This window comes from Myroides sp. N17-2 (assembly GCF_002286775.1).
Taxonomy (GTDB): Bacteria; Bacteroidota; Bacteroidia; order Flavobacteriales; family Flavobacteriaceae; genus Flavobacterium.
This window is the reverse complement of the sequence record NZ_NSGJ01000017.1, coordinates 1-94,033: the sequence shown is the minus strand read 5'-3', so window position 1 is coordinate 94,033 and position 94,033 is coordinate 1. Positions and strand designations below refer to the sequence as shown.

Below are 94,033 nucleotides of genomic sequence, written 5' to 3'. Positions count from 1 at the left end.
ATACCAATAAAAACAAACAAGAAGTACTTGTATAGTTATCTTAGGATTATAAAAACAAGTGTACAGTTAAAAGTAGGATTATAAACAATAACTGTACAGCTATATTAGGACGAGACACAGTGGTCGCATAATGGTCGCATAGTGATCGCATAGTGGTCACATAGTTTTGCCCCTTTTTGATGCGACCATTATGCCATCAAACTACTATCATTATACTATCACTAGATTCTTTATAGACGCTCTATGCTTTTAACTCAGTTATTGCTTTCTAAAGGATTAAATTAATTCTCTCATAAAAACAGAGATAATATGAGGTAGTGTCTATAAAATTCTTTAATTTTCAGCTTATGTAAGACACTAGTATTTGCCTTGAGGATAAATATTATGTATCTTATAAACATTCAAATAAAAAAGGCAAGCATATACTATGATTAATAACTTACTAGTTACTAATATCGATCACATTCTAGATCCACAAAACTTCAATGGATTATATCAATGGTTTTTTAATCTCTTAGATTTTCTAAGTTTATCAGACTATGCTACCCACGTAGTGACAGCTATATTACTAGTATCTTCATTCACGATTTGTATGTTTATACTAGACTATATTTTGAAGAATTTCTTCTTAGTATTAGTGAAAGTATTTTCTACTAAAACTAAAACTACTTTTGATGACCTATTAGTGAATAACAAGTTCTTTCACAATATAACTCACCTAATACCTATTACTTTAGCGAAAATATTGTTCCCTATTTTCTTTTTGGGTTTTCCTAATATGACGAAGTTTATGATGTCTGTTACAGACATTCTATTTATTCTAGCGATAACACTTGTACTCAGATCACTTATCCGCAGTGTACGTGATTATATGAAGACCAAACCTCGTATGATCGATAAGCCACTAGATAGTTATGCTCAGGTATTCAGTATTATCTTATACTTCTTCGCTGGAGTCATTATATTTTCTATTGTTACAGGTACAGACCCTATTAAATTCTTAATCTCTTTAGGAGCGGCCTCTGCTATCTTAATCTTAGTATTTAAAGATACGATTATGGGATTTGTAGCTAGTATACAAGTCTCTTCTAATGATATGGTACGTGTGGGAGATTGGATAGAAATGTCTAAATATGGTGCAGATGGTACAGTACTAGAGATGAATCTAAGTACAGTGAAGGTTCAGAACTTCGATAAGACAATCTCGACTATCCCTACTCACCTCTTAATAAGTGACTCTTTTAAGAACTACAGAGGAATGCAAACTTCTGGAGGAAGAAGGATAAAGCGAAGTATTAACATCAAGATTTCTTCTATACGTTATCTGGATGCTGATGAGATTAATATGCTTAAGAAAATACAATTGCTTGCTCCTTATATAGAGGAACGTCAGCAGGAGATAGCTGACTATAATGAGCTAACTCAAGCTGATCAGTCTATGCCAATAAATGGTAGAAGAATCACGAATATAGGTATGTTTAGGGCTTATGTGACTAGATATATTAAACAAAATCCGAATATACATAAGGAGTATCCTCTAATGGTAAGACACCTCCAACCAACGGAGCATGGTCTACCAATAGAACTGTATATGTTCACAAATACTATTATCTGGGCGGAGTACGAGAACATCATGGCCGATATCTTTGACCACGTGTTAGCAGCTGTAGATTACTTCCACTTAGAAGTATTTGAGTTGCCATCATCAGATGATGTGAGACATTTCTTACAGAATAATATTATGAAGTAGGAATAAAACAATGGTTTTGGATTAGATCCAAAACCATTGTTTTATTTATAACCCTAATTTCTCTATAATTCCTTCTACTTGTTGTTCCGTAGAGGTAAGTTTCTCTTTACAGAAAACGATAAGTTTAGATGCGCGTTCTACCTTATTCGCTAGATCGTCCACTGTTACTTCGTCGTTCTTAAGGTCGTTTAAAATCTCTTCTAATTCTAAAGCTGCTTGTTCGTAAGTAAGTTGTTCCATTGGTTGATTTCTTTTATTTCTGCTAATTCGATTCTATATTTCTTGTTGTAGACAGCTATTTCTAACTCATCACCTACTTGTAAAGTACTCTTGTCATCTAGTCGTTCGCCGTTGTGATATACTATTGCAAAGCCTTTCTTAAGAATATTACCTAATTCATAAGCAGTGGCAACTTCATCAAAAGTAGCTAATCTGACCTTCTCTTTCTTAATTGTGTTGTACACTTGATATTTTAGACGCTCAGTAATATTGCTTAATTTATACTTCGTCATTTCTAAATTTTGCTGACTGAAGAAGGTGATTAATCTTGCTTTTTCGGCAAGAGATTGTGACTCTCTATGTGTGATACGCTGCGCACGATGAGCAATAGTCTGTGTAACCCCTACTACGAAAGCCTCTTCTTTATTAAGATGCTTCCTGATTTCGGTAACCATGCGATTAGAAAGTAGATGTAACTCATCTTTCTTTTGTTTAAAATGTCCTAATCCATATAAACGGATTTCTCGCTCATTCACATTTAACAGATGTGTCTCACTCATCATCTTCTGTTTATAAATCTGTCTAATCTCTTCAAAAGAACGAAAGACACTTACATAATACATAGTGGCTTTCTCTACGATAGCGGCTGCCACAGCACTAGGCGTTTTAAAATATCTCGAAGACACATAATCTGCTATCGTATTATCTGTCTCATGTCCTATCCCAGTGAGTACTGGTGTATGAGCCGTAGCTATCTTTACTGCCAGATCATAGTTATTAAAGACATCTAGATCTAATGGCGATCCTCCTCCCCTAATCACTACGATAGCATCATAGGTATCGGCAGGTATCTGATCTATAGCAGCTATAATACTGTTGACAGCCTGCTCTCCCTGCACTTGACAGTCGAAGTGTATAATGTGAAAAACAAAGTTGTTCTCATTCACTTCTAGCTGCTTAATAAAATCCGCATGTCCCGCAGTACCAGCAGAGCTAACTAAAGCGATATGCTGTATTACTATTGGTATAGGAAGTGTTCTATTAAGATCTAGATACCCTCTCTCCTTAAGTTTGACTAAGTTTTCTTGCTTGTTACGCTCTACTTCCCCTAGTGAATAAGACAAGTCAATACGATGGATATTAATAGATAGGCCATATACGTTACTAAATGTGACCTCACAGTAGCACATGATTTCTGCACCTTCTTTTAATATCTCCTTTGCGTTATCTCCTAGCGTATTTTTAATAACACTAGCGTTACTTTGCCAAATATTTGCTCGACACTTTGCTAAGGTTATACCCTCGTAATTCTCTACTAATTCTAGATAGATATGACCTTTTCGATCTTCCTTAAGCTGACCTATTTCCGTCTTTAACCAGAAGAAATTGTTCGCGATAGCACTATCCACGATTTCCTTTACCCTCGAGAGGATAGTACTCAGTCGGTGATATCTGTTACCTTCATACATATACTACTTGCTTAAAAAACGTTTTGTCCAAAAATACAATGTTTATAAGAGATAAATATCTTTTTCATTACTTAGTCTTGTCATTTACATCACTTAAAAAGTAAAAAGTCATACTTTATCTTTATAATTATACTATCACTTCTAATGTAAAAATACTTCCTTTAACAATTAAAAAACTCATAATCAACAAATTTGCTATAACTTATATCAATACCAAGCAATTAAATGACATACTTTGACGTTATCTATATATATAACAGTCAATGAAAAAAACACTGTATATAATGTAGTAAATAGCATTAAACACGAATATTAGGTATATCTTTTTTATCTTTGTTATCCAAAACAAAAAAAGATATGACGTCTATAAAAATCATCAATAAATCAAAGCATGCTTTGCCTAACTATGAGACTAATCAGTCTGCTGGTATGGATCTAAGAGCTAACATAGAAGAGCCTATTACCTTAAACTCTTTAGAAAGAGCTATCGTTCCTACTGGTTTATTCATCGAATTACCTGAAGGATACGAAGCGCAGATAAGACCTAGAAGCGGACTAGCTGCTAAAAAAGGAATTACTCTACTGAATAGCCCTGGTACTATAGATGCTGATTATAGAGGTGAAATCGGAGTAATCTTAGTAAATCTATCTAAAGAACCATTCGTTATCGAAAATGGAGAACGCATCGCTCAGATGGTTATTGCTAAGTTTGAACAAATCCAATGGGCTCCTGCAGAAGTACTTTCTGAGACAGAAAGAGGTGCTGGTGGTTTTGGAAGTACTGGAGTAAAATAGTGAATGAAAATATATAAGAAAGTAAGGAAATGAAAATAATTGTACCAATGGCAGGTCGTGGGTCTAGACTACGTCCCCATACATTAACTGTACCTAAACCATTAATACCTATCGCTGGTAAACCTATTGTACATAGATTAGTAGAGGATATCGCTAAAGTACTTAATGATAAAATAGACGAAATAGCGTTTATCATTCATGAGAGCTTTGGCAAGCAGGTAGAGACTGACTTAATCGCTATCGCTACTAAGCTTGGAGCTAAAGGTACTATCTGTTACCAAAACGAAGCTTTAGGTACCGCTCATGCGATCTTATGTGCTAAGGAAGCGATGCAAGGTCCTATCGTAGTAGCTTATGCAGACACACTATTTCGTGCTGATTTTAACTTAGAGAAAGATGCTGATAGTGTAATCTGGGTAAAGCAAGTAGAAGATCCTAGCGCTTTCGGTGTAGTGAAGTTAAATGAGAACAATGATATCGTAGACTTCGTAGAGAAGCCTAAAGAATTCGTATCTGACTTAGCGATTATCGGTATCTATTACTTTAAAAGTGGTGAGACATTGCGTAAAGAATTAGAATATCTATTAGACAATAATATTATCAAAGGTGGTGAATACCAACTGACTGATGCTTTAGAAAACATGAAACTAAAAGGTATGCGTTTCGTACCTGGTCAAGTAGATGAGTGGATGGATTGTGGTAATAAGAATGTGACTGTAGATACTAACAATAGAATGTTAGGTTTCTTAGAAAACGACAATGAGAACTATATCGCTGCTAATGTCACATTAGAGAATAGTACAATTATTCGTCCATGTTATATCGGTGAGAATGTAGTATTAGTAAATGCTACTATAGGTCCTAATGTATCATTAGGTGACAACTGTAAAGTAGAAAATGCTACAATAAAAAACAGTCTTATCCAGACTAACTCAACAATTAAGAATGCTAATCTAGATAATGCTATGGTGGGTAACCATGCTACATATGATGGTAAGTATACTAGTATTAGTATCGGTGACTACTCTGTATTAGACTAAGAATCTAAATATCGCTAAAAAAACTAAATCCGTTTTAAACTTTATTTAAAACGGATTTTTTTTATATACCTTGCTACATAAAATGTGTTTATACTAAATACTTATGAGAAAAATAACCTTGCTTATTCTGTGTACTTTATTTTTAGCTGTTGGCTGTAAAAAGAAAAACGTGAATAATATACTAGATGAAGGAGAAGCGAATAACGCTAAGACAGTACTTAACATCTTAAATAATCACAATAAACAGATCTTAGACTTCCAAACAGCAGCTATTAGAACAACATCTACCTATGAAGACAATGGTGATTCTAAGAAAGTTTCTATGGATATCTTTATAGAAAAAGATAAACAAATACTACTAAATATTCGTTTTATAGGTATTCCTATTGCTAAAGCGTATGTGACTCCTAAAGGGGTACAGTACTATGAGAAATGGAATAAAGTGTATTTTGAAGGAGACTTTAGCATGCTGAGCAAATGGATTGGAACAGATTTGAATTACAACAAATTTCAAAACTTATTACTAGGACAGGCATTAGATACTCAATCTGAAACAACAAAATATGTTGCTACTGTAGAAGATGGATTACACAAGATAAAATCTAAAGTACAAGAGGATATCGAGTCTGCTTACTTCTTCGAAGATCAGAACGGATTATTAAAAAAAGAACAGATAACTCAAGCTTCTAGTAACAGATTAGTGACAATCTCTTATCCTGAATATAAAAAAGTAGGAAAATATACCACTCCTACTGAAATAAATATAGACGCAAGACAAGAAAAAACCATACATTTGAACATTCGTTATGACAACGTGACTTTTAATGAGAATCTCAACTTTAATTACAAAGTACCAGCGGGTTATAAACAAATCGGAATAAAACAATAAGAGTAAAAACAGAATATCCATAAGCCACATTTATGGTGTATTCTACTTAACAAAGAAGTAATCTACAAATGACACGAGCGTATTTATCCTTATTTATACTACTATGTACAGTTTTTGCATACGGGCAAAAGAAAGAAACGCAAGAACAACTTGAACGTAGAAAACAACAAATTCTTGTTGAGATTAATATTGTCAAAGATTTACTTAAAAAAGAAAAATCTAAAGAGCGCAATATATTATTAGAGATAGATGATAACAACAGAAAGATTAACTTAAACAAACAGTTGATTGGTAATGTACAGAAACAAATTGCTGTAACAAATACCAATATCTCTAGTACCCAAAAAGAAGTAGATACTCAAGAGGCAGAATTAGCAAAACAGAGAAAAGAGTACGCTGATCTAGTGCTAAAGTCATATAAAACGAAGTCTAGTCAAAGTAGACTTATGTTTATCTTATCATCTGATAACTTCCTTCAAGCTTATAAACGTGTTCAATATATGAAGCAATATGCTGATTATAGAAAGTCTCAAGCTGAAGAAGTAAGAGTTAAGGCTGAAGCACTGAAAGTATCTGTAACTAGGTTAAATACACAGAAAAACACGCAACAGAAGTTGCTAGTAGAACAGCAACAAAACGAAAAGACATTAAAAGAAGACTTAGGTGAACAACAAAACTTAATGTCTATCGTACAAAAAGACCAAAAGAAGTATAACGAACATATCAAGAAAAAACAAGACGAATCAAAAGCTATTGATAGAAAGATCAAACAATTGATCAAAGAAGCTATTGAAGAGGCTAACCGTATAGCTCGTGAGAAAGCTGCTAAAGAAGGTAAAAAGACGACTAAGTCTACTTCTTCTAGTAACTCTTCTACAACATTCGAACTTACTCCTGAAGGTAAGTTAGTTGCTGATAACTTTAAAGCAAATCAAGGTAAACTTCCTTGGCCTGTATCGAAGGGATATATATCTCTACCTTATGGAGATCAACCACACCCAGTACAAACTCAACTGACTATACACAATAGTGGTGTAGAAATCACTACTGAGTCAGGTACTAGAGCAAGAGCTGTATTCGGAGGAGAAGTATTACAAGTACAAGTATTACCAGGAGGAAATAAAGCTGTACTAATACAACACGGGGATTACATCACGGTTTATCAAAACTTAGGTAGTGTCTCTGTGAAAAAAGGAGATAAAGTAAGTACAAAACAAGATATTGGTTCTATCAGTACAAATAGTACAGGTCAGACGGTACTTAAATTCCTATTATCTCGAAATACTGATATCTACAACCCACAAAGTTGGTTAAGTAGAAGTAACTAATTCGTATTTAAAACTATGGATCTAAAATCATCTTTCAACATATTTACTTGGGTAAAAGAAAATAAGGATTTATTAAAACCTCCTGTTGGTAATAAAAATATCTATCCAGAGGCGTCTGACTATATCATTATGGTGGTAGGTGGACCTAATGCTAGAAAGGATTTTCACTATAACGAAGCAGAAGAATTCTTCTTTCAATTAGAAGGAACAATTCACATTGATATACAAGAGGATAACGAGCGAAAACGCATCACCCTTAATGAGGGAGATATATACCTTTTGCCTGCAAAGGTACCTCACTCACCTATACGTACTGAAAACTCAGTAGGATTAGTAGTAGAAAGAAAGAGAAAAGATGACAATTCAGTAGATGGTCTTTTGTGGTTCTGTGAGAACTGTAATCATAAACTATATGAAGTATACTTTAAACTTACTGATATAGAAAAAGACTTTCTTCCACACTTTAAACACTTCTATTCTTCAGAAGAGTTGAGAACGTGTGATTGTTGCCAAACAATTATGCCTACAGATTCCAAGTTTGTAGAATAATCGTACCTTAAATCTACAACTACCATTTACTGCGAATTAATTCTACTTTACATAGCTTCAATTAGCTCTAAAACCACACTATAGTGTGCTTTAATCGCTAATCTTGCTCTGTTTTGTACAATTCATTCTCGTTTAAATGTTATCTGCATATTTCAGGTAGTATACTGAACATTACACACATAGTCAATTATTTTTTTTATATATTAGCAAGTAACAATCAATTACAAACTATAAACAAAAAGAAATGACTACACCTAATAACCAATTTGGTATATCAGAAGTATTAGAAAAATTAGGACTTGTAGCAGAGAACAAAGGTTCGTCTACAGGTCTTAATTCGTTTTCTAATGGAAAAATCATAGAATCATACTCACCTGTTGATGGTCAACTTATCGCTAAAGTACAAGCGTCTACAAAAGAAGATTATCAGCAAGTAATGGCTAAAGCAGAAGAAGCATTTAAAAGCTGGCGCCTAGTACCTGCTCCTAAAAGAGGAGAAATCGTAAGACAAATCGGAGAAGAACTAAGAAACAAGAAAGAATACTTAGGTAAACTTGTCTCTTATGAAATGGGAAAAAGCTTACAAGAGGGATTAGGAGAAGTACAAGAGATGATAGATATCTGTGACTTCGCTGTAGGACTATCTCGTCAATTATACGGATTAACAATGCACTCTGAACGCCCAATGCATAGAATGTATGAACAATGGCATCCAATGGGTGTAGTAGGTATCATCTCTGCATTTAACTTCCCTGTAGCAGTATGGAGTTGGAATACTATGTTAGCTTGGGTATGTGGTGACGTTTGTATTTGGAAACCAAGTTCTAAAACACCTCTATGTGGTGTAGCCTGTCAAAATATAGTAGCTGGAGTTTTTAAAAAGAATGATATTCCTGAAGGGGTATGTAATCTAGTTATCGGTAACGAATGTGGTGATCTTATCAACACAGACCCTAGAATCCCTCTAGTGTCATTTACTGGATCTACACGTATCGGAAGACATGTATCTAAAACTGTAGCCGAGCGTTTCGGTAACACTATTCTAGAGTTAGGAGGTAATAATGCTATTATCGTATCAGAACATGCTGATATCAATATAGTATTAGTAGGTGCTGTATTCGGTGCAGTAGGTACTGCAGGACAACGCTGTACAAGTACTAGAAGGCTTATCATCCACGAAAGTGTATATGATAAAACGATCGATGTATTACAAAAAGCGTATGCTCAACTAAAAATAGGCAATCCTTTAGATGCTAATAATCACGTAGGCCCACTTATTGACAAGGGAGCTGTAAAAGATTATTTGGATGCTATCGAAAAAGCAAAAGCAGAAGGTGGTAAAATAATAGTAGAAGGTGGAGTATTAAACGGTGCTGGATATGAAAGTGGATGTTATGTAAAACCGTGTATCATAGAGGGTAAAAATAGCTTCGAGATTATACAGGCTGAGACCTTCGCTCCTATCTTGTATGTAATGAAATATAAAGATATCGAAGAAGCTATCGCTATGCAAAATGGGGTGCCTCAAGGGCTGTCATCTTCGATCTTTACAAACAGCATGAGAGAGATGGAACTATTCTTATCACAAGCTGGTTCTGACTGTGGTATCGCTAATGTGAATATCGGTACGTCAGGTGCAGAGATAGGTGGAGCCTTCGGAGGAGAGAAAGAAACCGGAGGAGGTAGAGAGTCTGGATCTGATGCATGGAAGGCATATATGAGAAGACAGACTAATACGATTAACTATGGTACTCAACTACCATTAGCACAAGGTATCAAGTTTGACTTCTAACATTAGAATATAAATAGCAAAAAGCACTTACGAGAGTAGGTGCTTTTTTTATTTCTAATACTTCATTACATGAGAGGTCTTCTTGACTTTTAAAAACAGAACCTCTTTTATCTATCTCTTTCAGACATACTCAATTTAAGTTTGTATTTTTGCAATTCTGTATTTATTTCTATTCCTTTAGAAATCAGAGGGATTAATCCACTTAAGGATTATATATCCTACCTTATCTCAAGGTAAAACTTTATTGTCACCAATTCCTATTTATGAAGTTGCTATATGACTTTGCCTGAAAGCATAGTGGCAACATTGAGTGTCCATAGTGACTCCATTAAAAAGCTTGTTCTAATGGAGTCACTATGGACTCATTATGGACTCACTATGGACTCACCTGAACCAAAACTGCATAAAAATGCCAATTTTCCTCTATTAATGTATGTGATGATAAATTTTTTGAATATTAGCCTAGAAGATTGGCCCATAAAGCTATTGATCACTAATAATCAATGCATTGTAAATATACATATTAAATACTTATGCTTTTACTACACACTTATATTTTATTCTCTTATAAGTTTTTCTATTCAAATTATAGAATAGTGTAATATAGATAGTCAAAATATCTCAGAACTAAAAAAAGGTGCTTACTAACTGTAAGCACCTTTATATCTCATTGTTTCTAATGAATTAGAATCTATATCCTAAATTAATTCCTGCATTAAACTCTATAGCAGAAAATCTGTCATTCACTTCACTACTAAAGTTTCTAGCAATAGAAGCAAAAGGGTTAATCGTAAATGAATCTCCTAATGTCCATTTATATCCACCTCCTACACCAAAGATAAAACTATTCATATCAGTTTCTGTTCTTACTGTAGTATCTAATTCACCATTATAAATATTCTCTTTAAAATTACCAAAACGGTACTTTAAGAAAGGAGATACTACATAGCCACTACCATGCTCACCATTCTTACCACCTAAATAATAATTGTAATTCACAACTAAACTATTAGTATTAAACTTTTGGTCTTTTCCACCTTTTTCTTTGTGATAAGCAAAACGATCATTGATATTAAAGTTAGCACCTATTGACTGATTGTGCCCGATAAAGTGCTCATACCCTAGTTCTACAGAAGCTAAAGCTAATGTATTAAATACATTTATCTTTACCTCATTAACAGCTTGGGCTCTAGCCCCAATCGTACCTACAAGAAGTAATAGTACAAGACATAATTTTTTCATATAACCTTATTATTTTTGACAAATATAATGATTTGTCTCGTTTCTCTTATTATTTATGGTTTCTACCCTCCTCATTTGGGTACAAACTAGCGACCGAGTCACTCTGCCAAAACTGCTTGGTATGAATATCAAGAATTGAAATACATCCCATAAAAGCAGCCCCCGTATCTATATTCCACACATTAGCATAATTAGTAGGAAATTTAAAACCAAAGTTAGTAACAGGTGTATGTCCTATGAATATTTCATTGTGATGAAGTAATCTCTTTGGGTAGCGAGGATCTTCTTTAGATATAGAAGAATCCATAGCCATCACCATCTCCCATAGCGTGCGATCCCAATAAAGGTATTCTTTAAAGAATTCTGTCTTCACCCCTCTAGGGTTAGTAAAACCTGCATGAACAAATAATCTATTGTCTTGATCAATGTGATAATCTAGTAATTCGTCAAAAAAAGCTAGGTGTTCATCGCATTTTTCTTGAGTGATATTCTCTAAAGAATAAGACTTCATAGAAGCATTACCTCCGTTACTCTCCCATATTTTATTCTCTATGCCTGTCAGAAGCCATTTTACTAATAAAGTCTCATGATTTCCTCTTAAGAATATACACTTATGTGTTAATCTTAACTGTAATAAATAATCTACTACTTTCTCTGATTCACTCCATCCATCTACATAGTCTCCTAAAAAAATCAAATTATCCTCAGTGGTTACTTTAGCACGATCCATAACTTGTAATAATGCTTTATAACCACCGTGTACATCTCCTATAACTAATGTTCTATTCATCTACTTCTGTTTCATATTTCAGTTTACGCAAGATACGCATTACTTCTTTAAAGGCTATAAATAGCTGAGGGTCATCTGAGTATTTTAAATAATCTTTAACGGAGATTAGTTCCTCTTTAGCATTCTCAAAACCATTAAGATAGCATAACATCAAATTAAAACATAGCTTTCCTAATACGCGCTCTTCTTTGGTCGTAAGTTTTAAATTATTCTGGATTTTAAAAATAACGTTTAAACTACTGCCATAGATATGCCCTAATATATTTTTATTATATGAGGGGGCCTTAAATAGAACTGTATTAGTCATAGAGTAAGTACCATTCTCAGAGAATGTAATCATTACTTCTTCGAATGGATAATAACTTGTCTTATCATTCAGTCCTAGATTAAGATATTCAGTAATAACAAACTTGTGCCCATTATAAGCAATCGTGACAGAATCTAAATCAGAATAGAATAACTTAATATGTTCATTTACAAATTCTATGTCAACTCGAGAATATAGAGGCATTCCTCTTACCATCTTCTTATTACCTGCCCAACAGATAATAAACTGCTCTCTAAAGACATTATATCGAGGTTTCATATCTTTATGTGTACCTGTCATAAAGGAAATAACACTATCTAGTATACTCGCTAAATCGTTCTGAGAGTTTTTCTCTATACTCTTTACTATCTCTTTGTTTGTACTACGAGGTACTGCTACGTCAGGCATAGATGTGCTACCTACACGCACAAAGTAACTGCCTTCTACTACCTCTCCAATAGTTCTTTTAAAAGTCGTCAATCCATTTATAGAACGAATCGATACTAAACCTACTACCCTATCTTTAGGCAGGTCATTAAACGCTACATTGTCATACGTAATAAAAGGAGGATTCTCTAAGTAAGCATTAATAAGATTTTGTATCTTACTGTCATCATAGAAGTCTACTCCCACTATTTCGTTATCTTCGTCTTCAATTCCTACTAATAGATATGAACTATTGTCTGGATTTGAATTTGCTAAGGCACAGATATGTTTTAAAAACTTAGCTTTGCCTGATTTACTGTGCAGATTGAGCTGACGCTTCTTGTCATAGAAGCTATTTTCATCATAATGTGCAAGTAAATTTTTAATAAGTAATCGCTTATTAATCACAACATTTTTGTTTTTGTTCTTAAAATTATAAAAAGAAAGTCACAATTCAGACCTAAATGCGAAAACTCAATGTTATATTTAACCATACATTAACAACTAGGTAAGGATTATTTTTTGAATTTGCGGTAAGAATCAAAAAAGTATATTACTTTAGAAAAAAACTATATATATGGACACAACAGGATCTAATTATGATATCCGTGAACTAAACGAATTAATAGAGAAGGAGAGTGCTTTTATCGACATTCTAACAATGGAAATGAACAAAGTCATTGTTGGTCAAAGACATATGATCGACAGACTATTGATTGGACTGTTAGGTCAAGGCCATATATTACTAGAAGGTGTACCTGGTCTAGCAAAGACTTTAGCCATTAATACTTTATCTAAAGCAGTACATGGATCGTTTAATCGTATTCAGTTTACTCCTGACTTATTACCTGCAGATGTAATCGGTACGATGATTTACAATGTAAAAGAGAATGACTTTTCGATTAGAAAGGGACCTATCTTCGCTAACTTCATCTTAGCCGATGAGATTAACCGTGCTCCGGCGAAAGTACAATCTGCCTTATTAGAGGCGATGCAGGAGAAGCAAGTAACGATTAGTGATGAAACATATAAATTAGACAAACCATTCTTAGTAATGGCTACTCAAAACCCTGTAGAACAAGAAGGTACATATCCTCTGCCTGAGGCACAGATGGACCGTTTTATGCTTAAGACAGTTATTGATTATCCAAAGTTAGAGGATGAAAGACTTGTTATCCGTCAAAACTTAGCGGGTGAAAAACCACAAATAAATGCTGTAGTAACACTAGAACAAATACAAAGAGCTCAAGAAGCAGTGAAGAAAGTGTATATGGATGAAAAAATCGAGAAGTATATCTTAGATATCATCTTTGCTACACGTTATCCTGAGCAATTTAAACTTGAGAAACTGAAGCCTATGATTAGCTTTGGTGCATCTCCACGTGGAAGTATCAACTTAGCTTTAGCTGCTAAGTGTTATGCATTCATCAAAAAAAGAGGTTATGTAATCCCTGAAGACGTTAGAGCTGTAGTAATAGATGTACTGCGTCATAGAATAGGTATCACGTACGAAGCTGAAGCTGAAAACATCACTTCTGTAGATATTATTAACCAAATCGTAAATGAAATAGAAGTGCCTTAATCGAAAGAAACTTCATATAGCTCAAGGCCTATTTATAGTTAACTGTAAATAGGTTTTGAAGGTTTTGTTAATTAGAAAGTTATTGTCATGGAAACGAAAGACATCTTAAAGAAGGTCAAAAAGATAGAGATAAAAACAAAGCGCTTAAGCGACCACATTTTTTCAGGAGAGTATCATACTTCTTTTAAAGGAAAAGGTATGACTTTCTCAGAAGTTCGTCAATACCAATTCGGTGATGATATAAGAGCAATTGATTGGAATGTTACGGCGAGATATAACGAACCTTATATCAAGGTATTTGAAGAAGAGCGCGAGTTGACGATGATGCTTTTGGTAGATGTGAGTGGATCAGAATGCTTTGGTTCTTCAGATCAATTTAAAGAAGATATCGTATTAGAAGTCGCTGCTACGCTTGCCTTTTCTGCTACACAAAACAATGATAAAATAGGTTTAATACTATTCTCTGACCAAATCGAACTATTCATCCCTCCTAAAAAAGGGAAGACACATGTATTGAGAATAATCAGAGAGATGATTAATTTTAAACCAAAAAGTTTAAAGACAGATGTAGGTTTTGCACTTGAATACTTATCTAAGGTAGTTAAGAAGAAAGCTATTGTATTTGTTATTTCTGACTTCCTAACTCCATCTTTTGAACAGACTTTAAGAATATCAGCTAAAAAGCATGATATCACAGGAATACGAATCTATGACAAAAGAGAAAAAGAACTACCTAATGTAGGTCTTATCAATGTATTTGACGCTGAGTCTCATACAGAACAATTAATAAACACCTCTGATTCTATGGTTAGAAAAGCTTATAGCTCACACTTCCAAAAACATGAAGAGGACTTTACAAAAGTATTTCAAAAATGTGGAGCAGGAACTATCAATGTAGAAGTCAATGATAGTTATGTAAAGAAATTATTAGGATACTTTAAATCAAGATAGATAACATGAAATCTAATTTTCTACATATCGTTATTGTTTGTATAATGGCTACTTTTTCGTCTTTAGCACAAAATAAAATAGAGACATCAGTAGACACTACTTCTATTAAACTAGGAGACACTTTTCTATACACTATTAAAGCCAATACTAAAGCAGGTACATTAGTTACATTCCCTGCTACAGAACAATTGGGTCAGTTTGATGTAGTTGAGTCTTTTCCAATAGATACAATTAATAACGACAATACTCAAGAGTTAATAAAAAAGTATCATCTTACACAGTTTGATGCGGGAGACTTTAGTGTTCCTGCTATACCTGTCATTGTAGATGCTAAACTATTTCATACAGATTCTATCAAAATACATGTACAAGATGTAGAAGTAGATACACTTAAGCAACCTCTATATGAGATTAAAAACATCTCAAAAGAGGGAGCCTCTTTCTCTACAAGTTGGTACTACATTATGTTTATTGTTTTGGCAATATTATTAGGTTTGGCTATCTATTGGTATATTAAAAGACAGCAAGATAAAAACCTTACAGAAGATGATAAATACAAAACACCTTTTGAGAAAGCTGTCAAAAAACTTAAAAAATTAGAAGAGAAGAAGAACTGGAATCGTGGAGATGCTAAACCATACTACTCAGATATGAGTATTATTACTAGAAGTTTCTTAGAAGAGACATTCGGTATCTCAGCGAAAGAGCTAACTACATTTGAGATTATCACTATTCTTAAAGCTACCCTTGATGATAAAGAGATTAAAATAGATCCTGCTATCATTAAAGATTTAAAGATCGTATTAGAATCAGCCGATTTAGTAAAATTTGCTAAGTCTCAACCAACTGAAGGAGAGATAACAGCCGATACTTCTAAAATACAAGAAGTTGTAAGTAGTATTAATACTGCATACCCTATCTCTGCTGCGACTCAAACTGAACTTATTAGATTAAGAGAAGAGCGCAAGAAAAAGAAAAAAAGAATACGCATCTGGATTCCTACGGTAATAACAGTGGGGCTAGTGATCATTACCGGTGTTGTTTACTTAATAAATACTTCTTCAGAAGAAGATTATCACTGGCTTACATTCAATAATACAAAGAAACTACTAAACAAGGAATGGATAACAAGTACTTATGGTACAGAGCCTGGTTTAACTGTATCTACACCCGAAGTACTAGTTCGTTATAATGAACCTGTTTTAAAACAAACTAAGCCTGATGGTATCTCTGCATTAAACCAATTCAAGTTTGGTGTAATGGAAGATCCTATTCACATTGTATTAAACAACGTAGTAACAACTAAGGAATATAAATACAGTAAAAAAGAGTTAATTACATATTCAATCTCTTTACTAACACAGAATAATAAAATAGATAACTTAGAGTATAAAGACGAAGAGTTTGAAAATGCAAATGGAGTATTAGGAACTAAAGTAAGAGGAAGTTTTAAATTTAAAAATACCGAGAATCACAAAGATGAACAAGTTATATTCCAAGGGATACTAACGGACAATGGCTCTAATAAAGACCAAGTGTGGGTATTCTACTTAGCAGAAGATAACAATGCTCCTGCATTAGTAGAGCGTGTATTTGATTCAGTACTTTATAAACAACAGAAGAGAGAATAATGATCAAGAATATAACTTTTGCAAACCCTGAGTTCTTCTGGTTATTCATCTTATTGCCTATCGCAATATTTATATGGATTAAAAACAGAAAGAAACAACGTGCTTCAGTAAAACTTAGCGCGATCCAAGGGGTACAAGAACATACTTCACTATTAGTAAAGTTATTACCTATTTCTATTGTACTGCGAGTAGTTGCTTTAAGTGCTATAATAGTAGGTATGGCTAGACCACAACTAGTTAATGTAGACACACAGATACACTCTACACATGGTATTGATATCGTGATGGCAATGGACGTATCAGGAAGTATGCTAGCGAGAGACTTAAAACCTAATCGTCTAGAAGCACTTAAGACTGTAGCAGCAGACTTCGTATCACAACGTGTAACAGATCGTATAGGTACAGTTATATATGCAGCAGAAGCCTATACTAAAACACCTGTAACAAGCGATAAATTATTAATACTAAACGATCTTAAGAGTATTAAGTATGACAACGTTTTAAGAGATGGTACAGCTATCGGAGTGGGCTTAGCTACTTCAGTAAACAGACTTAAAGACAGTCCATCAAAAAGTAAAGTAATCATCTTACTTACAGATGGGGTAAATAATACAGGAACTGTAGATCCGAAACTTGCGGCAGAAATAGCAAAAGAGTATAATATCAAAGTTTATACTATCGGTATTGGGACTAATGGATTAGCCGAATCGCCTGTTGGGATTAAAGAAAATGGAGAGATAGTATATGAAAGAATTCCTGTAGAACTAGATGAGGCTTTAATGAAGTCTATCGCTCAAACAACAGGAGGAAAATACTTTAGAGCAACTGATACTAAAAAACTTAAAGACATCTATGAAGGGATCAATCAATTAGAGAAAACAAAAATAGATGAACAAAAGTTCGTTAAAGCAGATGATCAGTTCCAACTATTGGTACTATTTGCTTTTATTCTTTTGTGTATTGATTTCATATTACAAAAAACAATTTTTAGAGGATTCATATAATAGATTATGTGGGAGTTAGACAATAAACAATATCTTTTTCTTTTTATAATAATAGCAGTACTGATTCTAATCTTTATTGCGGATATTCTATGGAAGAAAAAGAAGCAACATTCTTTTGCTACTGCTAAGGCTATTAAAATTTTAGCCCCTAATAGATCTAAGAATAAACCTATCATAAAAGCATCTATCTATCTGATAGCTCTAGCGTCTATCGTAGTGGCACTTATTAATCCTAAGATAGGAACTAAGGTAGTAACCGTAAAACGTCAAGGAGTAGATATCGTATTCACGCTAGATGTTTCTAAAAGTATGTTAGCTCAAGATATGGCACCAGACAGGTTGACTAAGATGAAACAACTTGTTTCACAGATTATCAATGGTCTTGGTCCTGATAGAATCGGTATCGTAGGATATGCTGGTACAGCATTCCCAATGTTGCCTATCACAACAGACCACTATGTTGCTAAGATGTATTTACAAACGATGAATACTGATATGGTGTCTTCTCAAGGTACAGCCTTTGAAGATGCTATCTACGTAGCAACTAATTTTTATGACAATCCAAATACGAGCAAAGTAATGATCCTTATCTCTGATGGTGAAGACCACGGAGAAGAAATGGAGAATGCTATAAAGATAGCTAAAGAGAAGAAAGTAAAGATTATCACTATAGGTGTTGGTACTGAGACTGGAGGGCCTATTCCTATTAAGACAGCTAAAGGAACAGAGTATAAAAGAGACTGGGATAACCAAATAGTAACTACGAAGTTAAACCCTTCTACACTTAAGTATATAGCTGATGCGACTGGAGGAAAGTATTACTATGGATCAAATACACAAGAGATAGTTGACTTAATCAAGAATGACCTAAGTAAAATAGAGAAGACTGACTTCGAAGATCAACAGATCGCAGAATACCAAGCACAATACCAATGGTTTTTAGGTTTTGCTTTCTTACTTATCTTTATTGACTTGTTCATACTAGAGAGAAAGACAATATGGATGAAGAAACTTAATCTGTTTAATGAAAAAGAATAGTATGCAACTAATTATGAAAAACTCATTATACTTAACGATATGTTTATTGTTCTCTATTTGTACTTTTGCGCAATCTGCTGGTAGAGCACTGAGTAAAGGGAACGAAGGATATGAGAGCAAACATTATACTCAAGCAGAGGCATCTTATAGAATAGCTAATTCTAAAGACGCTAAATCTACTGCGGATTATAATATGGGGAACTCTATGTATAAGCAAAAGCTAAATAAAGAGGCTGAAACAGCATACTTAAGAGCTGCTGAGAAAGCTACTACTAAAGAGGCGAAGCACCTAGCATATCACAATCTAGGGAATGCTTATATGAAGTCTAAAAACTATCAAGCTGCAGAGCAAGCCTATAAACAAGCATTACTTAATAACCCTAAGGATGATGAAACGCGTTATAACTATGCTTTAGCAAAGAAAATGAATAAGGAAAATCCTCAAGACAATAAGGATAACCAAGATCAAAATAAGGATCAGAACAAAGACCAAAACAAGGATAATCAAGATCAGAATAAAGACAAGAAAGATCAAGATAACAAAGACGACAAGAAAGATCAAAAAGACAAGGACAAGAAAGACGATAAAGGCAAAGACGATCCAAAAGATAATAACGACAAAGGAGACAAGGATAAAGATCAAAAAGATAAAGGTAATCAAGATAAGGACGACAAGGATAAGGAAGGTCAAGACAAACCTCAACAGAACAATCCAAATGCTCCTAACAGAGATCAGATAGACCGTATCTTAGATGCAATGAACAAGGATGAAAAGGGTGTTCAACAGCGATTGATCAACAAGAATCCAAAAGGAGGAGAGAAAGGAAAAGAAGCAGGACAAGCTGAAAGAAAGAAAAAAGACTGGTAGATTACAATGAAAACAATGCGTTACTATATATTATTATTTGCACTGATTTGCACGCAAGTTATCTTAGCTCAAGTGAGTTTTGAGGCTGCAGCAAGTAGAGATAATATCCCGTTAAATGACAATGTCCGTATTGATTTCGTAATGAATCAAGATGGAGATAACTTTGCGCCTCCTAGATTTGATAACTTCACTATTGTAGGTGGACCTAATCAATCTGTAAGTACTTCGTGGGTCAACGGTAAGAGATCATTTAGCAAAACTTATTCTTATTTCTTACAACCTAAAAAGAAAGGAACATTTACTATCGGAGCCGCTTCTATTGAGATAGATGGCCAAATATATAAAACGAAACCGATTAGTGTCACTGTTTCTGATGCAGTCGCTAAACAAGATCCAAGACAACAGTATAACCAAGTTCAGCAACAATCACTTGCTGAAATACACTTAGTAGCTGAGGTTAATAATCGTACACCGTATGTAAATGAACCAATCACAATAACCTATAAGTTATACTTTAATACTAATATCGCAGGATATAGAGGTCAGAAAATACCTACCTATAATAAGTTTTGGGTACACAATGTAGAGTTACCACAGAGACCTGATGTTAAAATCGGTAAGTTTAGAGGGAAAGATGCCAACTATGTTACCCTGAAGCAAGATGTACTAATGCCACAAGAAGCAGGTACGCTTACGATAGACCCAATGGTTCTGCTTATACAAGCAGAAATCCCTACAGGACGTAGAGACTTCTTCGGTTATCCTGAAACAGGTTTTGTAGAAAAAGATTATAGTACAGGTAAAATAACGATAAACGCAAAAGAACTACCTGAAGCAGGTAAACCCTCTAACTTCTCTGGAGGAGTTGGGTCTTTTGACTTTAAAGTAACTCCTAGCAAGACGAGTCTAAAATCAGGTGAACAACTTGACTTAAAAGTAGAGGTAACAGGTAAAGGTAACTTGAATTTACTAACTATGCCTACTCCTACTGCTCACTCTGCATTAGAGATGTATGACCCAACTACAACAGATAAGATTACTTCTGGAGTAAATGGTATGCAAGGTAGTCGTGTGAATAACTATATCATCATTCCACAGTATAAAGGAGACTATGCCATAGATCCTATGGAATTCTCATACTTTGACTTAAATACTAAAAAGTATAAAACAATCAACATAGACAGTTTAGCAATACACGTGTTAGAAGGACCTACATTACCTACTAACAACGAAGCGAAGAATACTACTGTTGTGGATAAGAATGAATTGTTTCAAGCTAATATAGCTAAACCAACTATCGTTAAGCCTTATACTAGTTCATACTGGGGTACTACCCTATTCTATGTATTTACAGGATTGCCATTCTTAGCCATACCTTTCTTTATCATTGTAGTTAGACAGCGTCGTAGATCTGCATCAGACTTTGATGGTATTAGACTGAGAAATAACAATAGATTAGCGAAGAAATATTTAGGCGAAGCGAAGAAGCATATGAACAACAAAGAATTGTTCTACGAGGCTTTAGAGCGATGTCTACATAACTTCCTAAAAGCGAAGCTTGATATGGTAACAAGCGAGATGAGTAACGAAAACATAATAGAGATCCTAACAGATAAAAACATAACAGAAGAGGCTGTAAAAGGCTTTATGGACTTAAAGAATGCTTGTGAGTGGGCGCGATATGCTCCGACAGACCAAGTTAATGTAAATAAAGACTATGACAATGCAATTACTGTTATCTCTGAATTAGAAAAACAATTCAAATAGACCAAAATGAAACACATCATCACTCTTTTTATATTTGTTATGAGCTTTCATATGTGGGCTCAAACAGATACTTGGGAAAAACAATTTGACAAAGCCAATGCGCTTTTTCAAAAAGAGAAATATACAGATGCTCTCTCTGCTTATCAGGAGATAGAGAAACAAGGAATTACTTCTCCTGAAGTATATTTTAATCTAGGTAATACATACTATAAAACACAGGATTATGTCAATGCAGCATATTACTATGAAAAAGCATTAAAACTAACTCCTGAGAACAAAGCAATAGAGACAAATCTTAATTATGCTCGTAAGGAATTAGCAGACGATATTACTATTATTAAAGAATATGATAGTCAGGATATCCTACACCAAAGTTTAAAGAAACTATCTGTTGATGGATGGGCTACACTAGCTACCGTATTAGCGTTCTTGGTTTTTGTATGCTTTGTCATTTATTATTTAAATAGTAGCAGTACTGTTAAGCGTATATGTTTTGTCTTTATTGGATTATCTATTATTCTAATCGGAGGAGCAATGTATGCCGCTTCGTTTGAGCAAAAGTATGCTTCGAAAGAGGTGACAGGAATTCTGTTTACGAAGGAAGTTCGCCTAAAAGAAGAAGCTAAAAATACTTCTAAAACGGTAAAAGAACTACACGAAGGAACAAAAGTATACATCTTAGAAAAGAAAGCACTGTGGATTAAGATAAGATTAGACAACCAAGAAGAGGGTTGGATAGAAGAGAATACAGTAAAGTATATCTAATCCTACTACCTATAAACAAGAACGCCGTATTATATCGATATAATACGGCGTTCTTGTTTATAGTGACAAAAGTACTAAACTGCTTCTGGCTGATTTGCTTCTTTTAATAAATCAATACTCTTAGCGAATAATGACTTTACTAAGTCAAATAAACTTGGAAGTATAGTCTCTGATAAAGACATATATATTTTATAACTCACTGAGTTCATCAGTGTATCGTGCTCTACGAAAGTGAATAGATTATTAATCTCATCGAAGATAGACAAGAATACACTCCCAACTAAAACAACAATCAATACTTGAAATACAGCACCGAAGAATCTATTAAATAATCCCAAGAACACTGTCTCGAAGAATTTCGTTACTACTTTGGCTACAAATCTTGCTGCTAAGACAGCTAAGAAAAATGCTATTACAAAAGCAAACAAAGGAATGTACGGTGACTCCCATTCTAGCGAATTCATTAGGAAGTCTTTGATTATATTCGAGAATTTAAGTGCTCCTATCATCCCTATAAATAGAGATAAGAAAGCAACAACTGAAATAAAGAAACCATCTTTTGCCCCTTTAAATACAGCAAAACCTACAGCGATAAGGCATATAAAATCTAAAAACATAAGTACTCAAATAATTAAGGTGCGAAGATATTACAAATCTATTAATTACAATAGGCCATAAACACTATCTTTGTGGCTATTACAAATAACAATATGGCAAGAGATGAACAATTAAAATCTAGATGGGACGCTGTAGTCCTAAAGGTTTCTGATCGCTTCGGTGACGGTGAAACACTAGATCTAGAAGCTATCATATATTTAATCGGAGTACAAGAATTAGGTAAAATCAAAAAGAAATATAAGAAAGACGACAAGCTTAACCTGATGCACATCGCTATCTGTCGCTTACTTGAACCTTATGGATATTACGAGTTTGATCACTTCGATCAAGATGGATGGCCACACTACAACGTTAAGGAGAGCCTCCCTAGTCTGAAAGCTGGTGAACAATCAGTTTTGATGAAAGAGGCAATAGTAAATTACTTTTTAGAAAGTAAATTTATTGACTAAAGATCGTAACAATTAATAAAATTATAGGGCTTTATAATTTTATGTCTAATTGAAAAGCAGTAAATTTGCTTTTTACTTTACTTAAGATGATAGATAAAATAAAAGAATACATCGGTGAGGCGGAACACTTTATCACTGACAACAAAGAGACGCTTGAGACATTTAGAATAAAATTCTTATCTAAAAAGGGAATTTTGAACGACTTATTTACACACTTTAAAACTGTGTCTAATGAGCAAAAGAAAGAGTTTGGTCAAGCTATCAATCTATTAAAAAACACTGTCGAGAATAAAGTAAAATCTATTCAAGATGATTTAGAATCTAAAGATGTACAAGGTCTTTATGGAGACTTGACGCGTCCTGGGTATCCTTTAGACTTAGGATCTAGACACCCTATTTCGATTGTTAAGAACCAAGTTGTAGATATTTTTAACAACATTGGTTTTAATATTTCTGAAGGTCCAGAGATTGAAGATGATTGGCATAACTTCTCTGCATTAAACTTCCCGGAATATCACCCGGCTCGTGATATGCAAGATACTTTCTTCGTTCAGACTAATCCTGAGCAGTTACTACGTACACATACCTCATCTGTACAAACTCGCTATATGGAGAAGAACCAACCGCCATTGAGAACTATATCTCCAGGGCGTGTATTTAGAAACGAAGCTATATCTTCTCGTTCACACTGTATATTCCATCAGGTAGAAGGTCTTTACATTGATAAAGACGTGTCTTTCGCTGATTTAAAGCAGACATTATTATACTTTACTAAAGAGATGTTCGGTAAGTCTAAGATCAGACTACGTCCTTCTTACTTCCCTTTTACTGAGCCTAGTGCTGAGGTAGATATCTATTGGGGATTAAAGACTGAGACTGACTACCGTATTACAAAAGGTACAGGATGGTTAGAGATTATGGGATGCGGTATGGTAGATCCTAATGTTCTTAAGAACTGTAATATTGATCCTAGTGAATATAGTGGTTTTGCATTCGGAATGGGTATTGAGCGTATCGCTATGTTATTATACCAAATCGGAGATATCCGTATGTTCTTTGAGAACGACGTACGTTTCTTAGAGCAGTTTAAATCAAACTACTAATAAGATTACAATATACAAGAACGCCTCATCTATTACAGATGAGGCGTTTTTTTATCACTATACTTATCTTTAACCCATACTATGCATTAGCCAAATACTGCAAAGCAATTCTACTTCATAGTTCTTTCATTAACTCTAAACCATACTATAATATGCTTGTGTCGTTAATTCAGACCTACCTTGTATAATTTCTTTTCGTTTATATGTATATCGCATAATCTAGGTTTAAAAACTCTTCTTCACACCAATCATTATCCCATCTTTAGCAAATGCCCCTCCATTATATGAGCGGACATAATCTATACGGAAGAAGTTGATTTTACCAAAACCAAAGTTAGATAGCCCTGCTGTAAACTCCTGATAAGGTCTAGACTCACTCATCATCGCACTGTGATAGAATAATATGCCACTACTTCTCTAAGTCCATTCTTAACCCACTAAAATACAGAGTGATGAAATCCATAATATAAATTTAAATAGGTATATATATTATTAAATTTTTATATAAATTAGCTTAATAAACAACCCTTTTATGAAAAAATTTATCTCACTACTTGTATTATTACCCATTATGGGTTTCTCACAAGAGAGACTCGGTATTAATACACAATTACCTCTAGCGACATTAGATGTTAATGGTAATCTAATTGTAAGAAAAGCTGACGAACTTACAGCACAAGACAACAGACAGCTATACATAGATAATGAAGGTAAAGTTGGGCCTTTACCAAAAGACTCAAAAGTGATTGTTGCACCTGTATTTTTCCTTGAAGCAGAGAACACAAATATTACAGAAACAAGTACAGCCGCCTTTAATGCTGGGACAGTATTACAAATAGACGCTAATCCTGATCATATTGTTTACAATAATTTAGAAATATCTATTAAAGATGGTGCTTATCAGATAGGGCAATCAGGTTATTATTTAGTCAATTCGTCTATAACTGCCCAAATAGCAACCGCAGCTATAAATCAATTCGTTTACGTACAGGTTGGAATAAGAACAAGGAAAAACTCAAGTACTCCCTGGGAAACCATAGTTGCTACCAGACCGGTTCTTAATATCAATTGGAATCAGACTCCTGGGCAGGGAAACTCTATTGTATTACCAAGTAGAATCATATATTTTGAAAAAGGAGAACAATTACAAGTTTTCCTAAATAGAACTTCTACGGGTCTCGGTCTTCAAGGTAGTTCAGCTACACAGATTAAAGTTAATACAATATATTCTAAAGCAGTAACATTAACAATCCAAAAGATGTAATTACAATCGTCTTAATAAGAGTTGTTCGTAAAACAAAAACGATATTCTCTTTTTTGACTAACAATACAACAAAGCCTCTACAAATTACCTTTGAATTGTAGAGGCTTTATTTATAGTTATAATCCGAGTTTACTTAAAAACTCTTCTTCACACCAATCATTATCCCATCTTTAGCAAATGCCCCTCCATTATATGAGCGTACATAATCTATACGGAAGAAGTTGATTTTACCAAAACCAAAGTTAGATAGCCCTGCTGTAAACTCTTGATAAGGTCTAGACTCACTCACCATAGCATTGTGATAGCCTAATACAACATTCCATCCAGTCTCTCTAAGCAATGGAACCTTATTAATAAGAAAACCTCTAAAATCATATTCAAAGTGACTCTCTACATAACTCTTATTCGTACTTAAGCTATAATATGGCAACAGATTAAATGAAGTCAATCTATTATTACTGATATTAAGGTTGGTCTCATTACCTGTGAAGTGCTTCCTATCCACATAAGAGATATTCTCTCCTCCAAAGTATTTTCCCATAAGTATGTTATACTCAAATACACCTTTATTACTCACTGTCAACTCTTGACTAAATCGTGCTTCTAACTTATCGTATGATAATCCTTTCTCGCTTCCACTAAAGCCTTTTTCATAATCTACCTCTATAAGCGGATACTTCCTATTAGACATATAAATGCGCTTATCAGGATAAGTAATATAGTTCATCCCTAAGCGAATCTTAGTCCCCAACTTAAACTTGTATAGATAGTGATTTGATATCGGGCTACTTTCCATATCTAATGGAGCTAGGGGATCATTAGAGGTGTACACTCTACTCCCTTTATAGAATGCCCCATTCGCATTATTAAACAGAGGACTTCTATCCTCATACCCTATCGCAGTATTTATCTTTAAAGCCTCTTCTAAAAATTGACCTTGATACCCTATATAAAATTCATTGTGATTATAGTACTTGGCATAGTTCTTACGTGATAATAGAGAGAATGCAGTATTTAATAGTTCAGGTATATTCTCATTATTATATTGGTCTATCTTACTTCCCCCTTCTACATAAACTGTAGAGTTCGTTTTTCCATCGAAATAGTGTTTTAATTTACCATACACACGCAATCTATCTGACGCAAATCCATAGTCAAAACTAACCTTTCCTGATGTAAAACTCTTTTTATCCTTATCGTAAAACGTACCATAGAAGTCCGTCTTCATATTAAACCCTTGTACGGTATTAAATCCAGGTCTATCCTTCCCCAAAATCCCTCCATAACCTAAGCTATACATATTATCCTTGCCCTTGTAGTTATAACCGCCTAAGACATCACCTAAGCGAAACTTATTATACTTCATACGAATGCTATCCTTATAGGCAGGAGACTCTTTAATTTGTCTAATACTGTCCTTAACGTGATAATCTCTTACTTCCTCTTCTGTCAATGCAAATAATCTATTCTGCTCCCAAAAAGTATCATCTTGTTTGTTGACATCTTTAGCGAAAGACAATACTTCTTTATCAAAACTAGCTCTTGTGAAGTTAGGTGTAAAATTATAGTTGTTAAACACACTTAAGAACACGCCTTGTATCTGTATTCCTAACGCTCCAAAGACTAAATCAAGGTTCTGCGAACGCTTCACCCAACTCTTATTGTTCTCATCGTAACTAAAGTTCTGATTGATATTAATCGCTTCTATAATGGGTTGTTGTAAACTCACACCTGTCACTTTTAAATCCATCCCATAGATAGCTCCTATACCGTCTACTAGATAAATATCTCCATAGAATACAGGCTGAGCAGCAGACTTAGGCATTACCTTAATCTTATTAATCAATACACCGTGATCACTGAACGTTGCCTCTAATGAATACTTATAATAAGAGAATGCCCCATCAGCGATAGGCGATATAAGCTTTGTCCCAAGATCTCCTATAACTACGTGGTTATCATAAAAATCATAGAACGACTCATCAGCTGTATTAAAACTATACCCACTATTATTACCGCTGACCTTTGACGCGATGATGTGTTCTTTTAATTTGTTGGGTTTTTGATATTTTAGGTTAGATACCGTCTCAGAGAGATACACCACCCCCTTACCTAAAGAATCCACTCCTGTTAGACTACCTCCATCTTTTTTTACTTTCTTCTGAATGAACTTTGACATTTTTAAAGTCTTCAGCATACCCTTAGAATAAAAGTCAGCAGTGAAGGCAGACATCCCCTCCGTATTTTTTCTCTTGTTCTTTATTGCATTTCTGATTAAGTCATCAGCAGGATTCACTCCTGCCTTGATTACGATATCATCTAAGACGAACTCTTCTGTCTCTAAGACTATATCCACTATTTGGGGAGTACCTGTATAAGAAATTACTTTGCGTACAGTCTTATATCCTAAGAACTGATAGACAATAGTATGTTCTCCCTTTTGGTTAAGGGGTAATTCATAATTCCCCTGTTCATTACTGATGGTTCCTTGTTGACTTTTCTCGACATAGACAGTTGTGTAGCTTATTGGTTTGCCTTGTGTATCCTTGATATTCCCTTTAAGCTGTCCTAACATAGACATACTTAACAGCAATATTGGTAGTAATATAAACTTGTTCATAAGGTGGTTTTGGTCTAATTATAACCATTAGTATATCAACTTATTGTCCTGTTACAACTCCTCTTGTATAATTTAACATAATGCACTTAAACATTTCGTAATAGTTAATTCAAATACCTTAACTATCAGTACACTTACTTTAGAACTCAAGCTTTATCTACTATGTATGCATAGTATTTATTCTGCTAAATAGTTAATTATCTGTAAAAGAATTGATCTATACTACAATTAATGTGTCTTTAACTCATTCACTTTTGTATTTTTGTCAGTTCAAACTAAACTAACTATGTCAAGATTCAACCTATTAACTGTAAAAGAAGTTCGGAGAGAGACTCCTAATGCAGTATCTATAGTATTTGATATACCTGCTGATCTTCAAGAAGGTTATGCATTTAAAGCAGGACAATATTTAAATATTAAACACCTACACGACGGAAAAGAAATTCGTAGAGCTTACTCTATCTGTTCTACTCCGACGAGTGGAGAAGTGCGTATAGCTGTAAAGAAGGTAGAGCACGGTGTGTTCTCTACTTATGCAAATGAAGTACTTAAAGCAGGTGACCAACTAGAAGTAGAAGCTCCCGAAGGAAGATTCATACTAGAACCTAATCCTACTGTAGCGCATAACTATGCAGCATTCGTAGCAGGTAGTGGTATCACTCCTGTGATGGCTATCCTAAAGACAGTATTAGAACAAGAGCCTAACAGCAAGTTCGTATTAGTATATGGAAACAAGAATGCTGAAGAGACGATATTCTACAAAGAATTACACGACTTACAAGCCCAATATCCTGAGCGTCTAAATGTGTATTTCGTATATTCACGTATCAGAGAGAATGACTCTATCTTCGGACGAATTGACAAAGCGAATATTAACTTCGTAGTAAACAATAAACATAAAGATACTGCATTTGACCACTACTACTTATGTGGACCAGAAGATATGATCAATACAGTGAGCGCTACCCTTCAAGAGAAAGGCGTCTCTAAAGATAAAATCGCTTTTGAGATCTTTACTCCTAATACAGATGGTGTAGATCCTGTACAAGCAGATGGAGGTACTACTAGAGTAACTACTCTAGTAGATGATGAAGAAACTACTTTTGAGATGCCGAAGAGTGAAGTATTGCTAAACGGGGTACTTAAAGCAGGTGTTGATGCACCCTATTCTTGTCAAGGTGGTATCTGTAGCTCTTGTATGTGTAAGATAGTAAAAGGAACTGCTGTGATGAAAAAGAACAGTATCCTATCTGACGACGAAATAGCAGACGGTATAATCTTATCGTGTCAAGCTATCGTTACTTCAGACGAAATATATGTAGACTACGACGACGTTTAATAGACGTCTTACTTTATACTAGCTCTCCCTAAGTGGAGAGTTTTTTTGTCTTTACACTTAGCAAAAACATCTTCCAATATTACTCAATTACAAGACAAACAGTTATCTTTACTATTAGACGAGTCCCCCTTGTAACACTATCTAATGAACAAGAGTTATATTACTACCTTAGGCTTGTCACTATTCTTAACAATAGCAACATCTGCCTGCAAAAAAACAATTGAAGAAAGCAATCCTGATGTGGATCAATACGAGGAGGCTCCACTATACACAGACTCTGAGGAATCAGAGGAAGAGCCTGCTGAGGAATATACTACCATAGATTATACTTTCCCGAAGACAGGAAAGTCTATCACTGATTTTATTCCTAAAGGTACTCCCTTTGAAATTCAGTATGAGACTAAAGGCGATCTCAACGGTGATGGACTTAATGATTACGTTATCGTATTAACTGACAAAACGCGCTTATATGACGAATACCCAATGTTAATACTATTACAACAAACAGATGGTACTTATAAATTAGATAAAGTCTCTAAAGTAGCTATCCCTATTGAATTCTTAGAGAATAGATATCCATACTATGATTCAGAAAGTATAACTATAGAACAAGGTCTACTTAAAATTTTCTTATTTACCATGAATGGTAACAATAATATCTCATATACCTATACTTATATAGATAATGAGTTATATCTTATAAATGGTGGTCTATTTATGAGGGGAGCTGGTGCTTCGGCTTCAGTTGATATTGATTTTATACAAGGAAAGATTAACTGCGTAGTTTCTAATCTTATGGTAGAAGATGCTGAAGACAAGCGAATAAATATCAGCATAACTCCGTCTAAACACACTTTTGAAAATACACATGTAGAAATTCTGATACACGAAACTTATAAGGAAGAATTAAAAGGTTATGAAGTACTTTAATATCAACCACACATTAATTTATCTTATACTATACACTACATGAACAAGAGTTATATTACTTCCATAGGTTTGTCACTATTCTTAGCAATAGCAACATCTGCCTGCAAAAAAACAATTGAAGAAAGCAATCCTAATGTAGATCAATACGAGGAGGCTCCACTATACACAGACTCTGAGGAGCCTGAAGAAGAGCCTACTGAGGAATATACGACCATAGATTACACCTTCCCAGAAACAGGAAAGTCGATAACTGACTTTATTCCCAAAGGCACACCATTTGAAATTCAGCATGAGGCTAAAGGCGACCTTAACAATGATGGACTTAAAGATTACGCTATTGTATTAACTGACAAGACGCACTTATATGACGAGCGCCCTATGTTAATAGTATTACAACAAACAGATGGTACTTATAGGTTAGATAAGATGTCTAAAGTAGTGATGCCATCAAAGTATTTTAAAGCATCTAATTATGACAACGAAGAAATAACAATCGAGAAACATCAATTGGTTATTCATCTTTACAATGAGTATGCAAGTGGCAATACTAAATATAAATTTTCTTATCAGGATAAAGAATTGTATCTAAGTCAACTTGATGATTATTCTAGAGGTAGTGGAATACATATCTTTTTATCTGTCGACTTTTTTTCAGAAAAGATTAAGCTGGAGACTGGAGATGCTAATACTGACCCTGAAACAGAAAAAACAGAGTACTTTGATATGCCTGTATATCAGTTCACATTAGAGAAAGACTGCCCTCAATATATATTAAATGATATTTATAAAATAATTTTTAACCCTAATAACAACCAATTATGATTCAATTAAACAAGAAAATAGTATTCATACTATTAGTAATCACACTCTTCTTTATCGGGATTCATATCAGTGATATGATAAAGGTGTACAATGCTGTACAGACATTGACCTTTAAAGATTTCTCTCCTCTGATTCCTTTAGTGTTGGTAGGTGGTATATTCTTCTATCAATTATACATCAAGAAAGACAAGCCTAAACAATAGACAAGAACTATCATAAACTATACATTACCAAAGGATTAAAACAACAAACCACTATTAAACTAAGGTCAAATGGTGGTTTATTATTCTATTTCTTATCCAACTTCTTCCAATAGTCTAATACATAATCCTGAACAGCCTTAGGTAATGTACTAAAATTAGAACTATACTTATCTTCTGTAAAGTCTGAACTAGATGTACTAGATACCCAATACAACTGATGTTTGTGAAACAATAACTCTATAATCTCAATAGGATTATCCATATCACCCTTATTATTTCGCGTATATATAAATAACGCATCGACTAAACCATCTTTCTCTACATCATTAAATGCCTTGCGGTTATTATACACAGAAGTGACGATACCCTCATCGGCTATTATTTTATTAACCTTAAGTTCCCACTTATCATTCTCTTTAGTGAATTGCTGTATATAGAGTATATCCTGCTCTTCTTCTCGTTTATTCTTAGCGAAGACAAATATGTTCTCTTCTTTAGAACCATTTATTCGATCTACTAGAAGTACCCTGTCTCCTTTATAAGGAAAATCTGACTTCTCAAAAGAAGCTTTATTTACAGCAATATCTGTAATCTGAGCGGATACCAAAGATGTCGCACAGATAAATAATAAACATAATAATCTCTTCATTATCTTCTTTTTAAGAACATTAAAGATAATTAAATAAAACAAAAAAGAGCTGCACAAAGTATATCACTTCATACAACTCTTAATCAATTATAGTTAACATTGATAAATTAATAAATAGCAAGAGGCTCTCCCACCGCGTGGAAAAGCCTCTTTCAATCTATCACAACACTAAACTTACTAGTTTCTCATTTACTTGGTCAAAGTTGAATGACGCATATACACGGTCAAACTCTCCTTTGATTGCATCATTCATAAGGTTACCTACACTACCTTCGTGCGTATGATTCACCTCTTTTGACGGTTTATAAGTACCTGCCTCTATCGACAGTCCTATCTCTTTATATGCTTCTCTAAAAGGCATCCCTTTTAGCACATATTCATTCACGACCTCAACACTAAACAAATAGTCGTATTTCGGATCGCTTAATATCTCTTTATTCACCTCTATATTATCTAACATCAGTCTCAAGATATCTAAACACTCTTTTAACGATGTAAAAGCAGGAAATAAATTCTCTTTTAACAACTGAAGATCTCTGTGGTATCCAGAAGGCAAATTAGTAGTCATTAAAGCTATTTCATTAGGCAAAGCTTGTATCTTATTACATCTTGACCTAATTAGCTCTAATACGTCAGGATTCTTCTTATGAGGCATAATACTCGAGCCTGTAGTCAAATGATCCGGGAATTTGATAAAGCCCATATTCTGACTCATATATAGACAGCCGTCCATCGTGAACTTCGCTAAAGTAGCTGCTATAGAACTTAGTCCCTGTGCTAAGATACGTTCTGTCTTCCCTCTACCCATCTGAGCATAGACCACATTATAGTTCATAGATTGGAACCCTAATAGATCTGTAGTCATCTGTCTGTTTAAAGGGAATGACGAACCATAACCTGCAGCAGATCCTAAAGGATTCTTATTCGTTACTTTCCACGCCGCTAACATCATCTCTAGATCATCTACTAGACTCTCTGCATATGCTCCAAACCACAATCCAAATGAAGAAGGCATCGCTATCTGCAGGTGAGTATACCCAGGTAATAAGACATCCTTATACTGATTACTCAACTGCTGTAGCGTATCGAACACCTCTTTAGTCTTGATCACTATCTCTTCTATCTCATGGCGGAAATAAAGCTTTAGATCGACTAACACTTGGTCGTTTCTTGAACGTCCTGAATGTATCTTTTTACCAGCGTCACCTATCCTTCTAGTCAACAACAACTCTACCTGTGAATGAATATCTTCTACATCATCCTCTATCGTGAATTGACCTGCTAAGATCTCTTGGTATATTTGTTTTAATTCTTTTTGGATCACTACTAAATCTTCTGATTCAAGTAGTCCTATGCTTTCTAACATCTGTGTATGTGCCAGTGACCCCATAACGTCAAATGCCGCAAGGTTCATATCTAACACTCTATCTTGTCCTACTGTGAAAGTGTCTACAGAACTATCTACAGTAGTATTCTTTTGCCATAATTTCATTTGCTACACGATTTGTTTTAACATCTCTATATACAAGGCTATTCCCTCTTCGATCTCATTTACATAGACGAACTCGTCTGCTGTATGTGAGCGAGCAGAGTCGCCAGGTCCACACTTAAGTGATGGAATACTTAATAAAGCTTGGTCACTCGTAGTCGGCGAACCATAAGTAGTTCTTCCTAATGCGATACCTGCCTGTACGATCGGATGATCCTTTGCTATCGAAGATGGTTTTAATCGAGTAGAACGCGCATTGACATCACAGTCTACATGCTGTCTTATCATATCTAACACCTCTTCATTCGTATAAGCATCTGTCACACGTACATCCACCACGAAGTCACATGTAGATGGAACTACGTTATGCTGTGTACCTGCATTAATCATCGTCACACTCATCTTGATTGGTCCAAACTCCTCAGACACCTTAGGAAACTGATAGCTATTAAACCATGCTATATCTTTTATCGCTTTGAATATTGCGTTATCTCCTTCATTACGCGCTGCATGTCCAGAACGCCCTTTAGCCACGCAGTCAAGTACCATTAATCCTCTCTCTGCTACCGCTAAGTCCATTAGGGTAGGTTCTCCTACTATAGCGAACTCTAATTCTCCTAACTTAGGGATTACATATTCTAAACCATTATTACCTGATATCTCCTCTTCTGCAGTTGCAGCGATACAGAAGTTATATTTTAATCCTTCTTGCTCGTAGAAGTAAAGAAATGTAGCGATAAGTGATACTAAGCATCCACCTGCATCATTACTTCCTAATCCATATAATTTTCCATCTATCACCTCAGGTTTAAAAGGGTCACGAGTATAATCTTTATTCGGTCTCACTGTATCGTGGTGAGAGTTTAATAGAATAGTCGGCTTACTCGGATCATAGTGTTTATTAAAAGCCCAAACATTAAAAAGTTCTCGGTGTATAGATACTCCATGCTTCTCTAAGAAATTAGAAATAAGATCAGATGTAAGGTGTTCTTCCTTACTAAATGATGGAGTAGCTATTAACTGCTCTAATAAAGCTATAGCCTGTTGTGATAAGTTATCTTTCATTATGGTTGTCTAATAGTTAGTGGTCTTTGTGTTTCAGTATATTTTTAGAGTTTAATCGTAGTACCAGCCATTTCATCTAATAGATCCTCAGCCTTCTTGATACATACTCTGTTTACTCCTTGGTTGACAGCCGCCAAAGCGTTTGTTATCTTTGGCAACATACCATCTGCTATCACCCCTTGTTGTTTTAGTTGTGTGAAGTTCTCTTGATTAATGGTCGTTATCACAGAGTCCTCGTTGTTCATGTCTTGCAACACACCTTTGCGTTCAAAACAGTACACTAAAGCTACTTTATACTCAGTAGCTAAAGCAACAGCTAAATTAGAAGCTATGGTGTCCGCATTCGTGTTTAGTAGTTGGCCTTCCTTATCAGTCGTAATTGCAGAGAATACAGGATTAATTCCGATCTCTATCAATTGTTTTAGACGAACCACATTCACATCGCTTGCTTCAAAGTCTCCCACATAACCATAGTTAATTGGTTCTATAGGGCGTTTATGACTCTGTATAAGCTTAGCATCTGCTCCTGAGATTCCCATCGCATCACAACCTCTCGCCTGAAGCTGAGCTGTGATTTGTTTATTTATCAATCCTGCATATACCATTACAGCTATAGGTAACATCGCATCATCTGTAATACGACGTCCGTTGACCATTTGAGTTTCTATCCCCAACTGCGTAGCCATACGTGTAGCTAACTTTCCACCACCATGCACTAAGACTTTCGGTCCTTCTATTTTTGCATAAGTGTCTAAAAAATCGCTTAACGCAGACTCATTATCAACGATATTCCCTCCTATTTTAATAACTGTAAGGCTTTGCATAATTATTGTTTTTTAAGCATTTCTTTTAATACTGACTGTGCAGCCCATACTCTGTTACCCGATTCTTGGATCACGATAGCGTGCTCACTATCTAATACTTCAGAAGAGATTACTAAATCACGTCTAACTGGTAGACAGTGCATTACTTTCGCTTGGTTAGTTGCCTTTAATTTATCTAAAGTTAACATCCAAGAAGAGTCTGTACATGTTATCTGTCCGTAGTTTTCATAACTTGACCAGTTTTTTACATAGATGAAATCTGCATCAGCTAATGCCTCATCTTGATTCGTCGTCATTGTCGCCCCTTGAGTAAACTCTTCTTTAAGAGCATATCCCTCAGGATGAGTAACTACAAAATCTACAAGGCCTTCTGTCTGCGCTCTACACATCCACTCTGCGAAAGAGTTAGGTACTGCCTGTGGCAATGCCTTAACGTGAGGAGCCCAAGTCAGTACTACTTTAGGTTTCTTCCCTTGAGGAACTAACTTCTCTTGTGCCTCGTCATATTGATAATCAAAGTGCTCTACGATAGTGATCAAGTCCGTAAAACTCTGTAAAGGGTGTCTTGTCGCACTCTCTAAACTCACTACAGGTTTTCCACAGTATTTAGCGAACTTGCTAAATAGCTCTTCACTATAATCTTCTTCTGCATCTTTAAGTCCTGGGAAAGAACGAAGTCCTAAGATATCACAGTACTCACCCATCACGGCAGCAGCTTCTCTAATATGCTCTGCTGTATTTCCGTCCATCACGACACCATCTTTCGTCTCTAATGCCCATCCATCAGATGTCATATTCATCACCATCACATTCATCCCTAAGTTAGCCGCAGCCTTCTGAGTACTCATCCTCGTACGCAAACTTGGGTTTAAGAATACTAAACCGATCGTTTTATGCTTACCAAGAGTCTCTTCTGCAAAAGGATTTGCCTTACATGCTAATGCGTCTTTTACAGCATTAGATAGAGATGATATATCGTTAACGGAGAAAAATTTTTTCATTGTAATTGTCTTTTTAGAATTGTTGTAATCTGCTGTTGAATTTGTCCAAGAATAAATCAGCCTCTACTTGAGTTAGATTTAATGCTGGCAACAACCGAATTACATTAGGACTTGCTGTCCCTGTAAAGATGTGATCTTTCACTAAAAGTTCTTTACGAACATCTTTTAATTCAGGAGCAAGGTCTATTCCGATCATTAATCCTTTCCCTCTTACTTCCTGTATCTTATCCATTTTCTTTAATTCGCTAATCAGGTAATTTCCTACCTTAGCTGTATTCGCCATTAGGTTATCTTGCTTCATTACTTCTAATACAGATAATGCTGCTGCACACGCTAAATGATTACCTCCAAAAGTCGTACCTAACTGTCCATGCCAAGGTTTAAACTGCTCACCGATAGCAATCGCACCAATAGGAAATCCATTCCCCATCCCTTTAGCCATCGTGTAAATATCAGCTTCTACTCCACCGTCATTCACTCCATAGAACTGACCAGTACGCCCATACCCACACTGCACTTCATCAGCGATAAACACTGCTCCGTACTGTGTAGTTAAGCTTTTGATCTTCGCTAAAAAGCTATCTGTAGCTACCTTAATACCTCCTACACCTTGAATTGCCTCAATAATAACAGCTGTAACTTCATCGCCATAAGCCGCAAATGCTGCTTCAAGCGCTTCCTCATCATTAAATGGCAAGAACACGATATTATCCGTTTGATTCACTGGAGCAACTATCTTTGGGTTGTCAGTAGCTGATACCGCAAGAGATGTTCTACCGTGAAACGCCTTGTCAAAAGCGATTACTTTCTTCTTTCCATTGTAAAAAGAAGCCAACTTTAAAGCATTCTCATTTGCTTCAGCACCAGAATTACACAAGAACAATTGGTATTTATCTAATCCAGCTACTTCTCCTAATAAAGTAGCCAACTCCTGCTGAAGAGGAATTTCTATTGAATTAGAATAAAATCCTATTTTATTTAATTGGTCTGTTACCCTTTTTACATAGTGTGGATGCGTGTGTCCTATAGAGATCACAGCGTGTCCACCATATAAATCTAAGTACTCTTGACCTTTGTTGTCATATACATAACTCCCTTGACCTTTTACGATTTCGATAGGGTTTAGGGGATATACATCATATAATTTCATCATAATTACTTCTCTTTAGAAAGCCGAAGCTTTAAGTTGTAAACCTGTATTCTCTTCTAATCCGAATAACAAGTTCATATTTTGAACAGCTTGTCCACTTGCCCCTTTTAATAGGTTATCTATAGCACTAGTAACCAATACATCATTACCTTGCTTCACGATAGACACAAGGCATTTATTGGTATTAACTACTCGCTTTAAATCAATTCCTTTCTTGCTAACATGCGTAAAAGGATGAGGTGCATAGTAGTTAGTATACATTGCGTAAAGCTCTTCTACTGATAAAGTCGATTCAAACATCACACTTGCAAATATCCCTCTCGCAAAATCTCCTCGCTCAGGTATAAACTTGATGTTCTTTATATAATCAGGTTGTAACTGTACAAGACTCTCTCCTATCTCATTTAAATGTTGGTGAGTGAATGCCTTATATACTGATATATTATTCGCTCTCCAGCTAAAGTGAGATGTCGTAGATAAACTCTGTCCTGCTCCTGTAGAGCCAGTCAGTGCATTGATATAAACAGACTCAGGCATCTTACCTGCATCAGCTAATGGCAATAACGCCAACTGTAATGCTGTAGCAAAACAACCTGGATTAGCGATATAATGTGCCTTCTTTATCTTCTCTTTATTCAACTCAGGCAATCCATAAACGAACTCACCTGATGTCTCTTTTAATCTAAAATCCTGACTAAGGTCAATGATCTTGATCTCTTTATCTATCTTATTCTCTGCTAAGAATACTTTAGAATCACCATGTCCCATACACAAGAACAATACATCTATATCGTCCATCAACACATTAGTAAAATGCAAATCCGTATCGCCAAATAGATCACTGTGTATCTCATATACTGGTTTACCAGCACTACTGTTAGAATGTACAAAGGCAATCTCTACTGCGGGATGAGGTAGCAATAAACGCAATAACTCTCCCCCTGTATAACCTGCACCTCCTACTATTCCTACTTTTATCTCTTGCATATTATTCTTGGTCTTGGTTATTAACTTTATGCCAAATCATTACTTGGTTACCGAATATCTTAGAGAACCCTTTTACATCTTCCCCTGACCAAGCATTATTCATCTCTCCGTAGCTACCAAATTTATTAGACATTAGATCATGTGCTGACTCTATACCTATCACTACGAAACGGTGTGGGTGAAGCTCTACGATCACTTTACCACTTACAGTCTGCTGTGTACTCGTCAAGAATGCTTCCATATCTCTCATCACTGGATCGTGGAATTGTCCTTCGTGTAGGTAATTACCATAGAAAGAAGCCAACTGCTCTTTCCAGCTAAGTTGCCATTTCGTTAATGTGTGTTTCTCTAAAGTGTGGTGTGCTTTTACAAGGATGATAGGTCCTGCTGCCTCAAAACCAACTCTTCCTTTAATACCGATAATAGTATCCCCTACGTGAATATCTCTACCAATACCAAATGGTTGAGCCATATCTTGCAACTGTTGGATTACCTCAGTAGGTTTAAGTTTCTTACCGTTTAACGCTACAGGCTCACCCTTTTCAAATTCGATTTCCACTGTTTCAGGAGTTGACTTTGTTATTGGTGTAGGCCATGCCGCCTCAGGTAAATATAGATTAGAAGTTAGGGTTTCTTTTCCACCTACTGAAGTCCCCCATAATCCTTTATTAATTGAATATTTTGCTTTCTCTGCATTGATTTCGACACCGTGTTTTTGTAAAAACTCAATCTCTTCCTCTCTGCTTAATTTTAGATCTCTAATCGGCGTAATGATTTGCACATTAGGCACTAATATATTAAAGATCATATCAAAACGCACTTGGTCATTTCCAGCTCCTGTACTACCATGAGCCACTGCCTCAGCACCAATCTTCTTAGCGTAGTTAGCGATAGCTGTAGCCTGACATACACGCTCTGCACTCACTGATAATGGATAAGTCGCATTCTTTAATACGTTACCGAATATCAAGTATTTCACACTGTCATTATAGTAATCTTCCGTTTCGTCTATAGTCTTGTGAGATGCTACACCTAAAGCGAAAGCTCTCTCCTCAATAGCTTTAACCTCTTCTGCGTCAAATCCACCTGTGTTAACTGCTACAGAGTGCACTTCATATCCTAATTCTTCTTTCAAATAAATTACACAGAAGCTTGTGTCTAATCCTCCGCTAAATGCTAATACTACTTTCTTATTGTTCATGATCGATGTGTTTAAAAATTAAAATAGATTTGTTTTTTTGACTGTTTTCTTTAATTGCAATTGCAATCTTTTAAGCAAAGAGACTTTCTTTTGCATATTCTTAAGTCGCTCTTTTGCTTTGGTCTTTTGGTCTATTTTATTCCGAAGCTCCTTTTCTTTGTCTTCAGGGTTCCAAAGCATTGCTGTACACAGACAGTTCTTCTTTTCCTTACTTTGTAATATTTGGAAGTTCACACAGCTCTCACATCCTTTCCAGAACGTCTCATCTTGAGTTAATTCTGAATAAGGAACAGGTTCGTAGCCTAAATCTGAGTTGATCTTCATTACAGCAAAACCAGTAGTTAAGCCGAATATTTTAGCCTTTGGATATTTTGTTCTCGATAGGTCGAATACACATTTCTTAATCGCTTTAGCCAATCCCTCTTTTCTAAATACAGGATTAACAATCAGTCCTGAGTTGGCTACATAATCACCGTGACTCCAAGTCTCGATGTAGCAAAAACCAGCCCAAGTACCATCTACATGTAAAGCGATAACAGCCTTACCTTCAACCATTTTATTGGCAACGTATTCTGGTTTTCTTCTAGCGATACCAGTCCCTCTAGCTAGAGCCGACTGAGCCATCTCTTCACAAATTTGTTCCGCATATCCTACGTGCGTTTCGTTCGCAGGAATAACGATAAACTGATTTGAATTCATTTCAAAACAAGTGATTAGGATTCAATACAAGTTAAGAAAATAATACCAAATAGGTACAATATTCTACTACTGTCTGAAAAAGCATTAAAAATATATGATATATGTACAGATATAATGCCAAAAAGGGCATTATACTAAAAAAGGCTAAAAAAGATTAAGCCCGGACGCGAGTTGACCGCGAAATAGAAACAGAAGTAACCGCAACAGATGCTAGAGCAATGTTGTTAGAGATAAAAGTTATATTTAAATCGGTTCTGTTCATAATTTTATTCTGTGCTTAAATAAGCATCAACAAAGTTTTCTAATTATTATTGGATTTTGCAAGTGTTTTCTTAAAAAATTAAAACACCTTTCAATCCCTTATAAATTAAGAGATTATCTAGCATCAATGAAAATTACTTTTGCCAAGCGACATTGCATATCTATCATTTCACGTCGAATAGCATCTAAACTTCTCTTTTTATTAGTTAACTTTGCCTAAAATAAAATCACTCATTTCACGGTGATAATTATACAATAAAACAGTTTCCTATTTTCCCAAACAAGAGGACTACATACACAAAATAGAGACAATAAATAAGAAATTCTTACTTGTTTTACCCCACCCTAATTCAATACTATTTTATTATTACTTTAATGCATTCTCATTCCATATGAATGAATAATGACTGCATAGTAGTTCCATAGTGACTGCATTAAAAACGCTGTTTTAATGGAGTCACTATGGACTCATTATGGACTCACTATGGACTCATCCGAACCAAAGTCAAAAAAAAACCTATCCAATACCTTATAATAAGAAGTATTGGATAGGTTTTTAATTATAGATTTCTAGATGCTTAGTAGCTGATTAAGCTCTTTACATCATAGTTACCTAACTTATCTCTTCCGTGTAAGAATGATAGCTCCATTAAGAAGTTAACTTGTACTATCTCCCCTCCAAGGCGTTCTACTAATTTACATACAGCCTCTGCGGTACCACCTGTCGCTAATACATCATCATGGATAAGTACCTTCTCTCCTGGCTTAATCGAATCAGTGTGTATCTCTAAAATATCTGTTCCGTACTCTAAACCATAGGCTTCAGATATAGTGTCAAAAGGTAGTTTACCTGGCTTACGCACAGGGACAAAACCTGCACCTAATTTTTCTGCTAATAGCGTAGCGAAAAAGTATCCTCTACTCTCCATCCCTACTACTCTATCTATCTTCTTATCACCTACTAATGCTAATAATTGCTTAGATGCTTCCATCATGGCAGCGTGGTCATTTAAAAGTGGGGTGATATCTTTAAAACCAATACCTTCTTTTGGAAAGTCTTGAATATCTCTAATATAATCTGCTATTCTCATAGTCAATGTTTTATATTGCAAAAATACAATTATTTATCTGATTTTATTACTTCAATTATCTTATCACACACTATTTGTGGATCTATGGTATACATTGCTTCTTCATACCCCTCTACCTTCTTATTTCCATACACTGAAGTAGGTAATAATGGGTACTTCTCTCTATCTGCAGTTATACAGTAATCTGCAGGTTGATTAAACGGTGCGAAACCAGCATAAGGATGTGTTGCCCCCCAAAGGGTAACAACTTTCTTGCCAAGCATTGCTGCTATATGTGCATTTCCTGAATCCATAGATAACATAGCATCTAAATGCTGAATAAGGTTGATCTCTACATCGAATTTCACCTTACCTGCCATCACGATTACATTATAATTATCTCGCTTCAATTGGTTTAATAATGCAATCTCTTTCTCTCCACCTCCGAATAAAAAAATAATAGACTTCTCACGCTCTGCAAGAGTATCTACTACCTGTTGCATGAGGTTTAAAGGATATACTTTAGTCTCATATTGTGCGAAAGGAGCGATACCAATCCATACCGTATCTTTCTCTTTTATATACTGTAATAGCTCAGGAGCTAATGGTGGTACTTCAGGAAACTGCGGATTAGTTAAATCAACTTTAAATCCAAGTTTTGCAAGGGTAGACTGATGATTAGAGAACATCGTAGGCAACTGTTTAAATACCTTATTCTCTGCACGAGTCAATTCTTTTTTTCCCTCTCTTCCCTTGTCTAAAGCAGCTACTTTGACTCCTGTCAAACTGAAAAGTGTGCGGATAATCTGTGAGCGAAGAACATTGTGAAAATCGGCAAAATAGTCAACTTTCAATTCCTTCAAATCACTAAATAAGCGGATTAATCCCAAGAAACCTTTGTGTCTTTTCTTTACATCTATTGCAAAAAATTCGACTCTATCTATATCCTTAAAGAATGGTTTAAAAAAAGGACGAGATACAATAGTAACGCGAACATCAGGATGCTGTGCTATTAAAGCACGTACTACAGGTACAGTCATAGCGACATCACCCATAGCAGACAATCTAAATACCAATATATGTTTCAACTGTGCCACAACAGATTAAATTAGGTTAAGAACAAGAAAAGCGTGATGACTCACGCTTTCTATATATTTTTATCAAAGATATAATTATTTCTTGTTTTGGTACAATACAGGGTTTAATTCCTCGTCATTGTACATTTTCATTTGTTTATACACTTTCATGTACTTGTCTCCACTAGCGATATCATTTAATAAGTCATCAATAGCAGTAGTTAAATCTTTCTTTTGTTCTAAAAGAACGTCTAACTTAACTTGACATTTATCTCTGTGATCTTGAGAAGCTTCTACTCTAGTAGCCTCTTCGTTCATATGATATATTTTAAGAGATAAGATAGAAAGTCTATCTATAGCCCAAGCAGGACTTTCAGAATTAATCTTAGCACCCGCTTTTACTTGTACATCTTTATGTAGTTGTAAAAAATAGCTATCAATATATTCTACCATATCCGTACGCTCTTGATTAGAAGCATCTATTCTTCTTTTTAGAGTTAGCGCCGCTACAGGATCAATTTGTGGATCGCGAATAATATCTTCGAAATGCCATTGTACAGTGTCAATCCAGTTCTTTAAATACAATAAATGTTTGATATCATCTTTTGGATATGGATTGTTGATTGGTTGATCAACATTATCAAATTTATGATAGTCACGAATACTCTCTTCGAATATTGGAAATGCTAATTCTGAAAACATACTAAATATTTTATTTACAAATATAGTTTTTATACCTTTATCGTACTAATTATACCGAGATGAAAATTCATTATATTTCCGCAGAAAACAGTATTCTAAACCACTTTTTAGCACAATTAAGAGACGTAGTTATCCAAAAAGATAGTATGCGCTTCAGAAAAAACATCGAGCGTATCGGTGAGATTATGGCTTATGAGTTAAGCAAGAAGTTGCCGTTTAAGGATATTGCTGTACAGACACCTCTAGGGGTAAAACACACAACGTGTATCGAAGACAATGTAGTATTATGCTCTATCCTACGTGCAGGATTAGCGCTACACACAGGGTTTATGAACTTCTATGACAACGCTGAGAATGGATTCGTATCCGCTTATCGTCGTCATGGAAAACATGGAGAGGCAAGTGAGATCTTAGTAGAATATCAAGCTGCACCTTCATTCCAAGATAAGATATTAATTCTTATCGATCCAATGTTAGCTACAGGTCAATCTTTAGTAGCTGTAATCAATAAGTTAATGGCTGAAGAAAAGCCAAAAGAACTACACATTGCAGTAGTTATCGCTGCTCCAGAAGGAATCAAGTTCTTAGAAGAGAACCTTCCTGACAATGTGAATTTATGGGTAGCTACATTAGATGAGAAACTAGATGACCATAACTATATCGTACCAGGTCTAGGAGACGCAGGAGATTTAGCTTATGGGCACAAGTTATAATATTAACTGCATGATATAGAAGAATACTCCAAGTCCGAATACACTGTATACGACAGCTTCTCTTCTCCATCTCTGTGGGATACTTTCAATATAGTTAGCTCCCAACACTGATAAAGGAAAGAATGTAAAAAGAAGTGTTCCATTATTCTTATCAGCCGAAACAACATATATCGCAATACCTATAAGGAATGACAAAATGATTTTCTTATAGGTTCCTTGCATATTATATGGTTTTGAAGAAATCGTTAGTGCCTGACTAACAAAAAACAACAAGGCAATAGGTACAAATACTGCTAATGAAATGTTTTGATACTGATTCTCAAAGTACATAAAGTCAAAACTTACTCTACACTTATCCCAAAACCAATCATAGTAACTGATATTCTCAATTACTAAGTATATCTCTAAAAATACTGACACGCAAAAGAAAGCGATAACAGGTATAAACCAGTTGCGATAGTCTTTGGTTCCAAAAAAAGCAATCGCTACAAAAAGAAGTAAAAAGAATAATACACTCCAGAAATGGAATAAACTTGCTACAAATATCCATAACGAAGTATCGAATATCTTCTCTTTAGATTGGTTAAGTGAGTGCAAAGAAAATATTCTACGCAAAGCAAGCATAACAAAGTAATTAGCTATAATAACCTTACTATGTACTAAAACGGTAGGGAAGAGCATCAGAAAAGAGACAAATAGTAAAGGAACATAAGCATTATCCTTCACTAACCTATTCCTAGTAACGACGAACTGAGATAAGAACATCATTACCATCAACAAGCCTAGTAAAACAGTTCTTTTACCAAATTCATAACTAGTCCAAATCAACTGATCTTGGTCTATAAATAGATACAAAACACTGATCAATAAGATTAAGATGGTCAGTATAATGTAATTAATTGGTTTTGTTTTACTAAAAATACTTGCTAACATTTATATATTTTATATTTTTGTACATACTTAAGCTATTCTCACTTTTTAAAAGTAGGATATCTTTAGTAACGGATTGATAAAATAGTTTTATTTAATTTAAAATAAAGTACGATGACTTCATTTTTTCTTGGTTTAGGATTCCTATTTGAAAAAGTTCTATTTATTCCAATGGATCTTTTTGCAAAATTAGAATTAACAAATTGGTGGACTGCTAATATCATTACTTGGGTATTTATCCTTATTACTTGCTACTGTTTCATTTTTTGGTTGAAACAACTAAAAATGTTCAAGGCAAATAATGAAGATAACCAAGATACTACAGCCCACTCATTTTTAAAATAGTTCCGATTTTTACAAATCGAAACCTATATCTGAACGGAAATAAATCTTATCGAAATTTAGCTTGTCTATATTTTGATAAGATTTTTTTAATGCCTCATCGTAAGTATTTCCAAAAGAAGTCACTGCTAATACACGTCCTCCATTAGTCACAACTTCTCCATCTTTAAGAGCAGTTCCTGCATGGAATACGATAGAATCTTGTACTTCTTCTATACCTGTAATCTCTTTTCCTTTTTCATAATCTTCAGGATATCCACCTGATACTAACATAACAGTAGTCGCTGTACGTTCGTCAAGTTCAATCTCCATATCACCTAAAGTCTCATTCGCTATCGCTTCAAAAAGAGCTACTAAGTCAGTCTTAACTCTTGGCATTACCACCTCAGTCTCAGGATCTCCCATACGTACGTTATACTCGATAACATAAGGATCATCACCAACTTTAATAATACCAATAAAGACAAAACCTTTAAAGTCTAATTTATCTTCTTGTAGTCCTCTAACAGTAGGAATAACAACTCTATCTTCTACTTTCTTTAAGAACTCAGGTGTTGCAAAAGGAACAGGCGAAACTGCCCCCATACCTCCTGTATTCAAACCTTTATCTCCCTCACCAATGCGTTTATAGTCTTTAGCAGTAGGTAATAATTTATAAGACTTCCCGTCTGTTAATACGAAACAACTAAGTTCTATACCTGCTAAAAACTCTTCTATTACCACTTTAGAACTTGCATCACCAAACTTAGCATCTACTAACATGTTCTCAAGTTCAGCTTTAGCTTCATTGATGTCTTCTAAGATCACAACTCCTTTACCTGCAGCTAATCCATCTGCTTTCAATACATAAGGTGCTTTAAGCGTCTCTAAGAACTTCTTACCATCCTCTACTGTATCTTTAGTGAAAGTAGCGTATGCAGCAGTAGGTATATTGTGTTTAAACAAAAACTCTTTAGCGAAATCTTTACTTCCTTCTAATTGCGCCCCTTTCATAGATGGCCCGATAACAGGAATATGGTTTATTTGTGCATCCTTCTTAAAGAAGTCAACAATCCCTTTTACAAGTGGATCTTCAGGTCCTACCACTACCATATCAATCTTTAGTTCTAGAACAGTAGCTTTCACTGCCTCGAAGTCATTTGGATTGACATTTACATTCTTCGCTATCTTCGCAGTACCAGCATTACCAGGACCTACGAATAACTCTTCACATTTAGAACTTTGAAGCATTTTCCAAGCAAGTGCGTGCTCACGTCCTCCTGAACCTAATAGTAAAATTTTCATTAATTGTGTTGTTTGTTATTAAGCATCAAAAATAAATATAAATAAGTCAATAAAGAAAGTAACAGCAAATAAAAAAGCACCTAATTTATAATTAGGTGCTTTATATTAGTACGCTTTCTTTTCTCCTTTAAAAACATTGTATACAGTTAGATATACAATCTTTAGATCTAATAAGACAGACCAGTTCTCTAAATAGAACAAATCATACTTAAAACGGTTTATAATATCTCTATCAGTTTCTATCTCTCCTCTGTAACCGTGAGTCTGTGCCATCCCAGTAATTCCAGGCTTAATTAAATGTCTAAGCATAAATCTATTTACCCGCTTAGAATATAATTTGGTATGAACTACCATATGAGGTCTAGGCCCTACAATAGACATGTCACCTATAAACACATTAATAAACTGAGGAAACTCATCAAGGCTCATCTTTCGAATAAACGCTCCTATTTTTGTAATACGCATATCATTCCTAGTTGCCTGTTGTTTATCACAATCATCATTCATCTTCATAGAACGAAATTTGTAACAAACGAACTCTTCATCATTAATCCCAGTTCTGACTTGCTTAAAAAACACAGGTCCTTTAGACTCTAGCTTAATCAAAATAGCTAATAAAGGAAACAACCAAGACAATATGAATACAATCACTAAAAATGAGAATACAATATCAAATAATCGCTTTAAAAGTTTATTATACGGTTTATCTAAAGGGATTACTCGTCTAGGTAGAATCGGTATTATATCATAATATTCTACCTTTAAATTATTAATGATAATTTGCTTCTGAGTAGGTACATACTTTAAGGTAATCAAATTATTATCAGCTAGCTCAAGTAGCTCATGATAATCATCTCCCTGTACGATAGAAAACTGTATATATATCTCGTCGACCTTGTTATTAAGAATAAAATCCTTTATTTCCTGAAACTTCTCATTACATAAAACACTACCATAAGTTTCTAAGATCCTATATCCTAAATCTTTCCTTTTAATAAATAGCTTTTGTAATGTGGTGATTTCTTTCCCGGTACCTATGATTATAATATTCCTAGAGTTTCCTCCTAACACACGTCTGAAATATTTTAAGGAAAAGAAGATTAAAAATTTAGCAAAGGTTATGATCCCAAATGAATATACACAATACAATAACAATTCAAGAGGTTCTGCAAATCCTTCTACGATACCATTAAAAGCCATTAAAAGCACGATTACAATGGCAAACTGCTTTACTATCTTCTCACCTATTTTTACAACGCGTGTATATCGAAATACCTCATAGAAGCTACTCATCCAGGCAGCTACTATCCAGCCTAACGAAATATAAATATGAAATAGATACATCATATCCTTTAAACTACTAAAGGATATTAAGGCCATAGCATTAATGACAACTAAGTCTATAGCTATAGTTAATGGTCTGATTAAATATGAATATCTTCCTGAATTCTTACTCACTAGTATATGTACTTTGAAAAATCTTTATGTTCTTCTTTTAATAAATCTTCATTTGAGTAGTTTTTAAAATACTCATATGTTCTTTGCATTCCCACACTTCTGTTTACTTTAGGTTCCCAACCTAAAATATTTCTTGCCTTATCAATGTTAGGACAACGTTGTAATGGGTCATTTATTGGTAAATCCTTGTAAATAATTTTTTGACTAGAGTTTGTAAGGGCTATTATCTCTTTCGCAAAATCAAGAATTGTTATTTCATCAGGATTTCCAATATTAACAGGCAAATGATAGTCTGATAATAGTAGTCTGTAGATACCTTCTACTTGATCATCTACATAGCAGAAAGACCTCGTCTGTCCTCCATCTCCAAAAACTGTAAGATCTTCTCCTCTTAATGCTTGGCCAATAAATGCGGGTATAACTCGTCCATCATTTAGTCGCATACGAGGTCCATAAGTATTAAAGATACGAACGATTCTAGTCTCAACATTATGAAAGGTATGGTAGGCCATCGTTATAGATTCCTGAAAGCGCTTCGCTTCATCATATACTCCTCTAGGTCCTATCGTATTTACATTACCATAATACTCTTCAGTCTGTGGGTGTACTAATGGATCACCATATATCTCAGAAGTAGATGCTATAAGGATACGAGCTCCCTTCACTCGAGCTAATCCAAGGAGATTATGTGTTCCTAATGAGCCTACTTTTAAAGTCTGTATTGGTATTTTTAAATAGTCAATAGGGCTTGCAGGTGAAGCAAAATGAAGAATATAATCTAACTTACCAGGTATGTGTACAAACTTAGTCACATCATGATGGTAGAATTCAAAATTACTTAATTGAAACAAATGTTCAATATTCTTAATATCTCCTGTGATAAGATTATCCATTCCAATCACATAATATCCCTCAGCGATAAAACGATCACATAAATGTGATCCTAAGAATCCAGCTGCTCCAGTTATTAATATACGTTTCATTGTTTTTTAAACTTTTCTTTTATGACTAAAAATATAAACTTCCCATTTGTAACAAAACTTCTCTTCCACATTCTTTTAGGTTCCTGAAGAAACCTATAAAACCATTCCATTCCACAATTTTGAACCCATAAGGGTGCTCTTTTTACCTTCCCTGAAACAACATCAAAACTTCCTCCTACTCCCATAGTAAATCCTACAGATGAAAGCTGTTCTTTATACTTTGACAAAAAAATCTCCTTTTTTGGAGAACTAATTGCTACAAACAGATAATTAGCTTTACTGCTAACAATATCATTTACAATTGAAAGTTCATTTTCTTCAGTAAAATAACCATTTCTATAACCTCCTATAATACTTTCTCCATATAGACTTATAAACTTGTCTGCTACCTTACTAACGACCTCTTCACTAGCGCCTAACAAATAAACTGACTCATTTCTCTTCGAAGCGCGCTCTACTAGCTTCACAAATAAATCAACTCCAGAGACACGTTCCTTTAGCGGCTTACCTAGAAGTTTAGATGCCCATACTACTGCCATACCATCAGCATTAACTAAATCTGCATTTTGTATACTTTCCAATAATTCCTTATCATCTTGCATATTAACCAACTTTCCTGCATTAACTACGATTTGCATAATAGGTTGTTGATTATCAACAGATTTAGTAATAACATCAATGGTTTCATCCATTGTTAAGTTATCAATATCAATCCTAAACATTTCCTTTCTATCTAACATACTAAATATCTCTTTTTTTTATCAATTCAATTGTAAACATATTTCCAAAAAAAGCAAAGAAAATTACTCCTGCATTCAAATACAATAAAGAATCAAAAATACAAGCAAAGGAAGTGATCAAAAAGAAAAACAGTCCAATAAAATCATACTGTTTCCTTGCCATATATATATTGTAACCAAAATAATATAGACAGATAAATAAACCGAATAAACCAAAATCAATGAAAATTGATAGAAATTGATTATGAGGTCCATAACGATTTTGCAAGGCATATTCTAATCTCTCTTCTTCATATGCAATAATCGCTATTTTATCATCTGAACCTGAACCATATCCAAAAATAGGTTTTTCAAATCCTTTTTTTGTAATTGCTACCCATCTACTAAGTCGACTATCATTAGCATTAACACCATCATAAGAAGTTCCTTTGTTAATACTTAATTCCCAAATAATATGATTTGAAAAACGTTGATAAAAATAAGTGTTCTTTAATATCACTAATAACAACATTACTACAGTTATACTTCCCCCAAATATCAATAGGAAACGCTTTATTTTTACCTTATAAGATATATCCCCTAACAATAAACGACAGAAATACATCACTAAATAAACAAGAAATGCAACAAATGGTACTCTTGAATTTAAAAAAACTAACGTTATAATTAAAAGAGTTCCAATAATAACTCTAAGATAGTTCTTAAACAAATTTCTAAATTCACATAATCCAACAAACGATAATACTAAGTATAATCCTAGGAATGTAGGATGCATATTTATTGGGGTTGTAAATTCATGATATGTAAAATTGTATCCAAATAGATCTGACTCAACTACTACCCTCCCTTTAAAATTAAAGTACTTATAAAAATTAAAACATAGCAAATAGATTCCACTTATTGTTGCTCCAATGATTACCCCCCTGAAACCACTACGCTTTATCTTAGGAAACATTTCAACGTCTACTAAGCTTAAAAATACCGGCACTAAAAGATAACTCGAGTACCTTCCATAAAATTTTAGTGCTCCAACCCTGTCCTCTGTAAATAATAATCCTATGGTTAATAAAAGAATTAAAAAACCTGTTGTTTGAAACAATAATTGCTTTAAAGTAATGCCTAGTCTTAATTTATTTTCTCTTGCTTTAAATTTATAATAAACTATAGAAATAATAAAAGCAAATAGAGCCATATTTGCAAACTTAGTACTCAATGGCAAAGCAAAGCAAAATAAACTACTAGTAAAGAATACAATCTTCTTATCCATGTGATTTTTTGTAATACATTACTGCAAAGGTAAAACCTATATAGATACCTGCAATCCCCGAATTCAGAATATGCCCCGATAAAAATGATAATATTAAGAGAAAAAACAATAAAACAATAGACAAAGTAACAAACTCACTTCTGTTATCTCTCTTTATAGTTATTGCCTCTTTTAAAATTCTCCAATAGAAGTAGACTAAAGATAATACTCCTATTACTCCATAAGAAAAAAAGATATCAATAAAATCAATTTCAACAAATTTCGTAGCCAATTCATAATATTTCGTAGGACCAACTCCTATAAGATAATCAACACTGCTATAATTCTCATTTATGATTATCAATATCTCTTCTAAATATAGATTTCGACTAGACAACATGAAGGTCATAAAATCTAATTTACCCCAAAACGCTATATACCTATCTAAAATAGAACTATTTAAGACAAATAACACTATTAAACAAAAAACACTAACAGTACCACCTATAGCCTTAATTAATAATCCTTTTGAGATTGCTTTTGAGTAATCATAGTTACTTAATAACATTGCACCATAAACTAATACAATTCCTAACATTCCTGTTTTCGAGCTTATTAATAATCCTAAAATAAAACTTAATACTCCATAAAACACAAATATTCTGCTATTCTTTAATACAACTAAATAGTAATAACCAATAAAAGCAGAAAGAACGATTAGCAAAGCTGATATTTCATTTCCAGCTATAAAATATCCCCTTGTTCCAATGTTCCCAGTTTCATACATAGGATACCCTAGCCCTATTATTTTAATCAAAAGATTTAATGCAACAACCCAAAATGAAAACTTCATCCACTTTAATATAATTCCGAATTTGTTTTTAATATCAGACAAGAAGTCTTTAAAATAAAAAAAAGATATTATAATGATTAAATACTTTGAAGTTCTTATGGCATCATTAAAAAGAAGACTTAGGCTTGCTTCATAAAAAAATATTTGAACTAATGTAGGAATGAACAATAGACAACAATAAAACAATATTATTTTGAAAACTTTTGAATTGACGGTCAATCTTAAACAAAACAGAAATACAATTACAAGTTTATACAACTGACTGACAGACATAAAAAATTGTATTTCATTTTCATATAAAAGCCCATTAAGCATATCAAATATCAATAATGGGAATAACAAATATGGAATAATCAAGTCCAACTTCTTTATCTTATTTTTCATAACCTCTATCATATAATATCTTTTAACAACAGAAGTTCTTTTTCTCCTTGTTTCATCCAATTAATATCTTCCATCAGCCCTCTACCGCATGCTACTACTTCACTCATCGCTGTTTCATCCTTTGTTAAACTAATGATTCGTTGAGCTAAAAGTATATAATCGCTTTCGACTAATCCTCCAATATCATCTTTAATAAACTCACTAATTGCAGAATTATCGTTACTAATTGTTAAAAGACGACTAGCCATAGCTTCACACATAATAACACCTTGTGAATCAAACAGAGTAAATGCACTAAAGATTCCATAATTAGAAAAAAGACTAGGCAAATCATTGCGCTCAATAAAATCGTCAATAATTCTAACTCTGTTTTCTAATTTATATTTTTTAATCAAATCATTATACTGCGCTTTTAATTCTCCTTTACCATAAATATCTAAAGTGAATTGCTTTGGTAAAAACCGCATTAACTCAATAGACATATCTACACCATATTTCGGATCTGAAAGAGGTCTAACAGTTACAATCTTATACCTATTATCAAAGTTAAATGGAACATCAAAAAGCTCTGTATCGATACCATTTGGAACAAAATAGAATTTATCGAATGTCCTCTTAAATATCTTTTCTGTATGATTTTTCATCCACTTAGAAGGAGTCATTATCAAATACTTATGTGATGAACTTATTTGCTTCAAAAAGCGATTCATCATAAAGTGATTCCAAGTATTTATATATAAATACTTGACTATCCCCTTTACTGTCCATTTAAAGTCATCTAAATACTCTGGATACACTAACACATCTGTTCCATGTATATAGATAGCAACAGGATATTTATTCTTTAAAATAGCGTTATATATACTAAAACCACCGTTCTTTAATGGATATTGATTTAGTAAATGCAGGTATAACAAATCGTACTTCCCTAATACAGAAATTATATTACTTGACACATCCTCTACTACATCAATCCCTTGATAGTTATATACACTCTTCTCCTTTGCAGGTACAAAAATCGTGACGTCAATTCCTTGCGAACGGAAATACAATGCTCTTACATGAACAAACATATGATTATATGGTTGATTCTCTTTTGGATACCTTGACGTTATAATTGCTAATTTCATTATTCCGTAAATAAATAATACATTGATAGTAAAGTAAATATCTGCTTCTCTCTATTAAATCCCTTCTTATGTTGTTCAAATATATCTAACACTGCATTCTTACTAAAAACTTCAAAATAAGTACTATTGCTTTCTTTAATCATCTGAATGTAATATTCTCCTAATTCTTCCCTAAACCATTTTTCAGTAGGAGACATAAATCCTTTTTTAGGTCGATTTATTATCTCTTCAGGCAATACTTCTCTTGCAAAAGCTTTATGTATTTTCTTTGTTTCTCCATCGGCAATCTTGTAATCATAAGGTAACGACTCTAAAAAACGTATTAATTCTGTATCTAACATAGGTACCCTTGTTTCTATTGTAAAATTCATAGAAACCTTATCTGTATACATTAATAAATCATCCGCGAGATTCATTCTAAGATCCACTGCCATCATTCCCTCAACTCCTCTTTTCTCTTTACAATTTAATAGATTATAGTAATACGCTATTTTATCATAACTTTTACTATCCTTTATTCCTATCAAACTTGCTATCTCTTTATCTGTAAACAAAGAGTAAATATTCTCCCATCGTTTAATATCATCTTTAATAGATAATGACTGGGCTGCTCTTATCCATTTCTCCTTCTTGGTATAATTAGCAATTGGTCCTGCTAATTGAAACATAAAAGAAGGATACTTATGTGCTAAGATCTCACCTTTATAGCGAGTATATCCACCTAAAGGCTCATCTGCCCCTTGCCCTGTCAACACAACTTTCAAATCTTTGCTTATAGCTTCGTTTAGATAATACATTGGCAATATTGAAGTAGTTCCTAAAGGTTCTTCTACAATACGACAAGTTTCCTCGAAGACTTTCTTAAAGTTATTAGACGAAATTATTATATTATGGTGATCTGTATTTAGAAAATCGGCGGACTTCTGTGCATCCTCTATTTCATTAGCAAACTCATTCTCTTCAAAACCTACTGTATAAGTCTTTATCTTGTTTTTTGAATGTTTTTGAGCAAAGTATGTTACTAAAGCAGAATCTATACCTCCACTTAATAACGTTCCTATTTCTACATCAGACATTAATTGACGTTGCACTGCTGCTTCAAACAACTGTCCATATTTATCAACTGCTTGACTGAAACTATAATCTTTGGTAATCTGTATAGGATCAATATAGTTACAGATAGAAGAAGTATTATCTTTTAGATTATACTCTAAAATATGTCCTGGGCGGACTTTTAATATTCCTTCATATACAGTATCAGGTGCAGGATTATATCTCAGTTTTAGTAGTTCTGCTATATTCTCTTTATCAATAGTCAGCTTTCTTTTATAATGACGTAAAGGTCTAATCTCAGATGAAAACATCAACTCTTTAGCTTCGTTCAAAAAATAATATAATGGCTTAACTCCAAAATGATCTCTGACCAAATATATCTTCTGATTAATTCGATCCAATAGACAAAAACTAAAGATTCCATTAAAGTCTTTTACACCTTTAATACCAAATTTAGCTAAGTAATATAATATAGTTTCCGTATCAGAATTTCCCTTGAACTCAATTTCTTTAAGCTTATCTCTTAATTCTAAATGATTATAGATCTCACCATTAAATACAATAACAAAATCTTGTTGTTTTGTACTCATTGGTTGATATCCTGCTTCTGTTAGCTCAACTATAGCTAATCGTCGATGTCCTAAATAAATAGTATTATCTCCTATAGTAAAGCTTTTTATAGCACCACTATCTGGACCTCTATGATATATTGTTTCTAATGTATCCTCTCCAAATGCTAGATTGATACTTCCTAAAATCCCACACATAACTTAAACTTTTTTTAACTCTTTTTCTCCTATTGAAAAAATTAAAATAAATACAATAAACGCTGATATAACATTAGTCCCTATAGCTCCTATAATACCATATTTAGGTAATAATGTAAAAATAGTAATCAAATTCACTAAGGCTCCAACTACCATAATTATAAAACGCATCTTCTGTTTATTTAAAGCCACCAGTAGCATTTCATAACCTGAATAAACAAAACTAAATAAGATAACAAATAGAACTCCTATATAAGCTTGATTTATTGTTTCTGTCAATTCTAACTTTGCTATTTTATCTAAAATAAATTCTCGAAATACATACATCACACCTAAGATCACTAACAAAATTGGAATCGCTATTTTTTGCAAAGAGTGAAATATTCTACCTTTTTCATAAGAAGTAGCATTCTTAATTTGATTTAACAAGACTTGTGCAAAAGCAAGGTTCAATAATGCAAACGGTGCTACAATTAACAATAATCCTCTATACATACCATAAATCTCATCCATTACAAACAAGGGTAGTATTAACATACCTCCTTGAACAAAAGAAGCTGTAAAAATATCTTGTATTCCAAAATATCTTTGTATAAAAACTCTTTTCTTTATTTCAATATAACTGAAGCTAAAAACCCTTCTCAAATCCCTATAAGACAGTATTTTGGATATAAATACACTACAAAAAAACGATAATATATTAATTAAAAGCAAGCTACTTAACAACAAAACATTAGATATTTTATTCTTAGTAATTAAAACAAAAATTATTAAAATAAATATTAACAATGCTTTTATAATATTAACTTTTAGCTCGTTTTTAAAGTCCCCAACACTTTTATGAAAAATAAATATTAAAGTATTTAAACTCAATAAATACCCATTAAATAAAGATAAAACTAAATAGGAAAATGTTCCCATATCTCTAAAAAAAAGAAAAAGAAAGCAACTTAAAATACTTATAATTAAAAAGAAAACAATCTGCACTTGACTAGAAACAACAAAATTACTGATAGCATCATCTTTATTTACGAAACTTTCCTTCATTAGGTATATATAACTACCGAATGCCAAAATAGGCATTAAGAAACTTGAAATAGAATAGTAAAATGCATATTCTCCAAAAAAATCTACTCCTAATGTCTTTAAAACAACAATATTCAACAACCATTGAAATCCAAACTGAAGCCCTTGGGATAGATTATTTAAAACTAAATCCTTTATTACTTTTAAATTCACTTTCTATATAAAATCATTTACATTCACATTTTCCTTAATAATTCTAGCAGGAATACCTACTGCAATACAATTATCTGGCAAATCACTTAAAACAACTGCATTTGGACCAATAATAACATTATTACCTATTTTGATAGGTCCTAAAACTCTTGAACCCGCGCCCATATATACATTATTACCAATGATAGGTACTTCAATATGTTTACTTCTTCCTCCAATAGTCATACCTTGTCCTATCATACAATCATCTCCTATAATTGCTTCTTTATGAATTACCACACCAATTCCTCTATATGCAAACTTTGTACGTTTACCAATTTTTGTTGATGGTGGTACTGCTGAATTTGATACAAGATATTGTAATACATATATTAAACGTGGTATAACAGGTATCCTCCTTTTATAAATAGCATGAGCTACTCTATGCATTGTCATTAACATACTAACTTGGTTTTATTTTATCACCCCCAACACACTATACTTCGGTCTTCTAGCCCTACTAGGGTATTCCTCAGTACCTATTGGATTAACTTTTATATTTATATTATTTTCTTTGAATATAGACAGAGCGAACTCATACCATGAGCAAACTACATTACCTCTATAATGGTAAACCCCATATTCTTGTTTTTCTTGCATCAGGAACAATAAATATTTTACTAACTCCACTGCATCTGTAGGACATCCTACCTGATCACACACTACACTTACCTCATCTCTCGTCTCTGCTAATCGAAGCATAGTCTTCTTAAAGTTATGTCCATAATCAGAATAAACCCAAGAAGTACGTACGATATAATACTTCTCTAAAGACGCTTTAATATACTCCTCTCCTTTTAGCTTAGAAGCTCCATATACATTAATAGGATTAGGAACATCTGACACCATATAAGGAGTATTTTTCTCTCCATCAAAGACAAAATCAGTAGATATATGAACTAAAGTAACATTGTACTTTTGACAAGATTTTACTAAGTATAATACCGCCTCAGCATTCACTTTATAAGCTAGATCTACTTCATCCTCCGCCTTGTCAACGGCTGTATAAGCGGCTAAATTAAGGCAATAATCAGGATGCTCTTTACTGAAAACCTCATTTACTCGTACTTCATCCGTAATATCTAATTCTGTAGAATTCATAAAAACAAATTCCACCTCCTTATATTCCTGACTAATAGACTGTAAACACTGCCCACTCTGTCCTCCTGCACCTGTTACTAAAATTCTTACCATAAGGACAATGCTTTTTCAAATAAAGGCAATACTTTATCTTTCTCAGAAACTATAACCTCTTCAAGATTAAACTCCCAATCAATTCCTAAACTAGGATCGTCATATTTAATACCGCCCTCTGATTCTTTATTGTAGATATTATCACACTTATAAGAGAAGATAGCATACTCACTTCTCACTATAAATCCGTGTGCACATCCTCTAGGTATATACACTTGTTTAAAATTACTATCTGATAACACCTCTGTAAAGTGTTGACCATATGTACTAGAATCTTTGCGCAAATCAACCACTACATCTAATACCTCCCCTTGCAATACACGCACTAACTTTGCCTGTTGATATTCTGCTCTTTGGTAATGAAGTCCTCTAAGAACACCTCTAGATGATTTAGACTGATTATCTTGAATAAAACGCACAGATAACCCTGTCTCCTTCTGAAAAACAGTTTCGTTAAAACTCTCAAAGAAGTATCCTCTCTCATCGAAAAACACCTTTGGTTCTATCACTAGACAGTCTTCTATGTTTGTACTGATTATATTCATTCTCTTAAATAAATTCTAAGTCTATAAAATTACTATTAAATTCACAATTAAAAATATAAAAAAGCAAAAAGCCACAGTAATCTCTCTTACTGTGGCTTTTTTTATCTTAAACTACATCTTTTAATTACTTAATATTAAAGATTTGCTCTAATATCTTTATTGTGATTAAATATGTTGGCTTTACTCCTGTTGTTCCTAATCCTCCTGAAGCTAGTGTACTACCTGTTTCTAATGGGTTATCAGAAGCATAGTATGCATATCTAACTTTTACATTTGGATTGATACTTTTTCTAATCTTAGAAGCAGACTGTATTGCTTTTTGGTAATGTGCTCCTTCCATTTCTAGACCGATTACACCCCAAGTAGAATCGTGGAAGAACTTCAGTAAGTCTTTATTCTGAAGTGATGTCCCTAATACTGTTACCATCGTTCCTCCGAATACAGGAATATCATCATTCTTAAACATATCTACAGTCAACTCGTTGTCAAAAGGATAGTTGTCTCCAGTTCCTTCATTAATATGAGCAAAAGGAATCATTATATCTCCTTTATCTCCTACTAGGATACCTGCTTTACCCATAATAGACACAGACTCTACATCTATCATCGTAGTCTTTTTGTACGGTTTTAGAAGCTCATCAATAGTCTCATAAGCTTGTTCACCGAATGCGTAGTCCATCACTATAATCACAGGATACTCTCCATCTACAGTTGCTGTATTAAAATTCGTCTCTTTAAGATTAATCATCGCTGTATCGAAGATCTGTACATCGATATTAGTACCTGATTCATCTTTTAAGAATACCATACCTTCTCTTTCAGCACGCTCTTTAACTAAATCTCTAAGATGCTTATTTTCAGGCTTACTTAATTCTTCATATACTTCTAGTTCAGAACTCACTTCTAATTCACTCTTTACTACAGCTGGTGCGAAGATTGAGTTCATCACACTGTGCATATTCGCACTGATTAAGTGGATAGGGCGTTCTAATAAACCTTTTTCAGTTAATACTTCCTTGATTCTATCTGACCACATCTCACCATAAATATGGTGTCCTAAACGCTCTCTTAATAATGGACTAAACGTAATCGTACGTTTATCATTATAGACATCTTCTTCTATTGCTAATTTACCTAACCAATAGATTACATCTAAGAAACGATCAGGATTCTCAGGTGTAGCGAACTTCTCATATACATCTAGTACCTCAGCAAAAGAACGACCTAATACATTAGACAAGTGAGACATTACTACCTCTTTCTCTTCTAATTCTAATGGTTCTTTCTTATTTGCTCCTGTCTCTATTTTTTTCCAATCTCTTGTTACTTTTCCGTCTTCTCCTATCAGCACACGATCTTTAATCTTATGTGATTCAATGAATATAAAAGTCAAGTGTGTCAACACATCATAAATATCTGATCTACCTCTAGTAATCTCAATATTCATTTGCTCCTCATCTATTCGGTAACAGTTTCTTCTTCTCTTAGGTGGTACTATTGCTGTAAAATGTGAGAAAGAGTAACCTTCATCAGATGTCAAGTTGATATAACGACATTCTTCTATCCCTATCGGAAGGCGTTCTATAACATATAATAATCCGTTTAACTCTACTTTTTCCTCTGCTATTGTACCATATATTTCTGGACGCAACTCTAATAAGGCTTCTCTTAATGTATCTCCAGACACACCCATAGGCTTATAGAATCCTCTATTAAACAAATGGCGCATTGTGATATACATACGTTCTACTGCAGCAGATGATACCTGTGCTCTCGTTCTCGATATATTTTTTATCTCTCTCATATACTTCTCCTTTTACGTCTTTTTATTTCTATTACTAATATAATTTTAATCGATCAGCGATGTTTCTATCATTGCTTAATCGCGGCAACTTATTTTGCCCTCCCAGCTTTCCTATACTTTTCATATATTCTTGAAAGCCGTCTTGTTTTACTTTAGAAATGACTAATGTTCTCAACACCTTTCCTACTATTAAGTCATCATAATACATATTCTGTTTTCTCAGTGCATTATCTACCTTTAACGCAAAGGCATCTAAATCTTCTGGTTCATTACCAAACTCTATCAGCCACTCGTGATAAGGTAATCCCTCCTCAGGGTTAATCTGCGGCGCTACAGTGAACTCATTTACAGTTACACCAGTCCCATCCATCGCTTCTTGTATAGCTGACTCAACTTCCTTGCCAATTACGTGTTCTCCGAACGCTGATATAAAATGTTTAATACGTCCTGATACCACCACCCTATAAGGCTTTAGATTTACGAACTGTACTGTATCTCCTATGTTATATCCCCATAGCCCGGCATTCGTAGAGATAATCAATACATAGTTTACCCCTAACTCCACTTCACCTATTGTATATCGCTTTGCATTCTCATTAAAGAAATCTTCTACTTTTATAAACTCATAGAATATTCCAGCATTAAGAAGCAACAGCATTCCTTTTTCTGTCTGCGTATCTTGATATGCAAAGAAACCTTCTGAAGCAGGGAACAACTCTATTGAAGGAACCTTACGCCCTATCATTTGTTCAAACTTACTTCTATAAGGCTCATAATTCACACCGCCATAGATGAACAAATTAAAGTTAGGGAAGATATCACCCACAGGCATTCCTTTTCTCTCTCTAAGTTTTTCAAAGTACATTTGTACCCAACTTGGGATACCAGAGATCACACTCATATCCTGATCAACAGTTTCTTCAACTACTGCATCCACTTTAGTTTCCCAATCTTCAATACAGTTCGTCTCAAGACTAGGTAATCTATTTTTCTGTAAATATGCAGGAACATAATGTGCAACTATACCAGATAATCTACCAAGCTTAATACCATTCTTTTCATCAAGTATCGGACTCCCTTGTAAGAATATCATCTTGCCATCCACGAAGTCCGCTTTACCTGTCTCATGTACATAAGCTAAGATAGCATTACGAGCTGCCTCTATGTGATAAGGCATAGACTCTTTAGTCAACGGGATATATTTAGCACCTGAAGTAGTACCTGAAGTTTTAGCGAAGTATAAGGGTTGCCCTTTCCACAACACATCTTTCTCTCCTGCTACTACTCTATCTACATAAGGTTTTAGTCCTTCGTAGTCTCGCACTGGCACTTGCTTTACGAAATCTTCATAACTATTAATATAGGCAAAATTATGGTCTTTTCCAAATGCCGTATGTTTAGCATCAGCTATCAACTGTTCAAATACCCTCTTTTGTGTATTCACTGGGTCTGTAACCCACTTTTGTGTTTTCTTATGTATAATTGAAGCAAATATCTTAGCTCCAAATGATTTTATTGACATATACTTTTATTCAAGGTCTATAAATAATGAACTATCTAGTGGATATGAATCCTTCCATAACTCGAAGTGAAAATATTTAGTTGAAGCATTTAAAGCAGACGCTTCACTACTACCATCAAATAGTCCGATGACTTCTCCTGATCGTACACTCTCATACTCTCCTTTAGTTAAAGTAGTCAAATGTTTATATACCGAAATAAGTCCTTCATCGTGTAATAAAATGATCGTGTATCCATCTTTTATTGTCCAATCTACAAATAGTACTGTACCTCTACCTATTGCTTTGACTGGAGTATTAGCAGGTGCTCTAAAGTCAATACCAAAATGCATAGATCTACTATCATACTTCTTCACTATTTCAGCATTAATAGGGCTAAACAACACTTGACTAACCTTGGCTTTACTTTCTTCAAAGATGTTATACTTATCCTCTAGTCTGACCATTTCACGTAGCTTCAAGTCTGTTTCACTAGGTTCTTTGTGCTCGATCTGATTTAATGGTTTTTGTGTCAGCTTTAGAGAGTCTATACTCGCTTCTGTTACTTGTATCTCTCCTAACAAAGCACTCTTAACTGCACTTAGGTATTTTTGATTTCGCATAGACTCATTCTCTAGTGAATCTACTTTTAAAGCTAACTCGACTGCTCTCTGCTTTAATTCTGCAGAAGAATATCCAGGTATATATTCTTTAAGAGGAGTCAATACTAATAATAATACTGTAGAAAGGATAAACAGAAATACTAAAGTAGTACTCGCCCCTACAACATTAAGCAAGTTAAGCTTAAAAGACTTTACGTCTTCAAAGGTCTTGTCATTAACTATAACAATGCGATATTTACTTAGAAGTGTACTTTTCCACTTTTTACTTTTGTTGCCCTTTCCTAACATCTGTACATAGATTACTACACAAATATAATAATTATAAAATTTGACTTAGAGTCTTTATCTAAATATTCACAATATAATGGGAAAAATCAGAACCACAAAAACGTTAAAAGTTAAATAAAACCTATTGCGAATAAGCGTTTTACTTTTTTCTTCCTATATTTGTTCCAAATTAATGTTTCAAACAGATTATTATGAACTCATTACACATATTTTTAGGAGTAGTTGGACCTTGGCAAATCGTTTTAGTAATTGCTATTGTAGTATTATTATTCGGAGGTAAGAAAATACCTGAATTGATGAAAGGTATTGGATCTGGTATCAAAGAATTTAAAGATGCTACAAAAGAAGATACAGCTCAACAAACTACTAAAAAAGAAAGTACTCAAGACAATTCTAAGACTGAGTAACCTCAGCTCTTATATCTTATATATACGCGTTATATAGCCTTGGCTGTATAACGCTTTTTTTTGTCTTATAAACACCGAATCAACGTTAGTCAAATATGGGAATAAAAAAAAAGCGCCTATCTTGACAATAAAAGATAGGCACTTCACTTATAAAACATAATAAAAACACTACTTACCTGCTTGTTTTCTTTTTCAATAACACTTTATTGTTTCAAACTCAAGTACAATATTAAAAACAACTACCGTGCCAAAAACAGACTTTTGAAAAGTATTTTTAAAATAAATGTTATTTTATTATTCTAAGATCATAGATAGCTGTACTCTCTTTTTCGCTACATCTACATCAGTAACTTTCACTTGTACGTGTTGATGCAGCTTAACCACCTCATTTACATCAGAGACAAAGCCTGCTTTTAACTGAGAGATATGTACTAATCCGCTCTCTTTAATACCAACGTCAACAAAACAACCGAAGTTGGTGATATTATTGATAATACCAGGTAATACTTGCCCTATCTTTAAATCCGTAATCTGCTTCACACTTGGATCAAACTCAAATATCTTAGCACTACGTCTAGGATCAAGTCCCGGCTTCTCTAACTCTTTCAAGATATCTTGTAATGCTAATACTCCTACTTCTCCAGTAACATATTTCTTAGTATCCACTTGAGCGATTAATGCTTTATTTGAAATCATATCACCAATAGAGGCTTTCATATACTTAGCAATCTTCTCTACTACACTATATGCCTCTGGGTGAACTGCAGAATCATCTAATGGATTCTTTGCATCCTTAATACGCACGAATGCTGCCGCCTGTTGAAAGGCTTTCTCTCCTAATCGAGGTACTTTTTTTAATGCTGCTCTACTTTCGAATGGCCCGTTATCAGCTCTATATTGCACGATATTCTCAGCCATCTTCTCACCAATACCAGACACATAGCTTAACAATGATTTACTCGCTGTATTAAGGTTTACTCCTACTGAGTTCACACATTTCATCACCACATTATCTAACTCCTTCTTAAGCATCGTCTGATCCACATCGTGTTGATATTGACCTACACCGATAGATTTAGGATCTATCTTCACTAACTCTGCTAAAGGATCTGATAGACGACGTCCGATAGACACAGCTCCTCTAACCGTAACGTCATATGTAGGAAACTCATCTCTCGCTATCTTAGATGCAGAATACACAGAAGCTCCTGCCTCATTCACTATAAATACTTGTACAGGCTTGTCAAAAGCTATCTTTTTAATAAAGAACTCTGTCTCTCTCGATGCAGTACCATTACCGATAGCGATAGCCTCCACATTATAGGCATTCACCATAGAACGTATCTTCTTCATCGCCATAGTTGTGTCCTTCTGTGGTGCGTGAGGAAATATAGTCTCGTTATATAGCAAGTCTCCTTGCTCATCTAGACAGACTACCTTACACCCTGACTTAAACCCAGGATCTAGTGCTAATATTCTCTTTTGACCTAATGGCGAACCTAATAATAACTGCGTAAGGTTATCTGCGAATACTTGTATCGAATTAGCATCTGCTTTTTCTTTTGCCTCACTTAATGCCTCGTTAGATAACGCAGGTTCTAATAGTCGTTTATAGCTATCTGCTACAGCCTTCCCTACTATCTTCCCACACTCATTCTTTCCTTTTACTACATTGTCTTCTATAAAGCTAATCGCCTCGTCTTTCTCTATTGCTACGTTAAACTTAATGAAACCTTCCTTCTCAGCTCTTAGTATAGCTAATAAACGGTGTGCAGGTATCTTGTATACAGGTTCAGCCCAATCAAAGTATTGTACGAACTTCTGTGCAAGCTCATCATCCTTCTTTGCCTTAACCACCTTAGTAGAAATCACCCCACTACGTTGAAACTTTCTTCTCAGTGATTTACGCACATACATATTCTCATTAATCCACTCAGCGATGATATCAGATGCCCCTTGTATAGCCTCCTCTTCACTACATACCTTGTCATTAAGATATTTAGACGCGATAGACTCTACATCTGTAGCATTCTGTGTCATAATCACTTTCGCTAGTGATTCTAGACCATTCTCTCTAGCTGTATCAGCCTTGGTCTTGCGTGTTTTCTTATATGGTAAATACAAATCTTCAATCTCTGTCAAGTCAAAGCTACTAGAGATCTTATGTCTTAATTCATCAGTTAGTTTGCCTTGTTCTTCTATCGAATTTAGGATAGACTCTTTTCTCTTTACTATTCCATCGTACAGCTCACTATATCGCGCTATTTTCTCTATAGCTACTTCATCTAAGTTACCCGTACTATCCTTTCTATATCGAGCGATAAACGGTATTGTCCCACCCTCACCTAATAGAGATAAGGTATTCTCAATACTCTTCACACTTGCATTCACAGCTTGTTGAATAAACTCAATCAACGTCATATTTTATTATTTTAAGAATAGCTAAAATACTACCTTTGGGGCAATAAATAAATCCTATGAAGTTTTTATTCCTATACTTATTTATAATTAATTACTTAGCCTTTTCGATGTTTGCCTATGACAAGGAACAAGCTCGTAAGAATGGACGCAGAGTCTCTGAGAAGAATCTTCTGTCCCTATGCTTTTTTGGAGGTACATTAGGTGCGTGGATAGCGATGAGTAAACTTAGACATAAGATATCTAAAGACTCCTTTAAGGTCAAGTTCTTCGCAATACTAGCGATACAGGTAGCCCTGTTTTTTATGGTGTTTAAGAGGTAGTATCCATAAAAAAAGACTTATAACCGTAGTCATAAGTCTTAATAATCATATTCCCTCTGATTAGTCTCTATAACTAAATCTATTCCTTTTGCTCTTGCCTTCTTCTTTGCATTCTGTCCATCAGTTTTTACTTTAGGGCCACTACTACAAACAATATATCCCTTTGAATTCTTATTAGTTCCAAGTATATTCCTCGTTCTAATAATCTGATCTGCTCCATGTAGAACATCACTTCCTTTTAATTCAATGTATATATCAAGATCTTTCATATCAACTTTTAACATTCCATCACATCTGATACCTTCTTTAACAGCACATCCATCAACGTCTATTCTAGTACTCTCAACTTTATCTATATTACACAAAGTTATCTTTTTACCATTCTCCTGAAAGACAAACTTACTCCTAGAATCAGTTATATAGCAACTATTATCAATATTACTCAGCATATTCAATATCTAAAAGTTGGTCAAATTCTCTACCTATCAAATTAGATACCTCATCTAATAATTCCGCATTAATAATATGGTTCTCTTGATCTATCAAATCTTTAAGACCATCTTTAGTCAATGCATAAGCTCCTATCTGACTACAGTCTAGCAATGTGTCTTTCGCTATTACCTTCTCTACAGCCTCGCGTTTAGATTCATCGTCTTTTATAATATTACCTGCATAGATTAGATTATTAAACGAAGTCAATATATACGGACTATGTGTAGTGATGAATAACTGTGTATTATCAGGATTACTATTATATGTCTTTGCTAATAGTTCTACTATAGCCTTCTGCGCCGTTGGAAACAAATGAGCTTCAGGTTCTTCGATGTATAATGTACTCTTATCATTACTAATCTTTTTATAATAAATAGACGATAGCCCTAAGATAAGAGGAAGTGCTTCTTGTTGACCCGAAGAAGTATTTCTTATCTCCACTCTTCTATCATCGTTATGTATAATGTATTGTATCTTATCTTCATCAAAAAAATAATCACCGCCAATAATAGACTTCAAAGCATTATCAAATAGATCACTATTACCTTCATTATCTTTACACATCTGTTTAAAAAACGTATATAGTTGTCCGAAGTGGATCATAAAATAGTCCAAATTATTACTATTTTTTCCAATTATTGAATAAATATTAGTGTCTATTGTAGAAAAGAAACTTCTTCCAGCTGGTATGAAAAATTGTGGAGTATAATTATAACCAACAATTCTAAATATCTTGTTTTTCACCTTCTCTTGCAAGTTACTATTTCTAATCCAAAGTTTTTCTGATATACCATTATTCAATTGATGATATTTAAGCTCATCATCTAATAAAAAAACTTCATTAATTAACTTAATCATATTATTATAAAAACTAAGTTCAAAATCTTCTTTATTACTTCCTTTTATAACATAAAGAATTTCTCCATTTTTCTCATAACTAATTACGGCTTCCTTCTTACTACAGAATGCACAACAATCAAATATTTCAAAAAACTTCGTATTTAATCCATCTTTAAACTCATCAATACTTTCAATACTATAAAGATTCTTAAGATAGAAATCATTAATAATATCCCTAAAAAAGTAAATCAATTTCACCACCACACTTTTACCCACACCTTGAGGACCTATCAATATATTGATTGGTTTAATATCCATTTCTAATTCCTCAATACCTGCGAAATTCTTTATTGATATTCTCTCTTTACTTTCCATTGATCTAATTAATTACAGTGTTTTAAAAATACGATTAAATAACCGAAATACAAATATACATCTAAACCTCCACCCTTTAAAATAACTTTTCAGTTTATCACTTCCTTTCCGTTCTCATACATCGTAGTCTTAACTACATTCCCTTTCTCGTCATACTCAGTCGCTAATCCATGTAGTTCTCCGTTTAAATAATTACATTCTTTTTGTAATTTTCCTTTAACAGTATAGTATAATTGCTTGCCTTCTAAAACATTATTTAAGTAATTTTCTTCTTTACTCATTTTCCCATTCTCATAATAAGACAAATGTTTTCCCTCCTTTTTATCAACCTTATAGTAAGCTTCATTCTTCAACTTCTTATTCTTATAATAGCTATATTGCTTTCCGTCTAAATTTCCTTTCTTAAAAGAAAACACCATTGATAGATTACCATTATCATAAAACTTTTCCCCTCTACCTTCTAACAGGTCATTCTCAAAAATCAAAATGTCCTTAATATTTCCATTCTCAAAGTAAAATATTCTCTTCATTATCTTTCCTTTACTATAATAGGACTCATTATCTATTTTTCCATTCTCATAATAAGTCGATATCTTCCCATCTAATTTCCCATCCTTATAACTAAATCTCATATAGATCTTTCCATTTTCGTGAAACCACCATGCAGATCCTTCGGACTTATTATTTTTATATGATACTATATCATACACCTCTCCATTCTCATAGTATCTCTTGCTTCTGCCCATTATTACCCCATTTACATAAGGTGTTTCTTGGTATTTTAACCCTGATTCATAATATCTTATTTCGATTCCCTCTTTAACCCCGTTTACATAGGGAGTCTCTCCACTTACCACCCCATTACTGTAATACTCTTTTTCAAGTCGATTATTCACTCCATCTAAATACAAAGTCTCTTTTAGCACTTTTCCTGTCATACTATACACTTTCTTTGTATTGAGTATTCCTTTGTTATAAGTCTCTTGTATATATACTTCACCGTTTTCATAATACTTAGTACTTAATCCATCTAACTCACCATCCCTATAAACCATCTCTTCCTTAATGATTCCTTTTACAGGAACTTTAACATACTCACCATCAGCCAAGCCTTCTTTATCAAATTGAATACTAAACAACTGACCATCTTCATAAAACTCTTTATACTTACCATTCCTTTCACCATTCTTATACATTCCTATACGCTGTAGTTGACCACTCTCATAATACTCTTTATGCTCCCCTTCCTCACCCCCCTTCATATACATCCCAATACTCTGTAGCTGTCCGCTCTCGTAATACTCTTTAAATTCCCCTTCAACTTTTCCTCTCTTATAAATTCCAATATTCTGCAGTTGACCGTTCTCATAATACTCCCTATACTCCCCTTCAACATTCCCATTCTTATACATTCCTACACTATGTAGTTGGCCACTCTCGTAATACTGCTTACGCTCTCCTTCTCCCAACTCATTCTTAATGATTCCAATACTCTTCAGTTGACCACTTTCGTAATATTCTTTAGCCTCACCTACTTCTATCCCATTAGTAAACATTACTATTGTCATTATTTGACCACTCACATAATACTCTTTAAACTCCCCATCGCGCATTCCATGCTTATAGACACCATCTGCTAGTATATTACCATTCTCATCATACAACCACCCTTTCCCCTCTAACTTTCCATCTTTATAATTTAAGCTCTTCTCTATCACCCCATTCTCATAGCACAATAGATATTCCCCTGTATAAGGTGTCTCAGTCCATTTATTATACCATATGCCCTCTTTATTTTCTAAAAACACATCCCCCTGCTGAGCCATACCCACCACAGATAGCAACAAACACCCTAATATAATTAACCCCTTTCTCATAACGTTGTTTTAAGCTACCCTATTAAGTTTCTCATTACTCTTCCCTATCCTCATATGCATCCCCATAAGATATAAAATCTCCTGTAGCCCAATACCACTGTTCTCCTTTACTTTGGCATAGCCTCTCTAATAATTCTGTAAAACTCTGAGCGATGACCATAGCTTCTCCTGTCACAGCATGGATATCTATATAACTATCATAGCACTGACCTAAATAATTACTATCTAAATCTATACTAATGTATTGACCTACCTGTTCTGACTCAGCTATTAAGTACCAGTCATTACTAATATCTCCTTCTAGCTCTTCCCATATCACATCTCCTTCGGGATATAATACCTTATTCGTAGGTATTACCTCTCCTAAAGTCACTATCCTAATTCCAAATGGCTCATCTAAATAAAAATCAACTGAATCATAATGTGTATAAAAATACTCCACATCTAAAGGCAATCCTCTAGGTATAACCTTGTTCGTAGATGACTTTTTCAAAACACAGCCTTCGCTTAATGCTATAGTGGCTAATACTTCTTCTATTTTACTCATTTCTATTATAGATTTGCTGTCCTTTCTTTAATTGCTCTATCAAATCCTTGCTTTACAGCTTTGTCTAACCAATACAGATAAAGCTCATTATTAGCCAACATTCCCTTACCCTCTTTATACATCATAGCGAGTACATACTGTCTATGTGCATCACCTGATTCAGCACGAGTATCATAATATAGAACATCACCTGTAGCACTCACTTCCCAATAATCTACTTTAGTAGGTCTATAAATCCGAATGCTGTCGTTATCTATCCACTTAACCGTATGTATATTCTTAATCAAAATATCCTCCACTAATACACCACAACTACAAGTCAATAACTGAACTTTATAAAGCGTATTATCATTCTTATCTAACATCTCAATGCCTACTGTTAATATTGATAGTGATTCAAAACAATAATAGATACGATACATTAACCCTCTCTTGTTTCTTTTTCCCTGTTGGTAAACAAACTCAACATTAAATAGATTGTCTCTTACATTGTTATCAAGTTTCTCAACATCCACACCTATTAGAAATTCAACACTAAGTCGATCTATGATATCTAGATACATATACAATACCTCTGTAATAGTTAATCCTTGTTTAAAAGGCACTAGTATCGAAATCACTCTACCCACTATCTCTAACTCTCTAGTGCTTACGTTCTCTAAACAATGAATATTAATGCGATATCTCTTACTCAACTTCTGCTTTCTGAGACAACTATTGATTAGTCTTACTACTCTCAGATGAAGTAATTCCTCATCCTTAGGAACATCACTATCTAAATAATACTGTATATATGTCATACTAATTAAGTCTTAATCCACTAAAATCAATAACTTCCTCATATCTATTTAATTATACTTACTAACACTTCATTCATATCATCTAATCACTTCTAAAGCACCACCTTCTTTCGGTCTATGTAGATTAATCTCATAAAAACTAGTCCTTCCACCATCTCGAGCTACAAGTGCCAAGGGGGATTTATTATAATTCTCCTTATCTACCCGTACTAACTTTACTATCCGACCGCCTGCATATAACCTCATTTCATAATCTTTTAAAGGCTCTATCTCTTTGCTTTTATAACTGTTTTTCCAAAAATCAATTAAGAAATTAGCGTAACTACTACTTTTTAGATAAGAATACTGATGATAGTCTAATTGGCTCTTATAAGCAATACGAGCCAATTCCTCTGCTTTACCCTTATTAAAACTCTCTATTACATTGGTATATACTGTCTCAACCTCCTTCTGCAACTTAGCCCTATCATCCCTCTGAAGATCTACACTACTATCCCAATTCTGTACATCGTGTTCATAACACACCTTAGGAACATCAAAGACAATACTATCTTCGAATGCAGCTAAAGAGGTCTCATACTGTGGAAGAGAATAGGTATAAACAGTAGTAAGTTCTCCGCTCTTATTTTGACAGACAATACTAAAATCAAACTTAGACTTGCTCAGATCTAAGCTCTTTTTGCTACCATAGTTCACGTCTACAGCAGGAGTTACTACTACTTCCGCTTTCTGTACACCACTCTTTATGATAGCCTGATTTATAGGGATATTACCCGTAAAAACTCCTGAATCATAATGGCTAAAAACAGGAAAACCATTCACTAACACTTCATAAGTACAACCATAAGATTCTTTAACCGCAAGAATATACTCTAGTTCTTCATCGTACTCCTTTATCTGCTTAAACATTGCTCTTGTACTCTCTACATAGCTTTGATTAAGTCTATCTTGAACCTTATTCGGTCGTTGACCACAAGCGTTTAATCCAAAAAACAGTAGTAAAAACACTAATATTTTATTCATAACACATCCTTTTACTTCTGATTATTAGAGAGTTAAATTACTTAAAATCAATACAATTACCATAAATATACGGTAAATTATCATTCAAAAATCACCTCCCCACATACACCACCACACTCGGATTAAAATCCTTCCCATTATACAGAGTCAACTGATTAGGGTTGTTATTGATAGGATAGAAGAACTGTATCTCTGCTACCACCACCCTCAAGTCACTTCCTGCAGGTACTATGATCTTAAATAATGGGGATTCTACGACCTTATCACTCTTGCTAAAATCAATAGATAGTGTATTCGTTACGTTTCCAATGTTAGCATCCATATCATTCATAAAGAATCCTTCTATGCGGATACTTGCGTGTGTGCATAGGGGAGGGAAAACCACTTGCTCTATTGGAATAAACGTATCTATCTTCACACTTAACTTATTGTCAGTTAATACTTCTAACGCGATATCCCCTAAAAAAGTATCTGTAAACAACTGCTTCGTATTCCACTCAAAACCGATAATATCCTCAATCGATGTATTATACACTGTAGTCTCTGTTATCGGAAGTGTTGTATTCTTTCTCAAAGCTTTCATCACTTGTCCCATTAATCGCTGATGAGCAGTAGACTCATATCTATTACCAAGAAAGAGTTCAATACTCCTACGCAGGATTTTTAGACTATAAGCCGTGCGTTTAAACAACTTCGCAGACGGATTATTCTCTTTGTTCTGATTAGATCGATCTGGTCTAGTTTGTACGATTTGCACATTGTTTAATGTTCTAAAATACACAGGTCCACTCACCCCTGTCATTCGTCCTTTAGGAGACAACTTTGCCATAATTTTTTGTTTTTATTGATTGGTATCTTTTCTATCCACAAAGATTGTTCCTCTTGATAGTTATGTCATAGGCAGGTGATAGGGTAGTGATAGGCTCTTTTGCGATGTTATCAGCCGACCAACTGCCTATCAACAGCCCACCACAAGCCCACCACCCAAAATATAGAAGTACAAAAAGGAGATTTCACCTCCTTTTCTAGACATTTTGTACAAGTTAAATGTTTTATCAATTTTGTCGAATTATCTCATTATTTTACTGAAAATGAACAGTTTCCTACCCATCTTGTCACTGACGGATAAATATCACATTGTCAGTCATAATTCAAATATTTTATACTTATCCCACTACATACCAAAAACCTAAATTCATACTGCTCTCGTCTATTAAATCTAGAAGAGAAAGACAGGCTATATTCTCAAAATAACCATAGCAAATCTCCTTCGTACTTCCAAGAGTCTGACCTAAGACTATTTCAGCATATTGGTTCTCGTCACGTCTAGAGATAAAGTGTCCTTTCGTATTTTCATATTGGTTTAGATAGGTGTCTTCGACGGCATCAGAAGCAAGTAGGAGAGCGGTTTGTTGATTACTGTCTTTTAAGGAGAACTTGCCTTTCTCTATACATCCGAAGTACTCAGGCAAGGCAAAATCAGGCTTATTGATCTCGTGATACTCTACTTGTACAGAGTTCATCTCTACCATACTGAAGAAGTCTTGCGTTTCTTTAGTGTTTCCGATCACTGCTTCTAAGGATTTAATAGTCTCCATAGAGGTAGCGAATAGTACGTTAGCATACTCGTTATCATAGTTGCGCACTAAGCATTGATACACTATACCTTCTACCTGTGTCAACTGTCGCTCAAAACGCAATACAGCGAAGAGCAACTCGTCATCACTGACCTCAGTTTTCTTCTTAAAACTTGTGAATTCCATCGCACATACAGATGCATTACTTACTCGTATCATACTTGTTTTTATTAAGATTAGGACACAAAAGTAGAGTAGGGCAGCGACATCCTTTTGTCAGGGGTATGCGTGATTTTGATCTTTCTATTTCTTCACTTTAGGGTACGCCTTCATAATCTCTAGGTAAGAACTTCTAAAGGCAGTAAGGCTTTTATAACCTATCTTAAATGCAATCTCACTTAGGGTAAACGCCTTGGTATCTAACAATTCGATACTCTTTAGAATACGGATAAGCTGTAAGTATTTCTGTAGAGTCAGCCCTGTTTCTTGCTTGAATAAACGCTGTAGATTGCGCACAGACATAGTCGATAGCATAGCCAACTCCTCTAGATCTAATCCCATTTCATATTGTTTATTAATATGGACACAGACAGGCTTTAACCTATGATCCGACGGGACGGGAATTTGGAGAGATTCGTTCTCCTCACAAAAGTATTTTAAACTCACGAGGATGGCTTGTAAGAACTGTTCTTTCTCTATGTCTAACGCCACAGATCTGTTCCACTTAGAAGCATAGTGCAGCATTTCTCTAAGTACAGTAGGAGCAGGGAACACGTGCACTTGCGCATAGAACGTCTCTTTGGGGACGTCCTTATATAACAGTACTTTCAGATTAATATCCGTCGCTGTAGAGGTAGTTGCGTGGCGTTGTCCTGATGGGATCCACACTACGTGATGCTGAGGTATTAAGTATATACGATCGTCTATATGGAGATATTGGTAGCCTTGTTCTACATAGGTCAACTGATATCGCTGATGGGCGTGGGGATATTCGTCGTGAAGGAAGTTGTCTTCATACCACACATACGCCTGTACGTTATGTGTATCTTCATACACTCCATTTATCTTCTCGGTTAATCCACATTTGATATTGTCGTTATACATATACTTTTTGGCAAATATAATATAAACGCCATCAATACCTTTGGTATCAAATTAAAAATCAAATCAATGAAAACTATTCATATTCTAGTATTAGCCATACTAACGTTATTTATCTCCCCAAAAATCACAGCAAAAGAGACTCCTACTAACATATTAGTATTAATCCATTCTGACAAGGGTGGTACGTATAAAATGGCACAAGAAATAGCAAAAGGAATAACGTCTAACCCCGATACCAAAGCAACCATAAAGCTAGTCAAGGCTAGTGATAATCCGTTGTTATCCACTATACCTATTGCTACAGTATCAGAATTACCTAGCTACGATGGTATCGTATGGGGATCGCCTGTGTACTTCGGTAATATCAGTACCCCGATGAGTGCCTTTCTAGCTCAGATGGTAGATGTGTGGACAGCTCACGCCCTAGAGGGAATGCCAACGGCAGTATTTATGTCTGCGGGAAGTGGAGCAGGGAGAGAGCTAGCCTTACAGTCGTTTTGGAATAGCCTAGCCGTACACGGTATGATATTAGTATCTAATGGTATCCGCACTACTGAGAAGATAGATAACAGCATTCCGCAAGGTAATAGTGTATTAGGAGCAAGTAGCCTTGCCTCTAATAAGGCAGTCGTACGCCCAAGTGAGAGCGAATTACTAGTCGCTTATGAGCAAGGAATGAACTTCGCTAAAGTAGCTACAGCCTTAAAAGGAACTTTTAATAAGACTGAAATTACTATCGCTAAACAACCGACTACAGATATCGAAACAACGTTAAAACAAAAGAATATAATACTACCTACAGCGCCTAATCCTGTAGGGAACTATACTCCGTACTCTAGATCAGGTAATCTTGTCTTCATTAATCAAGTGGCTCTAAAAGAGGGGAAAGTACTCTATCCTGGTAAAGTAGGAGTAGACGTCACAGAAGAAGAGGCTAAGAAAGCTACAGAGCAAACTATGCTTAACGTTATCGCTGTGCTTAAACTTGCAGTAAATGGCGACCTTAACAAGGTAAAGAAAACGGTACAACTGACAGGTATATTTAATACTACTACTGATTATACCCAACACGCTAATCTAATGAATGTAGCATCTGACTTATCCGTAGCTATATTTGGCGATAAGGGTAAGCACGCTAGAGGTACTTTAGGAACGAGCTCTATCCCTGTTAATTCTCCTGTAGAAATACAAGCTATCTTCGAGGTGGAATAAATAAAGGTAGTCTTTGAATACTGTTATTTAGTCTTTCAGATTATCCCTAACTTGGCATTTCTAATACCCTAATCGGTTAGATATGCAGTACCCATACTACTCACTTACAGCGTTTAATAAAAACTACAGTTATGAATTCACTAGTGTATCTGATAACAAAGTAATCGAAAAAACAATTAACTTTACACTGTTAGATATTGAAGATGGATTATATAATTTAAGCTTTGGTGATAAGGATAAGAACACTGTAAATAGTAGTGCTATTGACGATAAAATCGTTAGTAATAATGGTGATATGAATAAGGTGTTAGCTACCTTATTTCAGGCTGTTTTGCTCTTCACAGAGAACAAAGATTTCTATAAGATCTATTTTACTGGTAGCACTCCTGCACGGACGCGATTATACAGAATGGCTATATCAAATAACTATGATGATCTATCTAAATACTTTGTCATTTATGGAGTAGACCATAAAGGTATAGTTGTTTACTTTAAGAAGAATACAGAGTATCGAGGTTTTTTAATCATACCTATGCAAAGCAATCAAAAATAATTAGTTATGAAAAAAGAAATTAATTTTAACGACAGAGAGGACGATAACACACCTACAATCACTTATTCTGATAGAGAAGAGGTTATCATTGATAACACAGGTAAGGTAGAAGCTGCTATTGCTTTAATCAACGAATTAAAAGCTTCCGGAGAATGGCAACGTTTCAATGAAATGTTAGAGCGAAATAGAACAGAAAAAAGAGCTAAAGAGTAACTATTCTAGTCCCTAATATAATACCGCAAATAATAAAGGATGATAATAAACATATAGAAGGAAACAAAGTAGATAGTACGCCTACAATCACTTATTCTGATAGAGAAGAGGTTATCATTGATAATACAGGTAAGTTAGAAGATATGAAGATTTTAGTAGCTGAACTAAAAGCTAATGGTGCCTTCGAACGTCTTAATAAACTTATAGAACAGACTAGAACTGATAAAAGATCTCAAGAGTAACTATTCTACTCCCTAATACAATACAGCAAATAATAAAGGAGCATAGGGGATAGTGAAATATATCACAGAATATAATCAAAGACAGTAATAAAACAAAAAAGCACGTAGTCTATAGACTATATGTTTTTTTGTTTTTAAAATATGGTGATTACTCACTTATGCGCAAGTAATTTTGTTCACTCTGTTTTGGTGTCTACCTCCTTCGAAATCTGTGTTTAAGAAAGTCTCTACCATCGCTACAGCTTGCTCTATAGAAGTGTAACGAGCAGGAATACTAATCACATTAGCATCGTTATGTAATCTTGCTAACTCTGCAATCTCCTTAGTCCAACACAATGCACAGCGTACACCTTGGTGCTTATTAGCTGTCATCGCTATACCATTACCACTACCACAGATAACGATACCGAAGTCTGCCTTACCTTCATCTATATCTGCACCTACTTTATGTGCATAATCAGGGTAATCTACAGATGAGAAATCATCTACTCCATAGTTAGTTACAGTAATTCCTTTGTCTTCTAAATACTTCACGATAGCCTTTTTATACTCAGGTCCAGCGTGGTCGTTTCCGATTGATATTTTCATGATATGTTGTGTGTAATTATTAGATACAAAGTTAAGAATAAATCTCTTTTAGAGCCCTAATTCTTCCACAGCTATTTGCCTCATCTCTACTTTTCTAACTTTACCTGATATTGTCATCGGAAATTCCGTTACGAACTTCCAATATTTAGGTATTCTGAAGTGCGCTATCTTCTCATTACAGAACGCCTTTAATTCCTCAGGAGTAACAGACATATTCGGTTTAAGAATAATCCAAGCCATAATCTCCTCACCATACTTCTCGTCTGGCACACCTATGACCTGTACATCTGCTATATTTGGGTGAGTATATAAGAAGTCCTCTATCCACTTGGGTGATATATTCTCCCCTCCGCGAATGATAAGGTCTTTCATACGCCCAGTAATAGCAATATATCCGTCCTCATCCATAGTAGCCAAATCACCTGTGTGCATCCATCTATTCTCATCTAATACTTCTGAAGTCAAGGTGCGATTATTCCAATACTTCAACATAACAGAATATCCACGAGTACACAGTTCGCCTGCTTCCCCTCTAGAAACAATTCTACCTGTTTCAGGATCTATAATCTTTATTTCTAAGTGATCTTGTACTGTTCCAACTGTAGTGGTTTGTTTGACAATATCAATACCTATATGTGTTTGCGTAGATACAGGCGAGGTTTCTGTCATTCCATAACAGATACTGACTTCCTCCATGTGCATCTCTGATTTCACCTTTCGCATTACTTGCTCAGGGCACAGAGAGCCCGCCATCACCCCTGTACGCAGAGAACTAAGATCATAATCCTTAAAGTTGGGCAATTGCAATTCGGCGATAAACATAGTCGGAACACCATAAAGTGAAGTACATTTCTCATCTTGGACAACTTGCAGGGTCTTCGCAGGGTCAAAACCATCATTTGGAATTACCATCGTAGCCCCATGAGAAGTACAACACAGATTCCCAATAACCATACCGAAACAGTGATAAAACGGTACAGGTATACACACTCTATCTGCAGAGGTATACTTTAATCGCTTACCGATAAAGTAACCGTTGTTTAAAATATTGTGATGTGTTAGAGTCACACCCTTTGGAAAACCTGTAGTTCCAGATGTGTATTGAATATTCACAGCTTCACCGAACTGTACTGAATCTTCTATAATAGCTAACACTTCGTCTGTTATTTGATCACTATCTGATAAGAACGAATCCCACTCTTCTCCTAAGAAGACAACTTCCTTAAGCGATGGACAATCTTCAAAAATCAGAGAGATAATCTTACGATAATCACTACTTTTAAAACTAGGAGCAGAGACGATTAGCGATATTTCAGACTGATTTACAGCGAATTCAATTTCATGAGCGCGATAAGCAGGGTTAATATTCACTAAAATTACCCCAATACGAGCAGTGGCATATTGCATTAATACCCATTCGTAACAGTTAGGTGCCCAGATACCTACTCGATCTCCCTTCTGTATATTATGTGCTAAAAGTGATTTGGCTACTTGGCTAGTAATGTCATAAAATTCTTTATAAGTAGCTCTAAATCCCTGATGAACACTTACTAAGGCCTCGTTATCGGGGTAGAGATCGGTCATTCTCTTCAGATTTTGTCCAATGGTTTCTCCTAACAAAGGTATGCTAGACGCACCATGCACATAAGAAATTGCATTCATAAAATATTGATTTTTTGGTTATCTCTAAAATACAAAATTTTAAATACAATTAGTAATTGTGCTAAAGATTCTTAACTACAGCAAATAAATGCTTTATTATATTCAAGTTTCAACTGTTTATAAGCGCTTTTAGAAAATACACATCAGAATCCTTTTAAGTCTAGTGCAAGTAATTAACACCACGAATACATCTATAAAACAACTAGTTAAAGCACTATAATTCAGTAACTTTATACTTAACACTTTGTATATAATTAAACCCAGATTACGCATTAGCCAAATACTACAAAGCAATTCTACTTCATCGCTCTTTCATTAGCTCTAAAACCATACTATAGTATGCTTGTATCACTAATTCAGATCTATCTTGTATAATTACTTTTCGTTTATATGTCTATCGCGTAATCTGGGTTAAAAAGGATGAAAAATGAGACAACTTAAATCAATAGGTTTATTATTCACAGTCTTTTGTTCTATGAATATGTACGCGCAAATTGATGACGGTACATACCGATACGCTGATAGTAAACCAATAAATGGAAAGCTAAAATGCTTTTATGCGAATAAACAATTAGCAGAAGAAGCAACGCTAGTCAATGGTAAAAAAGAAGGAGTTAACAAAGCTTACTATAGTGATGGGAAGCTAAAAAAAGAATGCGCCTTTAAAGACAATAAATTAAACGGATCATTCAAGGAATACTATTCTAATGGCAAAGTAAGCTACTCCGCTATCTATGTTAATGGAGCTAGAGAAGGCTTAGTCCAGGCTTACTCAGAGACTGGACAATTAGAGGATGAATACAATTATAAAAATGGTTTGCTAAATGGGATTTCAAAAGACTACTTAGATGGGAAGCTTCTTCAGAAATCAACATATATACAGGACAAACTTGATGGAGAGTTTTTCTATTATCATCCTAATGGCAAAGTGAAGATTAAAACACTTTATAAACAAGATAAAAAGGAAGGTCCTGAAAAGATATATGCTCTAGCAGGAACTTTACTAGAAGACAATAATTATCTAGATGGAAAGAGAAGTGGTTTAAGAAAAATCACTGATACTAAAGGTAATCCAGTTAGAGAAATGACCTATATCAATGGATTTTTAGACGGAGAATATAGACAATATGTAGCTGCCGATTTGTATATCAGAAGGATGTTTAAAAATGGATATGAAATAGGTAGGGTTACCCTACACAATGCAAAAGGAAAACTGGTAGATCAATCAGATGTCATTTATAAAAGTGTCTATGAACCCTTTGTTACTAAAGCAATGCAAACCTTTAATCCCGATGACTATGAAGAATAAAGCTGTTTTTTTTATTTCATGTATACTTACTTGCATGATAACTAGTGTGTATGGACAAGAGGAAGCAGTGGTATATCAACTAGATGGAAAACCTCTTAATGGAAAAATACAAAGATATAATGACTATGATATAAAAGTAGAAGATGTCACTTATGAAGATGGAATGCGTACAGGGATTAGAAAAAACTACTATCGCAATGGAGTGTTATTTTCTGAAGGTAAATATGTTCTAGGCAAACTAGAAGGAGACTACAAAACCTATTATGAAAATGGTAAAACTAAAGGAATCTATCCTTACAAAGAGGGATTAAAAGAGGGACTAAGCAAATTCTATGACGATTCTGGGAAGATAGAATACGAGACATTATTCAAAAGCGATAAGAAGGAATTAAATAACCGCTTTTATGATAATGGCAAAATAAAGTATACTACAACCTATGTTGATGGGATTAAAACACAAGAAGACAAGTTTACTCCTAAAGGAAAACTTGACCAAAGAAGTTACTACAAAAATGACAAAATAGTTAAAATAGAATACTATGAGAATGGTAAATTCGCACATGGTTTAGACTTTGACTAGCTTGTTTTAAGCTCAGAAATAGAAACAAAATGTAAAGTAAGAATAGAGTATCTACACACCTTTATTCTTGCTTCTTTCATTATATAATACAAGGTTTTCTTAACTTTTTGGAAAATAAATCAGAGTATTCTAAATTTGCAGTATTAAACGTGCTTGAAATAATCGAGACACAATGTGCTTATCAACGATTAAATAATAGAATAACCCTACCTTCCTTTCTATAAAAGGGTTATTTCTCTCTCTATTTCTTCAAAAACTTAGCTACTAGAAGAAGAAATCATATCGTTGATTTAAATAATCAAAATTAAAATATTATTAAAAATAGGATTAAATAGTTAGTAATTCGTACATTTAAGAATAATTACCAATCCTATTTTAGGAAACATAATGAATTAGAAAATGGCAAAAAACCTTAAACATAAGAAGAGTAAATCATTTGATTTTGCTCCTAAAATATTAAAGTTCTTATCTAAGAACACAACCAAATCTTATAACTATAAGCAGATAGCTGGTCAGTTAGGAGTAGATGATACACAAGGTAGAAATGAGATCATCAAAGAGATCAAACACCTTATAGCTAAAGGAAAAATAGAGGAGATAGAAACTGGTAAATACCGCTTTATCCCTACAGCTAATTATGTAGAGGGTCGTATCGATATGACCTCTCGTAAGACAGCTTACTTAGTAGTAGAAGGAGTAGAGGAGGATGTATTTATCCCAACAAACAACTTAAACAAAGCACTTGATGGTGATTTAGTGAAAGCGTATATCTACAACAAACGCAAAGGTAAAAAACCTGAAGGTGAAGTAGTAGAGGTTATCGAAAGACACAAAAATCAGTTCGTGGGTGTTATCGAAATTCAAAAGAACTTTGCTTTCGTTTCTACATCAGATGCTAAGATGTACACAGATATCTTCATTCCTAAAGAGAAAGTGGGAGATGCACGTGATGGAGATGTAGTAGTGGTAGAATTAGAAGATTGGCCAGAGAAAGCAGATAGCCCATTCGGTAAAGTGATGAAAGTACTTGGTAAACAAGGTGAACACGATACTGAGATACACGCTATCTTAGCTGAGTATGGATTAACAGCCGAATTCCCTAAAGAAGTAGATGACTTCGCTAACAAAATAGATACCTCTATCAATGATGACGAAGTAGCTAAGCGTAGAGATATGCGTGATGTACTTACTTTCACCATTGACCCTAAAGATGCAAAAGACTTTGATGATGCCTTATCATTCCGAATATTAGAGAATGGTAACTACGAAATCGGTGTTCACATCGCTGACGTATCTCACTATGTAAAAGAGGGAACTATCTTAGATGAGGAAGCTTATAACAGAGCTACTTCAGTATATTTAGTAGATAGAACAGTACCTATGCTACCAGAAGTACTTTCTAACTTCGCTTGTTCGCTTAGACCTAATGAAGATAAGTTTACATTCTCTGCTGTATTCGAACTAGATGATAAAGCTGAGATTAAAAATAAATGGTTTGGACGTACTGTTACGCACTCAGATCAACGTATGGCTTATGAAGAGGCACAGTATATCATAGATTCTAAAGATAGAGTAATACCTGCTGATATTTCGCTTACAGGTGAAGATCAGGAGATCAGTGAAGAAGTAGCAAATGCAGTACTTAAACTAGATGAGCTAGCTAACATTATGCGTAAACAACGTATGAGTGAAGGTGCTATTTCATTTGATAAAGTAGAGGTGAAGTTTAACTTAAATGCAGAGGCAGAGCCGATCGGTGTGTTCTTTAAACAATCTAAAGAGGCTAACCACTTGATTGAAGAGTTTATGCTACTTGCAAATAGAAAGGTATCTGAGTTTATTGGTAAACAGAAGAAGACTTTTGTATACCGTATTCACGATGAACCGGACCAAGAGAAATTATTTGGTCTTCAAAACGTTATATCTAAGTTTGGACATAATCTGAACTTTAAATCTAAAGCAAGTATCTCTAAATCTATCAATAAATTACTGAAAGACGTAGAGGGTAAAAAAGAACAAAACCTTGTGGATACACTAGCGATCAGATGTATGAGTAAAGCGAGTTATTCTACGAATAATATCGGTCACTATGGATTAGCATTTGATTACTATTCACACTTTACATCACCTATACGTCGTTATCCTGACGTTATGGCTCACAGATTATTACAACACTATTTAGACAACGGTGCTAATGTGAATCCGGAGGTATATGAAGTAAAATGTTCTCACTGTTCTTCTAGAGAAAGCCTAGCTGCTAATGCAGAAAGAGACAGTATTAAATACATGCAAGTTAAATACATGTTAGACCAAAAAGATACAGAATTCTTAGGGGTTATCTCTGGTGTTACAGAGTGGGGTATCTATGTAGAGATCGTAGAGAATAAATGTGAAGGTATGGTGCGTATCAGAGAGATTAAAGACGATTATTTCGTATTCGATGATAAACAATATGCATTAGTAGGACAGTCTACTAAAAAGATACTACAACTAGGTGATGAAGTTATTGTAACTGTGAAGAATGCAGACCTAGTCAAAAAACAATTAGATTTTAACTATATCAAAAAAGTAAACTAAGTATGAGAAAAACAGCTTTATTTATAGCTTTATTCTTGACAACAATGTCATTCGCTCAAACAACAAAAGTAATCGGAGACTACACTAAAGTAAGTGTATTTGATCAGATAGCAGTGACATTAATACCTGGGGAAGAAGGAAAGATCGAGATAGAAGGAAGTAAAGAAGAATACGTTAATGTGGTAAACAAGAATGGAATTCTAAAGGTAAAGATGAACTTTGTCAATAGCTTTCAAGGAGAGGATATTAAAGTAAAATTATACTATAAAAACTTAACTGAGATTGTAGCTGAACAAGGTGCTAGTATCAAAGGAGAAACAGCTATTAAAGCTACCTCTTTAATAGTAAATGCTAAAACTGGAGGAGTAATCAATGCTAAAATAGATGCTGAAAAGGTGATCGTTAAATCAAGTGCTGGATCTGTAGTTACATTAACTGGTAAAGCAACTGTACAAGATGTCTTAAATAGCTCTGGAGCTAAGGTTAAAAATAAAGATCTAAGTACTAATCAATCTATCGTAACAGTAAATGCTGGTGGAGTCGCTGAGGTAAAAGCAAGTGATTTAGTCGAGGCTAAAGTTAGAGCAGGTGGAGAAATTAGAATTTACGGAAAGCCTAAAACAATAAATGAAAAGAACGTTTTAGGAGGTGTAATCACAAAAGTAGAATAAGCAAAGAACCTTTTTACTTAAAAAAATCGTATATTGCAATTTTAATACATAAATGCCAATTTTAGAATTGGCATTTTTTAATTATATAGGATGTTTGATAATTTATTAACAGGTGTCACACTTGGATTCTTTCTAAGTTTTATGATAGGACCTGTTTTTTTTATTCTTATTGAGACAAGTATAACTAGAGGTTTTAAAGCAGCTATTGCATTTGATATAGGTGTAATACTAGCTGATGCGGTATTCTTTGCTATAGCATTTTTCAGTAGTTTTAAACTAATCAATGCAATAAAAGATGACCCTGCCTTATTTCTTTTTGGAGGAATGATTATGTTAACTTACGGTATCATATCATTTGTAAAACTAAAGAAAGTACAGGTACATACCTTACAGTTAGCACCACCAAATCTAAGACGTGAATACTTAAATCTCTTTGCTAAAGGATTCTTACTTAATTTTATTAATGTAGGAGTACTTGGTTTTTGGTTAGGTATCATCATCACATTAGGCCCTCAGATGGATATGGATCCTAATAAGATGTTTACCTTCTTTGGATTCACTATTTTAGCTTACTTCATTACTGACCTCTTTAAAATATTCTTAGCTAAGAAACTACGTGAGAAGTTAACCGCTAAAAACATATTAAAAATTAAGAAGATCAGTAGCATTGTTATTATCGTATTCGGACTAGTAATTATGATCAAAGGAGTACTGCCTAAGTCAACTGAAAATGGCATTAATCTGCCACTTCCTAATATGGAGAAATCCAAATAAGTTACACTTAATATAAACAAGAAGAGCCTTAGTGATTAACTAAGGCTCTTCTTGTTTATATTGTTTTCTTGACTTTTAGGCATAAAAAAAGGATAGTTGTTACACTATCCTTTAGTTTGAGGCTTCGAGCGGATTCGAACCGCTGTAGACGGTTTTGCAGACCGCTTCCTAGCCACTCGGACACAAAGCCTTGTCCTTGAATTGGATTGCAAACTTACAACTAATTTTGATATTTCAAAACCATTCGATGTACTTTTTTACAACAATCTGAACACTTTTTATCTAACTCCTTGCATTTCAACAGTTACATATTCTACGTCACCACCCACAGGAGGATTGATTTTAGAAACTAGAACAGTTATATCCTCTACCATTGTTATTTCAAGTAGTATTCTATCAATAATTCGTTGTGCTACGTGCTCTAATAATTTAGATCTGATAGCCATTTCCTCTTTTACGATAGTGTTTAAAGTAACATAGTCTATAGAGTAGTGAAGGTCATCAGTAGCTGCTGCAATCGTAAAATCTCCTTTTGCAATTAAGTCTACGCGGTAGTCAGAACCTATTTTTGCCTCTTCATCCATACATCCATGAAAAGAAAAAGTTCTGATATTATTTAATTTAATTATTCCCATAACAGTCGTATTTGTATAATAAAGGCTAAAAGTACAAATAATTTGACGGCTTTATATGTATAATATGCTGAAAGACTATCAGCAATTGATTAGTTTTTTGATACCTTTGTAGTTATAATAATTATTTCCATGTCAACAAAAGAGAAATCATTAAACTTTATTGAGCAAATCATCGAAGAGGATATCAAGAATGGTTTGCCAACAGAAAAACTTCATTTCCGTTTTCCGCCTGAACCTAATGGTTATTTACATTTAGGTCACGCGAGTTCTATTTGTTTAAACTTTGGATTAGGTATTAAATATAATGCGCCTGTTAACTTGCGTTTTGATGATACCAACCCATCTAAAGAGGAACAGGAGTTTGTTGACGCAATCAAACATGACGTAGAATGGCTTGGGTACAAATGGGCAAATGAGGTTTATGCTTCTGACTATTTCCAACAGCTATATGACTGGGCTGTCCTAATGATTAAGGACGGCAAAGCATACGTAGACAGCCAAACTTCTGAAGTTATGGCGCAACAAAAAGGTACTCCAACTACTGTAGGTGTAGATAGTCCATATAGAAATCGCTCTGTAGAAGAGAACCTAGATTTATTCGAAAGAATGAAAAACGGTGAATTCGAAGAAGGTACGCATATCTTACGTGCTAAGATAAATATGGCACATACTAATATGCTTATGCGTGACCCTATCATGTATAGAATCATGAAAAAGGCTCACCATAGAACGAATAACGATTGGTGTATTTACCCAATGTATGACTGGGCTCACGGAGAGAGTGACTACTTAGAGAGTATCTCACACTCATTCTGTACTTTAGAGTTCCTTCCTCACAGAGAGTTATACGATTGGTTCTTAGATCAGATAGTTGATGAGAATAATATACGCCCTAAACAACGTGAGTTTGCTAGAAGAAATCTTTCTCATACAGTAGTAAGTAAGCGTAAACTAGCTCGTCTAGTAAGCGAAGGTTATGTGACTGGATGGGATGATCCACGTATGTCTACTATCTCAGGATTGAGAAGAAGAGGATATACTGCAGCATCTATTGTGAACTATGCTAATACAATTGGTATCGCTAAGAGAGATAACCTTATCGATGTATCTCTTTTAGAATTTTGTATTAGAGAAGACTTAAATAAGATCGCTCCTCGTGTTATGGCTGTTTTAGATCCTGTGAAGTTAGTGATTACTAACTATCCGGAAGGTCAAGAAGAGTGGTTAGACGCAGAGAATAACCCGGAAGAGGAAGTAATGACTTACCGTAAAGTTCCGTTCTCTAAAGAGCTTTATATCGAGCAAGAAGATTTTAAAGAAGAAGCAAACAACAAATTCTTTAGATTAACACTAGGTAAAGAAGTACGTCTTAAAAATGCTTATATCATCAAAGGTGAAAGCGTAGTGAAAGACGAGAATGGAAACATCACTGAGATACACGCTACTTATGATGCAGACAGTAGAAGTGGAAGTGGAAGTGAAGCGAGTAAACGAAAAGTAAAAGGAACTATCCACTGGGTATCTATACCACATGCTGTAGAGGCTGAAGTGCGTATCTATGATCGTCTATTCATAGACGAAAATCCTGATGGAAACAAAGAAGTTGACTTTGTAGAATTCGTTAATCCTAATTCACTAGAAGTAGTCAAAGGATATTTAGAGCCAAGCTTAAGCACTGCTGTAGATGGTGACAAATTCCAGTTCCAAAGACTAGGTTATTTCTGTGTAGATAAAGAAAGTAAAACTGATGCTATCGTTTTTAATAAAACTGTAGGATTAAGAGATACATGGGCAAAACTAGAGCAGAAATAGTATATTTTTTATCTATATCATAATTAATAAACGGCATTTTAACTTAGTATTAACGGTTAAATGCCGTTTTTTTTTTAAATTTAAGGTATTAATCATTTTAAAATTTAAAGCTATGTCAAATCGTTTAGGAAATACAGCTATCGCAGTGTTAGCTGGAGTAGTAGTAGGAGCAGGTTTAGGTATCTTATTTGCACCTGATGAAGGAAAAAAAACACGTAAGAAAATCAAAAAAACATTTAATGATTCTAAAGATGATTTAAGTGATAAGATTGATGAACTAAAAAAACAAGTACGCAATACTGTCTCTAAAAAGAAACATGACTTCGAAACTGGATTCAATGAGTTCTTAGCGAACAGTGAAGATAAAAAGGACGATGTTATTGCTAATTTAGAGAAGAAACTAGCTGAACTAAAAGCTAAGGCTGATTCTATTGCTGATAGTGTTAAAAAATAATAAGTAGAGAATATGGCATTTGAGGATATAAAAGACAATCTTGATGATATTCGTCAAAACTCTGAGGAGTTAGTCAATACCAGTTTAGATTATTACCGATTATGGGGGTTTAAAGTAACCGCTAAGGCAGGGAGTCAATTTATGACTTTACTACTTCTAGCGCTCTTCATGATGATGGCACTTCTTTTGTTTTCCTTATGTGCTGCTTATGCATTAGCTGAGTATTTTGGAAGTAACGCTTTAGGATTCCTTATAATGGGAACATTCTATCTAGTGATTACTTTCATCGCTTACTTATTTAGAAAGCCTTTAGTAGAGAGACCCTTTATTAAAAAGCTATCTGAAATCATTTTTAACGATTAAATACAGTCTGATGAGAAAATCTTATTCTTCATTTGAAGAAATCAATAATGACTTACAGATTCTAAAGATTCAACGAGATATACACTGTCATAAGATCTCTAGAGCTGTAGACAATATTAAGACAGAGTTAGCTCCAGATAATATTGTTAGAAATACATTCGGATCTGTAACTTCTTTTGTAAAAGGTTCGAATAATGCACAAGCGTTTATTATATCAGCCGCATTAAAGTATTTTTTCAAAAAAATGACAAAAAGAAAAAGTGAATAGTCATAAAAAAAGCTCCTGAGATTCAGGAGCTTTTTTTATACTATTTATTCATCTTCTAAGGCTTGATCATATCCACTGTGATGACTATTATCATTTCTGTTAGAAGATCCTTCATAACGATTAGAATTACCATTATCAGTGCTCATTTCTTTCATCTTACTACTTGCAGCAAATGATGCTATCATATTTGTCAACATATCGCTAGCAGCAGACGGAGCATTAGGTAGTAATATCAAGTTAGATCTACTATCCGCACCTACTGATTGTAAAGTATCATAGTGTTGTGTAACAACTATTAGAGCAGAAGCCTCCTGAGAGTTAATTCCCACTTTATTTAATACATCTACACTCTCTACTAATCCTTGAGCTATCTCTCTACGTTGATCAGCAATACCTTGTCCTTGTAGACGTTTAGACTCAGCTTCCGCTTTTGCCTTCGCTACAATACGAATTCTACTTGCTTCAGCTTCATATTCAGCCGCTACTTTCTCTCTATCCGCAGCATTAATACGGTTCATCGCGTTCTTAACTTGAATATCCGGATCAATATCTGTAATAAGTGTATTAATAATATCGTATCCATAAGTCGTCATCGCCTCGTTTAACTCACGCTTAACAGCTACTGCTATGTTATCTTTTCTCTCGAATACATCATCTAATATCAACTTAGGTACTTCTGCACGCACAACGTCGAATACATAAGATGTAATCTGATCATGTGGGTACTCTAATTTATAGAACGCATCTTCAACGCGATCTTGAATAACCTTAAACTGAATAGAAACTTTCAATTTTACGAATACGTTATCTTTAGTCTTTGTCTCGATTAAAACATCTAACTGTTGAATACGTAAATTTACTACTCCTGCCTTTCTATCCACGAAAGGGATCTTAATCTGTAATCCAGAATGTCTAATACTATTAAACCTACCGAATCGCTCAATAATAACAGCTGACTGCTGTTTTACTGTAAAAAAACCTAAAAGCAATAGAACTATTATCGCTCCGACTATAAAGTACATTGGTGTCATAGTGCAATTTTTATTAATTATCCTGTTAAAAATAAGTCTTTTAAGGCTTATTTAAAAATTAAAAACCATTTTATTCGAAATAAAAGCAATACAATTAAAATATCTCCTATAAATAGTTAAAATACTTCTCATACTCAATCTCAAATAATAGTTATTCAGCAAAATTAAACAAGTAGAATTTTAGGTTTCATACTTATGAAACCACTTAAAAGTAGAATTGAATACACCCAAATACTACATTTTTTTTCTCCTACCCTCACACAAGCCTCTTGACAACTGTCAATATTACTTTTTAATCTATTTTTTTAAAACACAAATAAGCATAAACAATTAATATATAATACCTTAACGATAATAAATCTACAACACCCAATCTCTAATACCCTCCTCAATCCCAACAAATTAGGGCTATGTTGTAAAACCCTAGGACAATACTTGGAGAATGATAGGACAATAGTTGGGCTGAGAAGATTTTGCCCAATTATACTGCTTTTATTCTTCCGCTATTCTACTCCTATCCAAAATTTAATCTAACTCTTAATTACAATATTATACGCCGAAATCTGACTAAAACCGAAATAATTTTCAGTGTTTTTAGCACTTAATTAATTCGAATTCAGCCATCAAGGTAGAGGAGCTAAGGGCTGAACAGCCTATAAATATTTCTCACTATTTATGTACACGATATGCTGATTTTTTTATATTACAAAACGGGAATGACATGGCAAATTGCTATTCAACCTCACAAAAAAACCAAAATCACGAAAACACAAAAAAACATAAGTTATGGCAGAAATCAAACAGGGTATACTAGGTCCAGTAAATGGTAAAGTAGGAACAGTAGTTGGAGCAACATGGAGAGGAGTAAATTACATCCGCGCTAAACCTCGCAAGTCAAGAAAAAAACCATCAATGAAGCAATTGCTCCAATGGGATAAGATGAGCCTAGTCTCTACCTTTGCTAGTAAGTTTAAGGATTTTGTCAATGCGAATTGTCCTGCAGTGTATAATGGCGAAAAATGGATCACAGGTAAAGAACAGATGATTTCAAGGCTAATGACACAAGGTATCGGGTTAGTCAACGGAGAACAACATATCAAAGTAGAAGAAGCTTTATTATCTATCGGCAACCTTGCTCCTGCAGTAATCAAGAAGATTAATCGCCTAAAGACAAGCAAGTTTAAAGTGCAATGGGAAAATGGGTTGATTAATGCCCTTACACTAAATACAGATAAACTGACGATGATGCTGTATAACGAAACCTTAGATCAGTTCACAGCAATACCTGATGTAGGAAATCGCGTAGATAAGTACGCTCATTTTAGTATACCTATGGACTGGGATAACGGTACTGTTTACTTTTGGAGTATGTGGAAAGCTGCTGACGGTAGTGTCAACAGTACAAGTTGCTTTCACGGAATAATAGAGTTAGAAAGTGTAGAGAAGGAAACAAAAATTAGAGAAAAGGAAGCAGGAAATGGGGAGCAGGGAACTGAGAACGGACAGCAGACATTTTCTGAAGTTGTACCTATAGAACAAGCTAGAGATATCTCTCTTAAAAACTTTCTAAAAGAAGTTGATACAAGTACTGAAGTAGAAGCTACATCTCCCTTTATACAACCGTTCAAAGAAAATCAAGTAGTAGATCAAGTACATACTGCGGAGCTAAATCTAACTATAGATTCAGAGAAATATTCTGAAGAAAAAGAAATTGCTCTATCTTCAATAGATGCTTTTGATAAAGAAAAGAAATTGAAAAAATGGACTCCACCTGGTTATATCCGAAAAGTAAATAAGCAAATTATCAACCAATCACAAGAGCCAAAATCCGCCGTACAAACTGAACAACCTAATGAGGGAGTATTCGATGGAGTGCGCTCTATTTTAGAATTTTCTAATATCAGTGAAGAACAAAAAGAGTGAAATAGATAACGCTTACTACATAAATATTGGTCAATTCACAACTAAACAAGTGTAGTCTATATAATGTGTTTAACCTAAATTAAGCGATAGACATATACTATGAAGTAGATTTGCTTTGTAGTATTTGGCTAATATGTAATATGGGCTTAAGCTGTTGACTTCTTATTTTACTAGAATAATATTAGCGAACAATAGACTTAACTGACTATCCTCTAGATGTTCGATCTCAGGGAATAAGGGTATAAGGTATGGTTTTACTGCCTTAGCAGGTAATGCTAGTACAAGCACTTTATCAGACTTTTTAAGTAGAATTGTTTGGATTTCGGTACCATCTTGAAGAGTGAAACTAAGTTCTCCTAACTTGTGATTCCACTTAAAATTAGTACTTGATAAAACACAATTCTCAACTGCCTTATTAAACTTACCAGTGAAATCGTTCTTTAAGATGAGCTTATCTTTATCACAGTTAGCTTTATGAGGATAGGGAGTACTAAAAACAGCAGCACCTATCAGTGGTTTAACCTCTATCTGATAAGGGGTCCATTCGCCTATAAGGTGTTTCTGGACGAACTTGATCCATTCTTTCTCAGCCTTTGCTCCAGCACTATCATCATCTTTAGAACACGATGTGAATACCATTCCTAAAGCGATTAATCCTATGTATAAATACTTTCTCATATTGATAGTTGTAAATTGTTCTTTAAAATTAAGCAATTAATTCAAATCTATCATCAATATCAAAAAATAAGGCATAACAATAAAAAAGCCCCAGAACATAATTCCAGGGCTTACTTATACTATTTATTAGCTTCTACAGCTATTGCTAATCTTTCAATTGTTTCTTCTTTTCCTATCATTTCGATGATATCAAACAAGTCTGGACCTTTAACAGCTCCTACTAAGCTTAGGCGTAGGGGTTGCATTACTTTCCCCATTCCGATACCTTGCTCATTAATCCAATCTTTAACGATTGTCTCGATATTCTTTGCTTCAAATGATTCAATACCCTTAATCACTGCTGCTACTTGATTCATAATATCAGAAGTATCTTCTTTCCAATTCTTTAATGCCTTAGCATCATACTCTGTTGGTTTTACAAAGAAGAAGTCACTTAACTCATAAAAATCAACTACGAATGTAGCTCTCTCTTTAATAAGTCCTACCACTTTCTCTACATAAGCATCAGATGCATCAATACCTTTTTCTTTAAGGATAGCTTGATATGCAACAGCTAAGTCAGCATCACTCTGAAGCTTTAAGTAGTGTTGATTAAACCACTTGTTTTTCTCTGGGTCAAACTTAGCACCAGCCTTGTGTACACGTGTTAAATCAAACTTCTCTACTAACTCATCTAAAGAGAAAATCTCTTGATCTGTACCGTCATTCCAACCTAATAAAGCAAGGAAGTTTACCACTGTCTCAGGGTAAAATCCTCTCTCTCTATATCCTGAAGATTTCTCTCCTGATGTAGGATCTTGCCAATCTAATGGGAATACAGGGAACCCTAGTTTATCACCATCTCGCTTAGATAATTTACCATTACCTACTGGTTTAAGAATTAGTGGAAGGTGAGCGAACTCAGGCGCTTCCCATCCGAATGCTTTATATAATAGCTCGTGTAATGGCATAGATGGCAACCATTCTTCTCCTCTAATCACGTGTGAAGTCTCCATTAAATGGTCATCCACGATATTAGCTAAGTGGTAAGTCGGCATACCATCGCTTTTATACAACACTTTATCGTCTAATAGACTTGTCTCGAACTTGATATCACCTCTGATAATATCCTTTAAGTGCAATGTCTCTCCAACTGGTGTTTTAAAGCGGATAACGTAAGCATCACCATTCGCTATCTTAGTAGATACCTCTTCTTTGCTCAGTTTAATAGATGTGCTTAACTGCTCTCTATTAGTATGATTGTATATAAATGTCTTTCCTTCTGCTTCAGCTACTTTTCTCAATTCATCTAATTCCTCAGCAGTATCAAAAGCGTAATATGCCCAACCGTTCTCTATAAGTTGGTCAGCATATTGTTTGTATAATTCCTTGCGTTCACTCTGTCTATATGGTCCGAACTTCTCATTCTTCCCAATAGTTTCGTCAGGTGAAATTCCTAACCATTCTAAAGCCTCTAAAATATAAGCTTCTGCTCCTGGTACAAAGCGATTTTGGTCTGTATCCTCTATTCTGATATAGAATACACCATTGTGCTTTTTAGCAAATAAATAATTGAATAATGCGGTTCTTACGCCACCAATGTGTAAAGGTCCTGTTGGACTTGGTGCAAAACGCACACGAACTTGCTTAGCCATTTTGTTTTAAATTTTTTACAAAGATAAATACTAAGAACAGTTATCTACTGCTATTTAGGATAATATTTTACTCTCTTAATTTAAATAGTATATATAGAAGAATATTATATAGTGAAACATCAGTGTCCGATAAAAACTTTTATCGGAGCTTTTCATATCTATAATATGCTTTAAATCATCCTCTTAACTCGGATAACCGATCTTTACACCTGTAAATAGGTTATCCGAAGAAG

At 34.4% G+C, this 94,033-nt stretch carries 91 protein-coding genes and 1 tRNA gene; 39 read left to right on the top strand and 53 right to left on the bottom strand.

Annotated elements, in window-relative coordinates; all coding sequences use genetic code 11:
• Positions 1 to 427 precede the first annotated feature (427 nt).
• Positions 428 to 1,750 carry a mechanosensitive ion channel family protein gene (locus CF599_RS08985; RefSeq protein ID WP_121965700.1) on the top strand — a complete coding sequence of 441 codons (1,323 nt, stop codon included), beginning with the start codon at positions 428 to 430 and terminating at the stop codon, positions 1,748 to 1,750.
• Positions 1,751 to 1,795: 45 nt separating this feature from the next.
• Here the strand turns inward: CF599_RS08985 and xseB are convergent, their stop codons facing one another.
• Entirely contained in the window at positions 1,796 to 1,990 is a 195-nt protein-coding gene (gene xseB, locus CF599_RS08980) for an exodeoxyribonuclease VII small subunit (RefSeq protein ID WP_121965699.1), read from the bottom strand.
• A complete protein-coding gene (gene xseA, locus CF599_RS08975) occupies positions 1,957 to 3,438 on the bottom strand; it encodes an exodeoxyribonuclease VII large subunit (RefSeq protein WP_121965698.1) in 1,482 nt (493 codons plus the stop codon). The genes xseB and xseA overlap by 34 nt, the downstream gene beginning before the upstream one ends.
• A 357-nt stretch (positions 3,439 to 3,795) precedes the next feature.
• On the opposite strand from xseA, the gene dut reads away from it, so the two are divergent.
• From dut to CF599_RS08945, 6 genes are all read left to right on the top strand, one after another.
• Positions 3,796 to 4,233, top strand: a complete 438-nt coding sequence (gene dut, locus CF599_RS08970; RefSeq protein WP_121965697.1) for a dUTP diphosphatase — start codon at positions 3,796 to 3,798, stop codon at positions 4,231 to 4,233.
• Positions 4,234 to 4,262: 29 nt separating this feature from the next.
• Entirely contained in the window at positions 4,263 to 5,273 is a 1,011-nt protein-coding gene (locus CF599_RS08965; protein ID WP_121965696.1) for a sugar nucleotidyltransferase, read from the top strand.
• Between the two features lie 103 nt (positions 5,274 to 5,376).
• The gene (locus tag CF599_RS08960) at positions 5,377 to 6,162 is read left to right on the top strand and encodes a DUF4292 domain-containing protein (protein WP_121965695.1); all 786 of its coding nucleotides are present in this window, start codon (positions 5,377 to 5,379) and stop codon (positions 6,160 to 6,162) included.
• 68 nt (positions 6,163 to 6,230) lie between these two features.
• On the top strand, positions 6,231 to 7,490 hold the full coding sequence (locus CF599_RS08955) for a murein hydrolase activator EnvC (RefSeq protein WP_121965694.1): 1,260 nt from the start codon (positions 6,231 to 6,233) through the stop codon (positions 7,488 to 7,490).
• Between the two features lie 15 nt (positions 7,491 to 7,505).
• Positions 7,506 to 8,039, top strand: coding sequence for a 3-hydroxyanthranilate 3,4-dioxygenase (locus CF599_RS08950; RefSeq protein ID WP_121965693.1), 534 nt, complete (start codon positions 7,506 to 7,508; stop codon positions 8,037 to 8,039).
• 244 nt (positions 8,040 to 8,283) lie between these two features.
• A complete protein-coding gene (locus tag CF599_RS08945) occupies positions 8,284 to 9,831 on the top strand; it encodes an aldehyde dehydrogenase family protein (protein ID WP_121965692.1) in 1,548 nt (515 codons plus the stop codon).
• Positions 9,832 to 10,515: 684 nt separating this feature from the next.
• Here CF599_RS08945 and CF599_RS08935 read toward each other — a convergent pair.
• From CF599_RS08935 to CF599_RS08925, 3 genes are read right to left on the bottom strand one after another with little or no spacing between them, the layout of a single operon-like run.
• Positions 10,516 to 11,073: a DUF3575 domain-containing protein gene (locus CF599_RS08935; RefSeq protein ID WP_121965690.1), complete on the bottom strand. Its 558-nt coding sequence runs from the start codon at positions 11,071 to 11,073 to the stop codon at positions 10,516 to 10,518.
• A 49-nt stretch (positions 11,074 to 11,122) separates the two neighbouring features.
• Positions 11,123 to 11,863 carry a metallophosphoesterase family protein gene (locus CF599_RS08930; protein ID WP_121965689.1) on the bottom strand — a complete coding sequence of 247 codons (741 nt, stop codon included), beginning with the start codon at positions 11,861 to 11,863 and terminating at the stop codon, positions 11,123 to 11,125.
• The gene (locus CF599_RS08925) at positions 11,856 to 13,004 is read right to left on the bottom strand and encodes a DUF5929 domain-containing protein (RefSeq protein WP_121965688.1); all 1,149 of its coding nucleotides are present in this window, start codon (positions 13,002 to 13,004) and stop codon (positions 11,856 to 11,858) included. The genes CF599_RS08930 and CF599_RS08925 overlap by 8 nt, the downstream gene beginning before the upstream one ends.
• Before the next feature lie 169 nt (positions 13,005 to 13,173).
• On the opposite strand from CF599_RS08925, the gene CF599_RS08920 reads away from it, so the two are divergent.
• The 8 genes from CF599_RS08920 to CF599_RS08885 all read left to right on the top strand — a co-directional run bounded on the left by CF599_RS08920 (position 13,174) and on the right by CF599_RS08885 (position 22,202).
• The gene (locus tag CF599_RS08920) at positions 13,174 to 14,178 is read left to right on the top strand and encodes a MoxR family ATPase (RefSeq protein WP_121965687.1); all 1,005 of its coding nucleotides are present in this window, start codon (positions 13,174 to 13,176) and stop codon (positions 14,176 to 14,178) included.
• Between the two features lie 87 nt (positions 14,179 to 14,265).
• Complete coding sequence (locus CF599_RS08915) at positions 14,266 to 15,129, top strand: DUF58 domain-containing protein (RefSeq protein WP_121965686.1); 864 nt, start codon at positions 14,266 to 14,268, stop codon at positions 15,127 to 15,129.
• Positions 15,130 to 15,134: 5 nt separating this feature from the next.
• Complete coding sequence (locus tag CF599_RS08910) at positions 15,135 to 16,760, top strand: BatD family protein (protein ID WP_121965685.1); 1,626 nt, start codon at positions 15,135 to 15,137, stop codon at positions 16,758 to 16,760.
• On the top strand, positions 16,760 to 17,764 hold the full coding sequence (locus CF599_RS08905; RefSeq protein WP_121965684.1) for a VWA domain-containing protein: 1,005 nt from the start codon (positions 16,760 to 16,762) through the stop codon (positions 17,762 to 17,764). Before CF599_RS08910 ends, CF599_RS08905 begins: the two co-directional genes overlap by 1 nt.
• Positions 17,765 to 17,770: 6 nt before the next feature.
• Positions 17,771 to 18,802, top strand: a complete 1,032-nt coding sequence (locus CF599_RS08900) for a VWA domain-containing protein (RefSeq protein ID WP_121965683.1) — start codon at positions 17,771 to 17,773, stop codon at positions 18,800 to 18,802.
• Position 18,803: 1 nt separating this feature from the next.
• Entirely contained in the window at positions 18,804 to 19,670 is an 867-nt protein-coding gene (locus CF599_RS08895; protein ID WP_121965703.1) for a tetratricopeptide repeat protein, read from the top strand.
• A gap of 6 nt (positions 19,671 to 19,676) precedes the next feature.
• On the top strand, positions 19,677 to 21,437 hold the full coding sequence (locus CF599_RS08890; RefSeq protein ID WP_121965682.1) for a BatD family protein: 1,761 nt from the start codon (positions 19,677 to 19,679) through the stop codon (positions 21,435 to 21,437).
• Positions 21,438 to 21,443: 6 nt separating this feature from the next.
• Positions 21,444 to 22,202, top strand: a complete 759-nt coding sequence (locus tag CF599_RS08885; RefSeq protein WP_121965681.1) for a tetratricopeptide repeat protein — start codon at positions 21,444 to 21,446, stop codon at positions 22,200 to 22,202.
• A gap of 74 nt (positions 22,203 to 22,276) precedes the next feature.
• On the opposite strand, the gene CF599_RS08880 is transcribed toward CF599_RS08885, so the two are convergent.
• Complete coding sequence (locus tag CF599_RS08880; protein WP_121965680.1) at positions 22,277 to 22,819, bottom strand: CvpA family protein; 543 nt, start codon at positions 22,817 to 22,819, stop codon at positions 22,277 to 22,279.
• 93 nt (positions 22,820 to 22,912) lie between these two features.
• Here CF599_RS08880 and CF599_RS08875 point away from each other — a divergent pair, with 93 nt between their 5' ends.
• Positions 22,913 to 23,269, top strand: coding sequence for a hypothetical protein (locus tag CF599_RS08875; RefSeq protein WP_121965679.1), 357 nt, complete (start codon positions 22,913 to 22,915; stop codon positions 23,267 to 23,269).
• An 86-nt stretch (positions 23,270 to 23,355) separates the two neighbouring features.
• A complete protein-coding gene (gene pheS / locus CF599_RS08870; RefSeq protein WP_121965678.1) occupies positions 23,356 to 24,372 on the top strand; it encodes a phenylalanine--tRNA ligase subunit alpha in 1,017 nt (338 codons plus the stop codon).
• A gap of 225 nt (positions 24,373 to 24,597) precedes the next feature.
• On the opposite strand, the gene CF599_RS19505 is transcribed toward pheS, so the two are convergent.
• Positions 24,598 to 24,753 (bottom strand): hypothetical protein, encoded by a 156-nt coding sequence (locus CF599_RS19505; RefSeq protein WP_158221775.1) that lies wholly within the window; start codon positions 24,751 to 24,753, stop codon positions 24,598 to 24,600.
• A 151-nt stretch (positions 24,754 to 24,904) separates the two neighbouring features.
• Between CF599_RS19505 and CF599_RS08865 the strand changes: the two genes are divergently transcribed.
• Positions 24,905 to 25,636: a hypothetical protein gene (locus CF599_RS08865; protein ID WP_121965677.1), complete on the top strand. Its 732-nt coding sequence runs from the start codon at positions 24,905 to 24,907 to the stop codon at positions 25,634 to 25,636.
• Positions 25,637 to 25,769: 133 nt separating this feature from the next.
• Here CF599_RS08865 and CF599_RS08860 read toward each other — a convergent pair whose 3' ends face one another.
• Entirely contained in the window at positions 25,770 to 28,256 is a 2,487-nt protein-coding gene (locus tag CF599_RS08860) for a DUF5686 and carboxypeptidase regulatory-like domain-containing protein (RefSeq protein WP_121965676.1), read from the bottom strand.
• 286 nt (positions 28,257 to 28,542) lie between these two features.
• Here CF599_RS08860 and CF599_RS08855 point away from each other — a divergent pair, with 286 nt between their 5' ends.
• From CF599_RS08855 to CF599_RS08840, 4 genes are all read left to right on the top strand, one after another.
• A complete protein-coding gene (locus tag CF599_RS08855) occupies positions 28,543 to 29,595 on the top strand; it encodes a ferredoxin--NADP reductase (protein WP_121965675.1) in 1,053 nt (350 codons plus the stop codon).
• Positions 29,596 to 29,739: 144 nt separating this feature from the next.
• Positions 29,740 to 30,525, top strand: coding sequence for a hypothetical protein (locus CF599_RS08850; protein ID WP_121965674.1), 786 nt, complete (start codon positions 29,740 to 29,742; stop codon positions 30,523 to 30,525).
• Between the two features lie 39 nt (positions 30,526 to 30,564).
• Positions 30,565 to 31,347: a hypothetical protein gene (locus CF599_RS08845; protein WP_121965673.1), complete on the top strand. Its 783-nt coding sequence runs from the start codon at positions 30,565 to 30,567 to the stop codon at positions 31,345 to 31,347.
• Positions 31,344 to 31,550 (top strand): hypothetical protein, encoded by a 207-nt coding sequence (locus CF599_RS08840; RefSeq protein WP_121965672.1) that lies wholly within the window; start codon positions 31,344 to 31,346, stop codon positions 31,548 to 31,550. Before CF599_RS08845 ends, CF599_RS08840 begins: the two co-directional genes overlap by 4 nt.
• Positions 31,551 to 31,635: 85 nt before the next feature.
• Here CF599_RS08840 and CF599_RS08835 read toward each other — a convergent pair whose 3' ends face one another.
• The 12 genes from CF599_RS08835 to CF599_RS08780 form a co-directional block, all read right to left on the bottom strand.
• The gene (locus CF599_RS08835) at positions 31,636 to 32,199 is read right to left on the bottom strand and encodes a hypothetical protein (RefSeq protein ID WP_121965671.1); all 564 of its coding nucleotides are present in this window, start codon (positions 32,197 to 32,199) and stop codon (positions 31,636 to 31,638) included.
• A gap of 160 nt (positions 32,200 to 32,359) precedes the next feature.
• The gene (gene argH / locus CF599_RS08830) at positions 32,360 to 33,691 is read right to left on the bottom strand and encodes an argininosuccinate lyase (protein WP_121965670.1); all 1,332 of its coding nucleotides are present in this window, start codon (positions 33,689 to 33,691) and stop codon (positions 32,360 to 32,362) included.
• 3 nt (positions 33,692 to 33,694) lie between these two features.
• Positions 33,695 to 34,753, bottom strand: coding sequence for a M20 family metallo-hydrolase (locus CF599_RS08825; RefSeq protein ID WP_121965669.1), 1,059 nt, complete (start codon positions 34,751 to 34,753; stop codon positions 33,695 to 33,697).
• A gap of 44 nt (positions 34,754 to 34,797) precedes the next feature.
• Positions 34,798 to 35,577 (bottom strand): acetylglutamate kinase, encoded by a 780-nt coding sequence (gene argB / locus CF599_RS08820; protein WP_121965668.1) that lies wholly within the window; start codon positions 35,575 to 35,577, stop codon positions 34,798 to 34,800.
• 2 nt (positions 35,578 to 35,579) lie between these two features.
• The gene (locus tag CF599_RS08815; RefSeq protein ID WP_121965667.1) at positions 35,580 to 36,578 is read right to left on the bottom strand and encodes an acetylornithine carbamoyltransferase; all 999 of its coding nucleotides are present in this window, start codon (positions 36,576 to 36,578) and stop codon (positions 35,580 to 35,582) included.
• 13 nt (positions 36,579 to 36,591) lie between these two features.
• Positions 36,592 to 37,731, bottom strand: a complete 1,140-nt coding sequence (locus tag CF599_RS08810; RefSeq protein WP_121965666.1) for an aspartate aminotransferase family protein — start codon at positions 37,729 to 37,731, stop codon at positions 36,592 to 36,594.
• A gap of 12 nt (positions 37,732 to 37,743) precedes the next feature.
• Positions 37,744 to 38,715, bottom strand: a complete 972-nt coding sequence (argC, locus tag CF599_RS08805; protein WP_121965665.1) for an N-acetyl-gamma-glutamyl-phosphate reductase — start codon at positions 38,713 to 38,715, stop codon at positions 37,744 to 37,746.
• Between the two features lies 1 nt (position 38,716).
• Positions 38,717 to 39,916: an argininosuccinate synthase gene (gene argG / locus CF599_RS08800; protein WP_121965664.1), complete on the bottom strand. Its 1,200-nt coding sequence runs from the start codon at positions 39,914 to 39,916 to the stop codon at positions 38,717 to 38,719.
• An 18-nt stretch (positions 39,917 to 39,934) separates the two neighbouring features.
• A complete protein-coding gene (locus CF599_RS08795; protein WP_121965663.1) occupies positions 39,935 to 40,615 on the bottom strand; it encodes a GNAT family N-acetyltransferase in 681 nt (226 codons plus the stop codon).
• Between the two features lie 839 nt (positions 40,616 to 41,454).
• Positions 41,455 to 41,967: an adenine phosphoribosyltransferase gene (locus tag CF599_RS08790; protein WP_121965662.1), complete on the bottom strand. Its 513-nt coding sequence runs from the start codon at positions 41,965 to 41,967 to the stop codon at positions 41,455 to 41,457.
• 29 nt (positions 41,968 to 41,996) lie between these two features.
• Positions 41,997 to 43,043, bottom strand: a complete 1,047-nt coding sequence (locus CF599_RS08785) for a glycosyltransferase family 9 protein (RefSeq protein ID WP_121965661.1) — start codon at positions 43,041 to 43,043, stop codon at positions 41,997 to 41,999.
• A gap of 75 nt (positions 43,044 to 43,118) precedes the next feature.
• Positions 43,119 to 43,724, bottom strand: a complete 606-nt coding sequence (locus tag CF599_RS08780; protein WP_121965660.1) for a DUF4254 domain-containing protein — start codon at positions 43,722 to 43,724, stop codon at positions 43,119 to 43,121.
• 59 nt (positions 43,725 to 43,783) lie between these two features.
• Here CF599_RS08780 and upp point away from each other — a divergent pair, with 59 nt between their 5' ends.
• The gene (upp, locus tag CF599_RS08775; RefSeq protein ID WP_121965659.1) at positions 43,784 to 44,437 is read left to right on the top strand and encodes a uracil phosphoribosyltransferase; all 654 of its coding nucleotides are present in this window, start codon (positions 43,784 to 43,786) and stop codon (positions 44,435 to 44,437) included.
• Here upp and CF599_RS08770 read toward each other — a convergent pair.
• The gene (locus CF599_RS08770) at positions 44,432 to 45,370 is read right to left on the bottom strand and encodes a DUF6427 family protein (RefSeq protein ID WP_121965658.1); all 939 of its coding nucleotides are present in this window, start codon (positions 45,368 to 45,370) and stop codon (positions 44,432 to 44,434) included. The two genes, upp and CF599_RS08770, sit on opposite strands and share 6 nt — an antisense overlap.
• A gap of 111 nt (positions 45,371 to 45,481) precedes the next feature.
• Here CF599_RS08770 and CF599_RS19825 point away from each other — a divergent pair, with 111 nt between their 5' ends.
• A complete protein-coding gene (locus CF599_RS19825) occupies positions 45,482 to 45,712 on the top strand; it encodes a uracil phosphoribosyltransferase (RefSeq protein WP_121965657.1) in 231 nt (76 codons plus the stop codon).
• 9 nt (positions 45,713 to 45,721) lie between these two features.
• On the opposite strand, the gene purD is transcribed toward CF599_RS19825, so the two are convergent.
• From purD to CF599_RS08690, 15 genes are all read right to left on the bottom strand, one after another.
• Positions 45,722 to 46,993 (bottom strand): phosphoribosylamine--glycine ligase, encoded by a 1,272-nt coding sequence (purD, locus tag CF599_RS08760; protein WP_121965656.1) that lies wholly within the window; start codon positions 46,991 to 46,993, stop codon positions 45,722 to 45,724.
• Between the two features lie 105 nt (positions 46,994 to 47,098).
• On the bottom strand, positions 47,099 to 48,451 hold the full coding sequence (locus CF599_RS08755) for an exopolysaccharide biosynthesis polyprenyl glycosylphosphotransferase (RefSeq protein WP_121965655.1): 1,353 nt from the start codon (positions 48,449 to 48,451) through the stop codon (positions 47,099 to 47,101).
• Positions 48,451 to 49,434, bottom strand: coding sequence for a UDP-glucuronic acid decarboxylase family protein (locus CF599_RS08750; protein WP_121965654.1), 984 nt, complete (start codon positions 49,432 to 49,434; stop codon positions 48,451 to 48,453). The genes CF599_RS08755 and CF599_RS08750 overlap by 1 nt, the downstream gene beginning before the upstream one ends.
• Positions 49,431 to 50,174, bottom strand: a complete 744-nt coding sequence (locus tag CF599_RS08745; protein WP_121965653.1) for a WecB/TagA/CpsF family glycosyltransferase — start codon at positions 50,172 to 50,174, stop codon at positions 49,431 to 49,433. The genes CF599_RS08750 and CF599_RS08745 overlap by 4 nt, the downstream gene beginning before the upstream one ends.
• 1 nt (position 50,175) lies before the next feature.
• On the bottom strand, positions 50,176 to 51,441 hold the full coding sequence (locus tag CF599_RS08740) for an O-antigen ligase (RefSeq protein WP_121965652.1): 1,266 nt from the start codon (positions 51,439 to 51,441) through the stop codon (positions 50,176 to 50,178).
• A complete protein-coding gene (locus tag CF599_RS08735; protein ID WP_254050267.1) occupies positions 51,434 to 52,657 on the bottom strand; it encodes an O-antigen ligase family protein in 1,224 nt (407 codons plus the stop codon). The genes CF599_RS08740 and CF599_RS08735 overlap by 8 nt, the downstream gene beginning before the upstream one ends.
• A gap of 8 nt (positions 52,658 to 52,665) precedes the next feature.
• Positions 52,666 to 53,787, bottom strand: coding sequence for a glycosyltransferase family 4 protein (locus tag CF599_RS08730; RefSeq protein WP_121965651.1), 1,122 nt, complete (start codon positions 53,785 to 53,787; stop codon positions 52,666 to 52,668).
• On the bottom strand, positions 53,787 to 55,607 hold the full coding sequence (gene asnB / locus CF599_RS08725) for an asparagine synthase (glutamine-hydrolyzing) (RefSeq protein ID WP_121965650.1): 1,821 nt from the start codon (positions 55,605 to 55,607) through the stop codon (positions 53,787 to 53,789). Before asnB ends, CF599_RS08730 begins: the two co-directional genes overlap by 1 nt.
• A gap of 3 nt (positions 55,608 to 55,610) precedes the next feature.
• Positions 55,611 to 56,846 (bottom strand): lipopolysaccharide biosynthesis protein, encoded by a 1,236-nt coding sequence (locus CF599_RS08720; RefSeq protein ID WP_121965649.1) that lies wholly within the window; start codon positions 56,844 to 56,846, stop codon positions 55,611 to 55,613.
• 3 nt (positions 56,847 to 56,849) lie between these two features.
• Positions 56,850 to 57,287: a serine O-acetyltransferase gene (locus CF599_RS08715; RefSeq protein WP_254050266.1), complete on the bottom strand. Its 438-nt coding sequence runs from the start codon at positions 57,285 to 57,287 to the stop codon at positions 56,850 to 56,852.
• 12 nt (positions 57,288 to 57,299) lie between these two features.
• Positions 57,300 to 58,079 carry a dTDP-4-dehydrorhamnose reductase gene (rfbD, locus tag CF599_RS08710; RefSeq protein WP_121965647.1) on the bottom strand — a complete coding sequence of 260 codons (780 nt, stop codon included), beginning with the start codon at positions 58,077 to 58,079 and terminating at the stop codon, positions 57,300 to 57,302.
• On the bottom strand, positions 58,073 to 58,624 hold the full coding sequence (gene rfbC / locus CF599_RS08705) for a dTDP-4-dehydrorhamnose 3,5-epimerase (protein WP_121965646.1): 552 nt from the start codon (positions 58,622 to 58,624) through the stop codon (positions 58,073 to 58,075). The genes rfbD and rfbC overlap by 7 nt, the downstream gene beginning before the upstream one ends.
• Positions 58,625 to 58,748: 124 nt before the next feature.
• Positions 58,749 to 60,428 (bottom strand): hypothetical protein, encoded by a 1,680-nt coding sequence (locus tag CF599_RS08700; protein WP_121965645.1) that lies wholly within the window; start codon positions 60,426 to 60,428, stop codon positions 58,749 to 58,751.
• Positions 60,429 to 60,462: 34 nt separating this feature from the next.
• A complete protein-coding gene (locus CF599_RS08695; protein ID WP_121965644.1) occupies positions 60,463 to 61,950 on the bottom strand; it encodes a GH3 auxin-responsive promoter family protein in 1,488 nt (495 codons plus the stop codon).
• Positions 61,951 to 61,956: 6 nt separating this feature from the next.
• Positions 61,957 to 62,838, bottom strand: a complete 882-nt coding sequence (locus CF599_RS08690) for a murein hydrolase activator EnvC (RefSeq protein ID WP_121965643.1) — start codon at positions 62,836 to 62,838, stop codon at positions 61,957 to 61,959.
• 191 nt (positions 62,839 to 63,029) lie between these two features.
• Here CF599_RS08690 and CF599_RS08685 point away from each other — a divergent pair, with 191 nt between their 5' ends.
• Positions 63,030 to 63,245 carry a twin-arginine translocase TatA/TatE family subunit gene (locus CF599_RS08685; RefSeq protein WP_121965642.1) on the top strand — a complete coding sequence of 72 codons (216 nt, stop codon included), beginning with the start codon at positions 63,030 to 63,032 and terminating at the stop codon, positions 63,243 to 63,245.
• 294 nt (positions 63,246 to 63,539) lie between these two features.
• On the opposite strand, the gene CF599_RS08680 is transcribed toward CF599_RS08685, so the two are convergent.
• Entirely contained in the window at positions 63,540 to 65,666 is a 2,127-nt protein-coding gene (locus CF599_RS08680; protein ID WP_121965641.1) for a Tex family protein, read from the bottom strand.
• A gap of 56 nt (positions 65,667 to 65,722) precedes the next feature.
• Here CF599_RS08680 and CF599_RS08675 point away from each other — a divergent pair, with 56 nt between their 5' ends.
• Entirely contained in the window at positions 65,723 to 65,986 is a 264-nt protein-coding gene (locus CF599_RS08675; RefSeq protein ID WP_121965640.1) for a DUF1294 domain-containing protein, read from the top strand.
• 38 nt (positions 65,987 to 66,024) lie between these two features.
• Here CF599_RS08675 and CF599_RS08670 read toward each other — a convergent pair whose 3' ends face one another.
• From CF599_RS08670 to CF599_RS08630, 9 genes are all read right to left on the bottom strand, one after another.
• The gene (locus CF599_RS08670; RefSeq protein WP_121965639.1) at positions 66,025 to 66,435 is read right to left on the bottom strand and encodes a hypothetical protein; all 411 of its coding nucleotides are present in this window, start codon (positions 66,433 to 66,435) and stop codon (positions 66,025 to 66,027) included.
• On the bottom strand, positions 66,425 to 67,693 hold the full coding sequence (locus CF599_RS08665) for an AAA family ATPase (protein WP_121965638.1): 1,269 nt from the start codon (positions 67,691 to 67,693) through the stop codon (positions 66,425 to 66,427). Before CF599_RS08665 ends, CF599_RS08670 begins: the two co-directional genes overlap by 11 nt.
• Positions 67,694 to 67,782: 89 nt before the next feature.
• On the bottom strand, positions 67,783 to 69,570 hold the full coding sequence (locus tag CF599_RS08660) for a toxin-antitoxin system YwqK family antitoxin (RefSeq protein ID WP_121965637.1): 1,788 nt from the start codon (positions 69,568 to 69,570) through the stop codon (positions 67,783 to 67,785).
• A gap of 34 nt (positions 69,571 to 69,604) precedes the next feature.
• A complete protein-coding gene (locus CF599_RS08655; RefSeq protein WP_121965636.1) occupies positions 69,605 to 70,117 on the bottom strand; it encodes an SMI1/KNR4 family protein in 513 nt (170 codons plus the stop codon).
• Positions 70,118 to 70,122: 5 nt separating this feature from the next.
• Positions 70,123 to 70,917, bottom strand: a complete 795-nt coding sequence (locus CF599_RS08650) for a sel1 repeat family protein (protein WP_121965635.1) — start codon at positions 70,915 to 70,917, stop codon at positions 70,123 to 70,125.
• A gap of 78 nt (positions 70,918 to 70,995) precedes the next feature.
• On the bottom strand, positions 70,996 to 71,940 hold the full coding sequence (locus tag CF599_RS08645; protein WP_121965634.1) for a hypothetical protein: 945 nt from the start codon (positions 71,938 to 71,940) through the stop codon (positions 70,996 to 70,998).
• A gap of 91 nt (positions 71,941 to 72,031) precedes the next feature.
• A complete protein-coding gene (locus tag CF599_RS08640; RefSeq protein ID WP_121965633.1) occupies positions 72,032 to 72,769 on the bottom strand; it encodes a hypothetical protein in 738 nt (245 codons plus the stop codon).
• Positions 72,770 to 73,106: 337 nt separating this feature from the next.
• Entirely contained in the window at positions 73,107 to 73,736 is a 630-nt protein-coding gene (locus tag CF599_RS08635) for a hypothetical protein (protein WP_121965632.1), read from the bottom strand.
• Positions 73,737 to 73,820: 84 nt separating this feature from the next.
• The gene (locus tag CF599_RS08630; RefSeq protein ID WP_121965631.1) at positions 73,821 to 74,621 is read right to left on the bottom strand and encodes an AraC family transcriptional regulator; all 801 of its coding nucleotides are present in this window, start codon (positions 74,619 to 74,621) and stop codon (positions 73,821 to 73,823) included.
• Positions 74,622 to 74,687: 66 nt separating this feature from the next.
• Here CF599_RS08630 and CF599_RS08625 point away from each other — a divergent pair, with 66 nt between their 5' ends.
• From CF599_RS08625 to CF599_RS08615, 3 genes are all read left to right on the top strand, one after another.
• Positions 74,688 to 75,833, top strand: a complete 1,146-nt coding sequence (locus CF599_RS08625; protein WP_121965630.1) for an Atu1372/SO_1960 family protein — start codon at positions 74,688 to 74,690, stop codon at positions 75,831 to 75,833.
• Positions 75,834 to 75,915: 82 nt separating this feature from the next.
• Complete coding sequence (locus CF599_RS08620) at positions 75,916 to 76,386, top strand: hypothetical protein (protein WP_121965629.1); 471 nt, start codon at positions 75,916 to 75,918, stop codon at positions 76,384 to 76,386.
• A 6-nt stretch (positions 76,387 to 76,392) separates the two neighbouring features.
• Positions 76,393 to 76,599: a hypothetical protein gene (locus tag CF599_RS08615; RefSeq protein ID WP_121965628.1), complete on the top strand. Its 207-nt coding sequence runs from the start codon at positions 76,393 to 76,395 to the stop codon at positions 76,597 to 76,599.
• 398 nt (positions 76,600 to 76,997) lie between these two features.
• Here CF599_RS08615 and rpiB read toward each other — a convergent pair whose 3' ends face one another.
• Together rpiB and CF599_RS08600 are read right to left on the bottom strand one after the other, a co-directional pair.
• Positions 76,998 to 77,429 carry a ribose 5-phosphate isomerase B gene (gene rpiB / locus CF599_RS08605; RefSeq protein WP_121965626.1) on the bottom strand — a complete coding sequence of 144 codons (432 nt, stop codon included), beginning with the start codon at positions 77,427 to 77,429 and terminating at the stop codon, positions 76,998 to 77,000.
• A gap of 48 nt (positions 77,430 to 77,477) precedes the next feature.
• Complete coding sequence (locus CF599_RS08600) at positions 77,478 to 79,091, bottom strand: AMP-binding protein (RefSeq protein ID WP_121965625.1); 1,614 nt, start codon at positions 79,089 to 79,091, stop codon at positions 77,478 to 77,480.
• Between the two features lie 427 nt (positions 79,092 to 79,518).
• Here CF599_RS08600 and CF599_RS08590 point away from each other — a divergent pair, with 427 nt between their 5' ends.
• The 5 genes from CF599_RS08590 to CF599_RS08570 all read left to right on the top strand — a co-directional run bounded on the left by CF599_RS08590 (position 79,519) and on the right by CF599_RS08570 (position 85,002).
• Positions 79,519 to 80,400: a toxin-antitoxin system YwqK family antitoxin gene (locus CF599_RS08590; protein WP_121965624.1), complete on the top strand. Its 882-nt coding sequence runs from the start codon at positions 79,519 to 79,521 to the stop codon at positions 80,398 to 80,400.
• Between the two features lie 34 nt (positions 80,401 to 80,434).
• Complete coding sequence (locus CF599_RS08585) at positions 80,435 to 80,980, top strand: toxin-antitoxin system YwqK family antitoxin (RefSeq protein WP_254050265.1); 546 nt, start codon at positions 80,435 to 80,437, stop codon at positions 80,978 to 80,980.
• A 399-nt stretch (positions 80,981 to 81,379) separates the two neighbouring features.
• The gene (gene rnr / locus CF599_RS08580) at positions 81,380 to 83,557 is read left to right on the top strand and encodes a ribonuclease R (RefSeq protein WP_121965623.1); all 2,178 of its coding nucleotides are present in this window, start codon (positions 81,380 to 81,382) and stop codon (positions 83,555 to 83,557) included.
• A gap of 2 nt (positions 83,558 to 83,559) precedes the next feature.
• Positions 83,560 to 84,228 (top strand): head GIN domain-containing protein, encoded by a 669-nt coding sequence (locus CF599_RS08575; protein ID WP_121965622.1) that lies wholly within the window; start codon positions 83,560 to 83,562, stop codon positions 84,226 to 84,228.
• A gap of 90 nt (positions 84,229 to 84,318) precedes the next feature.
• The gene (locus CF599_RS08570) at positions 84,319 to 85,002 is read left to right on the top strand and encodes a LysE family translocator (protein WP_121965621.1); all 684 of its coding nucleotides are present in this window, start codon (positions 84,319 to 84,321) and stop codon (positions 85,000 to 85,002) included.
• Positions 85,003 to 85,121: 119 nt separating this feature from the next.
• Here CF599_RS08570 and CF599_RS08565 read toward each other — a convergent pair.
• Both CF599_RS08565 and folB read right to left on the bottom strand, forming a co-directional pair.
• Positions 85,122 to 85,192, bottom strand: a tRNA-Cys gene (locus CF599_RS08565).
• An 88-nt stretch (positions 85,193 to 85,280) separates the two neighbouring features.
• Positions 85,281 to 85,637 carry a dihydroneopterin aldolase gene (gene folB / locus CF599_RS08560; RefSeq protein WP_121965620.1) on the bottom strand — a complete coding sequence of 119 codons (357 nt, stop codon included), beginning with the start codon at positions 85,635 to 85,637 and terminating at the stop codon, positions 85,281 to 85,283.
• A gap of 129 nt (positions 85,638 to 85,766) precedes the next feature.
• On the opposite strand from folB, the gene CF599_RS08555 reads away from it, so the two are divergent.
• The 4 genes from CF599_RS08555 to CF599_RS08540 all read left to right on the top strand — a co-directional run bounded on the left by CF599_RS08555 (position 85,767) and on the right by CF599_RS08540 (position 88,534).
• Positions 85,767 to 87,449 carry a glutamine--tRNA ligase/YqeY domain fusion protein gene (locus tag CF599_RS08555; protein WP_121965619.1) on the top strand — a complete coding sequence of 561 codons (1,683 nt, stop codon included), beginning with the start codon at positions 85,767 to 85,769 and terminating at the stop codon, positions 87,447 to 87,449.
• 112 nt (positions 87,450 to 87,561) lie between these two features.
• The gene (locus tag CF599_RS08550) at positions 87,562 to 87,903 is read left to right on the top strand and encodes a YtxH domain-containing protein (RefSeq protein ID WP_121965618.1); all 342 of its coding nucleotides are present in this window, start codon (positions 87,562 to 87,564) and stop codon (positions 87,901 to 87,903) included.
• Between the two features lie 12 nt (positions 87,904 to 87,915).
• A complete protein-coding gene (locus tag CF599_RS08545) occupies positions 87,916 to 88,266 on the top strand; it encodes a phage holin family protein (protein ID WP_121965617.1) in 351 nt (116 codons plus the stop codon).
• Between the two features lie 10 nt (positions 88,267 to 88,276).
• Positions 88,277 to 88,534: a DUF6327 family protein gene (locus CF599_RS08540; RefSeq protein WP_121965616.1), complete on the top strand. Its 258-nt coding sequence runs from the start codon at positions 88,277 to 88,279 to the stop codon at positions 88,532 to 88,534.
• Positions 88,535 to 88,578: 44 nt separating this feature from the next.
• Here CF599_RS08540 and CF599_RS08535 read toward each other — a convergent pair whose 3' ends face one another.
• Complete coding sequence (locus CF599_RS08535) at positions 88,579 to 89,565, bottom strand: SPFH domain-containing protein (protein ID WP_121965615.1); 987 nt, start codon at positions 89,563 to 89,565, stop codon at positions 88,579 to 88,581.
• 786 nt (positions 89,566 to 90,351) lie between these two features.
• Between CF599_RS08535 and CF599_RS08530 the strand changes: the two genes are divergently transcribed.
• On the top strand, positions 90,352 to 91,488 hold the full coding sequence (locus tag CF599_RS08530; protein WP_121965614.1) for a DUF6266 family protein: 1,137 nt from the start codon (positions 90,352 to 90,354) through the stop codon (positions 91,486 to 91,488).
• Positions 91,489 to 91,650: 162 nt separating this feature from the next.
• Here the strand turns inward: CF599_RS08530 and CF599_RS08525 are convergent, their stop codons facing one another.
• Positions 91,651 to 92,166, bottom strand: coding sequence for a hypothetical protein (locus tag CF599_RS08525; protein ID WP_121965613.1), 516 nt, complete (start codon positions 92,164 to 92,166; stop codon positions 91,651 to 91,653).
• A 119-nt stretch (positions 92,167 to 92,285) separates the two neighbouring features.
• Positions 92,286 to 93,800: a glutamate--tRNA ligase gene (gltX, locus tag CF599_RS08520; protein ID WP_121965612.1), complete on the bottom strand. Its 1,515-nt coding sequence runs from the start codon at positions 93,798 to 93,800 to the stop codon at positions 92,286 to 92,288.
• Between the last annotated feature and the right edge of the window lie 233 nt (positions 93,801 to 94,033).

What these genes read in the sequence shown, in the direction of transcription:
- CF599_RS08985 (WP_121965700.1), top strand. Translation starts at nt 428, where the DNA reads ATGATTAATAACTTACTAGTTACTAATATCGATCACATTCTAGATCCA.
- xseB (WP_121965699.1), bottom strand. Translation starts at nt 1,990, where the DNA reads ATGGAACAACTTACTTACGAACAAGCAGCTTTAGAATTAGAAGAGATT.
- xseA (WP_121965698.1), bottom strand. Translation starts at nt 3,438, where the DNA reads ATGTATGAAGGTAACAGATATCACCGACTGAGTACTATCCTCTCGAGG.
- dut (WP_121965697.1), top strand. Translation starts at nt 3,796, where the DNA reads ATGACGTCTATAAAAATCATCAATAAATCAAAGCATGCTTTGCCTAAC.
- CF599_RS08965 (WP_121965696.1), top strand. Translation starts at nt 4,263, where the DNA reads ATGAAAATAATTGTACCAATGGCAGGTCGTGGGTCTAGACTACGTCCC.
- CF599_RS08960 (WP_121965695.1), top strand. Translation starts at nt 5,377, where the DNA reads ATGAGAAAAATAACCTTGCTTATTCTGTGTACTTTATTTTTAGCTGTT.
- CF599_RS08955 (WP_121965694.1), top strand. Translation starts at nt 6,231, where the DNA reads ATGACACGAGCGTATTTATCCTTATTTATACTACTATGTACAGTTTTT.
- CF599_RS08950 (WP_121965693.1), top strand. Translation starts at nt 7,506, where the DNA reads ATGGATCTAAAATCATCTTTCAACATATTTACTTGGGTAAAAGAAAAT.
- CF599_RS08945 (WP_121965692.1), top strand. Translation starts at nt 8,284, where the DNA reads ATGACTACACCTAATAACCAATTTGGTATATCAGAAGTATTAGAAAAA.
- CF599_RS08935 (WP_121965690.1), bottom strand. Translation starts at nt 11,073, where the DNA reads ATGAAAAAATTATGTCTTGTACTATTACTTCTTGTAGGTACGATTGGG.
- CF599_RS08930 (WP_121965689.1), bottom strand. Translation starts at nt 11,863, where the DNA reads ATGAATAGAACATTAGTTATAGGAGATGTACACGGTGGTTATAAAGCA.
- CF599_RS08920 (WP_121965687.1), top strand. Translation starts at nt 13,174, where the DNA reads ATGGACACAACAGGATCTAATTATGATATCCGTGAACTAAACGAATTA.
- CF599_RS08915 (WP_121965686.1), top strand. Translation starts at nt 14,266, where the DNA reads ATGGAAACGAAAGACATCTTAAAGAAGGTCAAAAAGATAGAGATAAAA.
- CF599_RS08910 (WP_121965685.1), top strand. Translation starts at nt 15,135, where the DNA reads ATGAAATCTAATTTTCTACATATCGTTATTGTTTGTATAATGGCTACT.
- CF599_RS08905 (WP_121965684.1), top strand. Translation starts at nt 16,760, where the DNA reads ATGATCAAGAATATAACTTTTGCAAACCCTGAGTTCTTCTGGTTATTC.
- CF599_RS08900 (WP_121965683.1), top strand. Translation starts at nt 17,771, where the DNA reads ATGTGGGAGTTAGACAATAAACAATATCTTTTTCTTTTTATAATAATA.
- CF599_RS08895 (WP_121965703.1), top strand. Translation starts at nt 18,804, where the DNA reads ATGCAACTAATTATGAAAAACTCATTATACTTAACGATATGTTTATTG.
- CF599_RS08890 (WP_121965682.1), top strand. Translation starts at nt 19,677, where the DNA reads ATGAAAACAATGCGTTACTATATATTATTATTTGCACTGATTTGCACG.
- CF599_RS08885 (WP_121965681.1), top strand. Translation starts at nt 21,444, where the DNA reads ATGAAACACATCATCACTCTTTTTATATTTGTTATGAGCTTTCATATG.
- CF599_RS08880 (WP_121965680.1), bottom strand. Translation starts at nt 22,819, where the DNA reads ATGTTTTTAGATTTTATATGCCTTATCGCTGTAGGTTTTGCTGTATTT.
- CF599_RS08875 (WP_121965679.1), top strand. Translation starts at nt 22,913, where the DNA reads ATGGCAAGAGATGAACAATTAAAATCTAGATGGGACGCTGTAGTCCTA.
- pheS (WP_121965678.1), top strand. Translation starts at nt 23,356, where the DNA reads ATGATAGATAAAATAAAAGAATACATCGGTGAGGCGGAACACTTTATC.
- CF599_RS19505 (WP_158221775.1), bottom strand. Translation starts at nt 24,753, where the DNA reads ATGAGTGAGTCTAGACCTTATCAGGAGTTTACAGCAGGGCTATCTAAC.
- CF599_RS08865 (WP_121965677.1), top strand. Translation starts at nt 24,905, where the DNA reads ATGAAAAAATTTATCTCACTACTTGTATTATTACCCATTATGGGTTTC.
- CF599_RS08860 (WP_121965676.1), bottom strand. Translation starts at nt 28,256, where the DNA reads ATGAACAAGTTTATATTACTACCAATATTGCTGTTAAGTATGTCTATG.
- CF599_RS08855 (WP_121965675.1), top strand. Translation starts at nt 28,543, where the DNA reads ATGTCAAGATTCAACCTATTAACTGTAAAAGAAGTTCGGAGAGAGACT.
- CF599_RS08850 (WP_121965674.1), top strand. Translation starts at nt 29,740, where the DNA reads ATGAACAAGAGTTATATTACTACCTTAGGCTTGTCACTATTCTTAACA.
- CF599_RS08845 (WP_121965673.1), top strand. Translation starts at nt 30,565, where the DNA reads ATGAACAAGAGTTATATTACTTCCATAGGTTTGTCACTATTCTTAGCA.
- CF599_RS08840 (WP_121965672.1), top strand. Translation starts at nt 31,344, where the DNA reads ATGATTCAATTAAACAAGAAAATAGTATTCATACTATTAGTAATCACA.
- CF599_RS08835 (WP_121965671.1), bottom strand. Translation starts at nt 32,199, where the DNA reads ATGAAGAGATTATTATGTTTATTATTTATCTGTGCGACATCTTTGGTA.
- argH (WP_121965670.1), bottom strand. Translation starts at nt 33,691, where the DNA reads ATGAAATTATGGCAAAAGAATACTACTGTAGATAGTTCTGTAGACACT.
- CF599_RS08825 (WP_121965669.1), bottom strand. Translation starts at nt 34,753, where the DNA reads ATGAAAGATAACTTATCACAACAGGCTATAGCTTTATTAGAGCAGTTA.
- argB (WP_121965668.1), bottom strand. Translation starts at nt 35,577, where the DNA reads ATGCAAAGCCTTACAGTTATTAAAATAGGAGGGAATATCGTTGATAAT.
- CF599_RS08815 (WP_121965667.1), bottom strand. Translation starts at nt 36,578, where the DNA reads ATGAAAAAATTTTTCTCCGTTAACGATATATCATCTCTATCTAATGCT.
- CF599_RS08810 (WP_121965666.1), bottom strand. Translation starts at nt 37,731, where the DNA reads ATGATGAAATTATATGATGTATATCCCCTAAACCCTATCGAAATCGTA.
- argC (WP_121965665.1), bottom strand. Translation starts at nt 38,715, where the DNA reads ATGCAAGAGATAAAAGTAGGAATAGTAGGAGGTGCAGGTTATACAGGG.
- argG (WP_121965664.1), bottom strand. Translation starts at nt 39,916, where the DNA reads ATGAACAATAAGAAAGTAGTATTAGCATTTAGCGGAGGATTAGACACA.
- CF599_RS08795 (WP_121965663.1), bottom strand. Translation starts at nt 40,615, where the DNA reads ATGAATTCAAATCAGTTTATCGTTATTCCTGCGAACGAAACGCACGTA.
- CF599_RS08790 (WP_121965662.1), bottom strand. Translation starts at nt 41,967, where the DNA reads ATGAGAATAGCAGATTATATTAGAGATATTCAAGACTTTCCAAAAGAA.
- CF599_RS08780 (WP_121965660.1), bottom strand. Translation starts at nt 43,724, where the DNA reads ATGTTTTCAGAATTAGCATTTCCAATATTCGAAGAGAGTATTCGTGAC.
- upp (WP_121965659.1), top strand. Translation starts at nt 43,784, where the DNA reads ATGAAAATTCATTATATTTCCGCAGAAAACAGTATTCTAAACCACTTT.
- CF599_RS08770 (WP_121965658.1), bottom strand. Translation starts at nt 45,370, where the DNA reads ATGTTAGCAAGTATTTTTAGTAAAACAAAACCAATTAATTACATTATA.
- CF599_RS19825 (WP_121965657.1), top strand. Translation starts at nt 45,482, where the DNA reads ATGACTTCATTTTTTCTTGGTTTAGGATTCCTATTTGAAAAAGTTCTA.
- purD (WP_121965656.1), bottom strand. Translation starts at nt 46,993, where the DNA reads ATGAAAATTTTACTATTAGGTTCAGGAGGACGTGAGCACGCACTTGCT.
- CF599_RS08750 (WP_121965654.1), bottom strand. Translation starts at nt 49,434, where the DNA reads ATGAAACGTATATTAATAACTGGAGCAGCTGGATTCTTAGGATCACAT.
- CF599_RS08745 (WP_121965653.1), bottom strand. Translation starts at nt 50,174, where the DNA reads ATGTTAGATAGAAAGGAAATGTTTAGGATTGATATTGATAACTTAACA.
- CF599_RS08740 (WP_121965652.1), bottom strand. Translation starts at nt 51,441, where the DNA reads ATGGATAAGAAGATTGTATTCTTTACTAGTAGTTTATTTTGCTTTGCT.
- CF599_RS08735 (WP_254050267.1), bottom strand. Translation starts at nt 52,657, where the DNA reads ATGAAAAATAAGATAAAGAAGTTGGACTTGATTATTCCATATTTGTTA.
- CF599_RS08730 (WP_121965651.1), bottom strand. Translation starts at nt 53,787, where the DNA reads ATGAAATTAGCAATTATAACGTCAAGGTATCCAAAAGAGAATCAACCA.
- asnB (WP_121965650.1), bottom strand. Translation starts at nt 55,607, where the DNA reads ATGTGTGGGATTTTAGGAAGTATCAATCTAGCATTTGGAGAGGATACA.
- CF599_RS08715 (WP_254050266.1), bottom strand. Translation starts at nt 57,287, where the DNA reads ATGTTAATGACAATGCATAGAGTAGCTCATGCTATTTATAAAAGGAGG.
- rfbD (WP_121965647.1), bottom strand. Translation starts at nt 58,079, where the DNA reads ATGGTAAGAATTTTAGTAACAGGTGCAGGAGGACAGAGTGGGCAGTGT.
- rfbC (WP_121965646.1), bottom strand. Translation starts at nt 58,624, where the DNA reads ATGAATATAATCAGTACAAACATAGAAGACTGTCTAGTGATAGAACCA.
- CF599_RS08700 (WP_121965645.1), bottom strand. Translation starts at nt 60,428, where the DNA reads ATGAGAGAGATAAAAAATATATCGAGAACGAGAGCACAGGTATCATCT.
- CF599_RS08695 (WP_121965644.1), bottom strand. Translation starts at nt 61,950, where the DNA reads ATGTCAATAAAATCATTTGGAGCTAAGATATTTGCTTCAATTATACAT.
- CF599_RS08690 (WP_121965643.1), bottom strand. Translation starts at nt 62,838, where the DNA reads ATGTTAGGAAAGGGCAACAAAAGTAAAAAGTGGAAAAGTACACTTCTA.
- CF599_RS08685 (WP_121965642.1), top strand. Translation starts at nt 63,030, where the DNA reads ATGAACTCATTACACATATTTTTAGGAGTAGTTGGACCTTGGCAAATC.
- CF599_RS08680 (WP_121965641.1), bottom strand. Translation starts at nt 65,666, where the DNA reads ATGACGTTGATTGAGTTTATTCAACAAGCTGTGAATGCAAGTGTGAAG.
- CF599_RS08675 (WP_121965640.1), top strand. Translation starts at nt 65,723, where the DNA reads ATGAAGTTTTTATTCCTATACTTATTTATAATTAATTACTTAGCCTTT.
- CF599_RS08670 (WP_121965639.1), bottom strand. Translation starts at nt 66,435, where the DNA reads ATGCTGAGTAATATTGATAATAGTTGCTATATAACTGATTCTAGGAGT.
- CF599_RS08665 (WP_121965638.1), bottom strand. Translation starts at nt 67,693, where the DNA reads ATGGAAAGTAAAGAGAGAATATCAATAAAGAATTTCGCAGGTATTGAG.
- CF599_RS08660 (WP_121965637.1), bottom strand. Translation starts at nt 69,570, where the DNA reads ATGAGAAAGGGGTTAATTATATTAGGGTGTTTGTTGCTATCTGTGGTG.
- CF599_RS08655 (WP_121965636.1), bottom strand. Translation starts at nt 70,117, where the DNA reads ATGAGTAAAATAGAAGAAGTATTAGCCACTATAGCATTAAGCGAAGGC.
- CF599_RS08650 (WP_121965635.1), bottom strand. Translation starts at nt 70,917, where the DNA reads ATGACATATATACAGTATTATTTAGATAGTGATGTTCCTAAGGATGAG.
- CF599_RS08645 (WP_121965634.1), bottom strand. Translation starts at nt 71,940, where the DNA reads ATGAATAAAATATTAGTGTTTTTACTACTGTTTTTTGGATTAAACGCT.
- CF599_RS08640 (WP_121965633.1), bottom strand. Translation starts at nt 72,769, where the DNA reads ATGGCAAAGTTGTCTCCTAAAGGACGAATGACAGGGGTGAGTGGACCT.
- CF599_RS08635 (WP_121965632.1), bottom strand. Translation starts at nt 73,736, where the DNA reads ATGATACGAGTAAGTAATGCATCTGTATGTGCGATGGAATTCACAAGT.
- CF599_RS08630 (WP_121965631.1), bottom strand. Translation starts at nt 74,621, where the DNA reads ATGTATAACGACAATATCAAATGTGGATTAACCGAGAAGATAAATGGA.
- CF599_RS08625 (WP_121965630.1), top strand. Translation starts at nt 74,688, where the DNA reads ATGAAAACTATTCATATTCTAGTATTAGCCATACTAACGTTATTTATC.
- CF599_RS08620 (WP_121965629.1), top strand. Translation starts at nt 75,916, where the DNA reads ATGCAGTACCCATACTACTCACTTACAGCGTTTAATAAAAACTACAGT.
- CF599_RS08615 (WP_121965628.1), top strand. Translation starts at nt 76,393, where the DNA reads ATGAAAAAAGAAATTAATTTTAACGACAGAGAGGACGATAACACACCT.
- rpiB (WP_121965626.1), bottom strand. Translation starts at nt 77,429, where the DNA reads ATGAAAATATCAATCGGAAACGACCACGCTGGACCTGAGTATAAAAAG.
- CF599_RS08600 (WP_121965625.1), bottom strand. Translation starts at nt 79,091, where the DNA reads ATGAATGCAATTTCTTATGTGCATGGTGCGTCTAGCATACCTTTGTTA.
- CF599_RS08590 (WP_121965624.1), top strand. Translation starts at nt 79,519, where the DNA reads ATGAGACAACTTAAATCAATAGGTTTATTATTCACAGTCTTTTGTTCT.
- CF599_RS08585 (WP_254050265.1), top strand. Translation starts at nt 80,435, where the DNA reads ATGATAACTAGTGTGTATGGACAAGAGGAAGCAGTGGTATATCAACTA.
- rnr (WP_121965623.1), top strand. Translation starts at nt 81,380, where the DNA reads ATGGCAAAAAACCTTAAACATAAGAAGAGTAAATCATTTGATTTTGCT.
- CF599_RS08575 (WP_121965622.1), top strand. Translation starts at nt 83,560, where the DNA reads ATGAGAAAAACAGCTTTATTTATAGCTTTATTCTTGACAACAATGTCA.
- CF599_RS08570 (WP_121965621.1), top strand. Translation starts at nt 84,319, where the DNA reads ATGTTTGATAATTTATTAACAGGTGTCACACTTGGATTCTTTCTAAGT.
- folB (WP_121965620.1), bottom strand. Translation starts at nt 85,637, where the DNA reads ATGGGAATAATTAAATTAAATAATATCAGAACTTTTTCTTTTCATGGA.
- CF599_RS08555 (WP_121965619.1), top strand. Translation starts at nt 85,767, where the DNA reads ATGTCAACAAAAGAGAAATCATTAAACTTTATTGAGCAAATCATCGAA.
- CF599_RS08550 (WP_121965618.1), top strand. Translation starts at nt 87,562, where the DNA reads ATGTCAAATCGTTTAGGAAATACAGCTATCGCAGTGTTAGCTGGAGTA.
- CF599_RS08545 (WP_121965617.1), top strand. Translation starts at nt 87,916, where the DNA reads ATGGCATTTGAGGATATAAAAGACAATCTTGATGATATTCGTCAAAAC.
- CF599_RS08540 (WP_121965616.1), top strand. Translation starts at nt 88,277, where the DNA reads ATGAGAAAATCTTATTCTTCATTTGAAGAAATCAATAATGACTTACAG.
- CF599_RS08535 (WP_121965615.1), bottom strand. Translation starts at nt 89,565, where the DNA reads ATGACACCAATGTACTTTATAGTCGGAGCGATAATAGTTCTATTGCTT.
- CF599_RS08530 (WP_121965614.1), top strand. Translation starts at nt 90,352, where the DNA reads ATGGCAGAAATCAAACAGGGTATACTAGGTCCAGTAAATGGTAAAGTA.
- CF599_RS08525 (WP_121965613.1), bottom strand. Translation starts at nt 92,166, where the DNA reads ATGAGAAAGTATTTATACATAGGATTAATCGCTTTAGGAATGGTATTC.
- gltX (WP_121965612.1), bottom strand. Translation starts at nt 93,800, where the DNA reads ATGGCTAAGCAAGTTCGTGTGCGTTTTGCACCAAGTCCAACAGGACCT.